The organism is Paracoccus liaowanqingii (assembly GCF_004683865.2).
Taxonomy (GTDB): Bacteria; Pseudomonadota; Alphaproteobacteria; order Rhodobacterales; family Rhodobacteraceae; genus Paracoccus; species Paracoccus liaowanqingii.
This window is the reverse complement of record NZ_CP038439.1, coordinates 1,452,730-1,563,405: the sequence shown is the minus strand read 5'-3', so window position 1 is coordinate 1,563,405 and position 110,676 is coordinate 1,452,730. Positions and strand designations below refer to the sequence as shown.

108 protein-coding genes and 5 tRNA genes (2 of these 113 cut by a window edge) are annotated in these 110,676 nt (G+C 69.0%); 45 read left to right on the top strand and 68 right to left on the bottom strand.

The features are described from left to right. Positions 1-2,080, top strand: partial view of an efflux RND transporter permease subunit gene (locus tag E4191_RS07505; protein WP_135312859.1) — the 3' portion only. The gene continues 1,049 nt to the left of window position 1, outside the view; the window shows 2,080 of its 3,129 coding nt (coding positions 1,050-3,129); the start codon falls outside the window, past its left edge; it ends in the stop codon at positions 2,078-2,080. A gap of 49 nt (positions 2,081-2,129) precedes the next feature. Here E4191_RS07505 and E4191_RS07500 read toward each other — a convergent pair whose 3' ends face one another. The 7 genes from E4191_RS07500 to E4191_RS07470 all read right to left on the bottom strand — a co-directional run bounded on the left by E4191_RS07500 (position 2,130) and on the right by E4191_RS07470 (position 9,806). Beyond that, on the bottom strand, positions 2,130-3,113 hold the full coding sequence (locus E4191_RS07500) for an ABC transporter substrate-binding protein (RefSeq protein ID WP_176562653.1): 984 nt from the start codon (positions 3,111-3,113) through the stop codon (positions 2,130-2,132). Between the two features lie 38 nt (positions 3,114-3,151). Then, a complete protein-coding gene (locus tag E4191_RS07495) occupies positions 3,152-3,985 on the bottom strand; it encodes an ABC transporter permease (protein WP_135312858.1) in 834 nt (277 codons plus the stop codon). After that, positions 3,982-4,851 (bottom strand): ABC transporter permease, encoded by an 870-nt coding sequence (locus E4191_RS07490; protein WP_135312857.1) that lies wholly within the window; start codon positions 4,849-4,851, stop codon positions 3,982-3,984. The genes E4191_RS07495 and E4191_RS07490 overlap by 4 nt, the downstream gene beginning before the upstream one ends. Then, positions 4,844-5,617, bottom strand: a complete 774-nt coding sequence (locus E4191_RS07485; RefSeq protein WP_135312856.1) for an ABC transporter ATP-binding protein — start codon at positions 5,615-5,617, stop codon at positions 4,844-4,846. The genes E4191_RS07490 and E4191_RS07485 overlap by 8 nt, the downstream gene beginning before the upstream one ends. A gap of 1 nt (position 5,618) precedes the next feature. Then, positions 5,619-7,070, bottom strand: a complete 1,452-nt coding sequence (hydA, locus tag E4191_RS07480; protein WP_135312855.1) for a dihydropyrimidinase — start codon at positions 7,068-7,070, stop codon at positions 5,619-5,621. Between the two features lie 77 nt (positions 7,071-7,147). Further along, positions 7,148-8,413: a Zn-dependent hydrolase gene (locus E4191_RS07475; RefSeq protein ID WP_135312854.1), complete on the bottom strand. Its 1,266-nt coding sequence runs from the start codon at positions 8,411-8,413 to the stop codon at positions 7,148-7,150. Between the two features lie 67 nt (positions 8,414-8,480). Further along, positions 8,481-9,806 (bottom strand): aspartate aminotransferase family protein, encoded by a 1,326-nt coding sequence (locus E4191_RS07470; RefSeq protein WP_135312853.1) that lies wholly within the window; start codon positions 9,804-9,806, stop codon positions 8,481-8,483. A gap of 164 nt (positions 9,807-9,970) precedes the next feature. Here E4191_RS07470 and E4191_RS07465 point away from each other — a divergent pair, with 164 nt between their 5' ends. Further along, positions 9,971-10,564, top strand: a complete 594-nt coding sequence (locus tag E4191_RS07465) for a TetR family transcriptional regulator C-terminal domain-containing protein (RefSeq protein WP_228461642.1) — start codon at positions 9,971-9,973, stop codon at positions 10,562-10,564. Here E4191_RS07465 and E4191_RS07460 read toward each other — a convergent pair. Further along, positions 10,561-11,151: a TetR/AcrR family transcriptional regulator gene (locus tag E4191_RS07460; RefSeq protein WP_135312851.1), complete on the bottom strand. Its 591-nt coding sequence runs from the start codon at positions 11,149-11,151 to the stop codon at positions 10,561-10,563. The two genes, E4191_RS07465 and E4191_RS07460, sit on opposite strands and share 4 nt — an antisense overlap. A 150-nt stretch (positions 11,152-11,301) precedes the next feature. Further along, positions 11,302-11,865, bottom strand: a complete 564-nt coding sequence (locus tag E4191_RS07455; RefSeq protein ID WP_135312850.1) for a YcbK family protein — start codon at positions 11,863-11,865, stop codon at positions 11,302-11,304. A 302-nt stretch (positions 11,866-12,167) separates the two neighbouring features. On the opposite strand from E4191_RS07455, the gene E4191_RS07450 reads away from it, so the two are divergent. The 4 genes from E4191_RS07450 (at position 12,168) to E4191_RS07435 (ending at position 16,556) form a co-directional block, all read left to right on the top strand. Then, a complete protein-coding gene (locus tag E4191_RS07450) occupies positions 12,168-13,811 on the top strand; it encodes a L,D-transpeptidase family protein (RefSeq protein ID WP_228461640.1) in 1,644 nt (547 codons plus the stop codon). 55 nt (positions 13,812-13,866) lie between these two features. Next, complete coding sequence (locus tag E4191_RS07445) at positions 13,867-14,967, top strand: UDP-3-O-(3-hydroxymyristoyl)glucosamine N-acyltransferase (protein ID WP_135312849.1); 1,101 nt, start codon at positions 13,867-13,869, stop codon at positions 14,965-14,967. A 12-nt stretch (positions 14,968-14,979) separates the two neighbouring features. After that, entirely contained in the window at positions 14,980-15,246 is a 267-nt protein-coding gene (locus E4191_RS07440) for an acyl carrier protein (RefSeq protein ID WP_135312848.1), read from the top strand. A gap of 101 nt (positions 15,247-15,347) precedes the next feature. Next, the gene (locus tag E4191_RS07435) at positions 15,348-16,556 is read left to right on the top strand and encodes a beta-ketoacyl-[acyl-carrier-protein] synthase family protein (protein WP_135314373.1); all 1,209 of its coding nucleotides are present in this window, start codon (positions 15,348-15,350) and stop codon (positions 16,554-16,556) included. 75 nt (positions 16,557-16,631) lie between these two features. On the opposite strand, the gene E4191_RS07430 is transcribed toward E4191_RS07435, so the two are convergent. Further along, positions 16,632-17,417, bottom strand: a complete 786-nt coding sequence (locus E4191_RS07430) for an invasion associated locus B family protein (RefSeq protein WP_228461638.1) — start codon at positions 17,415-17,417, stop codon at positions 16,632-16,634. 468 nt (positions 17,418-17,885) lie between these two features. On the opposite strand from E4191_RS07430, the gene E4191_RS07425 reads away from it, so the two are divergent. After that, entirely contained in the window at positions 17,886-19,436 is a 1,551-nt protein-coding gene (locus E4191_RS07425) for a helicase HerA-like domain-containing protein (protein WP_135312847.1), read from the top strand. 3 nt (positions 19,437-19,439) lie between these two features. On the opposite strand, the gene E4191_RS07420 is transcribed toward E4191_RS07425, so the two are convergent. Next, positions 19,440-19,775, bottom strand: coding sequence for a DUF6477 family protein (locus E4191_RS07420; protein WP_135312846.1), 336 nt, complete (start codon positions 19,773-19,775; stop codon positions 19,440-19,442). A gap of 216 nt (positions 19,776-19,991) precedes the next feature. Here E4191_RS07420 and E4191_RS07415 point away from each other — a divergent pair, with 216 nt between their 5' ends. After that, a complete protein-coding gene (locus E4191_RS07415) occupies positions 19,992-21,140 on the top strand; it encodes a DUF6456 domain-containing protein (protein WP_407947054.1) in 1,149 nt (382 codons plus the stop codon). Positions 21,141-21,206: 66 nt separating this feature from the next. Here E4191_RS07415 and E4191_RS07410 read toward each other — a convergent pair whose 3' ends face one another. Further along, entirely contained in the window at positions 21,207-22,700 is a 1,494-nt protein-coding gene (locus tag E4191_RS07410; protein WP_135312845.1) for a catalase, read from the bottom strand. Positions 22,701-22,798: 98 nt separating this feature from the next. On the opposite strand from E4191_RS07410, the gene E4191_RS07405 reads away from it, so the two are divergent. Beyond that, positions 22,799-23,704, top strand: coding sequence for a hydrogen peroxide-inducible genes activator (locus E4191_RS07405; protein WP_135312844.1), 906 nt, complete (start codon positions 22,799-22,801; stop codon positions 23,702-23,704). Positions 23,705-23,735: 31 nt separating this feature from the next. Here E4191_RS07405 and E4191_RS07400 read toward each other — a convergent pair whose 3' ends face one another. Then, the gene (locus E4191_RS07400) at positions 23,736-24,284 is read right to left on the bottom strand and encodes a peroxiredoxin (RefSeq protein WP_135312843.1); all 549 of its coding nucleotides are present in this window, start codon (positions 24,282-24,284) and stop codon (positions 23,736-23,738) included. 210 nt (positions 24,285-24,494) lie between these two features. Between E4191_RS07400 and lipA the strand changes: the two genes are divergently transcribed. The 4 genes from lipA to E4191_RS07380 all read left to right on the top strand — a co-directional run bounded on the left by lipA (position 24,495) and on the right by E4191_RS07380 (position 26,866). Further along, entirely contained in the window at positions 24,495-25,445 is a 951-nt protein-coding gene (lipA, locus tag E4191_RS07395; protein WP_136884092.1) for a lipoyl synthase, read from the top strand. 122 nt (positions 25,446-25,567) lie between these two features. Further along, a tRNA-Leu gene (locus E4191_RS07390) sits at positions 25,568-25,651 on the top strand. Between the two features lie 113 nt (positions 25,652-25,764). Continuing rightward, positions 25,765-26,196, top strand: coding sequence for a DUF883 family protein (locus E4191_RS07385; RefSeq protein WP_135312841.1), 432 nt, complete (start codon positions 25,765-25,767; stop codon positions 26,194-26,196). Positions 26,197-26,206: 10 nt separating this feature from the next. Next, a complete protein-coding gene (locus E4191_RS07380; protein ID WP_135312840.1) occupies positions 26,207-26,866 on the top strand; it encodes a phage holin family protein in 660 nt (219 codons plus the stop codon). Between the two features lie 50 nt (positions 26,867-26,916). Here the strand turns inward: E4191_RS07380 and grxD are convergent, their stop codons facing one another. The 3 genes from grxD to E4191_RS23695 form a co-directional block, all read right to left on the bottom strand. Next, positions 26,917-27,279 (bottom strand): Grx4 family monothiol glutaredoxin, encoded by a 363-nt coding sequence (gene grxD / locus E4191_RS07375; RefSeq protein WP_135314370.1) that lies wholly within the window; start codon positions 27,277-27,279, stop codon positions 26,917-26,919. Positions 27,280-27,348: 69 nt separating this feature from the next. Next, positions 27,349-27,591 (bottom strand): BolA/IbaG family iron-sulfur metabolism protein, encoded by a 243-nt coding sequence (locus tag E4191_RS07370; protein WP_135312839.1) that lies wholly within the window; start codon positions 27,589-27,591, stop codon positions 27,349-27,351. Positions 27,592-27,709: 118 nt separating this feature from the next. After that, entirely contained in the window at positions 27,710-27,877 is a 168-nt protein-coding gene (locus tag E4191_RS23695; protein WP_168217507.1) for a hypothetical protein, read from the bottom strand. Between the two features lie 230 nt (positions 27,878-28,107). On the opposite strand from E4191_RS23695, the gene E4191_RS07365 reads away from it, so the two are divergent. From E4191_RS07365 to E4191_RS07355, 3 genes are all read left to right on the top strand, one after another. Continuing rightward, positions 28,108-28,668 carry a thioredoxin family protein gene (locus tag E4191_RS07365; RefSeq protein ID WP_135312838.1) on the top strand — a complete coding sequence of 187 codons (561 nt, stop codon included), beginning with the start codon at positions 28,108-28,110 and terminating at the stop codon, positions 28,666-28,668. Next, positions 28,665-29,336 (top strand): phosphoglycolate phosphatase, encoded by a 672-nt coding sequence (gene gph / locus E4191_RS07360; RefSeq protein WP_135312837.1) that lies wholly within the window; start codon positions 28,665-28,667, stop codon positions 29,334-29,336. Before E4191_RS07365 ends, gph begins: the two co-directional genes overlap by 4 nt. A 110-nt stretch (positions 29,337-29,446) precedes the next feature. Continuing rightward, positions 29,447-29,875 carry a TIGR01244 family sulfur transferase gene (locus E4191_RS07355; RefSeq protein ID WP_135312836.1) on the top strand — a complete coding sequence of 143 codons (429 nt, stop codon included), beginning with the start codon at positions 29,447-29,449 and terminating at the stop codon, positions 29,873-29,875. Between the two features lie 35 nt (positions 29,876-29,910). Here the strand turns inward: E4191_RS07355 and E4191_RS07350 are convergent, their stop codons facing one another. The 5 genes from E4191_RS07350 to E4191_RS07325 all read right to left on the bottom strand — a co-directional run bounded on the left by E4191_RS07350 (position 29,911) and on the right by E4191_RS07325 (position 35,739). Further along, complete coding sequence (locus tag E4191_RS07350; RefSeq protein WP_228461636.1) at positions 29,911-30,255, bottom strand: arsenate reductase family protein; 345 nt, start codon at positions 30,253-30,255, stop codon at positions 29,911-29,913. A 146-nt stretch (positions 30,256-30,401) separates the two neighbouring features. Beyond that, entirely contained in the window at positions 30,402-31,706 is a 1,305-nt protein-coding gene (locus tag E4191_RS07345; RefSeq protein WP_135312835.1) for a DUF3422 family protein, read from the bottom strand. A gap of 113 nt (positions 31,707-31,819) precedes the next feature. Beyond that, entirely contained in the window at positions 31,820-33,262 is a 1,443-nt protein-coding gene (locus E4191_RS07340) for an NAD(P)(+) transhydrogenase (Re/Si-specific) subunit beta (RefSeq protein ID WP_135312834.1), read from the bottom strand. A gap of 12 nt (positions 33,263-33,274) precedes the next feature. After that, on the bottom strand, positions 33,275-34,849 hold the full coding sequence (locus E4191_RS07335) for a Re/Si-specific NAD(P)(+) transhydrogenase subunit alpha (RefSeq protein ID WP_135312833.1): 1,575 nt from the start codon (positions 34,847-34,849) through the stop codon (positions 33,275-33,277). A 200-nt stretch (positions 34,850-35,049) separates the two neighbouring features. After that, complete coding sequence (locus E4191_RS07325; RefSeq protein WP_176562652.1) at positions 35,050-35,739, bottom strand: hypothetical protein; 690 nt, start codon at positions 35,737-35,739, stop codon at positions 35,050-35,052. A gap of 183 nt (positions 35,740-35,922) precedes the next feature. Here E4191_RS07325 and pepN point away from each other — a divergent pair, with 183 nt between their 5' ends. Further along, positions 35,923-38,493 (top strand): aminopeptidase N, encoded by a 2,571-nt coding sequence (pepN, locus tag E4191_RS07320; protein ID WP_135312831.1) that lies wholly within the window; start codon positions 35,923-35,925, stop codon positions 38,491-38,493. Positions 38,494-38,507: 14 nt separating this feature from the next. Beyond that, positions 38,508-39,419, top strand: a complete 912-nt coding sequence (locus E4191_RS07315) for a 1-acyl-sn-glycerol-3-phosphate acyltransferase (protein WP_228461634.1) — start codon at positions 38,508-38,510, stop codon at positions 39,417-39,419. A gap of 145 nt (positions 39,420-39,564) precedes the next feature. Here the strand turns inward: E4191_RS07315 and tig are convergent, their stop codons facing one another. Next, a complete protein-coding gene (tig, locus tag E4191_RS07310; protein WP_135314367.1) occupies positions 39,565-40,899 on the bottom strand; it encodes a trigger factor in 1,335 nt (444 codons plus the stop codon). Between the two features lie 163 nt (positions 40,900-41,062). On the opposite strand from tig, the gene selD reads away from it, so the two are divergent. Further along, the gene (gene selD, locus E4191_RS07305; protein ID WP_135312830.1) at positions 41,063-42,121 is read left to right on the top strand and encodes a selenide, water dikinase SelD; all 1,059 of its coding nucleotides are present in this window, start codon (positions 41,063-41,065) and stop codon (positions 42,119-42,121) included. 4 nt (positions 42,122-42,125) lie between these two features. Here the strand turns inward: selD and E4191_RS07300 are convergent, their stop codons facing one another. From E4191_RS07300 to E4191_RS07290, 3 genes are all read right to left on the bottom strand, one after another. Next, positions 42,126-42,533 carry a c-type cytochrome gene (locus tag E4191_RS07300; RefSeq protein WP_135312829.1) on the bottom strand — a complete coding sequence of 136 codons (408 nt, stop codon included), beginning with the start codon at positions 42,531-42,533 and terminating at the stop codon, positions 42,126-42,128. Between the two features lie 63 nt (positions 42,534-42,596). Beyond that, positions 42,597-43,262 (bottom strand): ABC transporter ATP-binding protein, encoded by a 666-nt coding sequence (locus tag E4191_RS07295; protein WP_176562651.1) that lies wholly within the window; start codon positions 43,260-43,262, stop codon positions 42,597-42,599. Then, a complete protein-coding gene (locus E4191_RS07290; protein WP_135312828.1) occupies positions 43,255-44,550 on the bottom strand; it encodes a lipoprotein-releasing ABC transporter permease subunit in 1,296 nt (431 codons plus the stop codon). The genes E4191_RS07295 and E4191_RS07290 overlap by 8 nt, the downstream gene beginning before the upstream one ends. A 135-nt stretch (positions 44,551-44,685) precedes the next feature. Here E4191_RS07290 and radA point away from each other — a divergent pair, with 135 nt between their 5' ends. The 3 genes from radA (at position 44,686) to purF (ending at position 48,317) form a co-directional block, all read left to right on the top strand. Further along, positions 44,686-46,050, top strand: coding sequence for a DNA repair protein RadA (gene radA, locus E4191_RS07285; protein WP_135312827.1), 1,365 nt, complete (start codon positions 44,686-44,688; stop codon positions 46,048-46,050). A gap of 42 nt (positions 46,051-46,092) precedes the next feature. Further along, positions 46,093-46,695: a CvpA family protein gene (locus E4191_RS07280; RefSeq protein WP_135312826.1), complete on the top strand. Its 603-nt coding sequence runs from the start codon at positions 46,093-46,095 to the stop codon at positions 46,693-46,695. Positions 46,696-46,826: 131 nt separating this feature from the next. After that, positions 46,827-48,317 carry an amidophosphoribosyltransferase gene (purF, locus tag E4191_RS07275; protein ID WP_135312825.1) on the top strand — a complete coding sequence of 497 codons (1,491 nt, stop codon included), beginning with the start codon at positions 46,827-46,829 and terminating at the stop codon, positions 48,315-48,317. Positions 48,318-48,404: 87 nt separating this feature from the next. Here the strand turns inward: purF and E4191_RS07270 are convergent, their stop codons facing one another. From E4191_RS07270 to E4191_RS07255, 4 genes are read right to left on the bottom strand one after another with little or no spacing between them, the layout of a single operon-like run. Then, a complete protein-coding gene (locus E4191_RS07270) occupies positions 48,405-48,842 on the bottom strand; it encodes an NUDIX domain-containing protein (RefSeq protein ID WP_135312824.1) in 438 nt (145 codons plus the stop codon). Further along, positions 48,842-49,876, bottom strand: coding sequence for a 5-(carboxyamino)imidazole ribonucleotide synthase (locus E4191_RS07265; RefSeq protein WP_135312823.1), 1,035 nt, complete (start codon positions 49,874-49,876; stop codon positions 48,842-48,844). The genes E4191_RS07270 and E4191_RS07265 overlap by 1 nt, the downstream gene beginning before the upstream one ends. Continuing rightward, positions 49,869-50,354 (bottom strand): 5-(carboxyamino)imidazole ribonucleotide mutase, encoded by a 486-nt coding sequence (gene purE, locus E4191_RS07260; protein WP_135312822.1) that lies wholly within the window; start codon positions 50,352-50,354, stop codon positions 49,869-49,871. Before purE ends, E4191_RS07265 begins: the two co-directional genes overlap by 8 nt. 58 nt (positions 50,355-50,412) lie before the next feature. After that, entirely contained in the window at positions 50,413-50,631 is a 219-nt protein-coding gene (locus tag E4191_RS07255) for a YdcH family protein (RefSeq protein WP_135312821.1), read from the bottom strand. Between the two features lie 217 nt (positions 50,632-50,848). On the opposite strand from E4191_RS07255, the gene E4191_RS07250 reads away from it, so the two are divergent. Together E4191_RS07250 and E4191_RS07245 are read left to right on the top strand one after the other, a co-directional pair. Next, positions 50,849-51,277 (top strand): Hsp20 family protein, encoded by a 429-nt coding sequence (locus E4191_RS07250; RefSeq protein WP_135312820.1) that lies wholly within the window; start codon positions 50,849-50,851, stop codon positions 51,275-51,277. Continuing rightward, the gene (locus tag E4191_RS07245) at positions 51,270-51,497 is read left to right on the top strand and encodes a DUF1150 family protein (protein ID WP_135312819.1); all 228 of its coding nucleotides are present in this window, start codon (positions 51,270-51,272) and stop codon (positions 51,495-51,497) included. The genes E4191_RS07250 and E4191_RS07245 overlap by 8 nt, the downstream gene beginning before the upstream one ends. On the opposite strand, the gene E4191_RS07240 is transcribed toward E4191_RS07245, so the two are convergent. The 3 genes from E4191_RS07240 to E4191_RS07230 form a co-directional block, all read right to left on the bottom strand. Beyond that, positions 51,491-52,309 (bottom strand): TolB family protein, encoded by an 819-nt coding sequence (locus E4191_RS07240; protein WP_135312818.1) that lies wholly within the window; start codon positions 52,307-52,309, stop codon positions 51,491-51,493. The two genes, E4191_RS07245 and E4191_RS07240, sit on opposite strands and share 7 nt — an antisense overlap. After that, complete coding sequence (locus tag E4191_RS07235) at positions 52,306-53,733, bottom strand: MFS transporter (RefSeq protein ID WP_135312817.1); 1,428 nt, start codon at positions 53,731-53,733, stop codon at positions 52,306-52,308. Before E4191_RS07235 ends, E4191_RS07240 begins: the two co-directional genes overlap by 4 nt. A gap of 133 nt (positions 53,734-53,866) precedes the next feature. Beyond that, positions 53,867-55,576: a bifunctional sulfate adenylyltransferase/adenylylsulfate kinase gene (locus E4191_RS07230; RefSeq protein WP_135312816.1), complete on the bottom strand. Its 1,710-nt coding sequence runs from the start codon at positions 55,574-55,576 to the stop codon at positions 53,867-53,869. A 207-nt stretch (positions 55,577-55,783) separates the two neighbouring features. Here E4191_RS07230 and E4191_RS07225 point away from each other — a divergent pair, with 207 nt between their 5' ends. Next, positions 55,784-56,335: a hypothetical protein gene (locus E4191_RS07225; RefSeq protein WP_135312815.1), complete on the top strand. Its 552-nt coding sequence runs from the start codon at positions 55,784-55,786 to the stop codon at positions 56,333-56,335. 4 nt (positions 56,336-56,339) lie between these two features. Here the strand turns inward: E4191_RS07225 and trxB are convergent, their stop codons facing one another. Then, positions 56,340-57,323: a thioredoxin-disulfide reductase gene (trxB, locus tag E4191_RS07220; RefSeq protein ID WP_135312814.1), complete on the bottom strand. Its 984-nt coding sequence runs from the start codon at positions 57,321-57,323 to the stop codon at positions 56,340-56,342. Positions 57,324-57,479: 156 nt separating this feature from the next. On the opposite strand from trxB, the gene E4191_RS07215 reads away from it, so the two are divergent. Next, a complete protein-coding gene (locus E4191_RS07215; RefSeq protein ID WP_135312813.1) occupies positions 57,480-57,980 on the top strand; it encodes an Lrp/AsnC family transcriptional regulator in 501 nt (166 codons plus the stop codon). Here E4191_RS07215 and pgeF read toward each other — a convergent pair. The 3 genes from pgeF to lgt are packed head-to-tail and all read right to left on the bottom strand — an operon-like array spanning position 57,977 to position 60,661. Continuing rightward, a complete protein-coding gene (pgeF, locus tag E4191_RS07210) occupies positions 57,977-58,741 on the bottom strand; it encodes a peptidoglycan editing factor PgeF (RefSeq protein WP_135312812.1) in 765 nt (254 codons plus the stop codon). The two genes, E4191_RS07215 and pgeF, sit on opposite strands and share 4 nt — an antisense overlap. Continuing rightward, positions 58,725-59,783, bottom strand: a complete 1,059-nt coding sequence (locus E4191_RS07205; RefSeq protein ID WP_135312811.1) for a class I SAM-dependent methyltransferase — start codon at positions 59,781-59,783, stop codon at positions 58,725-58,727. The genes pgeF and E4191_RS07205 overlap by 17 nt, the downstream gene beginning before the upstream one ends. Beyond that, a complete protein-coding gene (lgt, locus tag E4191_RS07200) occupies positions 59,780-60,661 on the bottom strand; it encodes a prolipoprotein diacylglyceryl transferase (protein ID WP_135312810.1) in 882 nt (293 codons plus the stop codon). The genes E4191_RS07205 and lgt overlap by 4 nt, the downstream gene beginning before the upstream one ends. Positions 60,662-60,777: 116 nt before the next feature. On the opposite strand from lgt, the gene E4191_RS07195 reads away from it, so the two are divergent. Further along, entirely contained in the window at positions 60,778-61,035 is a 258-nt protein-coding gene (locus tag E4191_RS07195; protein WP_135312809.1) for an accessory factor UbiK family protein, read from the top strand. On the opposite strand, the gene E4191_RS07190 is transcribed toward E4191_RS07195, so the two are convergent. After that, positions 61,026-61,337: a DUF6476 family protein gene (locus E4191_RS07190; protein WP_135312808.1), complete on the bottom strand. Its 312-nt coding sequence runs from the start codon at positions 61,335-61,337 to the stop codon at positions 61,026-61,028. The two genes, E4191_RS07195 and E4191_RS07190, sit on opposite strands and share 10 nt — an antisense overlap. On the opposite strand from E4191_RS07190, the gene E4191_RS07185 reads away from it, so the two are divergent. The 3 genes from E4191_RS07185 (at position 61,336) to E4191_RS07175 (ending at position 64,513) form a co-directional block, all read left to right on the top strand. After that, entirely contained in the window at positions 61,336-62,370 is a 1,035-nt protein-coding gene (locus E4191_RS07185; RefSeq protein ID WP_135312807.1) for an RluA family pseudouridine synthase, read from the top strand. The two genes, E4191_RS07190 and E4191_RS07185, sit on opposite strands and share 2 nt — an antisense overlap. 109 nt (positions 62,371-62,479) lie before the next feature. Beyond that, on the top strand, positions 62,480-63,388 hold the full coding sequence (rpoH, locus tag E4191_RS07180) for an RNA polymerase sigma factor RpoH (protein WP_135312806.1): 909 nt from the start codon (positions 62,480-62,482) through the stop codon (positions 63,386-63,388). Between the two features lie 93 nt (positions 63,389-63,481). Then, positions 63,482-64,513 (top strand): hypothetical protein, encoded by a 1,032-nt coding sequence (locus tag E4191_RS07175; protein WP_135312805.1) that lies wholly within the window; start codon positions 63,482-63,484, stop codon positions 64,511-64,513. 4 nt (positions 64,514-64,517) lie between these two features. Here the strand turns inward: E4191_RS07175 and E4191_RS07170 are convergent, their stop codons facing one another. Next, positions 64,518-65,279, bottom strand: coding sequence for an NAD kinase (locus tag E4191_RS07170; RefSeq protein ID WP_135312804.1), 762 nt, complete (start codon positions 65,277-65,279; stop codon positions 64,518-64,520). A 196-nt stretch (positions 65,280-65,475) separates the two neighbouring features. On the opposite strand from E4191_RS07170, the gene glyA reads away from it, so the two are divergent. After that, complete coding sequence (gene glyA, locus E4191_RS07165; RefSeq protein WP_135312803.1) at positions 65,476-66,771, top strand: serine hydroxymethyltransferase; 1,296 nt, start codon at positions 65,476-65,478, stop codon at positions 66,769-66,771. A gap of 166 nt (positions 66,772-66,937) precedes the next feature. Here glyA and E4191_RS07160 read toward each other — a convergent pair whose 3' ends face one another. The 6 genes from E4191_RS07160 to E4191_RS07135 form a co-directional block, all read right to left on the bottom strand. After that, positions 66,938-67,720 (bottom strand): crotonase/enoyl-CoA hydratase family protein, encoded by a 783-nt coding sequence (locus E4191_RS07160; protein WP_135312802.1) that lies wholly within the window; start codon positions 67,718-67,720, stop codon positions 66,938-66,940. Further along, positions 67,713-68,576 (bottom strand): hydroxymethylglutaryl-CoA lyase, encoded by an 864-nt coding sequence (locus E4191_RS07155; RefSeq protein ID WP_135312801.1) that lies wholly within the window; start codon positions 68,574-68,576, stop codon positions 67,713-67,715. The genes E4191_RS07160 and E4191_RS07155 overlap by 8 nt, the downstream gene beginning before the upstream one ends. Beyond that, the gene (locus E4191_RS07150) at positions 68,569-70,497 is read right to left on the bottom strand and encodes an acetyl/propionyl/methylcrotonyl-CoA carboxylase subunit alpha (RefSeq protein ID WP_135312800.1); all 1,929 of its coding nucleotides are present in this window, start codon (positions 70,495-70,497) and stop codon (positions 68,569-68,571) included. The genes E4191_RS07155 and E4191_RS07150 overlap by 8 nt, the downstream gene beginning before the upstream one ends. Positions 70,498-70,671: 174 nt before the next feature. After that, positions 70,672-72,276, bottom strand: coding sequence for a carboxyl transferase domain-containing protein (locus tag E4191_RS07145; RefSeq protein WP_135312799.1), 1,605 nt, complete (start codon positions 72,274-72,276; stop codon positions 70,672-70,674). Between the two features lie 56 nt (positions 72,277-72,332). Beyond that, positions 72,333-72,824 carry a lysozyme inhibitor LprI family protein gene (locus E4191_RS07140; RefSeq protein WP_135312798.1) on the bottom strand — a complete coding sequence of 164 codons (492 nt, stop codon included), beginning with the start codon at positions 72,822-72,824 and terminating at the stop codon, positions 72,333-72,335. Further along, positions 72,824-73,984 carry an isovaleryl-CoA dehydrogenase gene (locus E4191_RS07135; RefSeq protein WP_135312797.1) on the bottom strand — a complete coding sequence of 387 codons (1,161 nt, stop codon included), beginning with the start codon at positions 73,982-73,984 and terminating at the stop codon, positions 72,824-72,826. The genes E4191_RS07140 and E4191_RS07135 overlap by 1 nt, the downstream gene beginning before the upstream one ends. A 166-nt stretch (positions 73,985-74,150) precedes the next feature. Between E4191_RS07135 and E4191_RS07130 the strand changes: the two genes are divergently transcribed. Both E4191_RS07130 and cbiB read left to right on the top strand, forming a co-directional pair. Continuing rightward, positions 74,151-74,708, top strand: coding sequence for a histidine phosphatase family protein (locus tag E4191_RS07130; protein WP_135312796.1), 558 nt, complete (start codon positions 74,151-74,153; stop codon positions 74,706-74,708). Positions 74,709-74,712: 4 nt separating this feature from the next. Beyond that, on the top strand, positions 74,713-75,624 hold the full coding sequence (gene cbiB, locus E4191_RS07125) for an adenosylcobinamide-phosphate synthase CbiB (RefSeq protein WP_135312795.1): 912 nt from the start codon (positions 74,713-74,715) through the stop codon (positions 75,622-75,624). 4 nt (positions 75,625-75,628) lie between these two features. On the opposite strand, the gene E4191_RS07120 is transcribed toward cbiB, so the two are convergent. The 5 genes from E4191_RS07120 to E4191_RS07100 all read right to left on the bottom strand — a co-directional run bounded on the left by E4191_RS07120 (position 75,629) and on the right by E4191_RS07100 (position 83,971). After that, the gene (locus E4191_RS07120; RefSeq protein ID WP_135312794.1) at positions 75,629-76,405 is read right to left on the bottom strand and encodes a transglutaminase-like domain-containing protein; all 777 of its coding nucleotides are present in this window, start codon (positions 76,403-76,405) and stop codon (positions 75,629-75,631) included. Between the two features lie 110 nt (positions 76,406-76,515). Then, positions 76,516-77,610 carry a sensor histidine kinase gene (locus E4191_RS07115; protein ID WP_135312793.1) on the bottom strand — a complete coding sequence of 365 codons (1,095 nt, stop codon included), beginning with the start codon at positions 77,608-77,610 and terminating at the stop codon, positions 76,516-76,518. A gap of 120 nt (positions 77,611-77,730) precedes the next feature. Beyond that, a complete protein-coding gene (locus E4191_RS07110) occupies positions 77,731-78,984 on the bottom strand; it encodes an AGE family epimerase/isomerase (protein ID WP_135312792.1) in 1,254 nt (417 codons plus the stop codon). Next, positions 78,984-81,293 (bottom strand): Tex family protein, encoded by a 2,310-nt coding sequence (locus E4191_RS07105; protein WP_135312791.1) that lies wholly within the window; start codon positions 81,291-81,293, stop codon positions 78,984-78,986. The genes E4191_RS07110 and E4191_RS07105 overlap by 1 nt, the downstream gene beginning before the upstream one ends. Beyond that, positions 81,290-83,971: a cation:proton antiporter gene (locus E4191_RS07100; RefSeq protein WP_135312790.1), complete on the bottom strand. Its 2,682-nt coding sequence runs from the start codon at positions 83,969-83,971 to the stop codon at positions 81,290-81,292. Before E4191_RS07100 ends, E4191_RS07105 begins: the two co-directional genes overlap by 4 nt. 187 nt (positions 83,972-84,158) lie before the next feature. Between E4191_RS07100 and E4191_RS07095 the strand changes: the two genes are divergently transcribed. Continuing rightward, complete coding sequence (locus E4191_RS07095; RefSeq protein WP_135312789.1) at positions 84,159-85,226, top strand: alkene reductase; 1,068 nt, start codon at positions 84,159-84,161, stop codon at positions 85,224-85,226. A gap of 116 nt (positions 85,227-85,342) precedes the next feature. Here the strand turns inward: E4191_RS07095 and glnA are convergent, their stop codons facing one another. Both glnA and E4191_RS07085 read right to left on the bottom strand, forming a co-directional pair. Continuing rightward, positions 85,343-86,749: a type I glutamate--ammonia ligase gene (gene glnA, locus E4191_RS07090; protein WP_135312788.1), complete on the bottom strand. Its 1,407-nt coding sequence runs from the start codon at positions 86,747-86,749 to the stop codon at positions 85,343-85,345. 75 nt (positions 86,750-86,824) lie between these two features. Continuing rightward, positions 86,825-87,163 carry a P-II family nitrogen regulator gene (locus E4191_RS07085; protein ID WP_135312787.1) on the bottom strand — a complete coding sequence of 113 codons (339 nt, stop codon included), beginning with the start codon at positions 87,161-87,163 and terminating at the stop codon, positions 86,825-86,827. Between the two features lie 149 nt (positions 87,164-87,312). On the opposite strand from E4191_RS07085, the gene E4191_RS07080 reads away from it, so the two are divergent. Beyond that, complete coding sequence (locus E4191_RS07080) at positions 87,313-88,863, top strand: NAD(P)H-hydrate dehydratase (RefSeq protein WP_135312786.1); 1,551 nt, start codon at positions 87,313-87,315, stop codon at positions 88,861-88,863. 60 nt (positions 88,864-88,923) lie between these two features. Further along, positions 88,924-89,008 (top strand) — tRNA-Leu (locus tag E4191_RS07075). 166 nt (positions 89,009-89,174) lie between these two features. Here the strand turns inward: E4191_RS07075 and E4191_RS07070 are convergent. The 7 genes from E4191_RS07070 to E4191_RS07040 form a co-directional block, all read right to left on the bottom strand. Continuing rightward, on the bottom strand, positions 89,175-89,906 hold the full coding sequence (locus E4191_RS07070; RefSeq protein WP_135312785.1) for a COG3904 family protein: 732 nt from the start codon (positions 89,904-89,906) through the stop codon (positions 89,175-89,177). Between the two features lie 2 nt (positions 89,907-89,908). After that, entirely contained in the window at positions 89,909-91,255 is a 1,347-nt protein-coding gene (locus tag E4191_RS07065; protein ID WP_228461632.1) for a hypothetical protein, read from the bottom strand. 81 nt (positions 91,256-91,336) lie between these two features. Beyond that, positions 91,337-92,146: a Crp/Fnr family transcriptional regulator gene (locus E4191_RS07060; protein WP_135312784.1), complete on the bottom strand. Its 810-nt coding sequence runs from the start codon at positions 92,144-92,146 to the stop codon at positions 91,337-91,339. A gap of 192 nt (positions 92,147-92,338) precedes the next feature. Next, positions 92,339-94,603 (bottom strand): adenosylcobalamin-dependent ribonucleoside-diphosphate reductase, encoded by a 2,265-nt coding sequence (locus tag E4191_RS07055; protein WP_135312783.1) that lies wholly within the window; start codon positions 94,601-94,603, stop codon positions 92,339-92,341. 95 nt (positions 94,604-94,698) lie between these two features. Further along, positions 94,699-95,532, bottom strand: coding sequence for a lyso-ornithine lipid O-acyltransferase (olsA, locus tag E4191_RS07050; RefSeq protein WP_135312782.1), 834 nt, complete (start codon positions 95,530-95,532; stop codon positions 94,699-94,701). A gap of 24 nt (positions 95,533-95,556) precedes the next feature. Continuing rightward, positions 95,557-96,342 (bottom strand): l-ornithine N(alpha)-acyltransferase, encoded by a 786-nt coding sequence (gene olsB / locus E4191_RS07045; RefSeq protein ID WP_228461630.1) that lies wholly within the window; start codon positions 96,340-96,342, stop codon positions 95,557-95,559. A 127-nt stretch (positions 96,343-96,469) separates the two neighbouring features. Then, the gene (locus E4191_RS07040; protein WP_135312780.1) at positions 96,470-96,649 is read right to left on the bottom strand and encodes a DUF3553 domain-containing protein; all 180 of its coding nucleotides are present in this window, start codon (positions 96,647-96,649) and stop codon (positions 96,470-96,472) included. A 38-nt stretch (positions 96,650-96,687) separates the two neighbouring features. On the opposite strand from E4191_RS07040, the gene E4191_RS07035 reads away from it, so the two are divergent. Beyond that, positions 96,688-97,311 (top strand): histidine phosphotransferase family protein, encoded by a 624-nt coding sequence (locus E4191_RS07035; RefSeq protein WP_135312779.1) that lies wholly within the window; start codon positions 96,688-96,690, stop codon positions 97,309-97,311. Here the strand turns inward: E4191_RS07035 and E4191_RS07030 are convergent. The 5 genes from E4191_RS07030 to E4191_RS07010 all read right to left on the bottom strand — a co-directional run bounded on the left by E4191_RS07030 (position 97,308) and on the right by E4191_RS07010 (position 100,853). Next, positions 97,308-98,564 carry a glutamate-5-semialdehyde dehydrogenase gene (locus E4191_RS07030; protein WP_407947060.1) on the bottom strand — a complete coding sequence of 419 codons (1,257 nt, stop codon included), beginning with the start codon at positions 98,562-98,564 and terminating at the stop codon, positions 97,308-97,310. The genes E4191_RS07035 and E4191_RS07030 overlap by 4 nt on opposite strands. Before the next feature lie 101 nt (positions 98,565-98,665). Then, positions 98,666-98,742 (bottom strand) — tRNA-Asp (locus E4191_RS07025). A 28-nt stretch (positions 98,743-98,770) separates the two neighbouring features. After that, a tRNA-Asp gene (locus E4191_RS07020) sits at positions 98,771-98,847 on the bottom strand. Positions 98,848-99,041: 194 nt separating this feature from the next. Beyond that, positions 99,042-99,656 (bottom strand): PRC-barrel domain-containing protein, encoded by a 615-nt coding sequence (locus E4191_RS07015; RefSeq protein ID WP_135312777.1) that lies wholly within the window; start codon positions 99,654-99,656, stop codon positions 99,042-99,044. 72 nt (positions 99,657-99,728) lie between these two features. Then, positions 99,729-100,853, bottom strand: a complete 1,125-nt coding sequence (locus E4191_RS07010) for an anhydro-N-acetylmuramic acid kinase (RefSeq protein ID WP_135312776.1) — start codon at positions 100,851-100,853, stop codon at positions 99,729-99,731. Positions 100,854-100,910: 57 nt separating this feature from the next. Here E4191_RS07010 and tyrS point away from each other — a divergent pair, with 57 nt between their 5' ends. The 4 genes from tyrS to E4191_RS24545 all read left to right on the top strand — a co-directional run bounded on the left by tyrS (position 100,911) and on the right by E4191_RS24545 (position 104,362). Next, complete coding sequence (tyrS, locus tag E4191_RS07005; RefSeq protein ID WP_135312775.1) at positions 100,911-102,152, top strand: tyrosine--tRNA ligase; 1,242 nt, start codon at positions 100,911-100,913, stop codon at positions 102,150-102,152. Between the two features lie 123 nt (positions 102,153-102,275). Beyond that, positions 102,276-102,428, top strand: coding sequence for a hypothetical protein (locus tag E4191_RS23690; protein WP_168217394.1), 153 nt, complete (start codon positions 102,276-102,278; stop codon positions 102,426-102,428). 220 nt (positions 102,429-102,648) lie between these two features. Beyond that, entirely contained in the window at positions 102,649-104,109 is a 1,461-nt protein-coding gene (locus E4191_RS07000; protein ID WP_135312774.1) for a fused MFS/spermidine synthase, read from the top strand. Positions 104,110-104,233: 124 nt separating this feature from the next. Beyond that, positions 104,234-104,362, top strand: a complete 129-nt coding sequence (locus E4191_RS24545) for a hypothetical protein (RefSeq protein ID WP_269436666.1) — start codon at positions 104,234-104,236, stop codon at positions 104,360-104,362. 156 nt (positions 104,363-104,518) lie between these two features. Here E4191_RS24545 and E4191_RS06995 read toward each other — a convergent pair. The 4 genes from E4191_RS06995 to pdxH all read right to left on the bottom strand — a co-directional run bounded on the left by E4191_RS06995 (position 104,519) and on the right by pdxH (position 106,546). Beyond that, positions 104,519-104,595 (bottom strand) — tRNA-Pro (locus tag E4191_RS06995). Between the two features lie 41 nt (positions 104,596-104,636). Then, the gene (locus E4191_RS06990) at positions 104,637-105,179 is read right to left on the bottom strand and encodes a DUF192 domain-containing protein (RefSeq protein WP_135312773.1); all 543 of its coding nucleotides are present in this window, start codon (positions 105,177-105,179) and stop codon (positions 104,637-104,639) included. Beyond that, positions 105,166-105,762 (bottom strand): cold-shock protein, encoded by a 597-nt coding sequence (locus E4191_RS06985; protein WP_135312772.1) that lies wholly within the window; start codon positions 105,760-105,762, stop codon positions 105,166-105,168. The genes E4191_RS06990 and E4191_RS06985 overlap by 14 nt, the downstream gene beginning before the upstream one ends. A gap of 169 nt (positions 105,763-105,931) precedes the next feature. After that, a complete protein-coding gene (gene pdxH, locus E4191_RS06980; RefSeq protein WP_135312771.1) occupies positions 105,932-106,546 on the bottom strand; it encodes a pyridoxamine 5'-phosphate oxidase in 615 nt (204 codons plus the stop codon). A 78-nt stretch (positions 106,547-106,624) separates the two neighbouring features. Here pdxH and fabI point away from each other — a divergent pair, with 78 nt between their 5' ends. The 4 genes from fabI (at position 106,625) to E4191_RS06960 (ending at position 109,460) form a co-directional block, all read left to right on the top strand. Further along, positions 106,625-107,452, top strand: coding sequence for an enoyl-ACP reductase FabI (gene fabI, locus E4191_RS06975; protein ID WP_135312770.1), 828 nt, complete (start codon positions 106,625-106,627; stop codon positions 107,450-107,452). A 25-nt stretch (positions 107,453-107,477) separates the two neighbouring features. Beyond that, complete coding sequence (locus tag E4191_RS06970) at positions 107,478-108,089, top strand: LysE family translocator (RefSeq protein ID WP_228461628.1); 612 nt, start codon at positions 107,478-107,480, stop codon at positions 108,087-108,089. 11 nt (positions 108,090-108,100) lie between these two features. Further along, positions 108,101-108,604 carry a xanthine phosphoribosyltransferase gene (gene gpt, locus E4191_RS06965; protein WP_135312769.1) on the top strand — a complete coding sequence of 168 codons (504 nt, stop codon included), beginning with the start codon at positions 108,101-108,103 and terminating at the stop codon, positions 108,602-108,604. Positions 108,605-108,737: 133 nt separating this feature from the next. Then, positions 108,738-109,460, top strand: a complete 723-nt coding sequence (locus E4191_RS06960; protein ID WP_135312768.1) for a PRC-barrel domain-containing protein — start codon at positions 108,738-108,740, stop codon at positions 109,458-109,460. A gap of 53 nt (positions 109,461-109,513) precedes the next feature. On the opposite strand, the gene trpE is transcribed toward E4191_RS06960, so the two are convergent. Further along, positions 109,514-110,676, bottom strand: the 3' portion of a protein-coding gene (gene trpE, locus E4191_RS06955; RefSeq protein WP_135312767.1) for an anthranilate synthase component I. 343 nt of this gene lie beyond the right edge of the window; 1,163 of the gene's 1,506 nt are visible here — the last part of the coding sequence; its start codon lies beyond the right edge, outside the window; its stop codon occupies positions 109,514-109,516.

The following is a 110,676-nucleotide window of genomic DNA, read 5'->3' as shown; positions in this document are numbered from 1 at the left end:
CCTGGGCGTGCGCGCGTCCCTGCTGGTGGCGGTGGCGATCCCGGGATCCTTCCTGGGCGGCATCCTGATCATCTGGGCGCTCGGCTACACGATGAACGTGATCGTCCTCTTTGCGCTGATCCTGGTGGTGGGGATGCTGGTCGACGGCGCCATCGTCGTCGTCGAGCTTGGCGAGCGCTTCATCGCGCAGGGCCATTCCAAGAAGCGCGCCTTCCGCATGGCCGCGCAGCGGATGGCCTGGCCCATCATCTCGTCCACCGCGACCACGCTGGCGGTGTTCTTCCCGCTGCTGTTCTGGCCGGGCCTGGCGGGGCAGTTCATGTTCTACCTGCCCGCCACGATGATCGCCACGCTGCTGATGTCGCTGCTGATGGCGCTGATCTTCGTGCCGGTCATGGGCAGCGTGCTGGGGGGCGGGCAGGACCTGCCGCCCGAACCGCGCCCCGAGGACCCGCCCTCGGCCTTCGAGCGGTTCTCGGGCTGGACCATCGCCCGGCCGGGCGCGACGCTCGGGCTCTCGATCCTGGGGGTGCTGGTCGTGGCTTGGGCCTACAGCCTGCTGGGCCGGGGGGTCGAGTTCTTCCCCGAGACGGATTCCGAACGCGCGCAGGTGCAGGTGACCGCCAACGGCAACCTGTCGGTCATGGAAAGCGACCAGCTGGTGCGGCTGATCGAACAGCGCTTGTTGGGCTTCCAGGGGGTCGAGCGCGTCTATGCCCGCACCATCGGCTCGGTCGAGGAGCGCGTGCGCTCCAGCCTGTCCAGCGACGTGATCGGCCAGATCCAGGTCGAATTCACCGACTGGCGCAGCCGCGACGGGTCGGACGTGGTGATCGAACGGATGCGCGCCGCCACGACCGAGGTGCCGGGCCTGGGCATCCAGATCGAGGCCGCGGCCTCGGGCCCCGCCGCCGCGCGCCCGGTGCAGATCGAGGTATCGGCCACGACCCGCGCCAGCCTGCAGCAGGCCGCCGGCATCGTGCAGCGCCTGATGGAGGAGCAGGGCAGCTTCGTCGACATCGCCAACGACACGCCCCGCCCGAACCCCGAGATCCGCCTGATCGTCGACCGCGAGGAATCGGCGCGCTACGGCGTGGACATGGACACGATCGGCACCGCCGTGCAGCTTCTGACCACCGGCGTGAACCTGGGCACCTACCTGCCCGATTTCGCGGATGACGAGGTCGACATCGCCCTGCGCTATCCCCCCGAGCAGCGCAACTTCGAGAACCTGGCGGCGCTGCGCGTGGCCAGCCCCGTCTCGGGCGCGCAGGTGCCCATCGCCAATGTCGTGCAGATCCTGCCCGCCCCGGCCCCCGCCGCGATCACCCGCGTCGGTGCGCGCGAGACGCAGACCCTGACCGCCGACCTGGCCCCGGGCGCCACCCTGCAGGCCGAACTGGACCGCATCGGCGCCGCCATCGCCCAGGCCGACCTGCCCGAAGACGCCGATATCGCCTTCGGCGGCGAGATCGAGGACCAGGAAGAGGCGATGACCTTCCTGATGGGCGCCTTCGTCGCGGCGATCTTTCTGATGTTCACGATCCTGCTGATCCAGATGAACAGCTTCTTCCAGGCCTTCCTAGTGCTGACCGCGATCGTCTTTTCCATCGCCGGGGTGTTTCTGGGCCTGATGGTCCGGCAGGAGGCGTTCTCGATCGTGATGAGCGGCATCGGCATCATGGCCCTGGCGGGCGTGGTGGTGAACAACAACATCGTGCTGATCGACGCCTATAACGAGCATCGCGACGCGGGGCTGGGCCCCGACGAGGCCGCCCGCCGCGCGGCGGGCGAGCGCTTCCGCCCGGTGCTGCTGACGGCGGGCACGACGGTGATCGGGCTGGTGCCGATGGTCTTCGGCATGACCATCGACTTCGTGGGCCGCGACCTGTTCTTCGGGGCGCCCTCGGGGCAGTTCTGGATCCAGCTGTCCACCGGCATCGCGGGCGGACTTGTGGTGGCCACCGCCATCACGCTGCTGCTGACGCCGACGCTGCTGGCCTGGGACGGCCGCCGCCGCCTGCGCCGCGCCGAGAAGCGGGGCCGCCCCGCCTCTGTCGCAGCGCAGCCCGCGGAATGACCAAGGGCCGCCCCGGGGGGCGGCCCTTCTCCGTGTCGCGAAGGATGGATCAGTCGAAGGCGCGGTCCGTGATGGTCGACACCCACGCCCCCTCGGGCGCGGCCTCGATCACCGGGTCCGACCCGCCCGCCAGCAGGATGTCGACCGTGCGCTGGTAATCGGCCTCGATCAGCGTCCCGTCCGAGCCTTCCAGCAGCTTGGCGATCTCGGTCATCATGCGGGTCTGATGCTCGATGGTCTGGGCGCCGGTCTCGTCGTTCTCCATGACGATCTCGGCGGCCTCCTCGGGGTTCTCGGCGGCGTATTGCCAGCCGCGCATGCTGGCGCGCACGAAGCCCACCAGATCGGTGACCTTCTCGGGATCCTCCAGCGTGCCTTCCAGCACATAAAGCCCGTCCTCCAGCGTGGCCACGCCCTGATCCTCGTACTTGAAGGTGATCAGGTCGTCCTCGGTCAGGCCCGCATCGATCACCTGCCAGTATTCGTTATAGGTCATGGTGCTGATGCAGGCGGCCTGCTTCTGCAGCAGGGGATCGACGTTGAAGCCCTGCTTGAGGACGGTCACGCCCTCCTCGCCGCCCTCGGTCGACAGGCCGAGCGTGTTCATCCAGGACAGGAACGGGTATTCGTTGCCCGCGAACCAGACGCCCAAGGTCTTGCCCGCGAAATCGGTCGCCGGGTCGGTGATGCCCGTCTCGGCCAGGCAGGTCAGCATCATGCCCGAGGCCTTGAAGGGCTGGGCGATGTTGACCAGCGGCAGGCCCTTCTCGCGCGCGGCCAGGGCGGCGGGCATCCATTCGACGATCACATCCGCACCGCCCCCCGCCAGCACCTGCGTGGGCGCGATGTCGGGTCCGCCGGGCAGGATGGTCAGGTTGACGCCCTCTTCCTCGTAGAACCCCTGGTCCAGCGCGACGTAATAGCCCGCGAACTGCGCCTGCGTCACCCATTTCAGCTGCAGCGTCAGATCGCCCGCCTGCGCGGCCCCGGCCATCAGCGCAAGGGCCGCGGCCCCGGTCATCAGTCGTTTCATTCCCTGTCTCTCCTGTTGATGGGGCCGGTCGGCCCCGATTAGCGGCGCTGCGAGGGGTGCCAGAATGTCACCTTCTTTTCGAGCGCCGCGACAAGTCCGTAGAACAGCGTGCCCGCAAGGGCTGCCACGACAATCTCGGCCCAGACCAGCGGCAGGTCCAGCCGCCCCACGGCGGTCGAGATGCGAAACCCCATGCCGCGCGTCGGGCTGCCGAAGAACTCGGCAACGATGGCGCCGATCAGCGCCAGCGTCGTGGTGATCTTGAGCCCGTTGAACAGGAAGGGCATCGCGGCGGGCAGCCGCAGCTTCCACAGGCTCGCGCCATAGGGTGCGGCCCAGCTGGCCATCAGGTCGCGCTGCATCGCATCGGTGGCGCGCAGCCCCGCGACCATGTTCACGAGGATCGGAAAGAACACCATCACCACGACCACGGCGGCCTTCGACTGCCAGTCGAAGCCGAACCACATGACCAGGATCGGCGCGATGCCGACGATGGGCAGGGCGGCCACGAAGTTGCCGATGGGCAGCAGCCCGCGCTGCAGGAAGGGGCTGCGGTCGATGGCGATGGCCGTCAGGATCGCCGCACCCGCGCCGATCAACCAGCCGGTCAGCGCGCCCTTCAGGATCGTCTGCACGAAATCCGTCCAGAGGATCGACCCGTTGGCCGCGAAGCTGGCGGCGATCTGGCTGGGCGCGGGCAGGATCACCGTGGGGATGGCATAGATCCGCACGATCATCTCCCACAGGGCGATGATCGTCGCCCCGAAGATCACCGCCACCAGCGTCCGCGAGGCGCGCGTGTCGAAGCGCGACAGCCAGATGTTGACAGCCCAGCCCCCCAGCCAGACCCCGATGATGGGCAGCGCGCTCATGCCGCCAGCCCCATGCGGGCCAGCACGCGGCGCTCGATCAGCCCGATCAGCGCGACCAGCAGCCCCGCCAGGATCGCGGCCATGAACAATGCCGACCAGATCTGCACGGTCTGGCCGTAATAGCTGCCCGACAGCAGCCGCGCGCCCAGGCCCGCCGTGGCGCCCGAGGGCAGCTCGGCCACGATCGTGCCCACCAAGGCGGCGGCGATGGCGACCTTGAGGCTGGCGAACAGATAGGGCAGGGACGAGGGCAGCCGCAGCCGCGCCAGCACCTGCGGGCGCCCTGCGCTCCAGGATCGCATCAGGTCCATCTGCATGGCATCGGGCGTGCGCAGCCCCTTGACCATGCCGACCAGCACCGGAAAGAAGGACAGCCAGGCCGCGATGATCGCCTTGGGCAGCAGGCCCGTGACCCCCGCGCTGGCCATGACCACGATGACCATGGGCGCGATGGCCAGGATGGGCACGGTCTGGCTGGCCACGGCCCAGGGCATCACGGACTGGTCCATGCTGCGGCTGTGCACGATCCCCACCGCCAGCAGGATGCCCGCCGCCGTGCCGATGGCAAAGCCCGCCAGCGTCGCCGACAGCGTCACCCAGGCATGCCAGACCAGCGACCGGCGCGAGGTGATGGCCTGGCCCGCCACCCCCTCCCACAGCCCCACCGCCACCTGATGCGGCGCGGGCAGGACGGGCCGGTCCTGCGTCAGGGTCAGCGGGATCAGCTGCGACCACGTCACCTCCGTCCCGGCGCGGGCGGCCTGATCCCGCTCCCATGTCGCGTTCATGCGGATCGCGCCCAGATACCAGACGGCCACGATCACCAGCAGCACGGTCAGGATCGGGACCAGATCGGCTCTACGCATCGCCATGCCCCTCGCGCAGCCCCTCGCGGACCTCATGGGCCAGTGCGATGAATTCAGGCGTCTCGCGGATCTCCAGCGGGCGGTCCGGGGGCAGGGGGCTGTCGATGATGCGGGTGATCCGCCCCGGACGCGGCGACATGACGACGATCTTGGTGGACAGATACACCGCCTCGGGGATCGAGTGCGTCACGAAACCGATGGTCTTGCCGGTCTTGCGCCACAGCGTCAGCAACGCCTCGTTCAACCGGTCGCGCACGATCTCGTCCAGCGCGCCGAAGGGCTCGTCCATCAGCAGGATGTCGGCGTCGAAAGCCAGGGCCCGGGCGATGCTGGCGCGCTGCTGCATGCCGCCCGACAGCTGCCACGGGAACTTGGCGCCAAAGCCCGACAGCTCGACAAGGTCCATGACCCGGGCGATCCGCTCGGCCCGCTCAGCCTTGGAAAATCCCATGATCTCCAAGGGAAGCGAGATATTCCCCGAAATCGTCCGCCACGGATAAAGCCCCGGCGCCTGAAAGACATAGCCGTAGGCCCGCGCCCGCCGCGCCGCATCCGGGTCCATGCCGTTGACGCGCAGGGTGCCGCCGGTCGGCGTCTCCAGCGCCGCGATGGACCGCAGGAAGGTCGTCTTGCCGCAGCCCGAGGGTCCGATGAAGCTGACGAATTCGCCGGGCGCCACCGACAGGTCGACATCCTTCAGCGCATGGACCGGCCCGTCGGCGGTCTGGAAGGTCAGGCAGACGCCAGAGGCCTCGATCACCGCCATCTCAGACGCCGCTGGCCGGAATGCCCGACCGCTGGACGGGGCGGGGCGCGGTCAGCTCCTTCCACGCCGACAGGGCGCGGTTCACCTGGCCCCGGGGCGCGCGGGCCACAAATTCGCCATGCCCCTCGCGGCTGTCCACCACCCCCTCGGTCACCGCCACGACGCCGCGCGTCAGGGTGAAGCGCGGCAGGCCCTTCACCGTCTGCCCCTCGAAGACGTTGTAATCGATGGCCGATTGCTGCGCACCCGCGGTGATGGTCTTTTCCGCCTCAGGGTCCCAGACCACCAGATCGGCATCCGATCCGACCAGCACCGCGCCCTTCCTGGGATACATCCCCAGGATCTTGGCCGCATTGGTCGAGGTCGCCGCGACGAACTCGTTCGGCGTCAGCCGCCCCGTGCCGACCCCATGGGTCCACAGCATCGGCATGCGATCCTCCAAGCCTCCGGTGCCATTGGGGATCTTGGTGAAATCCCCCAGGCCGGTGCGCTTTTGCGCGGTGGTGAAGGCGCAATGATCGGTCGCCACCACCGACAGGCTGCCCGACTGCAGCCCGGCCCACAGGCTGGCCTGATGCGACTTGTCGCGGAACGGAGGCGACATGACGCGCCGCGCCGCATGATCCCAATCGGGGTGCAGATATTCGCCCTCGTCCAGCGTCAGATGCTGGATCAGCGGCTCGCCCCAGACCCGCTTGCCCGCTGCCCGCGCGCGCCGGATCGCCTCGTGGCTGTCCTCGCAGCTGACATGGACCACATACAGAGGCACGCCGGCCATGTAGGCCACCATGATCGCGCGGTTCGTGGCCTCGCCCTCGACGGCCGGGGGCCGCGAATAGGCATGCGCCTCGGGCCCAGTGTTCCCCTCGGCCAGCAGCCGCGCCGACAATTCAGCCACCACATCGCCGTTCTCGGCATGCACCATGGCGATGCCGCCCAGATCGCCCACCCGGCGGAAGCTGGCGAACAGTTCGTCGTCGTTCACCATCAGGGCGCCCTTGTAGGCCATGAAATGCTTGAAGCTGGTGATCCCGCGATCCACCACCGCCTCCATCTCGTCAAAGACTTGGCTTCCCCACCAGGTCACCGCCATGTGATAGCTGTAATCGCAATGCGCGCGGCCCGACTTGTTGTCCCACATCTGCAGCGCATCCAGCAGCCCCTGCCCGGGCGAGGGCAGGGCGAAGTCCACCACCATCGTCGTCCCGCCCGCCAGCGCCGCCCGCGTGCCGCTTTCGAAATCATCCGCCGAATAGGTGCCCATGAAGGGCATCTCCAGATGCGTATGCGGATCGATCCCGCCCGGCATGATCAGGCAGCCGCCCGCATCCAGAACCTCATCGCCCACCAGCCCCGTCCCGATGGCCGCGATCCGCCCGCCCTCGATCAGCACATCCGCCTGATAGCTCAGATCCGCCGTCACGACGGTGCCGCCCCTGATGACCGTGCTCATCGCCTCATCCCTTCTTCTTCACTCAAATATCCCGCGGGGGGTCCGGGGGGCGCGAAGCCCCCCGGCCATCGTCCGCGTCAGCGGACGATCTCCGCCGCATCCAGCACCGCATGCAGCAGCACCTCGGTTCCGGCCCGTGCCCAGTCCGGGGTGATCTCCTCGGCCTCGTTATGGCTCAGGCCGCCCTTGCAGGGGCACATGATCATCACCGTCGGCGCAACCTGCGCGATCCAGCAGGCATCGTGCCCGGCGCCCGAGACGATATCCATATGGGCATGGCCCAAGCGGTCGGCGGCGGCGCGCAGGCTGTCGGCCAGACCGGGATCGAAGGTCACCGGGTCGAAATGCCCGACCGGCTCGATCTCGATGCCCAGGCCCAGTTCCTCGGCGATCTGGGCCGCCTCGACCTCCAGCCTCTCGCGCATCGAGGTCAGCTTCGCCAGATCCGGAGAGCGGAAGTCGATGCAGAAGACCGCGCGACCGGGGATCACGTTGCGGCTGTTGGGAAAGAGGTTCGCCTGACCCACCGCGCCCACCGCGTCGGGCTGGTGGTCCATGGCGATCCGGTGCACCGCCTCGATGATCCGCGCCATGCCCCGGCCCGCATCGACCCGCATCGCCATGGGCGTGCTGCCGGTATGGGCGTCCTTGCCGGTCAGCGTCACCTGCAGCCACCACAGCCCCTGGCCATGGGTCACGATGCCGATGGGGATGTTCGCGGCCTCCAGGATCGGGCCCTGCTCGATATGCAGCTCGAACATGGCATGGATCCGGCGGTCGCCCGGCGTCTCGGTGCCGCGCCAGCCGATGCGGTCCAGTTCCTCGCCGAAACGCTTGCCCTCGGCATCCGTCCGGCTGTTGGCATAGTCCTCGGTCAGCACGCCCGCGAAGACGCCCGAGGCCAGCATGGCGGGCGCGAAGCGCGCGCCCTCCTCGTTGGTCCAGTTGGTCACCACGATGGGGCGGCGGGTCTGCAGCCCCATGTCGCGGATCGAGCGGATGACCTCCAGCCCGGCCAGCACGCCCAGCACGCCGTCATACTTGCCGCCGGTGGGCTGGGTGTCCAGATGGCTGCCGATATAGACGGGGTCTAGGTCCGGCTCGGTCCCCTCGTGGCGCAGGAACATGCTGCCCATGCGGTCCAGCCCCATGGTCATGCCCGCCTCCTCGCACCAGCGCTGGAACAGGGTGCGGCCCTCGGCATCGGCATCGGTCAGGGTCTGGCGTTTGTTGCCGCCCGCGATGCCCGGCCCGATCGCGGCCATCTGCATCAGGCTGTCCCACAGCCGGTCGCCATCGACCGTCATGTTCGCAGCCGGGGTCACGGCGCTCGTGTCGCTCATGTCTTGTGTCCTTCCTGTCGGACCGCCCCCGTCTGTCGCGGGGGTCGGCTTGATGGGTCCGCCGCCCTCAGGCGGCGGTCTTCAATACGTCGCCAAGCGTGCCGATCAGCTCGTCGATCTGCGCCTCGCCGATGATCAGGGGTGGCGACATGGCGATGATGTCGCCGGTCACGCGGATCAGGATGCCCGCCTCGAAGGCCTTCACGAAGGTGTCGAAGCCGCGCTTGCCGGGATGACCCTCGATGGGGGCCAGCTCGACCGCGCCGATCAGGCCCATGTTGCGGATGTCGATCACATGGGGATGATCGCGCAGCCCGTGGATCGCCTCCTGCCAATAGGTCTCCAGCGAGGCGGCGCGGGTCAGCAGCCCTTCCTCGGCATAGGTGTCCAGCGTGGCGATGGCGGCAGCGCAGCTGATCGGGTTGCCGGAATAGGTATAGCCGTGGAACAGCTCGATGATGTGCTCGGGGCCCTGCATGAAGGCGTCGTGGATCTGGGCGCTGGCCAGCACCGCACCCATCGGGATCACCCCGTTGGTCAGGCCCTTGGCGCAGCAGATCATGTCGGGGACGACCCCGAAATGCTGGGCCGCGAAGGGGCTGCCAAGCCGCCCGAAGCCGGTGATGACCTCGTCGAAGATCAGCAGGATGCCATGCTTGCGGGTGATGTCGCGCAGGCGCTGCAGATAGCCCTTGGGCGGCATCAGCACGCCGGTCGACCCGGCCATCGGCTCGACGATCACGGCGGCGATGGTCTCGGCGCCGTGCAGGGCCACGATGCGCTCCAGCTCGTCGGCCAGATGCAGGCCATGCTCGGGCTGGCCCTTGGTGAAGACGTTCTCGGGCAGATGGGTGTGGGGCATGTGGTCGACCCCCGCCAGCAGCGTGCCGAAATGGCGGCGGTTGTTCACGATCCCGCCGACCGAGATGCCGCCGAAGCCCACCCCGTGATAGCCGCGTTCCCGCCCGATCAGGCGGGTCCGCGCCGCGTCGCCCCGCGCCCGGTGATAGGCCAGCGCGATCTTAAGCGCCGTGTCCACCGCCTCGGACCCGGAATTGGTGTAGAAAACGTGCTCCATGCCGTCGGGCGCGATGTCGACCAGCCGGTTCGCCAGCTCGAAGGCCAGCGGGTGGCCCATCTGGAAGGCGGGGGCATAGTCCAGTTCACCGACCTGCGCCTGCACGGATTCGGTGATCCGGGGGCGGCAATGGCCCGCGTTGCAGCACCACAGGCCCGCCGTGCCGTCCAGCACCTGGCGGTTGTCGGCAGTGGTGTAGTGCATGTCCCGGGACGCGACCAGCATGCGCGGCGCCGACTTGAACTGGCGGTTCGCGGTGAAGGGCATCCAGAAGGCGCGCAGGTCGTTCGGGGCGGGCTTGCGGTCGAGCGGCATCGGGCTATCCTCATGGAATATTGACCAAACGGTCAGGATCAAGCTAGCACGGGTCCGAAGGCAGTCAAGCATCCTGAACGCTGGCTTGGCATTTCGGGGCGATATGCCCAAATTCGGATCATGCCAGATGCGGGGACGTGATGACAGAGGCCAGCGGACCCCAGATGTCCCGGATCCAGCAGAAGAACCGCGACCTGATCCTGCAGGGCGCGCTGCAGGCCTTCTCGACCCATGGGTTGCGCGGGGCGACCATCGACCAGATCGCGCGCGCCGCGGGCCTGTCCAAGCCCAACGTGCTGTACTATTTCGGCTCGAAGGACGAGATCCACAAGGCGCTGCTGACGACCCTTCTGGACATGTGGCTGGCGCCCATGCAGCAGATCGACCCCGAGGGCGAGCCGCTGGTCGAGGTTCTGTCATATGTCCGCGCCAAGATGCTGATGTCGCGCGATTATCCTCGGGAAAGCCGGCTGTTTGCGCATGAGATCCTGCAGGGCGCGCCGCATCTGACCGGGATCCTCGGCGGCGGGTTGCGCGAGATCGTGGACCGCACCGTCGCGGTGCTGGAGCGCTGGATGGCCGAGGGGCGGCTGGCGCGGGTCGAGCCGCGCCACCTGATCTTCTCGATCTGGTCGATGACCCAGCATTACGCCGATTTCGAGACGCAGGTCCGCGCCGTCCTGGGGGCGGGGCGTGATCCGATCGACGAGGGGGCGGCGTTCCTGGACGACCTCTACCGCAAGCTGCTGACGCCCTAGGCGCCGGTCGGCTTGTCCAGCATCTCGGCGGCGGCCAGGATCAGCGACAGGTTCTCATGCGCGGCGGCGATGAAGTCGGGACGCTGCCCCGACACCCAGTCCTTGGTCGCGGCATGGGTCGCGGCGATGATGGCGGCGGCCAGGATCTCGACCATGCGTTCGTCGGTGCCGGGCAGGCGGCGATGCAGCAGCGCGCGCATCTGCGCCCGCCGCGCCAGCATGGCGCTGTTGCGCAGCGCCTCCAGCTTGGGATCCTTGTCCGACAGGGCCAGCAGATGCCCGATCATCTCGCGCTCGCCCAGATAGCGGCTGAGATGCTTTTCGATCAGGGCGCCCAGATCGTCGATCAGCCGGCCCGTGCCCGCCACGAAGGCATCCGAGGCGGCGGGCGGGTAATCGGGCGGCGGGCCCATCAGCGCCGCCTCCTTGTAGGGATAGTAGTTGAAGAAGGTGCGCGTGCTGATCCCGGCATGGCGCGAGATCGCCTCGGTCGTGACGTTGGCCAGCCCGTCGCGCACCGCCAGATCGACCGCGGCCGCCTGAATCCGTTTGGCGGTCTTGTAACGCCGCGTCTCGAAGGGGCTCATGCGGATCCGATCTGTGTGAAATGCAAGGTAACGATGTCAAGGGCTTGAACGGGAGGCAACGAAAAATCATGCGTCAAAACGTCGCATGCGCCGACTGCCGGGGCAGAGGGCGCATGCGAGGATCGATCAGGGGGAGGCGTGGCGCCGGGATCAGCTGCCCCAGGAGCGGACGGGACCGCAATCCATGTGGACGAAGTTCGACCGGCTGTAGCGACCGACCCCGCCCGCGCGGCAGGCGACGGCGGCCTGGTACATCTGGCCGACCGAGCGCGACTTCAGCCGCAGGTCGGCGGCCTTGCCGGTGACGTGCAGCGAGTTCTGCGCGACCCCGCCCGACTGGCGGCGCAGCATGGCGTTGGTGCGGGGCGAGCGATAGCCCGACAGCATCATGTAGGGCTCGTTCGTCTGCATCAGGCGCGACGAGGCGGCGGCCACGTCGATGGTGCGCGGGTCGATGCCGATCACCTCGCCGGTGCGCCAGTCGCGCATGAAGATGTTGATCTCGTTCAGGGCCTCGCGGATGTACTTGCCGTCGACCCAGTAGACCGTGTCGATGCTCTCGCCGGTCCGGCCGTTGTACATCCGCACCCGCCGCATGTCGCCCGCGTTGCCGCGCAGAAAACCGAAGGCATTGGCCATCACCGGAGTTGCCGCAACAGTGGTTGCCGCGAAGACACCAAGAATGCCGCGACGGGAGATAAGGTCCATTGTCATGTCAGATCGCCTGTCCTGCTTCGTTTTTTCAGCCGGCGACATGTCGCGGCTCGTCGTGGTTTATCCCCGACTGGTTAACATTATGTCAAAACATGGTGTGGCATGAAACGGATTCTGCCTACCGGCGGTTGTGAGATGCGCATTTCGGCAAGATTCTGCCGAGCGCGCGGGTTGTTGCAGATGAGGAACCCGGCTGTGTCTTTGCGGCAACGAACGGGTTTCGCAAGCGTGATCAGCATGCTGCGCGATGGCAGGTCTAGGCGGGTTATGGGAAGATCGGGGCAGATATGGAAGGGTCGGGGATGACGGCACGGGGCTTGGCAGGCGTTCTGGCATTGACGATGGGCCTGATTTCGGTCGGGGCCGGGGCGGGCCATGCGCAGGAATCTGCCGGTTCCCTCGGCGTGGCCGCGGCGCCACGTCTGCATTTCTCGGCCGAGCAGATGGCCCTGGCCCTTGCAGTGGCGGAGGACCCCGATCTGGCGACCTTCTACGGCGGCAACCGGCTGCAGCCGGTCTTCCTGGGGGCCGAGGGTACCGCCCGGCGCGAGGCCTTGCGGGCGGCGGTCCAGCGCATGCCGGATCATGGAATCCCCGCCGACCGCTATCCCTTGCCCTCCGCCACGGCCCCGGCCGAGGGGCTGGATGCCGAACTGGCCCATGCGCGCCAGGCGGCCCGGCTGCTGCGCGACCTGACCGGCGGGGTGCTGACCCCCGCCCGTGTCGACCCCGAGATCAAGCGCCCGCCCGGCCCCAGCCAGGTGCCCGCCCTGCTGGCCGCCTTCTTGGCCGCCCCCGATCCGACCGCTGTGCTGGAAGGCGCCGCGCCCGATTTCCCGGAATACCGCGCCCTGCAGGCGGCTCTGCAGGGCGGCGCCGACCTGCGCGTGCCCGCCGATCTGCCGCGCATTCCCGAGGGGCTGTGGCGTCTCGGCAGCACGGGCGCGGGAGTCGCCGCCCTGCGCGCGAACCTGGCCTCGATCGGTTTCGCGGCCCCTGTTGGCAAGCCCGACCGCTATGACTCCGCGCTGGCCGAGGCCGTGGCACGATACCAGCGCGCGGCGGGGCTGCCCGATGACGGCATCGCCGGGCCGCGCACCATCGCCCGGCTGAACGGCGCCGACACCTTGGGTCCCGATGCCTGGCAGCGCGCCATCACCGTCGCGCTGGAGCGGCTGCGCTGGATGGCGTCCGAGGATCTGTCCGCCCGCCATGTCTGGGTGAACATCCCCGAATTCACGACCACCCTCCGCCAGGGCGGGGCCGAGGTCTTTCGCACCCGCAGCGTCATGGGCAAGGACACGCCCGAAATGCGCACGCCCGAGTTCTCGGACGTGATGATCAACGTGGTCGTCAATCCCAGCTGGAACGTGCCACGATCGATCACCGTGCGGGATTATCTGCCCAAGCTGCAGGCCAACCGCCACGCCGTGTCGCATCTGGACGTGCTGGACGGATCGGGCCGGGTGCTGGCGCGAGACGGGATCGACTTCGCGCAGTACAGCGCGGCCACGTTCCCCTTCCGCCTGCGCCAGAAGCCAAGCGACGACAATGCGCTTGGCATCGTCAAGTTCATCTTTCCCAACCGATGGAACATCTACCTGCACGACACGCCCTCCAAGCACCTGTTCGGCAACCGCGTCCGGGCGGATTCGAACGGCTGCATCCGCATCGGCGATCCGGTCGACCTGGCCCATGCGCTGCTGTCGAAGCAGACCGACGATCCGGCGGCGGTCTTCGCCCGCGCGCTGGACAGCGGGCGCGAGACTTGGCTGACGCTGCGCCCGGGCGTGCCGGTGCATCTGGTTTACTTCACTGCCTGGCCGGGACCGGACGGGCAGGTTCGGCTGTTCGACGACATCTATGCCCGCGACGCCCGCATCTGGGCCGCGCTGGAGGCCGAGGGCTTCGGCGCGGGCGGGGATGTGATCGCCGAGGCGCGCTAGGCACTGGAAGCGCCGCGGCAAACAGGCTAAGTCCCTCGCACGAAAGGGGGGCATCATGGCCGTCACGATGGCAGAACTGGCGCAGGCCCTGGATGCCCGGCTGTGGGGCGACGGGTCGATCCGGGTCACCGGTGCCGCCGAGCCCGCCTCTGTCGCGCCGGTCGGACCCGAGGGCGGTCTGCTGGCCATGGCCATGTCCCCGAAATATGCCGACCACCTGCAACCCGGCAGCATCGCCATCCTGGCCGAGGGCATGGCGCCCGAGGCCTACGGGCTGGTGGCCGCGATCTTCGCGCCGCGCCCGCGGCTGGTCATGGCCGGGCTGACCCGGGCCTTCGACCAGGGCCCCGACATTGCGCCGGGCATCCATCCGACGGCGGTCATCGACGCCACCGCCCGGATCGGCGAGAGCGCGGCCATCGGTCCCTTCGTCGTCATCGGCGCGGGCGTGACTTTGGGCGAGGGCGCCCGGATCGGCGCGCATGTCAGCATCGACCGCAACGCCCGGATCGGCGCGCTGGCCCTGATCCATCCCGGCGTGCGCATCGGCCATGACGTGATCGCGGGCGACCGGCTGATCGTGCAGCCCGGCGCGGTCATTGGCGGCGACGGGTTCTCTTTCGTCACCCCCGAGGAATCGGGCATCGAGGAGATCCGCCGCACCTTGGGCAGCCGGGCGCAGGTCAAGGCGCAGCACTGGACGCGTATCCACTCGATCGGCGCGGTCGAACTGGGCGACGACGTCGAGATCGGCGCCAACACCACCATCGACCGGGGCACCATCCGCGCCACGCGCATCGGATCGGGCACTAAGATCGACAACCTGGTGCAGGTGGCCCATAACGTCGTCGTCGGGCAGGACTGCCTGATCTGCAGCCAGGTGGGCATTGCGGGATCGTCGCGCTTGGGCGACCGGGTGGTGCTGGCGGGACAGGTCGGCGTGAACGACAACATCACCATCGGCGACGACGTGATCGCGGGAGGATCGACCAAGATCTTCACCCGGGTTCCCGCGGGCCGGGTCATCCTGGGCAATCCGGCGGTCAAGATGGAAACCCAGCTGGAGATCCAGAAGGCCGTGCGGCGCCTGCCGCGCGTCGCGGAACAGTTGTCCAAGCTTCAGGAAACCGTGACACGCCTGTTGGAAAAGGGCTGAACAGGAGGCGACATGACAGACCATATCAGACAGCGCATCCGCGCGATCATCGCGGAACAGGCCATGCTGGAGCCCGATCAGGTCACCGACGAGGCGACCCCGCAGGACCTGGGCATCGACAGCCTCGGCCTGGTCGAATCGATCTTCGCCATCGAGGAGGAGTTCGACATCTCGGTTCCCTTCAACGCGAACGAGCCCGAGAAGTCCGAATTCGACATCTCGAACATGGGCACGATCATCGCGGCGGTCGAGCGGCTGGTGGCGGACAAGGCCGGATGACCACGACCCCGACGCAAAGCCCCCCTGACGAGGCGCTGATCGACGCCGGACGCGCCGCCCCGGCGGTGCAGCCGGCCGGCGATCTGTCCGGGCGCGGCGGGCTGCGGCGCGTGGTCATCACCGGCGCGGGCACGATCAACGCGCTCGGCCATGACGTCGCCTCGACGATGCAGGCCTTCCGCGAGGGACGCTGCGGCATCACCCAGCTGGAGTTCCGCGACGTCGAACGCCTGTCGATCCAGATCGGCGGGCAGGTCCATGACTGGACGCCCGAGACCTATTTCAACCGCCAGCAGATCCTGCTCTATGACAAGTTCACCCAGTTCACCCTGCTGGCCGCCAAGCAGGCGGTCGAGCAGTCGGGCCTGCATTTCCAGGGCGCGCTCGGGCTGCGCTCGGGCGTCGTGCTGGGCACGGCGGGCGGCGGGCTGAACACCTGGGACGAGAACTACCGCGCCGTCTATGAAGAGGGGAAGAACCGCGTCCATCCCTTCGTGGTCCCGAAACTGATGAACAATGCCGCCGCCTCCCATGTCAGCATGGAGTTCGGGCTGCGCGGCCCGGCCTTCACGGTCGCGACCGCCTGTGCCAGTTCCAACCACGCGATGGGCCTGGCCTTCCAGATGGTGCGGTCGGGCGCCTCCGACGTGATGCTGTCGGGCGGGTCCGAGGCGATGCTGTGCTTCGGCGGCGTCAAGGCCTGGGAGGGCCTGCGGGTCATGTCCAAGGATGCCTGCCGCCCCTTCAGCGCCAACCGCAACGGCATGGTGCAGGGCGAGGGCGCGGGCGTCTTCGTCTTCGAGGAATACGAACATGCCCGCGCGCGCGGTGCCGAGATCCTGGCCGAGGTGGTGGGATTCGCCATGTCCTCGGACGCGCAGGACATTGTCATGCCCTCGGCCCAGGGGGCGGAACGCGCGATCACCGGGGCGATGGTCGATGCGGGCCTGAACCGCGAGGATATCGGCTATATCAACGCGCATGGCACCGGCACGGCGGCCAATGACAAGACCGAATGCGCGGCGGTGGCCCATGCCTTCGGCCATCACGCCGACCGGCTGATGATCAGTTCCACCAAGTCGATGCATGGCCATCTGATCGGCGGCACCGGCGCGGTCGAGCTGCTGGCCTGCATCATGGCACTGCGCGACGGGGTGATCGCGCCGACCATCGGCTACCAGGAACCCGACCCCGAATGCGCGCTGGACGTGGTGCCCAACGAGGCGCGCGAGGCCCGTGTCGATGCGGTCCTGTCCAACGCCTTCGCCTTCGGCGGGCTGAACGCCGTCATCGCGCTGCGCCGCGCCTGATCCTGACCCCGACATGACAACGCCGCGCCCCTTGCAGGGCGCGGCGTTCGGTTTCGGTCCGTCGGACGGCCGGGATCACTCGGCCGGGGCGTCTTCCGCGGGGGTTTCTTCCGCGGGTGCGGCCGGGGCCGGCTCGGCGGCATAGGCGGTCAGCTCGTCGAAGGCGGCGGTGAAGCCTGCCAGCGACATGGACAGCTGCACGGGCTCGGCCGGATCGCCGCCGAAGGGCAGCAGCTGCACGTTGGCGATGCGTCCGCCCTTCATGCCCGCCAGTTCCTCAGGCGTGAAGCCAAGCCGCGAGACGCAGCCGACCGGTGCGCAGAAGCTGAACGGATAGCCGCGCATCTCGCCCGCATCGACCTGGAAGCCCAGGCCCTCGATCAGGTCGGTCTCCAGCGGGGCGACCAGCGTCGCGCCGGCGGCCACGTTGCCGTTGGACAGGGGCACCAGGGTCAGTTCGGCCACGGCGTTGTCATCGGCATCGGTCAGCAGCTTGTACATCTCGCAGGGGTCCTTGCCCTGGCCTGCGCGGATGCAGCGGATGGTCCAGTCGCCATGCTCGGACTTGGCATAATAGGTGCCCGGGCCCTCGGGATCGGGCGCGGCGCCCGTCGCCGCGCCGTCGGCGGCCTGTTCCGAGGGGGTCGGCGTCGCAGTACTTGGCGCCGGGTCGGCGGGGGCATCGGCCGGGGCCTCGGTCGTGGTCGGGGCTTCGGCCGGGGTGGCGGGCGCCTCGGCCGGGGCTTCCGTGGCGGGCGTGTCGGTGGCGGGCGCGGTCGGGCTGGCGGCATCCTGGGCGAATGCCGGGCCGGCGATCAGCGCCAGGGCCGCCAGCAGCGCCTGCGAGGATTTGATGGACATGGATCTTTCTTCCTTTTGCTCAACGCATTGTGGCCGATCTAGCACGGTCGCGAAACCTTGTCAGGCCCCCGGCATCCCGTGCGTTGTCACCTTGGCTTGAGCCGGCGCCGGCAGCCCGCCGCTGCGCGGGGTTTCGCCGAAGGGTCCGCGCGGCCCGGAAATGCGAAAGGCCGCGGTTCTCACCACGGCCCCCGACGCGTTGCGTAAGTCTCCCTGCCGGACTGGCCGGTCATCATTGCAGCGGACAGTAGTCGCGCCGCCGTGATCCGTCAACCGGCAAGAAAAAGTTCCCCGGGATCGTGAAAAAAGGCCGCGCCCGGGGGCGCGGCCAGTCCAACAGGGAGGTTCGTCCGACGTCACGACAAGCGATCCGGACAAGTTCACCTTGCCATGCAAGCGTTAAGATAGTCTTTTCGGGGCGCGCGTTGCCTGGTGCGCGGTGCATTTTTTTCCCGGAAGGAGCAGTCGATGGCCATGGTCCTTGATCCCGAGGCGGGTCACATCCTCGTCGGCGGCGCGGGCGCCGGTCATGCCACGCCCGAGACGCTGCTGCTGCGGCTGGCCAACCGCCACGGCCTGATCGCCGGGGCCACCGGCACCGGCAAGACCGTGACCCTGCAGACCCTGGCCGAAAGCCTGTCGCTGGCGGGCGTGCCGGTCTTTCTGTCGGACGTGAAGGGCGATCTGGCGGGGCTGGCGGGGGCGGGCTCGGACCAGGGCGCGCTGCACGGGGCGTTCCAGGCGCGGGCCGCGAAGATCGGAGTCGACTTCGACTATCAGGCCTTCCCGGTGACCTTCTGGGATGTCTGGGGCGCGCAGGGCCATCCGGTCCGCACCACGCCGGCCGAGATGGGGCCGCTGCTGCTGTCGCGCCTGCTGGGCCTGACCGCCGTGCAGGAGGGGGTGATGACCATCGCCTTCCGCCTGGCCGACGAGCAGGGCCTGCCGCTCTTGGACCTGAAGGACCTGCAGGCGATGCTGGTCTGGGTCGGCCAAAACGCGCGCGATCTGTCGCTGCGCTACGGCAATGTGGGCACCTCCAGCGTGGGCGCGATCCAGCGCGCGCTGTTGGTGCTGGAGGGCGAGGGCGGCGACCGCCTGTTCGGGGAGCCGGCACTGGATCTGGCCGACCTGCTGCGGCAGGACGACCGGGGCCGGGGCGTCATCAACATCCTGGCCGCCGACCGGCTGATGTCGTCGCCCCGGCTCTACGCGACCTTCCTGCTGTGGCTCTTGTCCGAGCTGTTCGAACAGCTGCCCGAGGTCGGTGATCCCGACCGCCCGCGCCTGGCCTTTTTCTTCGACGAGGCGCATCTGCTGTTCGACGACGCCCCCAAGGCGCTGGTCGACAAAATCGAGCAGGTGGCGCGGCTGATCCGCTCCAAGGGCGTCAGCATCTGGTTCGTCAGCCAGTCCCCCGCCGACATTCCCGAGGATGTGCTGGGCCAGCTGGGCAACCGAGTCCAGCACGGGCTGCGGGCCTTTACCGCCAAGGACCAAGCGGCCCTGCGGGCGGCGGCGCAGAACTATCGCACGAACCCGGATATCGACATCGCCGAGGCGATCCAGACGGTCGGCACGGGCGAGGCGGTGACCTCGTTCCTGCAGGCCAAGGGCGAGCCGGGAATGGCGCAGCACACGCTGATCCGACCGCCCTTCAGCCAGCTGGGGCCAATCGCGGACGAGGAGCGCGCGGCGATCGTGGCGGCCTCGCCCCTGGGGGCCCAGTACGGCACGACGCTGGACCGCCAGTCCGCGCACGAGATGCTGGCGCAGCGCACCGCCGCTGCGGCGGTGGCCGAGGACGACGGCGATCTGTTCGAGATGCCCGCAACCGGCGCGGGCCGGGGCCGTCCCTACCCGGCCCCCGAGGCACCGGCCAAGCCCGCCCCGCGCGGGCGGTCCGACAGCATCGCGCAGACCTTCGGCAAGAGCCTGGCGCGGCAGCTGGGCACCCGGACCGGGCAGGCACTGGTCCGGGGCGTGCTGGGATCCCTCTTGGGCACGCGCCGGCGCTGACGCCTAGCGGGCGGCGGCGACCGGGCAGGGCGGGCAGGCCGCGATCGCGGCGCGCATCTCGGCCAGGATGGCGATCATCAGCGCGACATGGCGCTTGAGGTCGTATTCGGCGGCCCGCGTCACCCGCAGGTCGTTCTGAAGATCCTCCTCGGCGCGCAGGCGCGGCAGGACCGCCCCGGGTGCCGGGCAGCCGTCGCTGCGCAGAAGCCGCGCCAGATCCCGGTCGCGTTTCCACGACGCCTGACCCTCGCGCGCGGCGCGGATCAGCGTGCCGGGGCGGCGCAGGCCGTGCAGCGACGGGCGGGGGCGGAAGACGATCACGTTCGACGGTGCAGTCATGGGCCTGTCCTCTGGTTGGTCGTGGCCCGCAGCTTCACACAACTTTGGCGTGCGTTGCCGAATCGCGTGTCGCAGCGCGCGGTCCGGCAAGGTTTCTTTAGGAATTCTTAGGGAATGTTGCGGCTATGTGCAGAGACATCCTGTTCGGCACGAAACGACATTCAACCCAGGGTTGCCAATCACGACCGGCGGCCTGAGGACGACAAGGGACCTGACATGACCATATCGACCGGTGACTTCGCACCCTGCCCGGGCACCACGGCGCACCCGTCCGGGGCCGGGGACGGCAAGGGCGAGCCCCGCGACATGACAGAGGATGCCCGCCTGTATCTGCGTCACGTCGAGCAGGGCATCCCCATCCGCGCGCTGGCCCGCGAATCCGGCTGTCATGCCTCGACCATTTTGCGCCGCGTCCGCCGCTTCGAGGCGCGGCGCGACGATCCGCTGGTCGATGCGGCCCTGACGCCCCAGGCCCCGCGCCACTCCGCGCAGTACGACCGCCAGGCGCTGCGGGTGCTGCGGCGATTGGCCGAGCCCGGGGCGGCGATGGCCTCGGCCCCCGGGATGGACAAGGCGATCGTGACCCGCAACGACATCCGCACCGCCGTGCTGGACCGCGCGCTGGCCGAGGGCATGGCGCTGAAGGGCTGGGTCGTGCAGACCCGGACAGGCGGGCGGCTGCAGCGCTATGTCATCGCCCCGGCGGGACGCGAGGCGCTGCGCGACATGTTGCGCTCGCCCCGCCAGCGCAATGCGGTGCCCGGCCCCGGGGCCTTCGCGGATGCCGAGCCGGTCGGCGCGGATGCGCCGCAGCTTCAGCCCGGCATGGCCGAGGCGCAGGCGGGCTTTGTCCATGCCGAGAGCCACCGGGTCTGGGAGGATCGGGTGATCGAGGACCCCGAGACCGGCCGGCGCCGCCATGCGCGGGTAAACATCGCCGAAAGCCCGCTGCTGGTGCTGGCCCGTCGGCGCGACACGGACGGGCAGCCTTTCCTGAGTGCCGGGCTTGTCTCGGCCGGGGAACGGCTGCGCGAGGATTTCGAGCTGGCCCAGATGGGGCCGCGCGTCACGCAGAACTGGGACGGGTTCATGACGGCGGGGATCGACGTGTCACGGACCGGATCCGGGTTTCGCGGCGGGTCCGAGAACGCCCGCGACCGGGTGGCGCTGGCGCTGCGCGATCTGGGGCCGGGCCTGGGCGACATCGTGCTGCGCGTCTGCTGCTTCCTGGAAGGCATCGAGATGACCGAGCGGCGCTTGGGCTGGTCGGCGCGCTCGGGCAAGATCGTGCTGCGCCTGGCCCTGATGCGGCTGGAGCGGCACTATGCCGAGACCTACGGCAAGGGTTCGCCGCTGATCGGCTGAACGAACAGGGGGCGCCCCGAAGGGCGCCCCTAAAAATAGAAACTCGTGAAAAAAGTCGCGCGGCGCTTATTCTGCCGCGTGACGGTGGCGTTCGGCCATCTCGGCCCGCGCGGCGCGGATGCCCGCGCCATAGGCCGGGCTGATCGCGTCGAAATGCGCCAGCACCCGGTCCAGGATGCGCTCGTCGGACACCCCCTCCATCGCGGCGGCGAGGTTCTTGTACAGGCGCCCACGCTCCTCTTCGGTCAGCACCGTGTCATGCAGCGCGCGGACCTGGGTATAGTCGTCCATCTGCTGCTGGTGCGGATGGCGCCCGGCCTCGCCCGAGATCCGAAGGGGCGGCTCGGTGAAGGACGGATCCTCGACAGCGCCGCCGAAGCTGTTCGGCTCGTAATAGGCGTCCGTGCTGCCCGACTTGTGGCCGAAGAAGTTCATCGACCCGTCCTTGTGATAGTGATGCACCGGGGCCTTCGCGGCGTTCACCGGCAGATGCTCGTAATGCGTGCCGAGACGATAGCGATGCGCGTCGGCATAGCTGAAGACGCGGGCCTGCAGCATCTTGTCGGGCGAATAGCCGATGCCGCGCACCTTGTTCGACGGGCTGAAGGCCGACTGCTCGATCTGCGCGAAGTAGTTCTCGGCATTGCGGTTCAGCTCGACCTCGCCGACCTCGATCAGCGGATAGTCGGAATGCGGCCAGACCTTGGTCAGGTCGAACGGATCGTAGGGGGTCTTTTCCGCGTCTAGTTCGGGCATGACCTGAACCATCATCTTCCAGCGCGGGAACTGGCCGTCCTCGATCTTGCCGAACAGGGCCTCCTGATAGCCCTCGCGGTTGTGGCCGATGATCTCGGCGGCCTCGCCATTGGTGAAATGGCGATGGCCCTGCTGGGTCTTGAAGTGGAACTTGACCCAGAAACGCTCGCCCGCCGCATTCCAGAAGGAATAGGTGTGGCTGCCATAGCCGTTCATGAAGGTCGGGTCCTGCGGAATGCCACGATCCGACATCAGGATCGTCACCTGATGCAGCGATTCGGGCTGCTGGCCCCAGAAGTCCCACATGGCGGTCGCGCTGCGCATGTTGGTGCGCGGGTGACGCTTCTGCGTGTGGATGAAGTCGGGGAACTTCAGCGGGTCGCGGACGAAGAAGACGGGCGTGTTGTTGCCCACCATGTCCCAGTTGCCCTCGTCGGTGTAGAACTTCAGCGAGAAGCCCCGCACGTCGCGCTCATGGTCGGCCGCCCCGGCCTCTCCGGCCACGGTCGAGAAGCGCGCCAGCATGTCGGTCGTCTTGCCGATCTGCGAGAAGATCGAGGCGCAGCTGTACTGGCTGATGTCGTTGGTGACGGTGAAGGTCCCGAAGGCGCCCCAGCCCTTGGCGTGGACGACACGCTCGGGGATGCGCTCGCGGTTTTGGTGGGCCAGCTTTTCCAGCAGCTGGTAGTCCTGCATCAGCAGCGGGCCGCGGACGCCCGCCGTCTCGCTGTTCTGGTTCGAGGCGATGGGCGCGCCTGCGGTGGTGGTCATGCGCGGGCGGCCGGACGGATCGTTCTGGCTCATGGGAGGCTCCCTTGTGGTTGAATTCGCTGGTTGCACCATGACCCATCCGGGCGATAAACAGAAATCGGTATTTCTGCTAGAACCGATCAGGTCCCCTTATGAACATCACCCTGCGCCAGCTGCGCTATTTCCTGGCCCTGGCCGATGCCGCGCATTTCACCCGCGCGGCCGAGGCGATCCATGTCAGCCAGCCCGCGCTGTCCATGCAGATCCGTGCGCTGGAGGATGTGGTCGGCGCCACGCTGGTCGAGCGGACCTCCTCGGGCGTCGTGCTGACCCCGCAGGGTCGGGCGCTGCAGGCCCATGCGCTGCGGGTGCTGCAGGCGATGACCGATCTGGAACAGGGACTGCGGCGACCGGGGCAGGGCGGTCGGCTGATGCTGGGGATGATCCCGACCGTCGCGCCCTATCTGCTGCCCGAGGCGCTGCCCGACCTGCGCGCCCGCGACATCGGCCGCGACCTGCATCTGCGCGAAGCCCAGACCGAGCGGCTGCTGGAGGAGCTGGCGCAGGGGCGGCTGGATGCCATCGTCGTGGCCAGCCCCCCCGAGGATGCGCGGGTCGAGGCCGTGGCGCTCTTCACCGATCACTTCCTGCTGGCGGGCAGCGCCGCGCGGGTGGCCGACCTGCATGCCCGTGCCGTGGCCCCGGGCGCGCTGGATCCGGGCCAGCTGCTGCTTCTGGACGAGGGGCATTGCCTGGGCGATCAGGCGCTGGAGGTCTGCGGGCTGAACCGCCGCAGCGCCCGGCTGGATCTGGGCGCGGCCTCGCTGGCGACGCTGTGCCGTCTGGCCGCGCAGGGGATGGGGCTGACCTTCCTGCCCGAGATCGCCCGGCAGCAGGAACTGGCCGCCGCCCCCGGCCTGACCGCCATCCGCTTCGCCGAGCCGCAGCCCGCGCGTCAGGTCATGCTGATGCGCCGCGCCTCGACCCCGGCGCAGGGCTGGTTCGATGATCTGGCGCAGGTCCTGCGGATGGCGGCGCAGCCGCTTCTGGGCGGGTAGGGGCCGCGCGGGCGGCGGCCCCTCTGTGTCGTCAGGCGGGCTCGGAGACGCGGGCGGTCTGCAGCCACGCCAGCACGGCCTCGGGCGCGGTTGCGCCATAGGGATCCTCGTCGCAATCGTCGCAGCGGCCCGGCTCCTCGAACCAGGCCTCGACCACGCCGTCGTCGATGACGGCGGCATAGCGCCAGCTGCGCGGGCCGAAGCCCAAGTTGTCCTTGCGCACCAGCATGCCGACGCGGTCGGTGAATTCGGCCGAGCCGTCGGGGATGACGGCGACGTTCTGCAGGTCCTGCGCCTTGGCCCATTGGTTCATGACGAAGCTGTCATTGACCGACAGGCAATAGATCGCGTCGATCCCCAGGTCCTGCATCCGGCCGAAGGATTTCTCGAAGCCGGGCAGCTGATAGGTCGAGCAGGTGGGCGTGAAGGCGCCGGGCAGCGAGAACAGCACGACCCGCTTGCCGGCGAAGTAATCGGCGGTGGTCATGTCCTGCCAGCGGAAGGGATTGGGGCCGTCCAGGGAGGCGTCGCGGACGCGGGTACGGAAGGTGACGTCGGGCAGTTTCGATCCGGGTGTCATCGGGGCTCCTGTCATGTCGGGCATCGGCGGCGCGATGCGGGGGCTCCTCCCTTGGGCAAAAGGTAATGCCGCACTGCGGCGACGACAATGCCGCAGCCGCACGATCGGGGCCCTGCATGGCAGCCATGCCGGGCACGCCCCGGCCATGCGTTGCCAAGACCGCGAAAACAGCCTATTTCTGCGGGAACCGCGACCGAAAGGACCATGACCTTGCGCGACCTCACCATCCCGGATCAGCGTCACCCGGAAAAGGCGCACCGTCCCGACCAGGCCCAGCCCAAGAAGCCGGACTGGATCCGGGTCAAGGCGCCGACCTCGGCGGGCTACAAGGCGACGCGCGATCTGCTGCGCGAGAACCGCCTGTCCACCGTCTGCGAGGAGGCGGGTTGCCCCAATGTCGGCGAATGCTGGAGCCAGGGCCACGCCACCATGATGATCATGGGCGAGATCTGCACGCGGGGCTGCACCTTCTGCAACGTCGCCACCGGCAAGCCCACCTCGCTGGATGCGTTCGAGCCGGGCCGAGTGGCCCATGCGGTCGCCAAACTGGGACTGAACCACGTGGTCATCACCAGCGTCGACCGCGACGATCTGGACGATGGCGGGGCGGATCACTTCGCCCAGACCATCCGCGCGATCCGCCACCGGTCGCCCGCGTCCACCATCGAGGTGCTGACGCCCGACTTCCTGAAATCGAAGCCCGGCGCGCTGGAGACGGTGGTCGAGGCGCGGCCCGACGTCTTCAACCACAACCTGGAAACGGTGCCGGGCCTTTACCCTTCGGTCCGTCCGGGGGCGCGCTATTTCCATTCGCTGCGCATCCTGCAACGGATCAAGGAACTGGACCCGACGATGTTCACCAAGTCGGGGATCATGGTGGGCCTGGGCGAGGATCGCCAGGGCGTGCTGCAGGTCATGGACGACATGCGTGCGGCTGACATCGACTTCATCACCATCGGCCAATACCTGCAGCCCAGCCCCAAGCATCACCGCGTCGACCGCTTCGTGACCCCCGAGGAATTCGCGGGCTACGAGAAGGCCGCCTATGGCAAGGGCTTCCTGATGGTCTCGGCCACGCCGCTGACGCGGTCGTCCTATCATGCGGGCGACGATTTCGCGCGGCTGCGCGATGCGCGGCTGGCAAAGCTGGGCCGGGCCTGACCCGGCGTGGCAGGGTCGCGGGGCAGGGGCCCCTCACATCGGTCTTGCAAATCCCCGCGGCGGGAATTACGCCTCGGCGGGTGATCCGCAAGGATCCCGCCGGAAGGGCGCCTGACAGGTTCGGGGGCGTGGCGGAATGGTAGACGCGACGGATTCAAAATCCGTTTCAGCAATGAGTGCCGGTTCGAGTCCGGCCGCCCCTACCACGCCCTTTCGTTCCCCCGATTAAGGTAAAGATTTTCGTCGACTGCGGGAACAATCACCCGCATGCCATTGTTTGTCTGACGAAGGTGAACGACACCTATGAAAGGACGATACCATGGCACAGAACCCGACCCTCGACGACGCCAAGCGCGACGCTCAGAAAGCTACCAACGAGGCAAAGCGCGACCTGCAGGACGGCGCCAGCCGCGTGGCCGATGACGTGCGTGACACTGCCAAGAACCTGGCCGACAATTCGGGCGTCGAGCGCCTGAAGGATCGTGGTGCGGCCCTTGCCGAAGACGCCAAGGAGACCGGTCGCCAGTATGTCGACCGCGCCCGCGAGACCAGCCAGGAATATGCCGACAAGGCCCGCATCGAGGCCGAGCGCCTGTACGAAGCCGGTCAGCAGAAGGCCCACGAGGTCGCACACTACGCCGAAGAGCGTTACGACGAAGTGTCGGAAATGGTCCGCCGCAACCCGGCCCAGGCTCTGGGCATCGCGGCCGGCGTCGGCTTCCTTGTCGGCCTGCTGATGTCGCGTCGCTGAGGTCGAGCATATGTTCGATTTCGCCCGACGCATCCAACTGGCTGTCGGCGATACGTTCCGGCGCGCGGCTCTCAAGGCCGCCGCCGGGGTTGCCGGACTGATCGCCTCGGGGTTCCTGCTGGCGGCGCTGTGGTCCTTCTTGGCGAACGAGCTTGACTGGGGGTCGACACTGGCCTCGCTGGCCATCGGTGGTGTGCTGCTGCTGATCGCGGTGATTCTGATCGCCATGTCGTCGCGTCGCAAGCACGAGATGCCCACGACCGACGATCTGAAGCGCGAAGTCGAGGCGCGCGTGTCGCTGGCAACCGATGCCGCCGTCACCCGCGCCCGTTCCGAGGCGACGCGGATGGTGGGACTTGCCGAGACCAAAGCGCATTCGCTGATGGATCAGGCAAGCTATCGTGCGACCAAGCTGGCGGATGATGCCGAGCGCAAAGTGTTCGGCGGCTTCCGCGAGACGGTGCGGTCGATCGGTCTGGACAGCGACACCCGGCAATCCGCCGAGCGTCGCATCCAGGCAGGCACGCAGCAGGTCAAGCAGGCGGCGAATTCCAACGTCGGCAGCATGGCCAAGCTGTTCGGGGCCTTTGCGGTCGGCGTGACGCTGGCGGCCAAGATCCAGGAAAGCCGCAACACGGATCCGGCTTACGATCCCGACGATCTGATCTGACGAAAAAGGGCGCCACTGGCGCCCTTTTTCATGTCCGGATCAGACCGGCATCAGGCATTGGCTTCGCGGATCTTGTCCGCCGCCGCCTGATCGAAGACCACACCCTGCTTGCTCAGCAGCTGGTCCAGCTCGCCCGACAGCGTCATCTCGGTGATGATGTCGCAGCCGCCGACGAACTCTCCCTTGACATAGAGCTGCGGGATCGTCGGCCAGTCCGAGAATTCCTTGATGCCCTGACGGACCTCGGCGTCGGACAGCACGTCCACGTCCTGGAAGGGCACGCCCATGTAGTTCAGCACACCCGCGACGCGGCTGGAGAACCCGCATTGCGGCATCTCCTTGGTGCCCTTCATGAACAGCACGACATCGTTGCTGTCGATCAGGCCTTGAATGCGGTTGGTCACGTCATTCATCATGACACTCCTTTTCGGTCGATGGCCCGCCGGTGGCAGGCCGAAAAACGGTGGCGGGGCAGGGTGCCGTCAGTCGGGCGCCTTGGTCGTCAGGGCCAGGGCGTGCAATTCGCCGGACGGGCCATCCATCTTGCCCTGCAGCGCCGCATAGACGGCGCGCTGCTGCTGCACCCGGTTCATCCCGCGAAAGGCTTCGTCGATGACCTCGGCGGCGTAGTGGTTGCCGTCGCCCGCCAGATCGGTGATCGTGATCTTGGCAGAGGGGAACGAGACCCTGATGAGGGCTTCGATATCGTGCGCTTCCATGGCCATGGGGTGATCCTTGTCTGTCCTTGTTCAAGATGTAGGGGATGGTGCCGTGACCCGCAAGGCCGGCACGGAAACGGCCGCGCCCCGAGGGCACGGCCGTTTGTCGTCAATTGAGGTCGTCTTACTGCGTGGCGCTGACGGCACCCACGGTGCCGCCGACCACCGCACCGGCGGGTCCTGCCACGGCAGCGCCGCCCAGACCGCCGGTCGCGGCACGTTCGCCGACGGTCGTGCCGCAGGCCGACAGCGCGAGGATGGCGACGAGAAGTCCGGTTTTCGCATAGGTCATGATCGTGATCCTTATCTGGACAAGTTGTTCATCCTGGAAACAGACGCGACAACGACGGCGGAGGTTCCCCGACATACCCGTAAAGCGGCGACAGGGGGATGCGTCCATTCTTGGAATAATCTGTATTATGTCATTTAATGACGTATCCCCGTCCCCGGTTCGACCAATTAGCGGCTTGCCGGTCTTGGACTGTTGACCCAAGATCGCGCCAGCACCTGCAGGAGAAGATCATGGCCGTCTCGCCACCCGTCTGTGATTTCGGCGCAGCCTGGCACGACTTCGCGCTGCCCACGGGCGACGGCCAGGTCGTGACGCTGGCCAACGTCACGGGCGCGCGCGGCACGCTGGTCATGTTCATCTGCAACCACTGTCCTTATGTGCGCGCCATTCTAGACCGCATCCTGCGCGACGCGCATGGCCTGATGGATCAAGGTATCGGTGTCGTGGCGATCTCGGCCAACGATGCCGAAGCCTATCCTCAGGACGGTCCTGCCGAGATGGCCCGTCTGGCCCGTGAGGCTGGCTTCAGGTTTCCTTATCTGTATGACAGGACCCAGCACATCGCCCGGGCCTATGGCGCCGAATGCACGCCGGACTTCTTCGGCTACAACTCTGCCGGACAACTGCAATATCGCGGTCGGCTGGATGCCTCGGGACGCAATCCCGCCCCCGACGATGCCCGCCGCGAGTTGTACGAGGCGATGGTGATGATCGCCGAGACAGGCGCCGGGCCACGGGACCAGGTGGCCTCGATGGGCTGTTCGATCAAATGGAAGGCTGACCAAGAATGACCCGACCCTGCCCCATCGTCTTCGACCTGGACGGCACGCTGATCGACAGCGCGCCCGACATCCATGCCTGCGTAAACGCAGTCCTGCGCGAACACGGCTTGCCGCTGCTGACGCTGGACCGGGTGCGCAGCTTCGTGGGCGGCGGGGTCGAGGTGCTGTGGACGCGGGTCATGGCCGCCTGCGCCATCGACCCGGTGCAGCGGCCCGCGCTGATCGCCGCCTTCATGACGCGCTATCACGATGCGACGGCGCTGACGCGGCTCTATCCCGGCGCGCTGGAGGCGCTTGGCCTGCTGGCCGATGCCGGCCACCCGCTTGGGTTGTGCACCAACAAGCCGATGGCGCCCACGCGCGTCGTGCTGGAGCATTTCGGCCTCAGCCGCCTGCTGCCTGTCGTGGTCGGCGGCGATTCCCTGCCGCAGCGCAAGCCTGATCCCGCGCCGTTGCGGCTGGCCCTGGCGCAGCTGGGCGCCACCGGCGACCGGCCCCGCGCGCTCTATGTGGGCGACAGCGAATTTGACGCGCATTGCGCGGCGGCCGTGCCGGTGCCCTTCCTGATCTATTCGCAGGGCTACCGGATGACGCCCATCGCGGATCTGCCGCATCAGGCGGTCTTCGACCGCTTCGACCAACTGCCGGGCCTGATCTCCGAGACGATCCTTGCGTAAGGCGGCTGCCCGCCACGCGGGCGCCGCTGCTCACGCTTCGGTGGGGTCGGCTTGACAAGACATGGGGAAAGCCTGCAGGTCGGCATGACACCTTCATGAAAGGGCTGCCCATGGATCTGCGTCAACTGACCCCCACCCTTGCCGTCTCTCCGCAGATCCTGCCCGATGACGTGCCCGCCCTGGCCGAGGCTGGGTTCAAGGTGCTGGTCAACAACCGCCCCGATGACGAGGTCGGGGCCGAGATCGACCATGACGCCATGGCCGCCGCCGCAGCCAAGGCCGGGATGCAGTATCACTACCTGCCGTTCCAGCCCGGCCAGATCACGCCGCAGCTGATCGCGGATTTCGGACAGGCGCTGTCGGGCCAGGGTCCGGTGATCGCCTATTGCCGCTCGGGCAACCGCAGCACCGTCCTCTGGGCGCTGAACCAGGCAGGCCGCTTGCCCGAGGACGAGATCCTGCAGACTGCCGACAAGGCCGGCTACGACCTGACTGGGGTGCGCCCGCTGATCGCCTCGCTGGCCAGCCGCAAGGGCTGAGCGCCCCTGCCCCGCATCCTTGCGCCGGGGCGCCCCTAGACCGGAACCCCGAAGGCGCGCTTGACATTGACCGTCCAGCCGAGCGTCGCGGTCTCGTCCGCGCGGATGGCGGGGCGCTTCATCACGCTCGGCTTCTCGCCCATCATCGCGACCGGATCGGCGGCGCGCTCGTCCTCGGACATGCCGCGCCAGGTCAGGCTGGCCCGGTTGATGATCTTGTCGCCGAAGGTCTCGACCAGCGCGCGCCGCTCGTCCTCGGACAGGGGCTCCTTCTGCACGTCGCGGAAGGCGACTGTCCAGCCCTGCTCCTCGAGGCCCGCCTGCGCCTTCTGGCAGGTCGAGCAATGGGACAATCCGAACATCGTCAGTGACTTGGCCATGATATCCTCGTCAGATCAGGGGCACGAAAGGGATGCCGCAGGCGCTGAGGGCGAGGGTCGCCAGAAGGGCAAATGTCAGACGCATGGAAGGGATCCTTTCGGGTGAGTGCCCGCCGGTTATCACGTCCCCCCGGATGCATCGCAAGTCACAAATCGTCGCCCCCCGCCGCGTGCAGGCTTTTGCGCACGCGGCGCATCGCCCCCCAGACCGCCAGCACCGTCAGCGGCGTCAGGACCGCGACCAGCAGCGTCTTGTCGATGCCCGACGACCCCGCCAGCGGCGCCAGCGCATAGCCCAGCAGCCCCACGGCGTAATAGCTGATCGCCACCACCGACAGCCCCTCGACCGTGTGCTGCAGGCGCAGCTGCAGGTCGGCGCGGCGATCCATGCGGTGCATGATCCTCTGGTTCTGCGCGCTGCGTTCGACATCGACGCGGGTGCGCAGCAGCTCGGATGCCCGCGCGGCCCGTTCCAGGATCGTGGCCAGCCGCTGCTCGGCCGATTTCGCCGTGCGCATGGCAGGCTGATAGCGGCGGCGCATGAACTCGGACAGCATCTGCCGGTCCATGAACCGCGTCTCGCGCAGCGTGCCGATGCGGTCATGCACGATCGCCTCATAGGCCGAGGTCGCACCGAAGCGGAAGGAATGCTGGATCGCCTGCGCCTCCAGCTCGGTCGAGACGGCCAGCAGCTCGTGCAACAGCTGTTCGGCAGGCAGCGTCTCGTCGGCCATCTGGTCCAGGATCGCGGTCAGGCGCGGCTCCAGCTCGTTCAGGCGGGTGCTGAGGCCGCGCGCCCGGCCCAGGCCCAGCATGGACATGGCGCGATAGGTCTCCAGCTCGACCAGCCGGTGGACCAGCCGTCCCACGCGCCCCTCGGAGGTGCCAGGCCGCACGAAGACGGCAAAGCGCATCCAGCCGTCGGCATCGATGCGGAAATCGCCCGCCACCACCGCCGTCTCGTCCAGCACCCAGATCGCGGCCATGCTGTCGCGGGCGAACCAGCCGCCGATGCGGTCCATGACCTCGGCGGGATCCTCGGGCAGCAGGTCGATCTGCACCATCACCGCCGCCACGCGCTTGCCCGGCGCCGCGCGCTGCCAGTCCTCCGAGAAGATCGCCGCCGCCGACGGATCGAAGGGCCGGATCGGCAGGCCGGGCGTCGTGGCCATGTAGGTCACGAATTCCGTGTGGCTTTCCCATTTCAGGTCATGGCGCCCCTGCCGGCCCTGGTAATGGCTGTCCTCGGGGTCCGGGCGCGGCCCGCCATGCCGGTCGACCAGCTGCGTCAGATGGGCCATGTCCAGCGCCCGGGCGCGGTTGGCGGCGTCGCGCGGCTCCTTGAAAGCCACGAAGACCGCCGTGGCGGGCGCGGCCATCCGGGGCGAGGGCCGCGCATGCAGTTCGTTCACCAGCGCATAGCGCAGCGGATGTTCCGTCGCCGGTCCCATGTCCCTACCCCCGATCCTCTTGCGGCAGTTGACCCCGGCCCGTGACCGGGCGCAAGGCAGCAAAAGGCCCGCCGGACCTGATCCGGCGGGCCTGTCCGTCGACCCCTTGGGGGTCAGTCGATCATGGGCAGCAGCTTGTTGATGCTGTCCTTGGCGTCGCCATAGAACATCCGGGTGTTGTCCTTGAAGAACAGCGGGTTCTCGATGCCGCTATAGCCGGTGCCCTGCCCGCGCTTGGACACGAAGACCTGCTTGGCGCGCCAGACCTCGAGGACCGGCATCCCGGCGATGGGGCTGTTCGGATCGTCCTGCGCCGCCGGATTCACGATGTCATTCGAGCCGATGATGATGACGACGTCGGTCGAGGGGAAATCCTCGTTGATCTCGTCCATCTCCAGCACGATGTCATAGGGCACCTTGGCCTCGGCCAGAAGCACGTTCATGTGCCCGGGCAGACGGCCCGCGACCGGGTGGATCGCGAAGCGCACGGTCTTTCCGGCCGCGCGCAGCTTGCGGGTCAGCTCGCTGACCGCGCCCTGCGCCTGCGCCACCGCCATGCCGTAACCCGGCACGATGACCACGCTGTCGGCCTCGTTCAGCGCCGAGGCCACTCCGTCGGCATCGATGGCGATCTGCTCGCCCTCGATCGCCGCCGCCGGTCCCGTCTCGCCGCCGAAGCCGCCCAGGATCACGCTGACGAAGTTGCGGTTCATCGCCTTGCACATGATGTAGGACAGGATCGCGCCCGACGAGCCCACCAGCGCGCCCGTCACGATCAGCAGGTCGTTGCCAAGCGTGAAGCCGATGGCCGCCGCTGCCCAGCCCGAATAGCTGTTCAGCATCGACACCACGACCGGCATGTCGGCGCCGCCGATGCCCATGATCAGGTGATAGCCGATGAAGAACGCCAGCAGGGTGATGACGATCAGCCAAAGAATCGCGGGGCCGACGCCGGTGAAGTAGAGGATGCCCAGCAGGATCGACAGGCCCAGGGCGCCCGCGTTCAGCATGTGCCCGCCCGGCAGCTTCTTGGGCTTGCCGTCGACGCGGCCCGACAGTTTGGCGAAGGCCACGACCGACCCGGTGAAGGTCACCGCGCCGATGAAGATGCCCAGGAAGACCTCGATCTTCAGCATGGCGATCTCGGCCGGGGTCCGGCTGGCCAGCAGGGCGGCGAAGCCCGTGAAGATCACCGGGACCTCGCTGGCGGCGGCGCGCATCACGCGGCCCAGTTCGATCTGCGCGTTAAAGCCCACGAAGACCGCGGCCAGGCCCACCAGCGAATGCATGGCGGCGACCAGTTGCGGCATCTCGGTCATCTGGACGCGCTTGGCGACGATCCAGCCGCCGGTGCCGCCCAAGGCGATCATGACCAGCGACAGGAACCAGTTGCCCGCGCCGGGGCCGAACAGCGTGGCCAGCACCGCCAGCGCCATGCCGACGATGCCGTACCAGATGGCGCGCTTGGCGCTTTCCTGTCCCGACAGCCCGCCAAGCGACAGGATGAACAGGACCGAGGCGACCACATAGGCCGCAGTGGTGAATCCGTATTCCATTGTCCCGACCCCTTACGACTTCTGGAACATGGCAAGCATGCGCCGGGTGACCATGAAGCCACCGAAGATGTTGACCGACGCCATCAGCACCGCCAGCGCGCCCAGCACCATGACCCAGCCCGAGCCCGAGCCGATCTGCATCAGCGCGCCCAGAATGATGATCGAGCTGATCGCGTTGGTGATGGCCATCAGCGGCGTGTGCAGCGAATGCGCGACGTTCCAGATGACCCGGAAGCCGACGAAGCAGGCCAGCACGAAGACAATGAAATGCGACATGAAGCTGGCGGGCGCGACCAGCCCGATCAGCAGCACCACCAGACCGCCGCCCAGCAGCAGCTTGATCTGGCTGGCGGTGTCGGCCTTGAAGGCCGCGGCCTCGGCGGCGCGGCGCTGATCCGGGGTCAGGTCCTTCTTCTTTTCCTTGGGCTTCTGCGCCGCGATGGCCGCGATCTTGGGCGGCGGGGGCGGCCAGGTGATGTCGTGGTCATGGGCGACGGTGGCGCCCCGGATCACGTCATCCTCCATGTTGTGATGGATCACGCCGTCCTTCTTGGGGGTCAGGTCGTGCAGGAAATGGCGGATGTTGTTGCCATAAAGCTCGGAGGCCTGCGCGCCCATGCGCGAAGGGAAATCGGTATAGCCGACGATCACGACGCCATTGTTGGACACGATCCGCTGGTCCGGGACGGTCAGCTCGCAATTGCCGCCCTTCTCGGCGGCCAGGTCGATGATGACGCTGCCGGGCTTCATCATCGCCACCATGTCGGCGGTCCACAGCTTGGGCGCGTCGCGTCCCGGGATCAGCGCCGTGGTGATGACGATGTCCATCTGCGGGGCCAGTTCGCGGAACCGTGCCAGCTGCTTCTCGCGGAATTCCGGGGACGAGGGCGCGGCATAGCCGCCCGTCGCGGCGCCGTCCTGCGCGGGCTCGTCGAATTCCAGATAGACGAACTCGGCGCCCATCGATTCGATCTGCTCGGAGACCTCGGGGCGCACGTCGAAGGCATGGACCTGGGCGCCAAGCGACACGGATGTGCCGATGGCCGCCAGACCGGCGACGCCCGCGCCCACGACCAGCACCTTGGCCGGGGGCACCTTGCCCGCCGCCGTCACCTGCCCTGTGAAGAAGCGTCCGAAATTGTTCGCGGCCTCGATCACCGCGCGGTAGCCCGCGATATTGGCCATCGAGGAGAGCGCGTCCATCTTCTGCGCGCGGCTGATGCGGGGCACCATGTCCATCGCGATGGCGGTGATGCCCTGATCCTTGGCGCGCGCCAGCAGGTCCGCGCTCTGCCCGGGATAGAAGAACGAGATCAGCGTCTGCCCTTCGCGCATCTGGCCGATCTCGGCCTCGGTCGCGGGCCGCACCTTGGCCAGCACATCGACCGCCCCGATCAGTTCGGCCGGCGTCGCGCAGACCGTCACGCCCGCGCGGCGGTACTCGTCGTCGGAAAACCCGGCGCGCGCGCCTGCGCCGCTCTCGACCAGAACCTCGTGCCCCAGCTTGCCCAGATGCCCCGCAGAGCCGGGCGTGATCGCCACGCGGGCCTCACCCTCGAAGCTCTCTTTCAAAGCGCCAATCTTCATGGCTTCCAATGCCCCCCGCATCTTGTGGATCGTCTCATTGCCCGACACTTAACATCGGGCAAGAATGTTTCACAAGGTACGGCCGCGACGAACCAGACCGAAGGCCGACGTCGCGTCCGGATTGCGGCTTCATGCGCGGCGCACATGAAAACGGCCCGGATGCTGGTGCATCCGGGCCGTCCTGCCAAAATCTGGACCGTTTAGTTGGCCGGTGCGGGCGTGGTCGTGGTGTCATTCGCGGCGTCGGCCTCGGGGGCCGTGGTTGCCGGGGCTTCGGTGACGGGCTCGATCGGAACCGTGGTCGTCCCGGTCTCGGTCTCGACGGCATCCGGGGTCTCGGCGGGTTCCGGCGTCACAACCGGCGCCGGGGTCTCGACCTCGGTGGCGGGCTCGTCGACGGTCACGGCATCCTCGACCGCGTCGGCCGCATCGCTGGCCGCGTCCGAGGCCGCATCGGCGGCGTTCGAGGCTGCCTCGCCTGCCGCTTCCACACCGCTCTCGACGGCCGAACCGGTGGCATCGGCCGCGTCATCGGCGGCTTCGGCCGCACTTTCGGCAGCCGCCTCGGCATCGGCCGCGGCGTTGTCGGCGGCGGCTTCGGCCTCGATCTCGGCGGTGTCGGGCTCGGCATCGGGCACGGCCACGACGGCGGGCGCCTCGACGGGCTCGGGCGCGTCCTCGGTCGTCGTCACGGTGGTGGTGTCGCCTTCGACGATGGTCGTGTCATCGGCCATGAACCGCTGCAGCACGAAATAGGCCAGCGCCAGAGCCAGCAGCACGCCGATGATCAGCGGCAGCGCCGAGGACTTGCGCTCGACCGGCTCGACATAGGTTTCCTTGTGATCCACGCCGGGTTTCGGGCGGTTCGGATCGTTGGGATCATAGCTCATGGAAGCCTCCAGTTCGGACTGTCTTGGGACCGGGTTGCATCGCTCTGCTGTGGCGCGGGTCCCATGGGCTGTCAACCGCCAAGGCCGGACGCCGCGGCTTGCGAGCCGGCGTTCAGGCGATTAACACCGGTGTCAGGCCCGGGTTCCGCCCCGGACCGGTTTTTTCACGAGAGGCAGCCGCCCATGTCCGCCCCAAAACTGCAGCCCGTCCAGCACCTTGCAGATTATCGGCCTTGGCCCTTCCTGCTGTCCGAGACCCGGCTGGACCTGACGCTGGCGGGGCGCGGAACCATCGTCCGGGCCGCCTTGGACCTGGCGCCCCGCGATCCCGATGCCCCGTCCGACCTGGTCCTGGACGGCGGCGCGGGCCTGCGGCTGCGCGCGCTGACCATCGACGGGCAGGCCCCCGACCCCGCCCATGTCACCCGCGACGACGAACGCCTGACCATCGCCGCCGCCGCCCTGCCCCGCGCGCCCTTCACGCTGGAGACCGAGGTCGCGATCGACCCCGAGGACAACACCGCCTTCGAGGGGCTCTATCTGTCCGGCGGCATCTTCTGCACCCAGTGCGAGGCCGAGGGCTTTCGCCACATCACCTTCTATCCCGACCGCCCCGACGTGATGACGGTCTTTCGCGTCACCCTGCGCAGCGACCTGCCGGTGCTGCTGTCGAACGGAAACCCGGTCAGCGAGGCGGGCGGCGTGGCCGAGTGGCACGACCCCTGGCCCAAGCCCAGCTATCTCTTCGCGCTGGTCGCGGGCGATCTGGTGGCGGTTTCCGACCGCTTCACCACCCGCTCGGGCCGCGAGGTCGCGTTGAATGTCTGGGTGCGCCCCGGCAATCAGGACCGCGCGGGCTTCGCGATGGAAAGCCTGATCAAGTCGATGCGGTGGGACGAGGATGTCTATGGCCGCGAATACGATCTGGACGTGTTCAACATCGTCGCCGTCGATGATTTCAACATGGGGGCCATGGAAAACAAGGGGTTGAACATCTTCAACTCGAAACTGGTGCTGGCCTCGCCCGATACCGCGACCGATCTGGATTACGAGCGGATCGAGGCGGTGATCGCGCATGAATATTTCCACAACTGGACCGGCAACCGCATCACCTGCCGCGACTGGTTCCAGCTGTGCCTGAAGGAGGGCCTGACGGTCTTTCGCGACCAGCAGTTCACCTCCGACCTGCGCTCGGCCGCCGTGAAACGGATCGAGGACGTGCAGACCCTGCGCGCCCGCCAGTTCCGCGAGGATCAGGGCCCGCTGGCCCATCCCCCGCGCCCCGACCGGTACGAGGAGATCAACAACTTCTACACCGCCACCGTCTACGAGAAGGGCGCCGAGGTCATCGGCATGCTGAAGCGTCTGGTCGGAGACGAGGCCTATGCCCGCGCGCTGGATCTGTATTTCACCCGCCATGATGGCGACGCGGCCACGATCGAGGACTGGCTGAAGGTCTTCGAGGATGCGACCGGCCGCGACCTGACGCAGTTCAAGCTCTGGTACACCGACGCGGGCACCCCGGTGCTGGAGATGGCCGAGGACTGGCAGGACGGCACCCTGACCCTGACCTTCGCGCAGTCGACGAAGCCCACGCCCGGCCAGCCCGATAAGCCCGCCCGCGTCATCCCCATCGCGGTGGGCCTGATCGGCCCGGATGGCGACGAGGTCGCCCCCACCCGCGTGCTGGAGATGACCGAGCCCCGCCAGACCTTCACCTTCAAGGGTTTGGGCGCCCGCCCCGTCGTCTCGGCCCTGCGCGGCTTCTCGGCCCCGGTGATGCTGACGCGGCAGATGGACGACGCCACCCGCGCCTTCCTGCTGGCCCATGACACCGACCCCTTCGCGCGGTGGGAAGCCGGGCGCGAGCTGGCCCTGTCGGCCCTGACCCGCGGCGATGAGGCGGCGCAGGCCTATATCGACGCCATCGGCGCGCTGCTGGGCGACGAGGCCGCCGATCCGGCCTTCCGCGCCCTCTGCCTGACCCTGCCCGGCGAGGAGGAGATCGCCACCCGCCTTGCCGCCCAAGGATCCACCCCCGATCCCGACGCCATCCATGCGGCGCGCGGCGATCTGGCCCGCCGCATCGCGCTGGCCCATCAGGACCTGCTGACCGGCCTCTACGACGCGATGACCGTGCCCGGCGCCTATTCGCCCGACGCGGCCTCGGCCGCGCGCCGGTCGCTGCGCATCGCCGTCCTGGGCCTTCTGGCCCGCATCGACGGCGGAGAGCGGGCGCAGATCCTCTTCGGCGTCGCCTCGAACATGACCGAGCGCATGGCTGCGCTGGCCGTGCTGGTCCGGCTTGGCCGCGCAGGCCCCGCGCTGAAGGTGCTGGAGGCCGAGTTCGGCGACAACCGGCTGGTGATGGACAAGTGGTTCGCCGTGCAGGTCATGGCCGCCCCGCCCGGCCGGGCGGTGGCCGTGGCCCGCGATCTGGCCACGCGCCGCGACTTCGACTGGAAGAACCCCAACCGCTTCCGCGCGCTTCTGGGCGGGCTGGCGGGCAACCATGCAGGCTTTCACGCGGCCGACGGCGCGGGCTATGACTTCACCGCCGACTGGCTGATCCGCATGGATGCCGCCAACCCGCAGATCGCCGCGCGCATGTCCACTGCCTTCGAGACCTGGCCGCGCTACGACCCCGACCGCCGCGCCCATGCCCGCGCCGCCTTGGAACGGATCGCCGCTCTCGAGGGTTTGAGCCGGAACACGCGCGAGATGGTGTCGCGCATGATCGCGGCCGGACGGTGAGGGGGAAACCGGGGATGAGCACGCTCATGGACGCACGCGCCGAGATGCAGGCGCGGCTGGATCCGCTGATCGCCGAACGCGCGCCTTGGCTCTTTTCGGGCCGTCCGCATCATCGTCTGGCCAAATGGACGATGATGCACCTGCTGCGCTATCCCCGGACCGTCGACCTGGGCACCCAGTTCCGCGACATGCCACCCACCGAGATCTTCCGCCGGATGAGCGACATGATCGTGCAAGACCTGCAGGTCGAGGGGCTGGAGCATATCCCCGCGACCGGCCCGGCGCTGATCGTGGCCAACCATCCCACGGGCATCGCGGACGGGATCTTTCTCAATGCGGTCATCTCGCAGCTGCGCGACGACCTGTTCATCTATGCCAATCACGACATGATCCGCGTGCTGCCCCAGATGATCGAGATGATCGCCCCGGTCGAATGGCGCCCCGAGAAGCGCAGCCATGCCAAGACGCGGGCGACGATGGACTATACCCGCGACGCGATCGGGGCCGGGCGGCTCGGGCTCATCTTCCCCTCGGGCCGTCTGGCCAAGCGCCACGGACTGACGCTGACCGAACGTCCCTGGATGGCCAGCGCCGCGATGATCGCGCGCAAGTTCGACCTGCCGGTGATCCCGCTGCGGATCCGCGCCCGCAACTCGCTCCTGTTCTATTTCCTCGACAAGATGCACCCGACGCTGCGCGACGTGACCCTGTTCAACGAGGTTCTGAACAAGACCCGCCAGCCCTACCGGGTCACCATCGGCACCCCCATCGCGCCGGGCGACCTGCCCCGCAGCAGCGAGGATGCGATCACCGTCCTGCGCGAGGCGGTCCTGTCCCTGCCCGCGCCCGGCCGGAACGCCGTCCGCCTCAGCCGCGACCGTGGCGTCACCCGCCTGATCGGCGCCCGCCGCCCCGTCGGCGGCTAAGGCACCTTCCACCTTCATCTTGGCAGAAATATCCCCGCCGGAGGCATCCGGCCCCCGCCACCCGACCCGACGCGCCGGACAAAGGCCCCGGACATGAAAAAGGCCGCACCCGAAGGTGCGGCCCCTTTTCGTCACTGTGCCGGGATCACAGCTCGTCCAGCGCCTCGACGGCCTTTTCCAGCTCTTCCTTGGTCACGGTCTTTTCCTCGACCTTCGCCTGCTCGGCGATCAGGTCGACGACCTTGTCCTCGAAGATCGGCGCGCGCAGCTGCTGCTGGGCACCCTGGTTCTTCTGGACGAACTCGAAGAAGGCGCGTTCCTGGCCCGGATACTGACGGGCGGCGCGCAGCACGGCCTGGGTCATCTCCTGGTCGGTGACGGTCACCTCGGCCTTCTGGCCGATCTCGGCCAGCAGCAGACCAAGGCGCACGCGGCGCTCGGCCAGGGACTTGTGCTCGTCGGTGGGCTCGATGGCGTCGTGGTTGTGGCCCTGAACCTCGGGGTTCTCCTCGTGCCACAGCTGATGCGCGATCTGGCTGGCCTCGGCCTCGACCAGCGATTCGGGCAGGTCGAACTTGACTTTCTGGTCCAGCTGATCCAGCAGCGAGCGCTTCATCACCTGACGCGCGGCGCCGGCATATTCGGCCTCCAGACGCTCGGTGATCTGCTTCTTCAGACCGTCCAGATCCTCGGCGCCGAACTTCTTGGCCAGCTCGTCGTCGATCTGGGCCTCCTTCGGGGCCTTCACCGACTTGACCTTGCACTCGAAGGTCGCGGCCTTGCCGGCCAGGTGTGGCGCGCCGTATTCCTCGGGGAAGCTCACCTCGACCTTCAGGTCGTCCTCGGCCTTGGCGCCGACCAGCTGGTCCTCGAAGCCCGGGATGAAGCTGTTCGAGCCCAGGACCAGGGGATAGTCCTCGGCCTCGCCGCCCTCGAACGCCTCGCCGTCGACGAAGCCCTTGAAGTCGATGGTGATCTGGTCACCGTTTTCGGCGGCGCTACCGGCCTCGCGGTCCTCGAAGGCCTGCGAGGATTTCGCCAGGTTCTCCAGCGCCTCGGTCACGGCGGCCTCTTCGGCGGGGACGGTCAGCTTTTCCAGCGACAGCGTGGTCAGATCGACCTCGGGGATCGTGGGCAGCGTCTCGTAGGTGACGTTGACGACGACATCGTCGCCCTCTTTCCAGCCGTCGCCATTGTCCATCTCGACCTTGGGCTGGGCGGCGGGGCGGTCGCCCGAGCCTTCCAGGTGGTCGCGCAGCGCGCCGTCGATGGCGTCCTGCATGGCCTCGCCCAGGATCCGGGGGCCGAACTGCTTCTTCAGCATCGCCATGGGCACCTTGCCCTTGCGAAAGCCCTTCATCTCGACCTCGGGCTGCGCCTCTTTCAGCTTGGCATCGACGGCGGCGGCCAGGTCGGCCGCGGGCAGCGTGAACTGATATCCGCGCTTCAGACCGTCGTTCTGCGTTTCCTTGACCTGCATCATCACCCTCATAGAAAGAAGGGCCACCGATCCTTCGGCGGCCTGAAAATTTGAGCCGTTCTAGTCGCGCAGCCCCGGACCTGCAAGTAGATAGCGGCCGGGCCGTCTGGAACATCCCGTCCCGCCTGCGGTAAGGTTCACGCCACGCAAGCCGGAGACAGCCATGACCCAGACCGCCCCCGAACCCCGCCTGACCTCGCTGGCCCATGGCGGCGGCTGCGGCTGCAAGATCGCGCCGGGCGTGCTGTCGGGACTGCTGCGCGGCAGCGCCGCCCTGCCCGTCCCGCCCGAGCTGCTGGTGGGGATCGAGACCTCGGACGATGCCGCAGTCTGGCGCCTGAACGATACCCAGGCCCTGGTCGCCACCACCGACTTCTTCATGCCGGTCGTGGACGACCCCTACGATTTCGGCCGCATCGCCGCGACGAACGCGATCAGCGACGTCTATGCGATGGGCGCCACGCCGATCTTCGCGCTGGCCGTGGTCGGCATGCCCATCAACGTGCTGTCGCCCGAGACGATCGCCCGCGTGCTGGACGGCGGCGCCTCCATCTGCCGCGAGGCGGGCATCCCCATCGCGGGCGGACACACCATCGATTCGGTCGAGCCCATCTACGGCCTCGTGGCGCTCGGCCTGATCGATCCGGCGCTGCTCAAGCGTAATGCCGACGCGCAGCCGGGCGATCTGCTGGTGCTGGGCAAGCCCCTGGGCGTGGGCGTCATGTCCGCCGCGCTGAAGAAGGGCGCGCTGGACGCGGATGGCTATGGGCGGATGATCGAGGTCACGACGCTGCTGAACCGCCCCGGCCCCGACCTGGCGGCGATCCCCGGCGTCCATGCGATGACCGACGTGACGGGCTTTGGCCTGGGCGGTCACGCGCTGGAGATGGCGCGCGGATCGGGCTGCGACCTGAGCATCGACTGGTTTGCCGTGCCGCGGCTGCCCGGCATCGACGCGCTGATCGCGGCCGGCCATGTGACCGGCGCCTCGGGCCGCAACTGGGCCAGCTACAGCGATGGGGTGGCCCTGCCCCAAGGCTTTGGCGACGACGCCCGCGCGCTGCTCAGCGATCCTCAGACCAGCGGCGGCCTGCTGGTGGCCTGTGCCCCGCAGGCGCTGGATCAGGTCCGCGCCGCTTTCGCCCGCCACGGCTTCGGCAGCGCCGCCGTCATCGGAGAGGTCGGCCCGCAGACCGCCACCCCCCGCGTGGTGATCCGCTGACGCCTCAGCGCTGCAGCGTCTGCAGGTAATCGGCCAGCGCGACCAGTCGCGCCGGCGTCGCCACCCGCTGCCCCGAGCCATCATCATACATGACCACCGGCCCCTCGCGCAGCGCCTCGAAGACCGGCATGTGGGAGTCGCTGCGGCCCATCGTGTAGCCGACCAGCTGGCCCATCACCCGAGTCTTGGGAAAGACCCCGCCATTCGACGCCGCCAGCATTGTCAGATCGCTTGGCGCCGGGGTCATGCCCACGGCGGCGGGCCCGTTGCCGCGCCCGGCGGGACCGTGGCAGACCACGCAATTCTCGGCATAATCGCGCGCCGCGCCGCGCGGCTGCGCCTCGGGCGCACAGGCCGCCACCAGCCCGGCCATGGCCAGTCCCATGCCGCCCGCCATCATCACTGCCCGCATCGCTGCCCCGCCTTGCTTGTTGCTTTGGCCCAGCATGCACCCTGGCGACCGCGCGCGCAACGATCAGGCGGCGGTCAGCCGCACCACCCGGTCCATCCGCGCGGCCAGCGCATGGTTGTGCGTGGCGATCAGCGCCGACAGGCCCGTCTCGCGCACCAAGGTCATCAGCACGTCGAAGACCTTGTCCGAGGTCTCGGGATCCAGGTTCCCCGTGGGCTCGTCCGCCAGCAGCAGCGCGGGCGCATTGGCCAAGGCCCGGCAGAAGGCCACGCGCTGCTGCTCGCCCCCCGACATCTGCGCGGGTCGGTGATCGGCGCGGTGGCTCAGGCCCACGCGGCCCAGCAGGTCGGCGGCCCGGGCCTGCGCCACGCGCGACGCGACCCCGTCGGCCAGCTGTGGCAGCACGATGTTCTCGGCGGCGCTGAATTCGGGCAGCAGATGGTGGAACTGATAGACGAAGCCCAGCTCGCGCCGCCGCGCCTCGGTCCGCGCCCGGTCGGGCAGCCCGGTCATGTCGCGCCCGGCCAGCCAGACCCGGCCAGTGTCGGGCGTGTCCAGAAGCCCCGCGATATGCAGCAGCGTCGATTTCCCGGCCCCCGAGGGCGCGACCAGCGCCACCACCTCGCCCCGCGCCACGCTCAGGTCCAGCCCGGCCAGCACGGTGACCGGCGCGGGCCCGTCGGCGGCATAGGTCTTGCCCACGCCCTCCAGCCGCAACACGTCATTCATAGCGCAGCGCCTCCACCGGGTTCATGCGCGCGGCCCGGCGCGCCGGAAAGATCGTGACCACGAAGGACAGGACCAGCGACAGTCCCATCGCGCGGAAGATGTCCCACGCACGCAGCTCGGCCGGCAGGCGATAGATGCCGCGCACCTCGGGCTGCCACGCGCCCCCTCCGGTCAGCGCGTTCAGGCCCGCCATGATCGTGTCGACGTTCAGCGCCAGCAGGACGCCCAGCACCACCCCGGCCAGCGTCCCCAGGATCCCCGTGAAGGCCCCGCAGAGGAAGAACACCCGCAGCACCGACCCCTCGGTCAGCCCCATGGTCCGCAGGATGCCGATGTCGCGGCCCTTGTTCTTGACCAGCATGATGAGGCCCGAGGTGATGTTCATCGAGGCGATCAGCACCAGCACCGACAGGATGACGAACATCACGTCATCCTCCATGTCCAGGGCCGACAGGAACGACCCCGAACTGTCGCGCCAGGACCAGGTCTGCGCCCCCTCGCCCGCCGCCTGCATCAGCGCCAGTGTCCAGTCCGCCACGCGCTCGGGATCGTTCACGAAGACCTCGATCTCGTCGGCCACCCCCTCGCGATTGAAATAGGACTGCGCCTCGGCCAGCGGCATGTAGATGCGCGTGCGGTCGATGTCATAGCGCCCGGCGCTGAAGACATAAGTCACCTCGTAGGCGCTGACGCGCGGCGTGGTGCCGAAGGCCGTGCGCGCCCCCTCGGGCGCGATCAGGCGGATGCGGTCGCCCACGCCCACGCCCAGTTCCCGCGCGATGCCAGACCCGATGGCGATGCCCTCGTCGAACCGCTCCAGATCCCCCTCGGAGGTGGCGGGGTCCACGATGCGCGGCATCGCCTCCAGATCGCTGCGGGCGACGCCGAACACCTCGGCCACGTTCGAGCTGTCGTTGGCGCTGGCCATGACCTGGCCCTTGACGATGGCGGCGGTGCGGGTGACGCCCGGCACCTCGGCCAGCCGCGCGGCCATCGCGTCGTAATCCGCGATCCGCCCCGGCACCACATAGACGTCGTCGGTGAACTCGTTGGTGATCCGCTGCGGTGAGACATAGACCGTCGTATGCGCATTGGCGCCCAGGATCGTGTCCACGAACTCGGCCCGGAATCCGGCCCGCACCGCAAGCGTGGCGATCAGCGCCATCACCCCAAGCGCGATGCCGATCAGGCTGATCCAGGTCATCACGCTGACCCCGCCCTCGGCGCGGCGTGCCCGAAGGTAGCGCCAGGCGATGAGGAATTCGAAGCGCGAGAAGCCGAGCGTCATGGTCCAAACCCCTGAAAAATCGAAGCGGACCCTGACCCCGCCCTGCCGGGATTTCAAGCCGACATTGCCGTGAGCCCCTCTTCTTCACGCAAATATCCAACTTGCGACGGCTGCCCCCCGGTGCGACAGGGGGGCATGGCCAAACCCGTCACCGCCTTCACCTGCACCGCCTGCGGCGCCGCCCACAAGAAATGGGCCGGGCGCTGCGAGGCCTGCGGCGCCTGGAACACCATCGTCGAGGAAGCGCCCCTGTCGCAGGGCCCGGGCCGGGGCCTGGGCGCCGCCAAGGGCCGGGCCGTGCCGCTCTCGGCGCTGTCCACGACCGAACCGCCGCCGCCGCGCAGCCTGTCGGGCATGGTCGAGCTGGACCGCGTGCTGGGGGGCGGCCTCGTCCCCGGATCGGCGCTGCTGGTCGGCGGCGATCCGGGCATCGGCAAGTCCACCCTGATGCTGCAGGCGGCCGCCGCCTTCTCGCGCACCGGGCTGCAGGCCATCTATTTCTCGGGCGAGGAGGCCTCGGCCCAGGTCCGCATGCGCGCGCAGCGCCTCGGCCTGGCAGATGCGCCGATGCGCCTCGGTGCCGAGACGAACCTGCGCGACATCCTGACGACGCTGGACGCCGAGCGCCCCGACGTGGCGGTGATCGATTCGATCCAGACGCTGTGGTCGGACACGGTCGAGGCAGCACCAGGCAGCGTGGCCCAGGTCCGCGCCGCGGCACATGAACTGGTCACCTTCGCCAAGAAGCGCGGCGTCGCGGTGATCCTGGTCGGCCATGTGACCAAGGACGGCCAGATCGCCGGCCCCCGCGTGGTCGAGCACATGGTCGACTGCGTCCTTTATTTCGAGGGCGAGCGCGGCCACCAGTTCCGCATCCTACGCAGCGTGAAGAACCGCTTCGGCCCCTCGGGCGAGATCGGCGTCTTCGAGATGACCGGCGCGGGCCTGGCCGAGGTCGCCAACCCCTCGGCACTGTTTCTGTCCGAGCGCGGCCAGCCCATCGCCGGCAGCGCGGTCTTTGCCGGGATCGAGGGCACCCGCCCGGTCCTGACCGAGGTGCAGGCGCTGGTCGCGCCCTCGACCCTGTCCAGCCCGCGCCGGACGGTGGTGGGGCTGGATTCGGGCCGCGTCAGCACCATCCTGGCGGTGCTGGAGGCGCGCTGCGGCATCCCCTTCGCGGGGCTCGACGTGTTCCTGAACGTGGCGGGCGGCATGAAGGTGGCCGAACCCGCCGCCGACCTGGCCATCGCGGGCGCGCTTCTGTCGGCCCGCGAGGACACGCCCCTGCCGCCCGAGGCGGTGCTTTTCGGCGAAATCAGCCTGTCCGGTGCGCTTCGTCCGGTCGCGCAGGCCGAAAACAGGTTGAAAGAGGCGCAAAAACTTGGTTTTTCACAAGCGATTTTGCCGGACGCCTCTAGGGTCGAGGGCACGGGCGGCATGACTTTGCGGCGCATCACCGACCTGACGGGCTTCGTGGGCGAGGTGTTCGGCGCCGGCTGAGGCCGCCCGCAGAACAGGGACAACCGGCGCAAAGGGCAGGTAATGGACGGATTTACGATCATCGACGCGGTGGTGGCAGGGGTCATCATCCTGTCGGCAATTCTGGCCTGGTCGCGGGGGTTCGTGCGCGAATCGCTGGCGATCCTGGGCTGGATCGCGGCGGCCATCCTGGCCTTCCTGTTCGCGCCGACGGTGCGGCCGATGGTGGCGCAGCTGCCCGTGCTGGATCGCTTTCTGGGCGACAGTTGCGAACTGGCAACAATCGCAGGTTTCGCGGTGGTCTTCGCGCTGGCGCTGGTGATCTTCTCGATCATCACGCCGCTTTTCTCCTCGGTCGTGCAGCGATCCGCCTTGGGCGGGGTCGACCAGGGCATGGGGTTCCTGTTCGGCGTGGCGCGCGGCATCCTGCTGGTGGCCATCGCCTTCATCGTCCATGACCGCGTGATGACAAGCCAGAGCGTCGAGGTGGTCGACAATTCGCGCTCGGCCCAGGTGTTCGAGCGCGTGCGCGGCCAGATGGACGAACAGATCCCCGCCGATGCCCCGGGCTGGATCGTCAGCCGCTACGAGCAGATGGTCGCCGCCTGCACCGCCGACGCGGTTCCGGTGACCCCCGCCACCCCCACCACGCCCGCGGTCAACTGAGCGCGCGCAGGTCCGCCCGCATGACGGGCGGATGACGAAAAAGCGCCCCCGCCCGACCGCGGGGGCGTGACTTCGGGGGCCTTCGGTCCTACATAGCGCAGGACAGCCCCCAGCCATCGAGGTCCGCGCTGATGCAACCATTCCTGGCCCATCCGTTCGATTCGGACCGTCTTCACGAAGAATGCGGGATCTTCGGCGCCATCGGCGTCCTGGATGCATCGAACTTCGTGGCCCTTGGCCTGCACGCGCTGCAGCATCGGGGCCAGGAGGCCGGCGGCATCGTCACCCACGACCCCGAACACGGCTTCAACAGCGCCCATCGCTTCGGCTATGTCCGCGACAACTTCACCAAGCCCGAGCTGATGTCGACCCTGCCCGGACCCTTGGCCATCGGCCATGTCCGCTATTCGACCGCCGGGACCAAGGCCAATACCGCGATCCGCGACGTGCAGCCCTTCTTCGGAGAGTTCCACATGGGCGGCTGCGCGATCGCGCATAACGGCAACATCACCAATGCCGCCGCGCTGCGCCGCGAGCTGATCGAGCGCGGCTCGATCTTCCAGTCCTCGTCGGACAGCGAATGCATCATCCACCTGATGGCGCGGTCCATCCAGCGCAACATTCCCGAGCGGATGAAGGACGCCCTGCGCCGCGTCGAGGGCGCGTTCTCGGTCATCGCGATGACCCGCACCAAGCTGATCGGCGTGCGCGACGCGCTTGGCGTGCGCCCGCTGGTCGTGGGCCGGGTGGGCGAGGACGGCTATGTGCTGGCCTCCGAGACCTGCGCGCTGGACATCATCGGCGCCGAGTTCTTGCGCGAGGTCGAGCCGGGCGAGATGGTCGTCATCTCGAAGGGCAAGATCGAGAGCTCGCGCCCCTTCGGGCCGTCCACGGGCCGCTTCTGCATCTTCGAGCATGTCTATTTCTCGCGCCCCGATTCGATCATCGGCGGGCGGTCCGTCTACGAGACCCGCCGCCAGATCGGCGTGGAGCTGGCCCGCGAGGCCCCGGTCGAGGCCGATCTGGTCTGCCCGGTCCCCGACAGCGGCACCCCCGCCGCCATCGGCTATGCGCAGGAATCGGGGATCCCCTACGGCATGGGGATCATCCGCAACCAGTACATGGGCCGGACCTTCATCGAGCCCTCCGAGCAGATCCGCAACATGGGCGTCCGGCTGAAGCTGAACGTGAACCGCGCCCTGATCGCGGGCAAGCGCGTGGTGCTGGTCGATGACAGCGTGGTGCGCGGCACGACCAGCCGCAAGATCAAGGACATGATCTTGGATGCGGGTGCGGCCGAGGTGCATTTCCGCATCGCTTCCCCCCCCACCGCCTGGCCCTGCTTCTACGGCGTCGACACGCCCGACCGCGACAAGCTGCTGGCCGCCAACATGACCCCCGACGAGATGCGCGAATGGATCGGCGTGGACAGCCTGTCCTTCGTCTCGCTGGACGGGCTGTATCGCGCGGTGGGCGAGGCCGAAGGGCGCAGCAAGACCTGCCCGCAATATTGCGACGCCTGCTTCTCGGGCGACTACCCGGTGGCACCCTTCGACCAGCTGGAGCGCGGCTTCCGCATGAAGGTGGGCTCGGAAACGGCGGTCAAGCAGGCCGCCGAGTAGGATTGCGTTCCGCGACCGCCGGGGGGCTTCGCGCCCCCCGGACCCCCCGCGGGATATTTTTGCCAAGATGAAGATGGTGGGGTTCGTTCAGAAGACGATCGTCTCGAGCGGGTCGTAATGGGCGTCGCCGCCGCTCCAGATGGCCGCGCCGAGGCTGTCGGGCTTGTGGCGCAGCTGCGCGAGGTCCATCCGGGTCACCCACCGGGCGCGGTTCACGATGCCCTCGGGGTCGGTAAGGATAATCAGGTCGGGGCCGGTCAGGGTCGCGCGGAAGTGGATCTCGACCTGGTGGAAGCCGGATGCGGGGTCGTGGAACTCGTTGATCAGGAAGGGGGCGCCGGGGGTGACCTGCAGGCCGGTTTCCTCGGCCACCTCGCGGACCAGCGTGTCGGGCAGGGACTGGCCGGGCTCGACCCCGCCGCCGGGCAGGCACCACAGGTCCGAGCGCTGGCCGGGCCAGGCATTCACCACCAGCACCCGGTCCCGATGCAGGATCGCCGCCCGGACCGCGAGGCGGGGGGGCATCAGCCGGTGATCCGGTTCACATGGCCCATCTTGCGGCCCGGACGCGCCTCGCCCTTGCCATAGAGATGGACCTGGGTGCGGGGCTGGGCCAGCAGTTCGGGCACGCGGTCCATGTCGGCGCCGATCAGGTTCTCCATCACCACATCGGCATGGCGGCGGCCGTCGCCCAAGGGCAGGCCCGCCACGGCGCGGACATGCTGTTCGAACTGGTCGACCGCGCAGCCCGCCTGCGTCCAGTGGCCGGAATTGTGCACGCGCGGGGCGATCTCGTTCACGATCAGGCCGTGGGGCGTGACGAACAGCTCGACCCCCATGACACCCACATAGTCCAGCGCGGTGGCGATGCGGGCGGCGATCAGCACGGCGTCGGTCGTGACCGCCCCGGCCAGGCCGCAGGGCACGGTGGTGGTGCGCAGGATGCCGTCCCGGTGGACGTTCAGGCCCGGATCGAAGGCCGCCACCTGCCCGTCCGCGCCGCGCGCGACGATGACGCTGATCTCGGCCGAAAAGTCGATGAACCCCTCCAGCACCGAGGGCGCGCCGGTCCAGTCGGCGGGGCCGTCCCCGATGCGGACCTGGCCCTTGCCGTCATAGCCCATGCGCCGGGTCTTGAGGATCGAGGGGCGCCCGATCTCAGCGATGGCCGCGTCCAGCGCGCCCGCATCCGGGACATCGGCGAAGGGGGCGGTGGCCAGGCCGATCTGGTTCAGGAAGGCCTTCTCCGTCAGCCGGTCCTGCGAGACGGCCAGCGCACGGCGGTTCGGGCGGATGGGCGCCAGGCTTTCCAGCAGGTCCAGCGCACTGGTCGGCACGTTCTCGAATTCATAGGTGATGACATCGACAGAGGCGGCAAAGGCGCGCAGGGCGGCCTCGTCCTCGTAGGAGGCCGTCGTCACGCGCCAGGCGACGTCGCCCGCGGGCGCGGCGCCCGGCTCGTAGATGTGGCAGCGCAGCCCGAGGCGGCTGGCCGCGACCGAGATCATGCGGCCCAGCTGGCCGCCGCCCAGGATGCCGAGGGTGCGGGTCTCACTCATCGACCGGCTCCTCGGGGATCGAGGCCGTCAGCGCCGCGCGCCAGTCGTCCAGCCGCTGCGCCAGCGACGGATCGGACAACGCCAGGATGGCGGCGGCCATCAGCCCGGCATTGGCGGCGCCCGCCGCCCCGATGGCCATGGTCGCCACCGGATAGCCCTTGGGCATCTGCACGATGGAATAGAGCGAATCGACCCCCGACAGGGCCTTGGTCTGGACCGGCACGCCGATCACCGGGATCCGCGTCTTGCTGGCCATCATGCCGGGCAGATGCGCCGCCCCGCCCGCGCCCGCGATGATGACGCGCAGCCCGCGATCCACGGCGGACCGGCCATAGTCCCACAGCCGGTCGGGGGTGCGATGGGCGCTGACGATGCGCGCGTGCCAAGGGATGCCCAGCTGGTCCAGCACATCCGCCGCCTCGCGCAGGGTCGGCCAGTCGGACTGGCTGCCCATGATGATTCCCACCGGTTCGTCCATCGCGGCCCCCATTGATCCTTGCCGGGTCCCGCATAGCGCGGGGGGGCGCGGCCTTCAATCAGGCGATGATGTCGGGGGTCAGCTCGTCCTCCAGCCGGGCGATGCGGTCCTTCAGCGACAGCTTCTGCTTCTTCAGCCGCTGCAGGGCCAGGGACGAGGTCAGCTGCTGTCCCTGCAGGGCCGCGATCGCCTCGTCCAGGTCGCGATGCTCGCAGCGCAGCGCCTCGAGGCGGGTGCGGGCGATGTCGTCGTGGGTCATCGAATGCTGCATGTTCATCTTGGATGCTCTCGGGCTGTCGATGCCGGTGGGGCCGACTATAGCGTGGCGCGGGGCCTGTGTTAACTGCCCCCGTGCGACATTCGGAGGCTTTGGTGGGGTTGCACGTCATGCAGTTCTTGCAAAAAGCCGCGCAGCTTCTCATATATACATGATGCAGGTTGCCACTTGGTTACGGGACCTGCGCCACGCAGTCGCTGCAATGCAAAGGGCTGAGATGACAAAGATGTCCTTGGGGTCCCACCCCTATCTTCTGGGCTTCGACCAGCTGGAACGGCTGGCCGAGCGCGCCGCAAAGGGGGCCGAGGCCTATCCCCCCTTCAACATCGAACACATGCCGCCCGACGGGTTCCGCATCACCTTGGCGGTGGCCGGATTTGCCGAGGAGGACCTGGCGATCACGACCGAGGACCGTCAGCTGGTCATCCGGGGCCGCCAGCCGGGGGGCGAGGACAACCGCGTCTTTCTGCATCGCGGGATCGCGGCCCGCGCTTTTCAGCGCAACTTCGTGCTGGCCGACGGCGTTGAGGTGACAGGCGCCGGTCTGGACAACGGCCTTCTGCATATCGATCTGCGACGGGTCACCCCGCATCAGGTCGTCCGAACCATTCCCATCAGCCGCAAGGAAGGGGATCGTCTTGAATAGCAAATACGATTTCGGCGACGTGGACGTCGCGCAAACCGTCTACATCCGCAAGGTGGCCATCGCCACCCTGCCCCGCGACATCCGCGAGCAGCTGCCCGAGGGTCGTGACGTCTATGCCGTCCATGACGCCGAGGGCGAGCGGCTGGCCTTGGTGCAGGATCGCAGCCTGGCCTTCACCTTGGCCCGACAGAACGAGATGACGCCGGTCAGCGTTCACTGATCGACGGGCGCGTAGCGGACGAAGGCGAAGGCGCCTCCGTCCGGTGCCCAGCAGGGCACGTTCATCGTGCCCTGCCCACCCCACAGATCCAGCAGCGTTCTTCGCCCCGTCCCGTCCGGCCGCATGATGCGGATCGATACGGGGCGGTCACGCGGATGTTCCTTGGTCCCCGGTGCATAGGCCAGCCAGATCACGTGGCGGCCGCAGGGTGAGGGATGGGGAAACCAGTTCACATTCTCGTCATGAAAGACCGGTGCGGCCTCTAATCCGTCGGCGGGCATGCGCCAGATCTGCGCATGGCCTGTCGCATCCGAATTGAACCAGATCCAGGTGCCGCAGGGGCTGACATCCGGCCCGTCATGATGGGCGACGCCGGGGGTCAGGACCCTCTCGTCCCCGCCCTGCAGGTCGCTGCTGGCGATCCGCACCACCCGGTCGCCACCCCGCGCGCAGGCATAGACCAGCCGCTTTGCGGTGGCGCCGTGCCACCAGCTGGGCCGGGGCAGCGGCAGGGTCCGCAGCTGCGCCCCGTCCAAGATATGGATGCCGGCCCCCATGCCGTCATGGGCCGAGAACACGATGCGCCCGTCGGGCAGGATGCCGTGGTCGTTGTTGCACCGCTCGGGGCAGCCGGTGTTGATCAGCTGCAGCCCCGCCCCGTCCGCGCGCCACAGCCGCCCCTCGGCATTGACCAGGAACCAGCCCTCGGGGTGCCAGTTCGGCGCCTCGATCAGGCGGTCGGTCCGCAGGATCACCCGGGCGCGGCCCGTCGCCAGGTCCCAGACCTCCAGCGAGGATCGCCAGCCGCTCATCCGGGCACCCGCGCGCGGCGCACCGCGCGGGACCGGATCGCCAGCAGCGTCAGGATCGCGGCGAAGACGCAGATCTGATAGGTCAGCGCCTGCGCCAGCGCTGCGGGATAGTCGTCCGTCACCCGCAGATGCACGAAGAACAGGCTGGAGGCGACGGCGATGCCGATGGCCGCGCCGACCTGCTGAAAGGCCTGCATCCCCCCGGTCGCCGCCCCCGCCATCGGCCCTGGCACGTCGCGCAGCACCATCTGGAACAGCGGCGAGATCGCCAGCCCCATTCCGAAGCCGTTCAGCGCCAGCGGCGCGGCCAGCGTCCACAGGTGCAGGTCGGCGGGCGGATGGCCTGCCGCGTGGCGCAGCCAGATCATGCCGACCAGCATGATTCCCGCACCCATCGCGATGCGCCGGGTCATGGCGCGGATCCCGAAGCGCGCCGTCACCCAACTGCCCAGCATCACGCCCAAGGGAAAGGGCGCCGTGGCCAGCCCGGAATGCAGGGGGGTCAGTCCGAAGCCCGTCTGCAGATAGATCGCCAGGATCAGGAACATCCCCGGAATGGCCGAGAAGTGCATCATCACCACGATGACGCCGGACAGATAGCCCCGGTCGCGCAACAGCTGCACGGGCAGCAGCTGCTCGCGCCCCGCCCGCTCCAGCGCCTGCTGGCGGCGCCAGAACAGCCAGCCCACGGGCGCAGCCATGGCCAGTGCCACCAGCGACCACCACGGCCAGCCCAGCAGCGGCCCCTCGATCACCGGCAGCACGACCAGCGTGATGGCGGCTGCGAACAGCGCGACGCCGCGCCAGTCGATGGCCATATCGCGATCAGACGACATGGTCGGGATCAGCCGCAGGCCGCCCAGCACGACCAGCAGGCCGATGGGCAGGTTCACCAGGAAGATCGGCCGCCAGCCCAGCCCCTGGATGTCGGCGGTGATCAGCAGCCCGCCCAGCAGCGGCCCGCTGACCGCCCCCAGGCTGACCACGAAGCCCGCCAGCGCGAAGGCCTTGGCCTTCTGCTCGGGCGGGAACAGCACATGCATGATCGCCATGACCTGCGGCACCATCATCGCGCCGCCGATCCCCTGCAGGGCCCGCGCCGCGATCAGCACCCAGATGCCCGGCGCCAGCCCGCACAGGACCGAGGCCAGCGTGAACAGCCCCACCCCCGACAGGAACAGCCGCTTGCGCCCCAGCTTGTCCCCGAACCGCCCGCAGGGCAGCAGCCCGACCGCGAAGGCCAGCACATAGGCAGCCGAGACCCATTCGATCTGCGTCTCGGTCGCGTTCAGGTCGGCGCGGATCGAGGGCAGCGCCACGTTGACGATGCTGACATTGATCAGGTTCATGAAGTTGCCCATCAGCAGCAGCACGGTCGCGGCCCAGGGGTTCACGCCCCGGGGCGCGGCTGAAGAGAGGGTCATGGGGGATATCCTTCACGGCGGGATCGGCCGGGGGTCGAACCTTCGGGCGGCGGGGCGGGTTCCGCGCGCCTCGGGACAAACGCGAAACGGCCCCGGCAGGGTGCCGGGGCCGTTCCAAGGGTGGCAGGGGCGATCAGCTGAGGCCGATCAGGCCCATGCTTTCCAGCTTCAGCAGCACCTGGTGGGCGGCGCCGTCCACGTCGATGTCGCTGGTGTCGACGACCAGCTCGGCATTCTTCGGCTCTTCATAGGGATCCGAGATCCCGGTGAATTCCTTGATCTTGCCTTCGCGGGCCAGCTTGTACAGGCCCTTGCGGTCGCGGCGCTCGCATTCCTCGATGGGCGTCGAGATATGGACCTCGACGAAGGCACCACCCGCCTCGACCATCTCGCGCACGGCGCGGCGGGTCGCGGTATAGGGCGCGATCGGCGCGCAGATCGCGATGCCGCCGTTCTTGGTGATCTCGGACGCGACATAGCCGATCCGCTTGATGTTGATGTCGCGATGCTCCTTCGAGAAGCCCAGTTCCGAGGACAGGTGCTTCCTGACCACGTCGCCGTCCAGCAGCGACACGGGACGCCCGCCCATCTCCATCAGCTTGACCATCAGCGCGTTGGCGACGGTCGACTTGCCCGAGCCCGACAGGCCGGTGAAGAACACCGTGAAGCCCTGCTGGGCGCGCGGCGGCGAGGTGCGGCGCAGCTGCTGCACGACCTCGGGGAAGCTGAACCATTCGGGAATGTCCAGGCCCTCGCGCAGGCGGCGGCGCAGTTCGGTGCCGCTGATGTCCAGCACGGTCGAGCCCTCGGGGATCTCGTCGGCGGGGAAATAGCTGGCCTTCTCCTGCACATAGACCATGTGCTTGAAGTCGACCATCTCGACGCCGATCTCGTCCTTGTACTGGGTGAACAGGGTCTGGGCATCATAGGGACCGTAGAAGTCCTTGCCTTCGCTGTTCTTGCCGGGACCGGCATGATCGCGGCCGACGATGAAATGCGTCACGCCGTGATTGGCGCGGATCAGGCCGTGCCAGACCGCCTCGCGCGGGCCCGCCATGCGCATCGCCAGGTTCAGCAGCGACAGGTTGGTGGTCGCGGCCGGATACTTGTCCAGCACCGCCTCGTAGCAGCGCACGCGGGTGAAGTGGTCCACGTCGCCCGGCTTGGTCATGCCGACGACCGGGTGGATCAGCAGGTTGGCCTGCGCCTCGCGGGCGGCGCGGAAGGTCAGTTCCTGATGCGCGCGGTGCAGCGGGTTGCGCGTCTGGAAGGCCACGACCCGGGTCCAGCCCAGCTTCTTGAAGAAGGCGCGCAGCTCGTTCGGCGTGTTGCGACGGGCGCGGAAGTCGTAATGCGTCGGCGTCTGCAGACCCTTGACCGGGCCACCCAGATAGACCGGGCCCGCGGTGTTGTGCAGGTAGTTGACCGCCGGATGGGCCAGATCGTCGGCGCCGAAGACCTTCTCGGCCTCAAGCGCCTTGTTCGGCACCCATTTGTCCGTGACCGACATGATCGCCAGGATCACGCCTTCCTGATCGCGCAGCGCGATGTCGGTGCCGGCGGGCAGGCCCTCGGCGAATTTCTCGGAGACGTCCAGCGTGATGGGCATCGGCCACAGCGCGCCCGATTCCAGCCGCATGTCATGGACGACGCCGTTGTAGTCGGCCTCGGTCAGGAAGCCCTTCAGCGGGTTGAAGCCGCCGTTCATCAGCAGCTCCAGATCGCAGATCTGGCGGGGCGTCAGGTCCCAGCTGGGCATCTGCCCCGCATCGTCCTTGAGCGCGGCGGCGGCGGCGTCCGAGACATACAGCTCGGGGATCGGGGTCTGGTTGGCAAGGGTCATGTGCAAAGCTCACGGTTACGCGAAAAGGAATCGACACGCGCAACTTGAAGGGGACCGCGTGATACCAGCACAGCCATAGCCGCGAAAAAAGCGATATTCAAGTCTGGGAAAACGCTTTTGCCGCAGGGGGCGGCAAGGCTGTGCCCGCGGAACCCCCGCTGCCTGCCCACGTTGGATTCGCAAGTGACGCACAAACCGGAGGCACCGATGACCGACCACATGACCGCCACCCCCGAAGAACAGCGGGCCCTGAGCCAGGAAGAACTGGGATTCGCCAATCAAAGCCGACAGCCCGCCCTGGGCCAGCTGTCGGACAAGGACCTGTCCGACCTGATCGGCCTGCTGAGGGTGCGCCGCAACCGCGCCCGTGACATCGCCGCCCGTCAGGGCCGCGAGGCGCGTGGCAAGGTCAGCCCTTCGGGCAAGACCTCGGCCGGGGGCAACGAGGGCACGCGCAGCAAGGCGGAATATCTGACCGCCGCGCTGGACCGCGCCACCGAGGAACGCGACCGCCGCGATGCGGGGGGCAGCGACGGGGCCAGCCAGACCGAGTTGGCCGAAAAGGCGATGCAGCTGAAGGCCGAGGCCGACCGGACCAACCCGATGGTCGAGGATGGCGGCGCGATCCATCCCAACGATCCCGACGCCGATCCCGGCAAGGGCGGCATGGGTCAGACCGAGCGCACCACCGCCCCCTCGGGCGCGCTGGACCATGCCGGAGAGCTGCCCGCGCGCGAACGGTCGCGCACGCGCACCTGACGGATCAGTAGATGGCCGCGACCAGGGGTTCTGGCACGATCTCGATCTCGCCCTCGGCGGCCAGGAAATGCTCGGCATCCAGCGCGGCCATGCAGCCCATGCCCGCGCTGGTGATCGCTTGGCGATAGATGTGGTCGGTCAGGTCGCCCGCGGCGAAGACGCCCGGGATCGAGGTACGGGTGCTGCCCGGCTCGACCTTCACATAGCCGCCGTTGTGCAGCTCCAGCTGGCCCGCGACCAGTTCGCTGGCGGGCGCGTGGCCGATGGCCACGAAGACGCCGTCCGCCTTGATCTCGCGCATAGTTCCGTCGCGCAGATCGCGCAGCAGAGCGCCGGTGACGCCCATGGGCGTCGTGCCGCCGGTCACCTCGGCCAGTTCGCTGTTCCAGATCACCTCGACCTTGGGATGGGCGAACAGGCGGTTCTGCAGGATCTTCTCGGCCCGCAGGCTGTCGCGGCGATGGACCAGCGTCACCTTGCTGGCGAAGCGGGTCAGGAACAGCGCCTCCTCGACGGCCGTGTTGCCGCCGCCGATCACCACGACCTCACGGTTGCGATAGAAGAACCCGTCGCAGGTGGCGCAGGCGCTGACGCCAAAGCCTTTGAACTGCTCCTCGGAGGGCAGGCCCAGCCAGCGCGCCTGCGCGCCGGTCGCCAGGATCACCGCATCCGCCGTCACGACGCGCCCGCTGTCGCAGGTCGCGGTGAAGGGGCGGCTTTGCAGGTCCAGGGAGGTCACCAGATCGGTCACGATCTCGGCACCCATCGCCTTGGCATGGGCCTCCATCTTCACCATCAGCTCGGGGCCCTGGATCTCGATCTCGCCGGGCCAGTTCTCGACCTCGGTGGTGATGGTCAGCTGTCCGCCGGGCTGCATGCCCTGGATCAGCATCGGCTCCAGCATGGCGCGCGCGGCATAGACGGCGGCGGTATAGCCCGCGGGGCCCGACCCCACGATCAACAATTTCACATGGCTGCGTTCGGTCATCTTGCGCCCCTTTCACGGTTTGTGCATGAGGTAGTGCCTCACGCGGTCGACTGCAACGCATGCCCGCCTTGCGGCAGCAACAGAAAGATTGTTGCGCCCACGGGGGCGTCATTGTAGTTTCCGCAAACGCCGCGATCGAACAGAAGAAAGATCCTCATGGCTGGCGCCAAACTCGACGACATCGACCGCAAGATCCTGGCCGAACTTCAGGCCGATGGCCGGATGACCAATGTCGAACTGGCCCGCCGCGTGGGCATTTCCGCGCCGCCCTGCCTGCGTCGCGTCCGCACGCTGGAGGAACTGGGCTACATCCGCGGCTACCACGCGCTGATCGACGCCCGCGAGCTGGGATTCGAGGTGCAGGTCTTTGCCATGGTGCGGCTGGCCTCGCAATCCGAACGCGACCTGTCGGCCTTCGAGGCGCGGGTCATGGGCTGGCCGCTGGTCCGCGAATGCCACATGCTGAACGGCGAGATCGACTTCATCCTGAAATGCGTCTCGCCCGACCTGTCGACCTTCCAGCGCTTCCTGACGAACAGCCTGACGGCCGCGCCGAACGTCGCCTCGGTCAAGACCTCGCTGGTGATCCGGGGCGCCAAGGACGAGCCCGCCGTGCCCTTCGAGATCGTCGAGGAACGCGTCCGCGAGGCAGGCTAGAGCGAGATCGCGCTGATCAGCCGCCCGTAGTCTGCCTGCCCCTCATGCGTGGCACGCCGGTAGCTGAAGAAGCGGTCCGGGTCGGAATAGGTGCAATGGCGCGACCATTCCGCCTCGACCCCCGCCGCCCGCAGCCGCGACAGGCCGAAGGCGGGCAGGTCGAACATCGGCCGCCCCTGCGGGCCGCCGCTGAAGAACCGTTCCGACTCAGCGTCTTCCGTCAGGAAGTTGTCCATGAAATCGGGGCCGACCTCATAGGCGCGCTGGCTGATGGTCGGGCCGATCACCGCCCGGATCTCGCGGGCGCCAATCGCCTGCATTGCCGCGACCGTCGCCTCGATCACGCCGTTCAGCGCGCCACGCCAGCCCGCGTGACAGGCCCCCACGACGCCTGCGCCGGCATCGGCCAGCAGGATCGGCTGGCAATCGGCGGTCAGCACCGCCAGCGCCACGTCGCGCCGTGCCGTCACCAGCCCGTCGGCATCGGTGTCGCGGACGGTATCAATGTCTGTGTCCTCGGCCAGTGTCACCACATCGGCGGAATGGACCTGCCGCACCGTCGCCAGATGCCCCGCGCCCACGCCCATCGCATCGGCCACGCGGGCACGGTTGACCTGCACCATGTCGCTTTGATCGGTGGAGCGGCGCCCGCAGTTCAGCCCGGCAAACAGCCCCGACGAGGCGCCGCCCTTGCGGGTGAAGAAGCCATGCGTCGTGCCCGACAGCAGCGGATGGGTCAGTATTTCAAGCGTCGTCTGCATGGGCCTCCAGCGCCTCGAAACCGGGCACGGGCGGGGCGCCCGTGGGCCAGAACGCGATGGCCTTGAACAGGTGACCCATTTCGGACGGATCGGTCAAGCGTCGAAGCGCGGCCATCGCGCCCGTGTCCCCCGCCTGCGCCAGCCGCGCCGCCCGGGCGGGCGCGCCGAGTGCTTCCAACCAGTCCCCCTGCCGCACGGGGCGCGAGACGACCGCCCCGCCCCGCAGACCTGCAGCCGCCAGTGCGGCGAAATCGACATGGGCGGTCAGGTCGGCCTCTCCGGGCCGGGATAGGGGATCCTCGGGGGCGTGGTTGCGAAGCGCCTGGAAGGTGTCGCCATAGCCGTTCCAGCCGCCGTAATCGATCAGGATCGCCGCCCCGCCCTGCGCCGCGATGCGCCGCGCCAGCGCCTCGGCAAAGGCGGCGCCCTCGGCGCAATCCTCGACGATGTCGCCGGGTTGGCCGGGACGGTTCAGGGGGACGACCGGCCCCAGGCCCATGCGCAGGCCATCATCCGACAGGCCGACCATGCGCTCGCGCCAGCCCTCGGGGGTCATCTGGAACTGCCGGATGGGCAGGGCATCGATGAACTCGTTTCCAATCAGGAACAGCGGGTTGTCCGGCAGATCCTCGATGCCGTCGAGATGCAGGACATCGCCCAAGCGGTCCCTCTGGACCTGACGCAGATGGGGCGAGGCCTCGATCAGCGCGACCTGGGCCGCATCCGCCATGCCGGGCACCACCCGGATCGCGCGCAGCATGTCGGCCATCAGCGTGCCGCGCCCCGGCCCCGGCTCGACCAGGGTGAAGGGCGCGGGCCGCCCCTGATCCAGCCAAGCCTGCGCTAAGGCCAGCCCGCACATCTCTCCGAACATCTGGTGGATCTCGGGGGCGGTGGTGAAGTCGCCCGCCGCCCCGAAGGGATCGCGGGTGGCGTAATAGCCGTGGCGACTGTCCATCAGGCAGATGCGCATGTATTCGGCCAGCCCGATCGGCCCCGTCGCGCGGATGCGCGCCGCGATGATGCCCGCCAGAGGCGTCATGTCGTCCGGGGCGGCCGGGCGCGGGCCCGCCAGATCAGCGCCAGCCCGATCAGCACCATGGGCAGCGACAGCACCTGCCCCATGGTCAGCCCGATCACCGGCCCGCCCAGAACGTGCCCGAGCGGATTGTCCGGCGTGATGAACTGCGGATCCGCGACCCGGAACAGTTCGACGAAGATGCGGGCCAGCCCATATCCGGCCAGGAAGATCCCGAAGGCCAGCCCCGGGCGCCGCAGCCCGCCCGCGCGCACCACGGCCCACAGGATCAGGCCCAGGACCAGCCCTTCCAGCCCGGCCTCGTAGAGCTGGCTGGGATGGCGGGCGCAGGGACCGACGACGCCGGGGCAGGCCTGCGCGGCATCGCCCGGAAAGACGACGCCCCAGGGAAGGTCGGTGGGGCGGCCCCACAGCTCGGCATTGATGAAGTTGGCGAGGCGGCCGAAGAAGATGCCGATGGGCGCCACCACGGCCATCGCGTCGGCCAGCCGCAGCACCGGCACGCCCTGCGCCCGCGACCAGATCCAGGTGGCCACGATCACCCCCGCGAAGCCGCCGTGAAAGCTCATCCCGCCCTGCCAGACCATCAGGATCTGCGCCGGGTTGGAAAGGTAGTGGGCGGGCTCGTAGAACAGCACGAAGCCCAAGCGCCCGCCCAGGATCACCCCCAGGATGACCCAGGTCAGCAGGTCGTCCACCCGGTCGGCTTCGGTCGGCGGCGTGCCGCCCCAGATCGCGGGGCGGCGCATCATCGCGGCGATCACCTGCCAGCCGATGATCAGCCCCGCCAGATAGGCCAGCGCGTACCAGCGCAGCGACAGCGAGAACCCCCCGAGGGTGATCGTGAAGATCTCGGGAGCGATATCGGGAAAGGGGATCATGAGGCCTCGCTGGAATGTGGCGCGCACGCTAGTGCCCGCGGCCGTGGTGTCAACACATTGAACCCGGGCGCCCCCCGGACCATATAGGACGCAACGCAAGCCAAGGGGCCTTTCACATGACCACGCAAAACCGTTTCTTCGACGACATGTCCAAGCTGATGACCAATGCCATGGGCGTGGCCCAGGGGGCCCGCACCGAGGCCGAGACCGCCATGAAGGGCTGGATCGACCGCTGGCTGGCCGACCGCGACTTCGTGACCCGCGAGGAGTTCGAGGCTGTGCGCGAGATGGCGATCAAGGCCCGCACCGAGAATGCCGAGCTGAAGGCGCGGCTGGACACGCTGGAAGCCGGGCGCACCACGCCTCAGGGCTGAAGCTGCAACTGCCCGACGGGTTCGCCCGCCCGGTCATAGACCAGCACCTGGTCGGTCTGCGTCACCACCACGATCCGGTCGGTGGCGAAGGTGATCGCGGCGGGTCGGACGCCCTCGGGCAGCACGATGCTGCTTGGCAGGTCCGGCAGCACCGGCTGGTTCAGCCGCATCCACAGCAGCGCCACGACGGCGACCATCCCCACCCCCATGATCAGCGTCAGTCCCGTGACCAGCGTCTTCAGAAAGCGCAGCTCCGGGACCTCTTTCGCGGCGCGCTTCCATTCGGTATCATCCTGCCCCATGTCGATCCTTTCCGTGACCATCCCGGCCAACCCGCCCGACCGGCTTGATAAGGCCCTTGCGCTGGCGGTGCCAGAGCAGGCGGCCCTGTCGCGCTCGCGCCTGTCCCGCCTGATCGCCGAAGGGTCCGTCACCGGCCCCGACGGCCCGGCCCGCGACGGCAAGGCCCGCGTGGCCGAGGGGCAGGAATACCATATCGCCCTGGCCCCGCCCGAAGAGGTGCACACCCGCCCCGAGGCGATCCCGCTGGTCATCGCGCATGAGGACGATGACCTCATCGTGATCGACAAGCCGGCGGGCATGGTCGTCCATCCCGCGCCGGGCAGCCCCTCGGGCACGCTGGTCAACGCGCTGCTGGCCCATTGCGGCGATTCGCTGTCGGGGATCGGCGGCGAGAAGCGCCCGGGCATCGTGCACCGCATCGACAAGGACACCTCGGGCCTGCTGGTGGTGGCGAAATCCGACCGCGCCCATCACGGGCTGGCCGCCCAGTTCGAGGCGCACAGCGCGACCCGCCGCTATCTGGCGCTGGCCCATGGGGTGATTGACGCCGCCGACCCGCGCCTGCGCGCCACCCCCGGGGTCAGCTTCGAGGAGGGCGGCGTGCTGCGAATCGCCACCCATCTGGCCCGCCACCCGACCGACCGCCAGAAGCAGGCGGTCCATGTCGACAAGGGCCGCCATGCCGTCACCCGCGCCCGGCTGCTGGAACGGTTCGGCACCCCGCCCGTCGCCATGCTGGTCGAATGCCGGCTGGAAACCGGGCGCACCCACCAGATCCGCGTCCACATGGCCCATGCCGGGCTGGGGCTGATCGGCGATCCGGTCTATGGCGGCGCGCGCAAGGCCTCGACCCGCGTGCTGGGATCGGTGGCAGCCGAGGTGCAGGCCTTTTCGCGCCAGGCCCTGCACGCGGCGCATCTGGGCTTCGTCCACCCGGTCAGCGGGGTCGAGATGGGCTTCGACAGCCCCCTGCCCGCCGACATGCAGACGCTGCTGGACCGCCTGCGCGGGATCGGTGCCGCGGCCTCTTGACGCGGTGCCGGGGCGGCCCCACATTGCTCGGTTCCCCCGCTGCGACATGTCGGCCCGGAACCCCCATGTCCAAGGCTGCGTTACCGGGTTTCAGTGAAAGGCATTCCTCATGGCCACCTATGCAAATCTGCCCGCCCCCAGCCCCGAACAGGGGATGAACCGCTATCTGCAGGAGATCCGCAAGTTTCCCCTGCTGGAGCCCGAGCAGGAATACATGCTGGCCAAGGCCTGGGCCGATCACGAGGACAGCGCCGCCGCACATCAGCTGGTCACCAGCCACCTGCGTCTGGCCGCCAAGATCGCCATGGGCTATCGCGGCTACGGCCTGCCGCAGGCCGAGGTCATCAGCGAGGCCAATGTCGGGTTGATGCAGGCGGTCAAGCGGTTCGATCCCGAGCGCGGCTTCCGTCTGGCCACCTATGCGATGTGGTGGATCCGCGCCTCGATCCAGGAATACATCCTGCGGTCCTGGTCGCTGGTCAAGATGGGCACCACCAGCGCGCAGAAGAAGCTGTTCTTCAACCTGCGCAAGGCCAAGTCCAAGATCGGCGCGCTGGAAGAGGGCGATCTGCGCCCCGAGAACGTCGCCCAGATCGCGACCGAGCTGAACGTGACCGAGAAAGAGGTCGTCGACATGAACCGGCGCCTGTCGGGGGGCGACGCCTCGCTGAACGCGCAGGTCGGCTCGGGCGACGGGGAATCGGCGGCGCAGTGGCAGGACTGGCTGGAGGATACCGATGCCAACCAGGCCGAGGCCTATGCCGAGACCGAGGAGCTGGACACCCGCCGCCGCATGCTGGTCGCCGCGATGGACGTGCTGAACGACCGCGAAAAGGACATCCTGATGGAGCGCCGCCTGCGCGACGACCCGATGACGCTGGAGGATCTGTCCACCCGCTACAGCGTCTCGCGCGAGCGTATCCGCCAGATCGAGGTCCGCGCCTTCGAGAAGCTGCAGGAGCGCATGCGCGTCCTCGCCCGTGAAAAGGGCATGAAGATCGCCGCAGAAGCGGAATGATCCGTTCGGGATTCGTCGCGCCGCATTGACCCGATGCGGCGCGACGCTATGGTCTGCTGACGCCACGGGATGCGCCCAGACCATGCTGACTTCATGACTTCCTCCACCGCCCTGACCGAATTCCAGCGCCTCGAGGCGCAGGGATCGTGGCGCGAGCGTCCCGATGCCCGCCTGCGCGAGGTGATCGTGTCGGTGGGCGAGGCGACACTGACGATGATGGACCCCAAATCCGACCGGCCCCTGTCGCATTGGTCGCTGCCGGCGGTGACGCGGCTCAATCCCGGGCGCCTGCCCGCGCTCTATACCCCCAGCAGCACCGCGCCCGACGAGACCGTCGAGATCGAGGATCCGCTGATGATCGAGGCGATCGAGCGCGTGCAGCGCGCCATCGCCGCGCATCGCGCCACGCCCGGTCGGCTGCGGGGCGTGGTCACCGGGGCGGCCGTGCTGGTGATGCTGGCCGGGCTGGTCTTCTGGCTGCCCGACGCGCTGATCCGCCATGCCGCCCGCATCGCGCCGCCCGCGCAGGCCCGCAATGTCGGGCTGGCGGTGCTGGCCGATCTGGAGCGCAGCGCGGGCGCAGTCTGCCGCCGGACCTCGGGCCAGCAGGTGCTGGACTGGATGTCGCCCGACCTCATCGGCGCCGATGCCCTGATCCAGGTGGTGCCCGGCCCCCTGAACGGCGCGCGCCGCCTGCCTGGCGATCTGTACGTGCTGGGCAGCGACCTGCTGACCACCGCGCCGGGCCCCGAGGCCGCCGCCGGCCATCTGGTCGCCACGCGGCTGGCGGTCGAAGACAAGGCCGTCACCCTGGACGCGCTGCGCCATGCCGGGCTGATGGCCTCGCTGCGGCTGATGACGCTTGGCACCCTGCCCCGGGACGCGATGGAGGGTCTGGGCGAGGCGATGCTGGCCGGACCCGTCCCCCGTCCCGATCTGGCCGCCCTGCCCCCGGCCTTCGCGCCCCTAGGCCTGTCGACCGAACCCTATGCGCGCAGCATCGACCCGACCGGCGCCGCCGTCCTGCCGCTGATCGAGGCCGACCCGATCCGCGCCGGCGTCGAGCCCGCCGACCTGCTGACGGATGCGCAATGGCTGGCGCTGCAGCAGATCTGCGCGGGCTGAGCTGTCAGACGAACTGTTCGCGCAGCAGGCGCTCGTCCAGCCCATGGCCGGGATCGAACAGCAGCCGGTGGCGGATGTCGCCCGCGCTGCGGATCTCGACCCGGGTGACATGGCGCACCGACCGGCTGTCGGCATCGGCCATCACCGGGCGGCGTTCGGGGTTCAGCACCTCGACCACCACCTCGGCGGCCTTGGGCAGCAGCGCCCCCCGCCAGCGGCGCGGGCGGAAGGGCGCGATGGCCGTCAGGGCCAGCACCTCGGACGCGATGGGCAGGATCGGGCCGTGGGCGGAATAGTTGTAGGCGGTCGAGCCCGCGGGCGTGGCCACCAGCGCGCCGTCGCAGACCAGTTCCTCCATCCGCAACCGCCCGTCGACATGGATGCGCAGCTTGGCGGCCTGCGGGCCCTCGCGCAGCAGGCTGACCTCGTTGATGGCCAGCGCCTCGTGGCAGGTGCCGTCGGCGCAGGTGGCCCGCATCCGCAGCGGGTTGATGACCGTCTCCTCGGCGGCGGCCACGCGCGCGGGCAGGTCGTCCTCGGCATAGACGTTCATCAGGAAGCCCACGGTGCCCCGGTTCATGCCATAGACCGGCAGCCCCCGCGCCCGCGTCGCATGCAGCGTCTGCAGCATGAACCCGTCGCCGCCAAGCGCCACGACCACCTCGGCCCGCTCCGGCCCGGCATCGCCATAGCGCGCGACCAGCGCCGCGCGGGCGGCAAGGGCCGCATCCGCCTGGCTGGCGGTGAAGTGGATCCTGGGCGTCATGGTCCTGTCCCGTGATGGACCCGCACCATCACGCCCCAGGCCCGCGATGGCAAGCCCCGTGCGCAAGGCCCCTTGCGCGGGCCCCGCGCGCAGGTCGCATCGGCGGCGCGGCGGGTCGTTTTGTCACTTTCCGCAAGGGCGTCGTTGCGGTAGAACGCGCCAACCCCGCCTTTCAGTCACAAAGGACGCAAGACCGATGAACGCACCCCACCGCGACAACGGCTTCTTCACCGAAACCCTGGCCAGCCGTGACCCCGACATCGCCAAGGCCATCACCCAGGAACTGGGCCGCCAGCGCGACGAGATCGAGCTGATCGCCTCGGAAAACATCGTCAGCCGCGCCGTGATGGAGGCGCAGGGCTCCGTCCTGACGAACAAGTATGCCGAGGGCTATCCCGGCAAGCGCTATTACGGCGGCTGCCAGTATGTCGACATCGCCGAGAACCTGGCGATCGAGCGCGCCAAGGAGCTGTTCGGCTGCGCCTATGCCAACGTGCAGCCCAACAGCGGCAGCCAGATGAACCAGGCCGTGTTCCTGGCGCTGCTGCAGCCCGGCGACACCTTCATGGGCCTCGACCTGAACTCGGGCGGGCACCTGACGCACGGATCGCCGGTCAACATGTCGGGCAAGTGGTTCAACGTGGTCAGCTATGGCGTGCGTCCGCAGGACCAGATGCTGGATATGGAGGCGATCGCCGAGAGCGCGCGCGCCAACAAGCCCAAGCTGATCATCGCCGGCGGCACCGCCTACAGCCGCAGCTGGGACTGGGCCGCCTTCCGCGCCATCGCGGACGAGGTCGGCGCCTATCTGATGGTCGACATGGCCCATATCGCGGGCCTGGTCGCGGGCGGCGTGCATGCCTCGCCCATCCCGCATGCGCATGTGGTCACCTCGACCACGCACAAGTCGCTGCGCGGGCCGCGCGGCGGTCTGATCCTGACCAACGACGCCGACATCGCCAAGAAGGTGAACTCTGCCGTCTTCCCGGGCCTGCAGGGCGGACCGCTGATGCATGTGATCGCCGCCAAGGCCGTGGCCTTCGGCGAGGCGCTGCGCCCCGAGTTCAAGACCTATGCGGCGCAGGTGGTCAAGAATGCCGCCGCCATGGCGGACGAGCTGATGAAGGGCGGCATCGACATCGTCTCGGGCGGCACCGACAACCACCTGTGCCTGGCCGACCTGCGTCCCAAGGGCGTGACCGGCAAGGCGACCGAGGCAGCCCTTGGCCGCGCCCACATCACCTGCAACAAGAACGGCGTGCCCTTCGATCCCGAGAAGCCCTTCGTGACCTCGGGCATCCGCCTCGGCGCCCCCGCCGGCACCACGCGCGGCTTTGCCGAGCCCGAGTTCCGCCAGATCGCCCGCTGGATCGTCGAGGTCGTCGACGGCCTGGCCGCCCATGGCGAAGAGGGCAATGTCGAGGTCGAGGCGAAGGTCCGTGCCGAGGTGGCCGAGCTGTGCGCCCGCTTCCCGCTGTATCAGGGCATGTGATCTGCGCCTGACAGAATCGGCCCGCCACGCATCCGCGCGGCGGGCTTTTTCATGGGCGGGTGTCGGGGGTGGGGGCCGGGGAACAAAAGGGGGGCCAGCCCCCCATCGCCTTGCGGCGATCCCCCCCGGGATATTTGCGTGAAGAAGATATGGGGGGCGTTGGAGGTCAGCTTTGCCAAGCGGGCTTGCGCTTGTCGAAGAAGGCGGTGATGCCCTCGGCGGCCTCGGCGCCCTGCCAGGTGGCGACCAGGCGGTCAATGCTGTCCTCGATGGCGGCGACGTCGATGCGCGGGCCGAGCGCGCGGCATTGCGCCTTGGCAGCGGCCACGGCCCGAGGGGCAGCCTGCAGGAAGGGCGCGATCTCGGCCTCAATGGCGGCGTCCAGATCCTCGGGCGCGACGCTGCGGGCGGCGAGGTTCAGCACCACCGCCTCGGGCGCGTCGAAGATGCGCGCCGAGAAGAAGACCCTGCGCGCGGCGGGTTCGCCCATCCGGGCCAGCACATAGGGTCCGATGGTGGCGGGGATCAGGCCGAGGCGCACCTCGGTCAGGCCGAATTTGGCGGAATTTGCGGCGATGGCGATGTCGCTGACGGCCATCATGCCGATGCCGCCCCCGAAGGCATTGCCGTGCACTCGCGCGATCAGCGGCTTGGGGATGAGGTTCAGCGCCGACAGCATCCCGGCCAGTGCGCGGGCGCCCTCGCGCCGCGTCTCTGCGTCGGCCTGCATCTGCTGGCGCATCCAAGCCAGATCGCCGCCCGCGCAGAAGCTGGCGCCTTGGGCGGCCAGCACCACCACCCGGACCTGGGGGTCGGCGCCGAGGCTCTCCGCCGCCTCGGTCAGCTCGTCGATCATCTGGCGCGACAGGGCATTGTGCTTGTCGGGGCGGGCGAGCCAGAGGGTCGCCACGCCGCGCGGGTCGGTGTCGATCCGGATCGTGTCAGGCATCGGGGGCCTCCCTCAGCGCGCGGGCCATGGCGGCGGCGCGGTGGATGATGTCCATGTCGAGGCCATGATCGAAGCCCCGCGCGGCCAGGTGCGCGGCCAGCGCCTCGGTCGCGACATTGCCCGCAGCGCCGGGCGCGTAAGGACAACCGCCCAGGCCCCCCACGGCGGCGTCGAAGACCCGCAGCCCGCGCGCCAGGCTGACATCGACATTGGCCAGCGCCCTTCCGGCGGTGTCGTGGTAATGCCCCGCCAGCCGTTCGGGCGGCAGGTCGTCCAGCACGGCGGCCAGCATGGCATCGACGGTCTCGGGGCGGCCCTGCCCGATCGTGTCGCCCAAGCTGATCTCGATGCAGCCCATGTCGCGCAGGGCGGCGGCCACGCGGGCCACGGAATGCGGCGGCGTCGGCCCGTCGAAGGGACAGTCGGTCACCACGCTGACATAGCCCCGCAGGGCCACCCCGTCGGCGCGAGCCGCCTCGGCCACCGGCGCCAGCCGCGCGAGGCTGTCGGCAATGGAGGCGTTCAGGTTGGCGCGGCTGAAGCCCTCCGAGGCGCTGGCGAAGATCGCCACGATATCCGCCCCCGCCGCCCGGGCCGCGTGATAGCCGCGCAGGTTCGGGGTCAGCGCGGCATAGCGGGAGCCGGGCGACCGCGCGATGCCCGCCATGACCTGCGCGGCATCCGCCATCTGCGGCACCCATGCGGGCGGCACGAAACTGGTCACCTCGATCCGGGCAAACCCCGCGCGGCCGAGCAGATCGACCAGCGCGATCTTGCCAGGGGTGGGGATCAGGCGCCGTTCGTTCTGCAGCCCGTCGCGGGGGCCCATCTCGAAGATCTCGACCCGTTCAGCCATCGGCGGGGTCCTCCAGCCGGATCAGCGCCGCCCCGGCCTCGACCTGATCGCCGGCGCGGACCAGCACCTCGGCCACGGTCCCGTCGCGGGCGGCGGTCAGGCTGTGTTCCATCTTCATCGCCTCCAGCACGGCCAGGCGGTCGCCTGCCGCGACCGTCTGGCCCGCCGTGACATGGACCGCCTTGACCAGCCCCGGCATGGGGGATCGCGTCAGCCCGTCGCCGCCCTCGGCGGCACCCGTCCGCGCAAGCGGGTCCAGCGGGACCAGATGCACCACCCGCCCGCCGAAGACGCTGACCCCCGCCGCATGGGCGACGATCCGCTCGCGGCAGAGATCGCCGTCGACCCACCAGCGACCCCCCTGCCAGCGCACCTGATGGGGTCGGTCCAGCGTGACGATGGCCGCCCCCGGCCCCTGCACCTCAAGGATCGCCGCGCCGCCCTCCCAGGCAATGGTGCGGCGCAGGGGCTGCCACAGGGTCGTGCCGCCCTGCACGGAGGGGTCGGCCAGCCCCGCCAGTCCGATGACGCCCAGCACCAGCGCGCGATGGTCCGACGCGCGCCCCTCGATCAGCGCATCCAAGTCGCGGGCGATCAGGCCGGTATCGACCTCGGCCCTGCGGAAACCATCATGCCTGGTCAGCGCGATCAGGAAATCCAGATTGGTGACCGAGCCCGCCACCTCGGTATCGACCAGCGCCTGTTCCAGCGCGCGCAGGGCGATGGCGCGGGTGGGCGCATGGGTCACGACCTTTGCGATCATCGGATCGTACCACGGGCTGATCGTGTCGCCGGGGCGCACGCCGGTCTCGATCCGGGCATGGTCGGGAAAGTGCAGATGCGACAGGCGCCCGGTGGCGGGCAGGAAGCCCGCGGGCACGTCCTCGGCATAGAGGCGCGCCTCGAAGGCATGGCCGGTGATGGTCAGATCCTCCTGCCGCGCGGGCAAGGGCTCGCCCGAGGCGACACGCAACTGCCATTCGACCAGGTCGATGCCGGTGATCGCCTCTGTCACGGGATGCTCGACCTGCAGGCGGGTGTTCATCTCCATGAACCAGAAGCCGTCGGGGCGCAGGCCATGGGCGCCGTCCACGATGAACTCGATCGTGCCCGCGCCGGCATAGCCGATGGCCTCGGCGGCGCGGACGGCAGCATCGCCCATCGCGCGGCGGACCTCGTGGGTCATGCCGGGGGCCGGGGCTTCCTCGATGACCTTCTGGTGGCGGCGCTGCAGCGAGCAGTCGCGTTCGTAGAGATGCACGGCGCGGGTCCCGTCGCCGAAGACCTGCATCTCGATATGGCGGGGCTGCAGGATGTATTTCTCGATTAGCACGGCGGGGTTGCCGAAGGCGCCCTGCGCCTCGGAGCGGGCGCTGTCCAGCGCATCGCGGAACTGCGCGGGATCGTCGACGCGCCGCATTCCCTTGCCGCCGCCGCCGGCCACCGCCTTGATCAGCACCGGATAGCCGATCGCCGCCGCCCTGTCCTGCAGGAAGTCCGCATCCTGGTTCGCGCCGTGATAGCCGGGCACGACGGGCACGCCGGCCTGTTCCATCAGCGCCTTGGCCGCGTCCTTGAGCCCCATCGCCCGGATCGCGCTGGCCGAGGGGCCGATGAAGACCAGCCCCGCCGCCACGACCGCATCGACGAAATCCGGGTTCTCGGACAGGAAACCGTAGCCCGGATGGATCGCCTGTGCCCCGGTGGCCCGTGCGGCGGCGATCACGCGGTCGGCGCGCAGGTAACTGTCGGCCGGAGCCGGCCCGCCCAGATGGACCGCCTCGTCGGCCATCTCGACATGACGGGCGGCGCGGTCGGCGTCGGAGTAGACGGCCACGGTGGCGATGCCCAAGCGGCGGCAGCTGTCGATGACGCGGCAGGCGATCTCGCCCCGGTTGGCGATCAGGATCTTGTCGAACATGTCAGCACCTTCCGCGGGAGGCAGGGTCAGGGGGCGGGGACGGGCGGAGGGCGCCGGGGGCTTTGCGCCCCCGGACCCCCGCAGGATATTTGCGCCAAGATGAAGGGCGGGGCGCGGTGCGGGAGTTCTTCTTCACTGAAATATCCCCGCCGGAGGCATCCGAGATCTCCACCCTCACATCCGGAAGAGGCCGAAGCGGGTCGGCTCGATGGGCGCGTTCAGGCTGGCGCGCAACGACAGGGCCAGCACCTCGCGCGAGCGGCGCGGGTCGATGATCCCGTCGTCCCACATGCGCGCCGAGGCATAGAGCGGGTGGGACTGGCGCTCGAACATCTCGACGGTGGGGCGCTTGAACTCGGCCTCTTCCTCGGGCAGCCAGGTGCCGCCCTGGCGTTCGATCCCGTCGCGGCGCACGGTTGCCAGGACGCCCGCCGCCTGCTCGCCGCCCATGACGCCGATGCGGCTGTTGGGCCAGGTCCACAGGAAGCGCGGCGAATAGGCACGGCCCGCCATGCCGTAATTGCCCGCGCCGAAGCTGCCGCCGACCAGCATGGTGATCTTGGGGACGTTCGTCGTGGCCACCGCCGTCACCATCTTGGCGCCGTGGCGGGCGATGCCCTCGTTTTCGTACTTGCGGCCGACCATGAAGCCGGTGATGTTCTGCAGGAACACCAGCGGGATGTTGCGCGCGCTGCACAGCTCGATGAAATGCGCGCCCTTCTGCGCGGCCTCGCTGAAGAGGACGCCGTTGTTGGCGATGATCCCCACGGGGCAGCCCTCGACATGGGCGAAACCCGTGACCAATGTCTCGCCGAAGCGGGCCTTGAACTCGTCGAAGCGACTGCCGTCGACAATGCGGGCGATCACCTCGCGGATGTCATAGGGCGTGCGCAGGTCGGCAGGCACCACGCCCAGGATCTCGTCGGGGTCGAAGGCCGGGGGCTCGGGAGGTTGCCACAGCACCGTCTCGGGGCGGCGGCGGTTCAGGTTCGCGACCGCGCGCCGCGCCATGGCCAGCGCATGGGCGTCATCCTCGGCCAGATAGTCGGCCACGCCCGACAGGCGGGTGTGCACGTCGCCGCCGCCCAGATCCTCGGAGGTCACCACCTCACCGGTGGCGGCCTTGACCAGCGGGGGCCCGGCCAGAAAGATCGTGCCCTGCCCGCGCACGATGATGGTGACGTCCGACATGGCCGGCACATAGGCGCCGCCCGCGGTGCAGGAGCCCATGACCACGGCGATCTGCGGGATGCCCTCGGCGCTCATCCGGGCCTGGTTGAAGAAGATGCGGCCGAAATGGTCGCGGTCGGGGAACACCTCGTCCTGGTTGGGCAGGTTCGCGCCGCCGCTGTCGACCAGATAGAGGCAGGGCAGCCCGCATTCCTCGGCGATCTCCTGGGCGCGCAGGTGCTTCTTGACGGTCATCGGGTAATAGGTGCCGCCCTTGACGGTGGCGTCATTGGCCACGACCATCACGTCTTGCCCATGCACCCGGCCCACGCCCGCGATCACGCCCGCTGCCGGCGCCGCCCCGTCGTAGAGGCCATGCGCCGCCGTGGCGCCGACCTCGAGGAAGGGGCTGCCCGGATCCAGCAGGTTGGCCACCCGTTCGCGCGGGGGCATCTTGCCGCGCGCGGTATGACGCTCCATCGCGCGGGGGCCGCCCCCGGCGGCGGCGGCCTCGGCCACGGCGCGCACATCCGCCAGCAGCGCCAGATGGGCGTCGCGATTGGCGCGGAACTGGTCCGAGGAGGGCAGCGCGGTCGAGGTCAGCTTCATCGGGTCGTCTCCTCGGCGGGGGCCGTGTGCGGGGGGTGGGCGGTCGGGCGCATGGCTCAGCGGCCCTTGACCAGATAGCCGTCCAGCCAGAGGGTCTGGCGTGCGGTCAGGGTCAGGGCGCATTGGGTCGCGGCCGGGCCCGCGCCGGTGCCGCCGCCCCACCGGACGGCCTCGTAGGTGCAGGCGGCGTCGCGATAGGCGATCCAGTCCCGCTGCATCTCGCGCAGCGCGGGGGCCTGCGGGGGGGCGGAGGAGCCCAGGCCGGTCATCTCGGCATCCGTGGCCACGGCCCGCTCCATCAGCGCGCCGTAGGCGGTGTTCAGGCGGTCGTCCCAGATCTGACGCTCGGCATCGAGGCAGAAGCCCATGCCGACGGTGGTCTGGCCGTCCGGACCCGCCATGCAGGCCGCCGACGCCAGGCCGATGCAGCCGTCATGGGGGGCCTCGCCCTCGAGGCAGGCGGTCAGCGGACCGGCATCGAAGGGCGGCGGGCCATCCTGGGCGGCGGCGGGGCCGGCCAGCACCAGTGCCAGCAGCAGGGGGCGCATCACACCAGGCCCATCAGCTCGCGCCCGATCAGCATCCGGCGGATCTCGCTGGTGCCGGCGCCGATCTCCATCAGCTTGGCGTCGCGGAAGAGGCGGCTGACCGCGCTGTCATTGAGGAACCCGGCCCCGCCAAGCGCCTGCACGGCCTGATGCGCCTGCACCATCGCCTGCTCGCTGGCATACAGCACCGCGCCCGCCGCATCCTGCCGCGTCACCTTGGCGGCGTCGCAGGCCCGCGCGACCTCGTAGACATAGGCCCGGGCGGTGTTCAGCGCGACATACATGTCGGCGATCTTGCCCTGCATCAGCTGGAAGGACCCTACCGGCTGGCCGAACTGCTTGCGCTCGGCGACATAGGGCAGGACCGCGTCCAGGCAGGCCGCCATGATGCCGGTGCCGATGCCGGCCAGGACCACCCTCTCGTAGTCCAGGCCCGACATCAGCACCCGAACGCCCCGGCCCTCCTCGCCCAGGACGTTCCCGAACGGGATCTCGACATTGTCGAAGATCAGCTCGCCCGTATTCGATCCGCGCATCCCCAGCTTGTCGAAATGCGGGCCGGTGGTGAACCCCGCCATGCCGCGTTCGACGATGAAGGCGGTGATGCCGCGCGACCCCGCATCGGGATCGGTCTTGGCATAGACCACGAGCGTGTGCGCATCGGGCGCGTTGGTGATCCAGTACTTGCTGCCGTTGAGCACATAGCGGTCGTTCTTCTTCTCGGCCCGCAGCTTCATGCCGACGACATCGCTTCCCGCGCCCTCCTCGGACATGGCCAAGGCGCCCACGGCCTTGCCGCTGCACAAATCGGGCAGGAATTTCGCGCGCTGCGCGTCGGTGCCGTTCAGCTTGATCTGGTTCACGCAGAGGTTCGAATGCGCGCCATAGGACAGGCTGACGCTGGCGCTGGCGCGCGCGATCTCCTCGACGGCGACGACATGGGCCAGATAGCCCATGCCGGACCCGCCGTATTCCTCGGCCACGGTGATGCCCAGCAGGCCCAGCTCACCCATCTCGGACCAGAGGTCATTGGGGAAGGCGTTGCTGCGGTCGACCTCGGCGGCCAGCGGCGCGACGCGCTCCTGCGCCCACCGATGCACCATGTCGCGCAGCGCGTTCACATCCTCGCCCAGATCGAAGTCCATGCCCTTGGTGAACATCGCGATCTCCCCCTCCCCGGTTATTGAACGCTTGTTCAGTTCCATAGCGCGGCGCGCCCTGCCGCGTCAAGCAGGCTGCGCGGATCGCGACGATCCGTCAAGCGAAGGGCTTGCCGCGCGCGCCCTCTCGGGCGAAGGAGGGCCGGACATCGGCACGGAGCACGCGATGAGGCTGACGATCCTGCGGCATGCGCCCAGCCTGGCCGGGGGCCGGATGGCCGGGCGGCGCGACGTGGACGCCGACTGCGGCGACCACGCCGGGCTGGCGCGGCAGGCGAGCCGAATCGGGGCGGGCCAACTTGGGGCAGGCGCGCAGGTCGTCGCCAGCCCGGCGCGGCGCTGCCGCCAGACCGCCGCCGCCCTGGGCCTGACCCCGGACCGGTTCGAGCCGGCGCTGTGGGAACAGGATCTGGGCGCATGGGACGGGCTGCCCCCCGAGGCCCTGCCCGATCTGGGCCCCCTGCCCCCGCACGCGCTGGCCCGCCACCGGCCCGAGGGCGGCGAAAGCTTTAACGACATGGCGGGCCGGGTGATCCCGGTGCTGCAGGCGCTGGACCGCGACACGGTGCTGATCGCCCATGCCGGGACGGTGCGCGCCGCGCTGTCGATGGTGGTGGGACCGGCCGCGCTGTCCTTCGCCGTGGCGCCCCTGTCCCTGACCATGCTGCGCCGGGCGGGCGATGCCTGGGCGGTGGACTGCGTCAACCTGCGCGCCGGGGACTGAGGGCATGGCGATGATCGCGCTGCTGGCGCTGGTTCTGGATGCGCTGATCGGCTGGCCCGATGCGGTCTATCGCCGGATCGGGCATCCGGTGACCTGGCTGGGGCGGTTGATCTCGGCGCTGGACCGGTGGCTGAACCACGGGATGCTGCGTCAGGCCAAGGGCGCGCTGACCGTGGCGCTGGTCGTGGCGGCGGCGGCGATCCCGGCGGCGCTGGTGCAGGTCTGGCTGGGGCCGTGGATCGCGGCGATGCTGGCCTGGCCGCTGGTCGCGGCACGCTCGCTGGACCAGCATCTGCAAGCGGTGGCGCGGCCCTTGGCGGCCGGCGATTTGCCCGCCGCCCGCGCCGCGACCGCGATGATCGTGGGCCGCGACGTGACGCGCGCCGATGCCCCGGCCCTCACCCGCGCCAGCTTGGAGAGCCTGGCCGAGAATGCCAGCGACGGGGTGATCGCGCCGCTGTTCTGGGCGGCGGTCGGGGGCCTGCCCGGGATCGCCGCCTACAAGGCGATCAACACGATGGATTCGATGATCGGCCACCGCACGCCCCGGCACGAGGATTTCGGCAAGGTCGCGGCGCGGCTGGACGATCTGGTGAACCTGATCCCCGCGCGGCTGACGGCGGTGCTGATCGCGGCTGCCTCGGGGCGGCGGGCGGGGGCGGCGCTGCGGGTCGCGTGGCACGATGCGCCCGCGCATCGCTCGCCCAATGCGGGCTGGCCCGAGGGGGCGATGGCGGGCGCCCTGGACTGCCGCCTGTCGGGGCCGCGCGTCTATGCCGACCGGGTCGCGGACGAGCCTTGGCTGAACGCGGACGCGCCTGATCCGCAGGCGGCGGATCTGGCGCGCGGCATCGCGCTGATCCGCCGCGCCGTGGCGCTGGCGGGGGTGGCCCTGCTGGCCCTTGCGTTAATCTGAGCGATCAGATCTCGGAGACCTCGACCAGCTGGGTCTTCAGCTCGGCCACCGAGGTGGTGGTCAGGAAGGCCACGTCGGTCGCATCGCGCCCGACCGCGACCAGCGCCATCTGGTCGGCCCGCGCCATGCCGGTCGGATCGACCAGGTGCCAGTCGTGGTCCAGATAGACCTGCACCACGGCATGGAAATCCTGCGGATCGACCGGGGGGGCATAGACGCTGGCGATCCGCGCCGGGATCTGCGCGGCGCGGCACAGCGAGATCATGAGATGCGCATAGTCGCGGCAGACGCCGCGCCGGTCCAGGAAGGTGTCGGCGGCGGTGGTGTCGCCGTCGCTGGCGCCCGACACATAGTCCAGGTTCCGCTCGACCCAGTCCCGCAGGGCGGCGACCAGCGGGCCGCCGGTCAGCCCCTCGAAGCGCGAGGCGACGAAATGGCCGAAGCGTTCCGCCGGGCAGTAGCGCGAGGGCAGCATGTAGCGCAGCGCGTCGCCGGGCATGTCCTCGACCTCGACGGCCGACAGGCGCTGAAGGTCGGGCTGCGGGCGGGTCACTTCGACCTCGGCCGAATAGCGGCAGGTCAGGCTGTCCTCCAGCCGCAGGATCAGGCGCTCGCCGATCCCCTCCTCGCCCGGGACGCGCGCCGATTTCAGCGGCTGGCCCAGGTCGATCGAGGCACGGTTCAGGATCTGGCCCTGCACGCCTGCGGCTTCGACCAGCAGCAGGGCAGGTCCGGGGCTGTCCAGACCATAGTCCAGCGTCACGTCGATCTTCATCCGCATCGGCGGGCTCCTGTCGGTCAATTAAACAAAACGGGGGTGTTCGGATCGCGGGCGATGCCTGCGATCGGTCGCAATGTCAATCGCCGGAGGGCCGGGAAGTTCCCCGGATGTCAGGATGACGCAGGCGGATCCAGCCGCATCTCGACCGTGAAGGCCGCGCCGCCCGTGTCCGAGCGTCCGTGGCGCAGGTGGCCGTCCATCTGCTGGGCATAGATCAGGCAGATCTGCATCCCCAGCCCCGCACGCGCCTGCGGGTCGAAATCGTCGGGCAGGCCGGGGCCGTTGTCGGTCAGGGTCATCACCAGCATGTCGTCGCGCTGCGACAGCGACAGGACCAGCCCCGGCTGCCCGGTGCCGCCTGCATGCTTGACCGCGTTGCCGATCAGCTCGGCCAGCACCTGGCCGATGGCGGCGGCCTGCGAGGGCGGGATGCGCACCTCGGAGGGCAGCGCATCTCTGATCTCCAGCCGGGCGTCCAGCGCCTGCGTCAGGTCGGTGGCCAGCAGCGTCAGGTAGTCCGACAGCGACACGTCGCGCCGTCCGGGGTCAAGATGCAGCTGTTCGTGCACGCGCGCCAGCGTCGAGATGCGGCTGGCCGCATCGCCCAGCAGACCGCCCGCCGCCTGCCCGGCATGGACGCGCGCCTGCATGCGCAGCAGCGCGATCACGGCCGCGAAGCTGTTCTTCACGCGGTGGTCGATCTCGCCCATCAGGACGGCCTGGCGGGCGATGGCGTCGTCCTTCTTCGCGACCTCGGAGGCAAGGCGCTCGGCCTGATGCTCCAGCCGCTGGCGGGCCTCGACCGTCTCGGTGATGTCGCGCGACGAGGCCAGGATGCGGCGCACCTCTCCGGTGCCGCCGCGCACCGGCGAGACGGTGACATGCCACCAGCGGGGGGCACCCTTGGCGGTGGGGCAGAAGGCCTCGAACCGGGTCACCTCGCCCTGCCGGGCCGCCGCCATCGCCGCATTCAGCCGGCCGTTCGCGTCGTCAGGCCAGAGGCTGGGCCAGGCCTGCCGGTCGACCATGCGGAAATCGTCGATCTCCATCGCGCAGAGGCCGTTGCCGTTCATGAAGCGCAGCCGCCCGTCCAGATCCAGCAGCTTGATGCAGTCGGGCGAGGCATCGAGGATCGACAGGGCAAACCCCGCCTCGGCCCCGTCCAGCAGGTCCAGAACGGGCAGATTGGGATCTTGGGACAGCATGGAGGGTTCGAACCTTGGACCAGAATGAACGAGAGGCAACAAGATGACGCAGCGGCACAGACCGTCCGGATGCGGCCAAAGCGGCCGTTCTGTCAAGGTCCGGGACGCCTGAACCAAGAGTTACCGTGCGACACAGTCGCGGCGCAAGGGTTGCAGGCGGGCCAGATCCCGACCGGCTCGGGACAGGCCGGGCAGCAGCGGGAAAAGATCAGCCTGCAGCGCGTGATAGATGTCGGGCTTGCCCGCGAACTGCACCCTCGAGGGGCGGCTGTCGGGCCCCAGTTCGGGGAACCATCCGCCAACCTTCGGGTCGATCAGGTGCAGGGCGGCGAATCGCCACAGGCGACGATAGGCGTCCTCGTCGCCGGGCTGCGGGTCCAGCTTGATCAGCGCGGCCAGCGCGCCGATCGCCTCGGTCACGGGCCACCAGTAGCGCGCGGGATTGTCCACCGCGCCGTCCCGCAGCGTATAGGCCAGCCCGCCGTGCTGCGCGTCCCAGGCATCGTCCATCGCGGTGCGGACCAGCGCGCGGGCCTGTGCAGGCGCGTCAGAGCCCGGCCTGCCTGCCAGATCCCACCATTGCAGCAGCAGGCGCGCCATCTCGAAGCTGTGGCCCGGCGTGGTGCCGGCGGGGCGGAACATCGGGTTGCCGGCATAGTCCGGATCGGGCTGCCAGCGCTCGTCGTAATGTTCGGGGATGCGCCAGCCGTTCCGGGCCGCCTGCCCCGCGATGAAGAAGTCCAGGATGCGTCCCGCGCGGGTCAGGAACAGGGCCTCGCCCGTGGCCTCGTGCGCGGCCAGCAGCGCCTCGACCCCGTGCATATTGGCGTTCATGCCGCGATAGGTCGAAAAGACCTGCCAGTCGCGGGTGAACTCGTCGCGGAACAGGCCCGCCGCCTCGTCCCAGTAATGCCGGTCCAGGATCTCGCGGATGTCGGTCAGCAGGCGGTCGGCATCGGGATGCCCGGCCAGTGTCGCGCTGGACGCGGCCAGCAGCACGAAGACATGTCCATAGGCCAGCTTGGTGCCGTCCACGACCCCGGCCTCGTCCAGCGACCACAGGTAGCCGCCGTGCTGTTGGTCGCGGTGCCGCGTCCACAGATCGTCCATGCCCCGGTCGATCAGGCCCGCGCGGTCGGGGCGCCCGGCGATCTGCGCCAGCGCATAGGAATGGACCAGCCGCGTGGTCGTGTGCAGCTCTTGCAGGCTACCGGGCAGCGGCGCGCCCGCCAGGTCCAGCACCTGCAGCCCGCCGCCGGGGCGCAGGCTGGCATCGAACAGGTCCAGCGCGCGATGCGCATCACTGACCAGGAAGGCGCGGTGGGCGTCGTCCGCGATCCAGGGGCCGGACAGATCCTCGGGGCCGGGGATCATCACCGCTTCCTCAGCGCACCTGCCAGGGCCGAGCCGAAGGCGCCCTGCCCCGACGCCCCCTTGGGTGCGGCCTGGGCGGCGCGGGGCGTGCCCTTGGGCGCTTCCTTGCGGGGGCCTGCGTCGCGGGCGCTTTCGGCATTGTCCTTGCGCATGGTCAGGCCGATGCGCTTGCGGGGCACATCGACCTCGGTCACGCGGACGCGGACCACGTCGCCCGCCTTGACGACCTCGTGGGGGTCCTTCACGAAGCGGTCGGCCAGCTGGCTGACATGGACAAGCCCGTCCTGATGCACGCCGATATCGACGAAGGCGCCGAAGGCCGCGACATTGGTCACCGTGCCCTCCAGCGACATGCCGGGGCGCAGGTCCTTGATGTCCTCGACCCCCTCGGCAAAGTTGGCGGTCACGAAGCCGGGGCGCGGGTCGCGGCCGGGCTTTTCCAGCTCCGACAGGATGTCGCGCACGGTGGGCAGGCCGAACTCCTCGGTCACGAAATCGCGGGCGTCCAGCGCCTTCAGCGTGGCCCCGTCGCCCATCAGCGTGCGCAGGTCGCGCCCGCAGGCCGCCACGATCCTGCGCGCGATGCCATAGGCCTCGGGGTGGACGGCCGAGGCGTCCAGCGGCTCCTTCCCCTGCACGCGCAGGAAGCCCGCGCATTGCTGGAACGCCTTGGGCCCCAGCCCCGCGACCTTCTTCAGCGCCGCGCGCGAGGCGAACGCGCCCTCGGCATCGCGATGCGCCACGACGGCCTGCGCCAGCGACGGCCCCAGCCCCGCCACATGGGCCAGAAGCGGCGCCGAGGCGGTGTTCAGATCGACGCCCACGGCGTTCACCGCATCCTCGACCACCGCCTCGAGGGATTTCGCCAGCTGCTGCTGGTCCACGTCATGCTGGTACTGGCCCACGCCGATGGATTGCGGCGGCACCTTGACCAGTTCGGCCAGCGGATCCTGCAGCCGCCGCGCGATCGACACGGCGCCGCGCAGGGACACGTCCAGCCCCGGAAACTCCTTCGCCGCCAGTTCCGAGGCGGAATAGACCGAGGCCCCGGCCTCGGACACGATCACCCGGGTGGGGGGCTTGGCGCCCTTGGGCAGGCGCCCGATCAGCCCCGCGACCAGTCGTTCCGATTCCCGGCTGGCGGTGCCGTTGCCGATGGCGATCAGATCGACGCGATGCTTCGCGATCAGGGCCAGCAGCGTGGCCTCGGCCCCGCGCAGGTCGTTCTTGGGCTGGAAGGGGTAGATGGTGGCGGTGTCCAGCAGCTTGCCGGTGCCGTCCACCACGGCGATCTTGCAGCCCGTGCGGATGCCCGGATCCAGCCCGAGCGTGACCCGCGCGCCGGCCGGGGCGGCCAGCAGCAGGTCGCGCAGGTTGCGGGCGAAGACGCCGATCGCCTCGGCGTGGGCGCGGGTGCGCAGTTCGGACAGCAGATCGACATAGATCGTGTTGGACAGCCGCACCCGCCACGCCCAGCCCGCCACGCCGCGCAGCCAGTCGGCCCCGGGCCCCTGCCCCAGGGGGCCGAGCGCTCGGGCGACGATCCCCTCGGCCCGCGCGGTGCCGGTCTCGGGCTCGGGCGAGATGTCGATGGTCACGACGCCTTCGTTGGCAGCGCGCAGGATGGCCAGCGCCCGGTGGCCGGGGATCGAGGCCCAGCTTTCCGAATGGGCGAAGTAGTCGCTGAACTTGGCGCCCGCCTCTTCCTTGCCCACCACCACGCGGGCGGCGATCACCGCCTCGCGCCGCATCATGTCGCGCAGCCCGCCCAGCACCTCGGCGGTCTCGGCCAGTTCCTCGACCAGGATGTCGCGGGCGCCCTCCAGCGCGGCCTTGGGCGTCTCGACCGGACGGGTCGCATAGGCGGGGGCCAGCGCCACGGGATCGCGCGAGGGATTGGCCTGGATGGCGCGCAGCAGCGGCTCCAGCCCGTTCTCGCGCGCGATCATCGCCTTGGTGCGGCGCTTGGGCTTGAAGGGCAGGTAGATGTCCTCCAGCGCGGCCTTGGTGTCGGCCTGATCGATCCGGCGGGCCAGATCGTCGGTCAGCTTGTCCTGATCGCGGACCGAGGCCAGGATCGCCGCGCGCCGCGCCTCCATCTCGCGCAGATAGGCCAGCCGTTCGGACAGGGTGCGCAGCTGGGTGTCGTCCAGACCCCCCGTCGCCTCCTTGCGATAGCGGGCGACGAAGGGGACGGTCGCGCCCCCGTCCAGAAGGGCCGCGGCGGCGTCGACCTGCGCGGGGGCGGCGCCGATCTCGGTGGCGATGCGGCGGGCGATGCGGGTGGCGGTGCGGCTGTCTGCGGTCATGTCGAGGCCCCTGTGGTCTGTTGGTTGGTGCTGTGCCGGTCCGGGGTCCGGGCGGCGGACGCGTCGCTGCGCGCGGCGGATGGGGTGGCGCTGTCTGTCGGCCCCGGCACGGGCGCCTCGGCCCTGGCGGGCTCCGGCACCGGCGCGGCGGGTGCGGGCGCATCGACCTGCAATTCCGGCATGGTCATCACATCCACGGCCAGCGCCTTGCCCATCACGCTGTCGCGCACCGCCTGCCGCAGCGCGGCCGAGCGCTTCAGCAGCCGCCGGAAGCCGGGCTCGTCCAGCACCAGAAGGCTGGTCGGCGTGATCGCGCGCACCTCGGTCCGGCGCAGGCGGGTGGTCAGCACGCCCATCTGCCCGAACATCTCGCCGCGCCCGAGGCGGGTCGTCTGGCCCGCGACCTCCTGCTCCACCGCGCCCGAGGCCACGAAGAAGACCGACCGCGCGGGCGTATCCTTGCGGGTGATCACGTGGTCGGCATTGACATAGCGGGTGCGGACCTCGCGGCTGAGGCGCTTCAGTTCGGCATCGTCCAGATCGGCGAACAGCTTGAACTGGCGCACCAGCTCGTTCTTGCGCAGCGCCAGATCCAGCCGGGGGCGGCCCTCGGTCTGCTGGCGCCTCCGCGTCACGTCCTCCATCAGCTCGGTATAGACCTCGGAACCGATCAGCCCGTCCTCGCGCATGGCGGTGTATTCGCGTTCCTCCAGCCGCAGGGCGGTGCGGCGGATGAAGCGGCGTTCCAGCTCCTCGGCATAGCCGGGATATTGAAGGCGCAGGCCCTCCAGCGCGGTCTCCACCGCCTCGATCCGGCGGTTGAGCAGCTCGTGCAGCAGCTCGGCCACCCGGCGGCCGTGGATGCGGCGGATGCGGCGGTCGATGAAGCCGTGCAGGTCGCGCAGGATGAAGCGCTTGGCCAGCAGCATCTCGAACCGGTCGGCGGTCATGCGCCCCAGGGTCCCCGACAGGCCAAGCCGGTTGCGCAGGAAGGCCGCGAAGCGGAAGGCCGGGCCATAGCGCAGGCTGGACCGCGCCGCGCGCTGGTATCCGGTCCGCCCGCCCGAGCGCGCGCCCTCGATCAGCCGGTCGGCGTCGAACAGCGCCTGTTCCGACAGCCGGGCCGAGATGGCGCGTTCGCGGAAGCGCTGCAGGATCACCTCGCGCTCGTGGCCCGCCAGCGCGATCAGGCCAAGCGTGATGCGGTCGCGGTCGAGGATCTCGGCATTGTCCTCGGCCTCGGCGCGTTCGACGGCCTCGTCCAGACGGGCGCCGAAACGCTTGGCCTCGGACCGGACCGTCTCGCGCGTCAGGTCGTAGTTCTCGGTCGCCGAGGCCACGCCCTCGCGCACGGTCTGCAGGGCGACGGCCACAACCTGGTTGGACAACGCCCGGTCCAGAGGCGACAGCTTGTCCAGCCCCAGAAGGCCGATGACGCTGCGCAGCGTGGTCCCCTGCACGATCAGCGTGAACAGCGTGAAGCCGGTGGCGAGGATGCCGACGACGCGCTTGGTTTCCACGGGCACCCGCAGGCTTTCGGTCACCGCCAGCGCCAGCGCCAGCGTGACGGCGCCGCGCAGGCCCCCCCACATGATGGCGATGCGGTAGGGGCGCTTGATCTTGGGCGACAGGCGCAGGCCCGTCAGCACCGGCAGCAGCACGAACAGGATCAGCGCCCGGGCGACGAAGGCCGCGATCACGACGACCCCGATCAGGAACAGGTCGTTCAGCCGCACCTCGCCCAGAAGGCGCGGGATCAGCAGCGCGGCCAGGATGAAGATCAGCGCCCCGGCCCAATGCGCCAGCAGGCCCCAGACCTCGCGCAGGTTCACCCAGAAGGCGGGCGCCAGCCGCCCCGGCCCCATGAAGTTCAAGACCAGCCCCGCCGCGACCACGGCGATCACGCCGGACGCGCCCAGGATCTGTTCCGCCCCGATATAAGCCAGATAGGGCACCGCGACCGAGACCGAGATCTGCGCCGTCTCGAAGCGCGCGAACATGCCCATCAGCACCAGCGCGATGCGCGCCACCAGCCAGCCCGCGACCACGCCGCCCAGGATCAGCGCGGGGAACTGGCCCAGGGCCTCGGCCAGGCTGGGGTTCGGCACGCCCAGCATCACGTAGCTCATGAACAAGCCAAACAGCGCGATGGCGGCGGCGTCGTTCAGCAGGCTCTCGCCCTCGACGATGCGGGCCAGCCGCTTCGGCGCCGAGAGGCTGCGGAAGATGCTGACCACGGCCGACGGATCGGTCGTGGACACGATCGCCCCGATCAGCAGGCCCACCATCAAGGGCAGCCCGCCGATCCAGGACAGCGCATAGCCGATGGTCAGTGTCGCCGCGACCACGGCCACCACGGCCAGCGTCAGGATCGGCACCCAGTCATCTAGCATGCGGCGGATGTTCATCTCCAGCGTGGCCTGGAAGATCAGCGTGGGCAGGAAGACGTACATGAAGACGCTGGACCGGATCGGCAGCGACAGGATGCTTTCCGCGATGGGGTTCAGCGTGTCCGTCAGCTCGGTCCGCAGCAGGAAGATCGCCCCGCCGCCGATCAGGATGCCCACCGCCGCCAGCATCACGCTGAAGGGGATCGACAGCCGCGCCGCCAGCGGCTCGGCGGCGGCGATCAGCAGGAACAGGATGGCGGTGAAGGTGGTCAGCAGCAGGATGTCCATGCTTTTGGAATAAGGGCAGATGTCGTCGTTGGGAAGCACGACCCCGCCACATCTGGAAGGTTTTTGGTGCGCTGACGCCGATGTGACGGTGCGGGGGCGGCGGGGTTGAAAACCGGGCGCAGGGCACACAGGTCAGCCCCAGAGGCCCCGACGGGCCCGACGACAACCTCATTGAAAGGAGGGCAGCATGTCCTCGATGTTCGACCCCGTGACCCTGGGCGCCGTGACCCTGCGCAACCGCATCGTCATGGCACCCCTGACCCGCAGCCGGTCCGGCGCGGCCCGCATTCCCAACGACCTGATGGTCGACTATTACCGCCAGCGCTCGGGCGCGGGCATGATCCTGTCCGAGGCGACCAGCGTCACGCCGATGGGCGTGGGCTACGAGGCGACGCCCGGCATCTGGAACGACGAGCAGGTCGCCGGATGGTCCAAGGTGACGCAGGCGGTGCACGAGCGCGGCGGTCTGATCTTCCTGCAACTGTGGCATGTCGGCCGCATCTCGGATCCGCAACTGCTGGGCGGTCAGCTGCCCGTGGCGCCCTCGTCCATCCAGCCGGCGGGCCATGTCAGCCTGCTGCGCCCGATCCGCGACTACGTCACCCCGCGCGCCCTGACCACCGAGGAGATCCCCGGCGTCGTCGAGGCCTTCCGCAAGGGCGCCGAAAATGCCCGCCGCGCCGGTTTCGACGGGGTCGAGATCCATGCCGCGAACGGCTATCTGATCGACCAGTTCCTGCAGGACCGCAGCAACACCCGCACCGACCAGTACGGCGGCAGCATCGAGAACCGCGTGCGGTTCCTCAACGAGATCGCGGATGCGGTCATCGGGGTCTGGGGCGCGGACCGCGTCGGCGTCCATCTGGCCCCGCGCGGCGACAGCCATGACATCGGCGACAGCGACGCCCGTGCCCTCTTCACCCATGTCGCGCGCCAGATGCGCGACCGCGGCGTGGCCTTCCTGTGCCTGCGCGAGCATCTGGGCCCCGACAGCCTGATGGGCGAGATCCGCGACGCCTTCGGCGGCCCGGTCATCGCCAACGAGGGCCTGACCTTCGACAGCGCGACCGACCTGCTGGCCGGCGACAAGGCCGATGCGGTGGCCTTCGGGCGCGACTTCATCGCCACCCCCGACCTGCCCGAGCGGTTCCGCAAGGGCCTGCCGCTGAACGATCAGGACCCCTCGACCTTCTACGCGGGCGGCGCCGAGGGCTATGTCGACTATCCGACCGCCGAACAGGTCGCGGCCGAGTAACCTTAGCCCCCGACACCGAGAAAGGCCGGGCAGATGCCCGGCCTTTTTTCATGGTCCCGGAACGCAAGAAGGGCGGCCCTGCGGCCGCCCCCCTTGTCCGATCGCCGAAAGGCCGATCAGCAGCTGTAATACATCGCGTATTCGATGGGATGGGGGGTATGCTCGTAGGCATAGACCTCTTCCCATTTCAGGGCGATGTAGCCTTCCAGCTGGTCGCGGGTGAAGACGTCGCCCGCCAGCAGGAAGTCCATGTCCTTCTCCAGCTCTTCCAGCGCCTCGCGCAGGGACCCGCAGACGGTCGGGATCTCGGCCAGCTCCTCGGGGGGCAGGTCGTAGAGATCCTTGTCGGACGCCGGGCCCGGATCGATCTTGTTCTTGATCCCGTCCAGGCCGGCCATCAGCAGGGCCGCGAAGGCCAGGTAGGGGTTGGCCGCGGGGTCCGGGAAGCGGGCCTCGACGCGCTTGGCCTTGGGCGATTCCGTCCACGGGATGCGGACGCAGCCCGAGCGGTTGCGGGCCGAATAGGCGCGCAGCACGGGGGCCTCGAAGCCGGGGATCAGGCGCTTGTAGCTGTTGGTCGCCGGGTTGGTCAGCGCGTTCAGCGCCTTGGCGTGGCGCAGGATGCCGCCGATGAAGTACAGCGCCTCTTGGCTCAGGTCGGCATACTTGTCGCCCGCGAAGACCGGCTTGCCGTCCTTCCAGATCGACATGTTGACATGCATCCCCGACCCGTTGTCGCCCTTCATGGGCTTGGGCATGAAGGTCACCGACTTGCCATAGGCGTGGGCGACGTTGTGGATGACGTACTTGTACTTCTGGATGTTGTCGGCCTGCTCGACCAGACCGCCGAAGATCAGCCCCAGCTCGTGCTGCGCGCTGGCAACCTCGTGGTGGTGCTTGTCCACCTTCATGCCCATGCGCTTCATCGTGGACAGCATCTCGCCCCGGATGTCCTGCGAGGCGTCGACCGGGTTCACCGGGAAGTAGCCGCCCTTGTGGGCCGCGCGGTGGCCGGTATTGCCCATCTCGTATTCGGTGTCGGTGTTCCAGGCGGCATCGGCCGCGTCGATCTGGAACGACACCTTCTGCGGCGTCACCGAATAGCGCACGTCGTCGAAGATGAAGAACTCGGCCTCGGGGCCGAAATAGGCGGTGTCGCCGATGCCCGACGCCTTCAGATAGGCCTCGGCCTTGGCGGCGGTGCCGCGCGGGTCGCGGCTATAGGGCTCGTTCGTGTCCGGCTCGACCACGTTGCAATGCACGCACAGCGTCTTCTCGGCATAGAACGGGTCGATATAGACCGACGAGGGATCCGGGATCAGCTTCATGTCCGACTGGTCGATCGACTTCCAGCCCGCGATCGAGCTGCCGTCGAACATAAAGCCTTCCTCGAAGAAATCCTCGTCGATCAGGTCCACGTCCAGCGTCACGTGCTGCAGCTTGCCCTTGGGATCGGTGAAGCGGACGTCGACATAGGCGACATCCTCTTCCTTGAGCAATTCCAAGACGTCCTTGATTTCCATCTCTTCCCTTTCTTCACAGTTGCGACCCGGCGGCCGTGGCCGGCCGGGTGCGGAGAGTTCGTATGCCGGGTGCGATCAGACCGCGTCGTCGCCGGTCTCGCCCGTGCGGATGCGGATCGCCTGCTCGACGGGCGACACGAAGATCTTGCCGTCGCCGATCTTCTCGGTCCGGGCGGCGCTGACGATCGCCTCGACGGCGGCCTCGACCTGATCGTCGGGCAGCACCATCTCGATCTTCACCTTGGGCAGGAAGTCGACCACATATTCCGCGCCGCGATACAGCTCGGTATGTCCCTTCTGACGACCGAAGCCCTTGACCTCGGTGACGGAAAGACCCTGCACGCCGACCTCTTGCAGCGCCTCCTTCACATCGTCCAGCTTGAACGGCTTGATGATCGCCTCGATCTTCTTCATCGCAATTGACCCTTCCTCGCGGCTTGCCTGAAGTCTGATTGGCGCGTTTGATGCATGGCGTAAATGCAGAGCCGCGATCTTGGAAGACCCCAAACGGATTGCCGCGCCAAACTGCCTATAATTTGAACAAGTAGCACAAGGATTGAACAATGACGAGGCTGCAGAGCACGGAAATCGTGACAGCCGCCCAAATGCGCGCCATCGAATCCGCCGCAATGAGCAGCGGCGCGGTGTCCGGGCTGCAGCTGATGACCCGCGCGGGCGCCGCGGTGGTCGGCCAGATCCGCCTGCGCTGGCCCCGGCCCGGCCGGGTCGCGGTGCTCTGCGGTCCGGGGGCCAACGGGGGCGACGGCTTCGTCATCGCGCGGCTGCTGGCGGGGGTCGGCTGGAGGGTCCGCATGCTGGCCGCGGATCATGTGCCGGGCGCGGATGCCGCCGCCGCCCGCGCGCAGTGGCGGGGCGAGGTGCTGCCCCTGACGGCCGAGGCCTTCGACGCGGCCCCCCTGCCCGATCTCTGCATCGACGCGATCTTCGGCACCGGGCTGTCGCGCCCGCCCGGGGGCGCCATCGCCGCCCTGCTGGCGCGCCTGGCCGAGGCGGCCCCGCCCCTGGTCGCCGTGGACGGGCCGAGCGGCCTGTGCCTGGACAGCGGCGTGCTGCTGGGCCAGGGGCGGGGCGCCCTGTCCGCCATCGCACCCCGGGCGGTGCTGACCGTCACCTTCGACAGCCCCAAGCCCGGCCACCTGCTGGATCACGGCCCCCAGGTCTGCGGACGGCTGGTCGTGGCCGATATCGGGCTGGGGGAGTTTCGGGCCGAGGCCCGGTCCCGGACCGTCGCCATCGGCCCCTGCTTCGCCCACCCCGACCCGTCCGAGGGCGATTGGCTGCGCAAGACCTCCCTCGCGCAGGGGCACAAGTTCAGCCATGGCGCGGCGCTGATCGTGGCGGGCGGCCCCTCGCGGGGCGGCGCCGCCCGGCTGGCTGCCCGCGCGGCGCTGCGCGTGGGCGCGGGGCTGGTGACCCTCGGCCCGCCCGCCGAGGCCCTGGCCGAGCATGCGCTTCCGCCCGACGCCCTGATGCGCCGCGCGATCGAGGACGGCCCGGCCCTGACGGCGGCGCTTCAGGATCCCCGCCCGCTTGCCCTTTGCCTCGGCCCGGGCTGCGGCCTCGACCGCGCGGCGACCCTGCTGCCGGCGGCCCTTGCGGCGGGCCGGCCCCTGGTGCTGGACGCGGACGCGCTGACGGTCCTGTTCCGCCTTGCCGCCCCCCGCCTGCCCCCGGCCTGCGTCTTGACCCCGCATGCCGGAGAGTTCGCGCGCCTCTTCCCCGACCTCGCCCGCGCCCTGCAGCAGGACGGCCGCGACGGCCCCTGCCTCTCGCGCGCCGAGGCCGCGCGCCAGGCGGCCGGACGGATCGGCGCGGTGGTGGTGCTGAAGGGCCCCGACACGGTGATCGCCGACCCCGGGGGAGAGGTGGCCCTGCATACCGACGGGACGGTGCCGTGGCTGGCGACGGCGGGATCGGGCGACGTGCTGGCCGGGCTGGTCACCGGCCTGATGGCCCGGGGCCTGCCACCCTTCGAGGCAGCCTGCCTCGGCGTCCGCCTCCACGCCGCCGCCGCCCGCAGGCACGGCCCGGGCCTGATCGCCGACGACCTGATCGCGCAGCTGCCCGCCGTGCTTGCCGATTGGCCGGGGTGACGGGGGGTCGCGATTTTCCCCTCGCCCCGGCGCGGCGGCTTTGCTAGAAAGCGCGCCGATGCGGGTGTGGCGAAATTGGCAGACGCACCAGATTTAGGTTCTGGCGCCGCAAGGCGTGGGGGTTCAAGTCCCTCCACCCGCACCATCATCCGATCCTTCGCAGCCCCGGCCCGCCATGCCGCGCAGCTGCCTGTCGACCGAACATCCCAGAACTCCCCCTCACCCTTTCATCTTGGCCCAAATATCCCGGGGGAGTCGCGCCCGCGCGACGGGGGCAGCGCCCCCTCCTGCGCCGGCCACGCGCGCCTCGCTCACCCCTCGCCCGTCGTCAGCCCCAGTTCCGCCATCAGTTCCGCATCCAACACGTTGATCTCGGCCGGCGGGGTGCGCAGGGCATAGGTCATCAGGCGCAGGTCCACGCCCATCTGCACCAGATAGTCCATCACCCCGGCCTGGGCGCGCTGCAGGTCGCTGACCGCCATGAAGGCGGGCAGGATCGTGCTCTGGCCGAAATAGTGCTGGTGCACGCCCACCACGCCCTGCCCGGCCACCTGCCGGTCCACGCCGCCGGCCAGGACATAGGGGCAGGCCGACAGGCAGACCGCCCCGTCCTCGACCACCGTGGCATAGCCCGCCGCCCGGATCGTGCGCCCGAGCGCCAGCGAATCGGACACCGAGCCCCCGGAACTGTCCAGCGCCACGCGGCGGCTTTCCGGGCGCGTGCGCTCCAGCCATTCGGCGAAGCGGTCGGCGTCGCCGGGGGCGATCTGGCCGCTCATGCGGATGGCGCCCTCGGTCTCGTCGAATTCCAGCGCCTCGGGCATGGGGCGCATTGCGGGGGCGCCGGGGCGCGAGGGGTCGGGGGCGCGCAGGTCGGGGCGATAGGGGCGCACGTTCGGCCCCTCGGCGGGCGGCGCGTAGAGGCCCGGCGCCTCGCGCCCCGGGGCGCCCATCACGTCCAGCCCGACGATCGCCAGCGCCATCGCCACCTGAGAGATCAGCACCGCCCGGATCGCCTTGCCGGGCGTGGAGAACAGCCCCATCCTCAGACCCCGCGCCCGCTGTCCCCGCCCGGGGCGGGCGGTCCACCCGGCACGACCGGACCGGGCGCCGGGGCAAAGACCGCCTCGTGCTGGCGCAGCATCTCGGAGGCGGCCAGCGCCGCGCGCAGCTCGCCCACCGTCATGCGGTCGTCGCCGTGCCCCTCGCCCCGGCCCGACCGGATCGCGGCCTGCACGACCATGATAATGAAGACCAGCACCGCCGGCAGCAGGTCGATCGAGATCGCCCCTGCCCAAGCGGGCACGAAATTGCCCGCATAGGCGATGACCGCGTCCGCCGCCGACATCGGAGTGTAGAGCGCGTCGTCGGGAGGCGGCAGGGCCATCACCTCGGCGCTGGCGGTGGTCAGGGTCTGGGCGCGCTGCGCCACCAGGGTCAGCACCGCCTCGATGGTGCTGGACTGCCCCGCCCGCGTCGCGGCCGTCGCGCCGTCCAGCTCGGGCAGCACCACCGCATCGGCCAGATCCTGCGCGGCCCGCCCGACCAGGGGCGCAGGGTTCAGCTGGCGCAGCTGGGTGATCAGGCCCGCCAGTTCCACCGCATCCTCGGAGAAGCTGACCGTGCGGTCCTCCAGAGGCCCGGGCATGACCGAGGTGCCGCGCATCCGCGACAGGATCGTGTTGCCCTGCGCGAAGGTCTGCTCCACCGGCGCCAGGGTCGAGACCAGCTGATCCTCCAGCGCCTGCAGCTCGGCGCTCTTCTGGGTCAGGACGCGGAAGACCGCCCCGCGCCCGGAAAAGCCCGACAGGGTGCCGCCCGCCTCCTGCTCGGACAGGTCCTGGAAGCTTTGCCGCACGCGGGCCACGTCGCGCGACAGCGACTGCCCCGCCACCGCATTGGCATGCGCGCGCTCAAGCGAGGTCTGGTAGTGCTGGACGGTGGTCGCCATATGTGTCTCGACCGCCGCCCCTCCGGCCAGGGCCGCCGCGTTCAGCCAGGACGACATGGCCACGATCGCCACCGAGCCGAGCGCCATGGTCAGCATCAGCCCGATGCGCGAGGCCGCGCTGCGCACCGCGGGCAGCAGCCGCAGCAGATAGGACCAGAAGACGAAGATGCCCACCGACACGGCGATCGCATAGGCCAGCGCCGCGAAGGTCGTCCACAGCCCCGGATCGTCCAGCAGCGTGCGCACGCCCAGATAGGTGTAGATCCCCGAGGCCGCCGACAGCACCCCGAGCGCGGTCGAGGTGAAGCTGTCCAGCCAGTCCAAGTGCCGCTCCAGCTCTCGGGCATAGCGGTCGCCGGATCGGCCGGACCGCAGGTCCGGGGATGCCGCGGCGGAAGGATCGTCGGCCAAGGGGGGCTGGGGTCGGGCGGGATTGGCCATGCGGTCTCCGGTCGCTGAAATGCTGGCATCAGATAAGCCGAAACGCGGGCATATCTCAGCCCCCCGGGCCGGGACCGGCGGTCACGCTTTCGGCATGCCCTCTCCGGCCCCGTCGGGCCGGCCCGGATCGGGGGGCGGGGCCCGGTCCGCGTCGGGCGGCACATGGCGCGGATCCTCGCCCGGCAGGCCCTCGGGCGGGCGGGGGCGGATCCCCTCCAGCCGGGCGCGGTCCAGCACCCGGACGGTGCCCCGTCCCATCTGGACGATGCCCTCGGCGCGCAGGGCCGACAGCGTCTTGTTCACCGTCTGGCGCGAGCAGCCCGCAAAGCCCGCAAGCTCGGTCTGGCTCAGCTGGACGACGGGCGTCTCGGGCGAGGTCATGGCCAGCAGATGGATGCGCACCCGGTCCTCGGCGGCATAGAACATGGCGACCGATCGCTGACGCGTGTCGCGGATCAGGCGGTCGTGAAAGATCCCGGCCAGATTGCGCAGCAGCAGGGCCGCCGGCAGGTGGCGCAGGATCAGGGCCGCGTCGAAGACCATCACCGTCGTGTCCGGCAGGGTCGTGCAGGTGGCCGCGCAGGTCCGCCCCGAGAATTGCTCGACCTCGCCCAAGGCCTCGCCGGGCCCGGCCAGATGGGCCAGCACGCGGTTGCCGTCGACGTCGATATAGCTGACCTCGATGCGCCCCTTCAGGATCAGATAGCCCTTCCGCGCGACCTCGCCCTGGCGCAGCACCTGCCGGGGGCGGCGCAGATACAGGATCTGGGCCTGGTCCAGCATGGCAGCCATGGCCTCGGGCGTCATGCCGGCGATCAGCGACGACCGGGTGTCGATCAGCACCGACAGCCAGTCCCTGCCCTGCCCGGGATCCGTCCTCGGAGGCTGCATGTCCAAGACCTCCCACCTGTCGGACTGAGACCGACGATACGCCTTAACCACGAAACCCGAAGATTGGTTTCGCGTCTAGGGTGGAAGATCGCGCGGCCTGTCCGGAATGAGGCATTGCGCCGCATTCCATGCAGAAAGGGCGGGATCCCGCGATCCCGCCCCTTCCCGTGCGTCCTTCGTCTGATCAGCGGATCAGCCGCATTTGGAATGGCCGCAGCTGGGGCAGGTCATGCAGCCCTCGACCATGCGCATCCCGTATTGCCCGCAGGCCGAGCAGGCGGGGCCGCGCGGGGCCTCGCCCACCGCCACGACCTCGGCCTTGGGGTCGGACTTGAGGCCCAGCCCCTCGCCCGCCATGAAGCCCGTCTCGACCAGATGGCGCTCGATGACGCCGCCGATCGCCGCAAGGATCGAGGGGACGTAGCGTCCCGCCATCCAGGCGCCGCCGCGCGGATCGAAGACGGCCTTCAGCTCCTCGACCACGAAGGACACGTCGCCCCCGCGGCGGAACACGGCCGAGACCATGCGCGTCAGCGCGACGGTCCAGGCGTAATGCTCCATGTTCTTCGAGTTGATGAAGATTTCGAACGGGCGGCGGTGGTTGCCCTGCACGATGTCGTTGATGGTGATGTAGATGGCGTGCTCGCTGCCCGGCCATTTCAGCTTGTAGGTCGCGCCTTCCAGCGCCGCCGGACGGTCCAGCGGCTCGGTCAGATAGACCACGTCGGCGCCCTTGTCGGCCTCGGGGGCCTTCTCGGTCGTCTCGCTGACCGACAGGACCGACCCGGTGACGGCGTTCGGGCGATAGGTGGTGCAGCCCTTGCAGCCCAGATCCCATGCCGCCAGATAGACGTCCTTGAACTCCTCGAAGCCGATATCCTCGGGGCAGTTGATGGTCTTGGAGATGGAGCTGTCCACCCATTCCTGCGCCGCCGCCTGCATGGCCACGTGGTCGCGCGGCGCCAGGGTCTGAGCGTTCACGAAATAGGCGGGCAGTTCGGCGTCGCCCTTGAGGTCGCGCCACATCTGGACGGCGTAATCGACGACCTCTTCCTCGGTCCGGCTGCCGTCCTTCTGCAGGACCTTGCGGGTATAGGCATAGGCGAAGACCGGCTCGATCCCCGAGGACACGTTGCCCGCATAGAGGCTGATCGTCCCGGTCGGCGCGATCGAGGTCAGCAGCGCGTTGCGGATGCCATGCTCGCGGATCGCGTCGCGCACGTCCTCGTCCATCTTGGACATGAAGCCCGAGGCCAGGTATTTCTCGGCGTCGAACAGCGGGAAGGCGCCCTTCTCCTTCGCCAGATCGACCGAGGCCAGATACGCGGCCCGCGCGATGGCCTTCATCCAGACGCGGGTCTGCTCGACCGCGTCATCGGCGCCGTAGCGCAGGCCCAGCATCAGCAGCGCGTCGGCAAGCCCGGTGACGCCCAGACCGATGCGGCGCTTGTTGCGCGCCTCCTCGGCCTGCGCCTCCAGCGGGAATTTCGACGCATCGACCACGTTGTCCATCATCCGCACGGCGGTGCGGACCAGATCGTTCAGCCCCTCGGGATCCAGCTGCGCCGCATCGGTGAAGGGGTCCGTCACCAGCCGCGCCAGGTTGATCGAGCCCAGCAGGCAGGCGCCATAGGGCGGCAAAGGCTGCTCGCCGCAGGGGTTCGTGGCGGCGATGGTCTCGACATAGGACAGGTTGTTGGCCTTGTTGATCCGGTCGATGAAGATCACGCCCGGCTCGGCGAAGTCGTAGGTCGCCTTCATGATCCTGTTCCACAGGTCCAGCGCCTGCACGGTGCTGTAGACGCGGCCGTCGAACTTCAGCTCCCACGGACCATCGGCGCGCACGGCTTCCATGAAGTCGTCGGTGATCAGCACCGACAGGTTGAACATGCGCAGGCGGGCGCTGTCCTGCTTGGCCTCGATGAACTGTTCCACATCGGGGTGGTCGCAGCGCATCGTGGCCATCATCGCGCCGCGGCGCGAGCCCGCCGACATGATCGTGCGGCACATCGCGTCCCAGACATCCATGAAGGACAAGGGGCCCGAGGCATCCGCCGCCACGCCCTTGACCGCCGCGCCGCGCGGGCGGACCGTCGAGAAGTCGTACCCGATGCCGCCGCCCTGCTGCATGGTCAGGGCCGCTTCCTTGAGCATGTCGAAGATGCCCGCCATGCTGTCGGGCACGGTGCCCATGACGAAGCAGTTGAACAGCGTGACCGACCGGCCCGTGCCCGCGCCCGCCAGGATGCGACCGGCGGGCAGGTACTTGAAGTCCTCCAGCGCGGTGTAGAACTTGTCTTCCCACTTGGCCGGGTCGCTTTCCACGCGGGCCAGATCGCGCGCGACGCGGCGCCAGCTGTCCTCGACCGTGGCATCGACCGGCTGCCCCTCGGCATCCTTCATCCGGTACTTCATGTTCCAGATCTGTTCGGCAATAGGGACAGCAAAGCGACTCATGCGCACATTCCTTAGCGGTATATTTAGGGTTGGACACCAGATATAGCGTCGTCAAGCCATATGCAATATCTTGACATGCAATTGGAAGGTGTAGCTCAGGCCTCTTGGGCCGGGCTGCCGAAGTCCGACCGTATCGCCAAATAGCACGCCGCCGAAAGGGTCTTGCGGTCTTTTCCTGAGACGGGAATCGGGGGGTGAAGCCGGACGGTCACACCTCCGTGGCGCTTTGCCGCAAGAACCGTCAGCAGATGCGGGCCCAGGGCCATGTCCGCCCACCAACCGTAGAATCGGGCATCCTTGCCCGGGGGCGCCGCGTACAGCGCCGAGACGGGCTGGATCGCCAGACCCTGGGGCAGGTCGGCGTCCAGGAAGCCCTGGAACAGCGTCGGCTTGAAGGGCAGCACGCGGCGGCCGTCGGTCGAGGTTCCCTCGGGGAAGAACAGCAGCCGGTGGCCGGCGCGCAGGCGGGCGGCAAATTCGGCGGCCTGCACGCGGGCCAGTCTCGGGTCGCGGGTGACGAAATGCGTGTCGGTCACGCGGGTCAGGATGTTGATGCCGGGCCACGAGGCGACCTCGGCCTTGCTGACGAAGAAGACCGGCAGCGCTGCGTTCAGGACCAGGATGTCCAGCCAGCTGGAATGGTTGGCCACCACCGCGCCGGGGCCGCGCAGGGGCACCCCCTCGCGCCGCCAGCCGATCCCCAGGCAGGCCAGCACGAGGCGGCAGACGATCTGCACATGCGGGCCGGTCCACGGGCGGCGGCGGCCGTGAACCAGCCGCTCGACCCCGCGCAGCGGCAGGATCAGCAGCACGCCCAGCAGCAGGACCAGCACGGCAGGCAGGCCGCGCCGGATCACCCGCAGCCAGTCCCGCACATCGCGCGGCCCGGTCAGCGGCGGCGGCGCGCCCTCGCGCCAGGTGGGGCTCATGCGCGGACGCTCATGGACGGGGGCTCATGTCGGCTGCCAGCGGCTTTCGTAGAACTGCTTGTGCTTGGCCGACATGGCGGCGGTGTCCATCAGCAGGAAGACATCGGTGGTGTTGAAGGCCCGGTCGGTGAAGGCGCCCAGGCCCACCTGGCCGCCAAGGCGCAGATAGGCCTTGATCAGCGCGGGCATGGCCACCATCGCCTCGCGCCGGTCCAGCCGCTCGGGCGGGATCAGGTCCATGGTCTGGAAGCCCGTGTCGCGCGCGCGGGGGCGCAGCGTCTCGGGCGCCAGATGGTGATGGTGCAGCCAGGACAGAGACGGCGCCAGCAGCGAGGCGTCGGTGCCGTGAAAGCTGGCCACCCCGAACAGGATCTGGATGCCGTGGTCCAGCACGTAATCGGCCAGCGCGTTCCACATCAGGAACATCGCCGCCCCGCCCCGGTGATCGGCATCGACGCAGGACCGCCCCAGCTCCAGCAGCGGCCGCCCGCTGTCGCGCAGGGGCGACAGATCGTATTCGCCGTCGCAGTAGAAGCGCCCGAAGCGCGCCGCCACGTCGCTGCGCAGCAGGCGATAGACGCCCACCACATGGTCAAGCGCCGCCGGATCGCGGCGGGTGTCGATCAGGCAGAGGTGATCGACGACCGGATCGAACTCGTCGCATTCCAGCCGGGCGTCATGATCGACCAGCGGGCCGGTGCCGCCCAACTCCTCGACGAAGACCCGATAGCGCAGACGCTGCGCGGCCCGCAGGTCCTGCGGGTCGGTCGCCAGGCGGATCTGGAAGAAGGCGGGGTCGGCGCGGGTCACGGGGCCTCGAGCGGTCAGGATTGCGCACTGTCTAGGAAAGCCGGGGCCGCATTGCAACATGCCGTGCCCGGAACCTCTTGCATCATGCAACCCAAGGTTGCATCAAGGAACAAATGTTACGCGGAGTTCACATGCTGTTGAATCGCAGGATCTGCAAGGCCACGCGGCGGCCGTCGATCACCTGCTTGCCCACCTCGGGAAACGTGACCGTGATGCGGTCGCCGATGCGGGACTGGACCTGCCCCTCGCCCCATTCGGGCGCACCGGGATGGCGCACGATCATGCCGGGTTCCAGGATCTCGTTCACCTCAGTCCCTCCTTGTGTCCCCTTCAAGGTAGCCCCTCATGGCGCATGACACAACGCGCATCGCCCCGGGCGATCTGGCCGCCCTGCTGGGATCGCGGCTGTGCCACGACCTCGTCTCGCCCCTGGGGGCCATCGGCAACGGGGTCGAGCTGCTGGAGATGTCGCCCGATTTCCCCGGCCTGTCGCGATCGCCCGAGCTGCGGCTGATCTCGGACGCGGTGATCGCGGCGCGGGCGCGCATCCAGGCCTATCGCATGGCCTTCGGGCTCGCCTCGGACGACCAGCGCATCGGGCGGGCGGAGCTGGCGGGGCTGCTGGACGGCATCACGGCGCAGGGGCGCCTGCAGATCACGCTGGACGGCAGCGGCGATTTCGCCCGGCCCGAGGTCCGCATGGTGATGCTGGCGCTGATGTGTCTGGAAACCGCCATGCCGTGGGGCGGGCGGGTGATCGTGCTGCACGACGCGCCCGGCTGGCGGCTGGTCGCCTCTTGCGAGCGCAGCCGGATCGATCCGTGCCTCTGGGCCTGGCTGGGCGGGGGCATGGCCCGTCGCCCCGCCCCGTCCGAGGTGCATTTCGCCCTGCTGGCCGAGGCCGCCCTAGCCCAGAACCGCCCCCTGCGCCATGAATTCGACCAGACGGGCGGCGAGATCGCCTTCTAGGGCCGGATCGTGCCGTCGCCGGTGACCAGATACTTGAAGCTGGTCAGCTGCTCGGCCCCGACCGGGCCGCGGGCATGCATCTTGCCGGTGGCAATGCCGATCTCCGCCCCCATGCCGAACTCGCCGCCATCGGCGAACTGGGTCGAGGCGTTGCGCATCAGGATGGCGCTGTCGAGGCCCGCGAAGAAGCGCGCGGCCACGGCGTCATCCTCGGTCAGGATGGATTCGGTGTGCTGGCTGCCATGGTGGCGGATATGGGCGATGGCCCCGTCGACCCCGTCGACCAGCCGCGCGGCGATGATCATGTCCAGGAACTCGTGCCCGAAATCCTCGGGCGTGGCGGGAACGGTGCCGGGGATCTGCGCCAGCTCGCCCTCGGCCCGGACCTCGACGCCCGCGTCCAGAAGATCGCGGATCAGGATGTCGCCGTGGCGGTCGAAGAAGGCGCGGTCGATCAGCAGGCATTCCGCCGCCCCGCAGACGCCCGTGCGCCGCGTCTTGGCGTTCAGGATCACGCGCCGCGCCTTGTCCGGATCGGCGGCGCCGTCGGCATAGACGTGACAGATTCCCTCCAGATGGGCAAAGACCGGCACGCGGGCCTCGGACTGCACCAGCCCCACCAGCCCCTTGCCGCCGCGCGGGATGATCACGTCGATCAGCCCCTGCGCGCCCAGCATGGCGGTGACGGCGGCACGGTCGCGGTTGGGGACCATCTGGATGGCCGTCTCGGGCAGGCCGGCTGCGCGCAGCCCCTCGACCATGCAGGCATGGATCGCCGCGCTGGAATGCAGGCTTTCCGAGCCGCCGCGCAGGATCACCGCATTGCCGGATTTCAGCGCCAACGCGCCCGCATCGGCGGTGACATTGGGGCGGCTTTCATAGATGACGCCGATCACCCCGATGGGCGTGCGCACGCGCTGGATATGAAGGCCCGAGGGGCGGTCCCATTCCGCGATCACCTGCCCGACGGGATCGGGCTGGCCCGCCACCTCGCGCAGCCCCCGCGCGATGGCCTGCAGCCGCGCGGGGTCCAGCGCCAGCCGGTCCAGCATCGCCTCCGACAGGCCCTTCTGGCGGGCGAAGTCCAGATCGCGGGCATTGGCGTCCAGGATCGTCGGGGTGCGGTCGAGGACGGCCTGGGCTGCGGCCAGCAGGGCGGTCTCCTTGGCATCGGACGGCGCCTGCGCCAGCTCGATGGCCGCCGCGCGGGCCGCCGTGCCAAGCGCCTCGATCAGTTGCCGGGCCTGAACCATATCCGTCATCACATCCTCCGAACCGCAAGATCGCGCCCGTCTTAGCGGCTTTCCCCCGTCAGGGGAATGCCAAGGTCTGCGAAGGGGGGAGGGAAGGGAAATGGCGCGGTTGACGGGGCTCGAACCCGCGACCCCCGGCGTGACAGGCCGGTACTCTAACCAACTGAGCTACAACCGCGCATTTCCTTCGGGCGAATGATGAGTTGTGGCGCGGTTGACGGGGCTCGAACCCGCGACCCCCGGCGTGACAGGCCGGTACTCTAACCAACTGAGCTACAACCGCCCAACTCATCCCCCGGACGATCGCCCGCCGGGGTGAGGCGGGGTTTACGCATGGGTCGCACCCCCGTCAAGGGCAGCATCGGGGTTTTTGACAGAATTCCGACATGAGGCACGGATCGGGGTCCGGGCGACGGCTTCCCAAACGAAAACGGGGCGCCGAAGGGCACCCCGTCTTGCAGTCCGATCCGGAAGGGATCAGTCAAGGATATAGTCCATCTCGACTTGCGGCAGCGCTTCCAGCTCTTCCTGGGTGTAGTTGGTGGCGAAGACGGTATCGTCGCCCCAAAGCACGTTGTCGTCGAAATCGACCAGGTTGGCGACGTCGGGGCTGAGCATCACGCTGTGCTGGCCCAGACCCAGAAAGCCGCCGATGTCGACGATATAGCCCATCACCTGACCGTCGCCGGACAGCACGACGTCGCTGACGGTGCCGATCTCGTTCCAGTCGCCCGGACGCTCGGTGCCCCAGGTCGCGTTGTCATCCCATGCGGTGGTCGAGGGCTGGTTCGTCGTGTAGATCGCCTTGCCCTGGAACCACGAGGCCGAGATGCCCGGGTTGGTGTCCGACATCGGCACGATGGCCTCATGCGCCATGGCCGGGTCCATCGTGGCGTCGGTCGCCATGGTATCCGTGGTCATCGGATCGGTCGCCATCGTGTCGGCGGGCATGGTCTCGGCGGGCATCGTTTCCGCCGGCATGGTCTCGGTCGCCATCGGCGCGGTGGTCATCGGCTCGGTCGTGGTGGTCTGTGCGAATGCCGCGGTGCTCAGGGTCAGGGCGGCTGCGGTCGTCATCATAAGGGTTTTCATAAGAATCTCTTTCAATCTTTGGTTTTGACAGCACTTTCTGCCATCTTCACCGTCACAACGCCCCGCCCTCGGTCACGTTCCAAACAGTTTCGTGAGGCTGCCGCGAGGATGGCTGATGCGCCCGCCGCAGACCGGTTCTGGCACCCCCGTCGTCATCGGCCCCGAGATCGGCAGCCCGCGCAGCACCCGCACCGCCAGCCATCCGAAGGCCTGCGCCTCCAGCATGTCGCCGTCCAGACCGATGCTGTCGACCGGCGCCACCAGCATCGGCAGCGCGCGGGCCAGCGCCGCCATGATCGCCCCGTTGTGCCGCCCCCCGCCGCAGACCAGCACCTGCCCCGGCGGGGAGGGCAGCCAGTCCAGCGCCGCCGCGACCGAGGCCGCCAGCGCCGCGACCAGCGTCGCCGCCGCATCGGCATCCCCCAAGGGCGCCACCGCCTGCGACAGCGCCGCGAAATGGTCGCGGTCCAGCGATTTCGGTGCGGGTCGGGCGAACCACGGATCCTGAAGGAAGGCCGCCACGATCGCCGCATCCGGGGTGCCTTGGGCGGCCAGTGCCCCACCCTCGTCGCGCGCCTGGCGGCGGCGGCGGCGCATCAGGTCGTTCAGCGGCGCATTGGCAGGACCGGTGTCGAAGGCCAGGCAGGCGCCCGGCGCCTCGGGGGCCGGGGCGGTCGGGTCGACCCAGCTGATGTTGCCAACCCCGCCCAAGTTCAGGAAGGCCACCGGCGCAGGGGCAAGCCTGCCCTGCCCCATCGCCCATTCCGCGCAGGCCCAGTGGAAGAACGGCACCAGCGGCGCGCCCTCGCCCCCCCGGCGTACATCCTCGGACCGGAAATCCCAGACCACCGGGAGTCCGGTCGCCTGCGCCAAGGCCGCGCCGTCGCCCGCCTGATGGGTGCCGCGCCCGCGCGGGTCATGGGCCAGCGTCTGGCCGTGAAAGCCGACCAGCTGCGCATCGGGAAAGCCTGCCGCCAGATCGGCATGCGCGGCCTCGACCAGCCGCGCCAGATCGGGCACCGCGGGCGCGTCGGGCCAGAGGCCCAGGCCCCCGTGCAGCACCGCCGATTCGTTGTCCGAGAAGGCGCGGAAGGCGCTGGCGCCGAACCCACCAATGCGGATGCCGTCGGTCTCGATCAGCGCCGCGTCCACCCCGTCCAGCGAGGTGCCCGACATCATCCCCAAAGCCCGGATCATCGCTTTTCCTTTATGACGCCCGCCTGTATATCGCGACCCATTAGAAGGATGAACCCCATGACCCACCAGCCCAAGTCCGACTTCCTGCGCATCATGTCCGAACGCGGCTATCTGGCCGACTGCACCGACCTGGCCGCACTGGATCAGGCACTGCTGGCGGGGCCGGTCACGGCCTATATCGGCTATGACGCGACGGCGGCCAGCCTGCATGTGGGCCATCTGCTGAACATCATGATGCTGCGCTGGTTCCAGAAGACCGGCAACCGCCCCCTGACCCTGATGGGCGGCGGCACGACCAAGGTGGGCGATCCGTCCTTTCGCAGCGACGAGCGCCCGCTGCTGGACGATGCCGCGATCCAGTCCAATATCGACGGGATGGGACAGGTCTTCGCCCGCTACCTGGACTATGGCCCCGGCAAGGCCACCATGCTGAACAATGCCGAATGGCTGGACGGGCTGAACTACCTGACCTTCCTGCGCGACATCGGGCGGCATTTCAGCGTCAACCGGATGCTGTCCTTCGAATCCGTGAAATCCCGGCTGGACCGCGAGCAGTCGCTGTCCTTCCTAGAATTCAACTACATGATCCTGCAGGCCTACGACTTCCTGGAACTGAACCGCCGCCATGGCTGCACGCTGCAGATGGGCGGGTCGGACCAGTGGGGCAACATCGTCAACGGCATTGACCTGACCCGCCGGGTGGACGATGCGCAGGTCTTCGGCCTGACCTCGCCGCTGCTGACCACCAGCGACGGGCGCAAGATGGGCAAGTCGGCGGGCGGCGCCACCTGGCTGTCGGCGGACATGCTGAGCCCCTACGAGTTCTGGCAGTTCTGGCGCAACACCACCGATGCCGATGTGGGCCGCTTCCTCAAGCTCTATACCGAGCTGCCGGTCGAGGAGTGCGAGCGCATGGGCGCGCTGCAGGGGGCCGAGATCAACGAGGCCAAGACGCTGTTGGCCAACGAGGTCACCACCCTGCTGCACGGCGCCGACGCCGCCGCCCGGGCCGAGGCGACCGCCCGCGAGGTCTTTGAACAGGGCGGCGCGGGGGGCGAGCTGGAGATCGCGCGCCTTTCCGCCGACACCGCCCCGGGCGTGACCATCGCGCAGGCGCTGGTCCAGTCGGGCCTGGTCGCCAGCGGCAAGGAAGCCAAGCGCCTGATCGCCGAGGGCGGCCTGCGCGTCGACAACGACCCCGTCACTGACCCGCAGATGGCGCTGGATCATGCCGCGCTGGAACGCGGCATCAAGATCTCGATCGGCCGCAAGAAGCACCGGATGCTGCAACTGGGCTGAATTGTTCCCTCTGCATGGCTGCCTTGCACCCGCCCTGACCTGACGTCAGGGCGGTTTTATTTTGATCGGCCAGTCAATATTTAACGGTCATGGGAGCGAAACGTCCCAATCCGGAGAATGACAATGCCCACCGACACCACCCGCCCGCTGAGCATCGCGGACCGCAAGCGCAGCATCGAGGCCGATGCCACGCTGGACCAGATGTACAGCTACTTCACCCGCGACGAGATGCCCCGCCCCGTGGTCAGTGAACTGGACGCCCGCAAGGCGGCCTGATCCAGCGCAGGACATCGACCGATCAAAGGGGCCTGCGGGCCCCTTTTTCATGGGCGGGTGAGACGCCGCGCGATCGCCGCGCCCGGTTCGGCGCGGGGCACGGGACCGGGCGCCCAAGCCCTCCTCTGCCCGACCGGACCCCGCATCCCGGCATGGCTTCGCCCGCGGAAACGTGGCAGGCACGCGCAACTGCGCCCCTGCACATGCCAAGGAAAACACCATGCGGTTCTGGACCACCATCGGCCTGATCCTCGTCCTGTCCGCCGTCGGCCTGACCTACGAGATCGCCGCCGGTCGCGTGCTCGCCCCCTTCTTCGGCACGTCGCTGGTGACCTGGACCTCGGTCATCGCGACGATCCTGGCGGGCTTCTCGCTTGGCAGCGCGCTTGGCGGGCTGGTGGCGGAACGAGAGCGCGGCGCCGCGGTCCGGGCCGTGCGCGCGGCCCTGGTGGCGACGGCGGTGCTGATGGCCCTGTCGCCCACCGTCCTGGGGCTGATCTATGCCCTGGGCGCGCGCGACACCTGGGGGATGCTGCTGGCCGTCGTCGTGGCTTTCTTTCCCGCCTCGGTGCTGGTCAGCTATCCCTCGCCCTTCCTGGCCAAGCTGGCCGTCGAGGCGCGGCCGGGGCGCGAGGGGTCGTCGCTTGGGCTGATCCTGGCGGCGGGCTCGCTTGGCGCGATCGTCGGCGCGATCCTGGCGGGGTTCGTGGCCCTGCCGCTGGCCGGGTCTGTCGCCACCTTCGCCGGCTGCGGCGCGGCCATGCTGCTCTGCGTGCCGCTGATCCGGGGCGACACGGGCGGCGGGCTGGCCCGGAACCCCAAGTCCATCCTGTCGGTCGGCGCGGCCACGGTCATCGTGGCGGCGACCTTGGCCAGCGGCCCCGTCTGCCGCTACGAATCCGGTCTGTCCTGCATCGACGTGCTGCGGCAGGGCGATGCGGTCTATCTCTATTCGGACCGCACCCAGCAGGCGGCAGAGCGCAGCACCCCCGAGGGCGAGGCCGCCGACCCGCTGGTGCTGCCCTACACGCAATGGATCTGGGCGCGGATGGACCGCGATCTGGGACCGGCCCCCTCGGTGCTGTTCATCGGCGGCGGCGGCTACTCGCTGCCCGGCAAGCTGCTGGAGGCGCGACCTGCCGCGCAGGCCGTCGCGGTCGAGATCGATCCCCTTATCACGCGCGTGGTGGAACGGCACCTGCCCTGGGCGGGCGCGATGATCGACAAGGCGGGCTATGATGCAGCCGGCGGCACCCCGGGCGAGGCCGAGCGCCGCCTCGGGATCGTGCACGAGGACGGGCGGGTCTATCTGAACCAGACCGACCGCCGCTTCGACGCCGCCGTCATGGATGCCTTCTCCTCGGGCTCGGTGCCGGCCCATCTGGCCACGCGCGAGACCTATGACCGCCTGCGGTCGATCTTCGACGGCCCCGTCTACGTGAACCTGATCGATGCGCCCGATGGCCCTTTGGTGCGTGGCATCCATGCGATCCTTGCCGATCTCTATCCCCATGTCGCGGCGGTGCAGGGCCCGGTCAGCCGCCGCGGCCGCACCAACATCCTGCTGGCGGCCTCGGCCCGGCCCTTCGCCGATGTGACGCTGCCGCAGGGCTACGCGGCCGTGACCGTGGCCCCGGGCCGCGCCTTCACCGACGACCGGGGATGGGTCGGCCACCGCTAGGCGCCGCGCCCCAAGGTCGCCCGCGGACAAACGTCACCGGGACCACCGCAACACGTTCCCATTCGTCCGATTTGGCGTATGCTGACGGCCCGTCGAACCGTGACGGTAGAACAGGAGCGACATCATGGCCAAGGGCATGGACAAGCGGAAACGCGACGAGAAGAAACCCAAGAAGGAAAAGCCGAAGACCAACGCCTCGGCGCCCAGCACGAAGGACGTCGTTTCGAAGGCGGTGGCCAGCAAGAATCAGTGATCTCTGCGGCGGATGCCTGCGGAAGGCATCGGCGGAGCACTGATCAGAAGCGCGAACGCCCGCGAGGAGAAGATCCCTGCGGGCGGAATTTCTTTTGGCCGGATGACCCGGACCGTTCGGCGGGGGACGGATCTTATCTCCGCAGGGGCCGGATCGTGGTCGGGGCGATAGGATTCGAACCTACGACATCCTGCTCCCAAAGCAGGCGCGCTACCAGACTGCGCTACACCCCGACGTGACCGCTCTAGCCCAAGCGCGGGGCGGTGAAAAGCCCCTAGCGGCAGGGCCAGGCGGCAGAATCGGCGGGAACGGCGGGATGGGCCAGCGTCTGGCCCGTCTGCAGGCCAAGCCGGTCGGCCTCGCCGCCCGCGATCTCCAGCACCAGAAGGCGGTCGGGATCGGGATCGCCGATGGCGGCGCCGGGGACCGGGGTCTCGTCCAGGGGGCGGGCATTGCGGTGGATGTGGCGGATCACGCCCTCGGGGTCCAGAAACACCATGTCCAGCGGGATCAGCGTGTTGCGCATCCAGAAGCTGACCGGCTGCGGTGTGGGATAGACAAACAGCATCCCCTGCCCGGCCGGAAGATCGCGGCGGTACATCAGGCCGCGCGCCCGGCTTTCGACGGTGTCGGCCAGCTCGACCTGGAACGACAGGGCGCGGTCGGGGGCAATGCGGATCAGCGCAGCATCGGCGCGGCACTCGGCCCGGTTGCCGGCGGCAATCACGGGCTGCGCGGCGGCGGGCTGCACCGTGACGGGCAGGCCCAGCCCCAGGCAGATCGCCAGCAGGCCGGCAAGCCGCCTATTCGGCGACATGGGCCAGGGTATCCTCGTGACCGGGATGGGCGGCGCCACTATCGTCCTCGGCAGCGTCCTTGCGGGGCAGGCCGCTGTCCCAGGCCGAGATCTGTGCCGCCATCAGGCCGCGAGGGCCTTCGACGACGCGGATGCAGATCGCCTCGCCGATGGCAAGGTCTGCAAAACCGGAATGGCGCAGCACCTCGATATGGATGAAAACGTCATCGGAGTGACCGAAGATGTTGGCGAATCCGAAACCCTTGGACTTGTCGAACCATTTCACCCGCGCCGGGCGCAGAGGAAGGCTGTCCAGATGCTCGATGATCTCGATGTCCAGATCGGCGATGGGGGGCTGGCCATCCGAGGCGGGCGGTTCGATCGCGATGACCTCGGCGGCCTGCACGCCGCGGCGGGTCTGCTGGACCATCACGCGCACGCGCGACTGGTCGGCGACGGAGCTGCGGCCGAAATTGCGCAAGACATTGGAATGCAGCAGAATGTCGGTTCCGCCATCCTCGTCCAGGATGAAGCCATAGCCCTTGGACGGGTCAAACCACTTGACCAGTCCCGTCACGAGCTTGAGGCTGTCGTCGTCACTCATTCCATTTCCGTTTTCGCACATTCCCGCTGATGCGGGACCCTAGTGTCGGCGCGATCTGACTACAATACGGTTCAGCCAGTCAAAGGGCGTCGGACCCCACGTCAACTTTTGTCTGTCGCGTTCCTTCAATGTCGGGGTCGCGGGGCCTTTCGTCAAGGTCGCCGACGCGTCACGGGGACAGGCGGGCGACTTCCCACCGGTCATCCTGCGCACGCGTCCAGCAGAAACGGTCGTGCAGCCGGAACGCGCCGTCCGCCCAGAACTCGATCTGCACGGGACGCAGGCGCAATCCGCCCCAGAAAGGCGGCCGCGCGGGGTGGGTGCCGTGGCGCAGGCCCTGCCGCGCGACCTCGGCCACCAGCGTGGCACGCCCGTCCAGCGGCTGCGACTGGCGCGAGGCCCAGGCCCCCAGCCTGCTTTGCAGCGCGCGGCTGTCGTAATAGGCATCGGCCTGCGGGCCGTCCTCGCGCGTCACGGTCCCGCGCACCCGGATCTGCCGGCGCAGCGACTTCCAGTGCATCACGAAGGCGGCCTTGCCGGTCTGCGCGATCTGGCGGCCCTTGGCGCTGTCATAGTTGGTGTAGAAGACGAAGGACCCCTCGGTCCCCTGCCCGTCCACGTCCTTCAGCAGCACCATCCGCGCATCGGGCATGCCGTCCGCATCCACCGTCGCCAGCGCGATGGCGTTGGGGTCGTTCGGCTCGGTCGCCTGCGCCTTGTGCATCCAGGCGCGGATGATGTCGAACGGGTCGTCGCCCGCAAAGAGTCCGGTCCGATCGGTCATCGCGTTGTCCTTGTGCTTGATGCGGCCGGGCAGTTGGCCTAACACCTCTCGAACGGTTGAAAGCGCGGGGAACAGGACATGTCAAGCGAGCAGAGGACCGGCCTGATGGCCGGCAAGCGCGGTCTCATCATGGGGCTGGCCAATGACAAGTCGATTGCCTGGGGCATCGCCAAGGCGCTGGCCGCCGAAGGGGCCGAGCTGGCCTTCAGCTATCAGGGCGACGCGCTGAAGAAGCGCGTGGGCCCGCTGGCCGCCCAGCTGGGATCCGATCTGATCCTGCCCTGCGACGTCTCCGACGAGGCGACCATCGACACGCTCTTCGCCGATCTGGGCGCGAAATGGGACAGCCTGGACTTCATCGTCCACGCCATCGGCTTCTCCGACAAGGAGCAGCTGCGCGGCCGCTATGCCGAGACGACGCGCGACAACTTCATGATGACGATGGATATTTCCGTCTATTCCTTCACCGCCGTCGCGCGCCGCGCGGCCGCGATGATGACGGATGGCGGGTCCATGCTGACCCTGACCTATTACGGCGCCGAACGGGTCATGCCGCATTACAACGTCATGGGCGTCGCCAAGGCCGCGCTGGAGGCGTCGGTGCGCTACCTGGCCGAGGATTTCGGCAAGGACAACATCCGCGTCAACGCGATCAGCGCGGGCCCCATCAAGACGCTGGCCGCCAGCGGCATCGGCGACTTCCGCTATATCATGAAGTGGAACGAGCTGAACTCTCCGCTGCGTCGGAATGTCACGACCGAGGATGTGGGAAATTCCGCCCTCTACCTGCTGTCGCGGCTTGGCGCGGGTGTCACCGGCGAGGTGCATCACGTCGATGCGGGCTATCATGTCGTGGGCATGAAGGCCGTGGACGCGCCCGACATCGCCACCGTCAAGAAGGACTGACGCCGCCCTCGGCGCGCACCCTCCGATGATCCAGATCACGGCAGACCAGCTTGGGCTTTTCGTGGCCACCCTGTCGGTGGCGATCCTGTCGCCGGGCCCCGGCGTGATCGCCGTCAGCCAAGGCGCCTTCGCCCTGGGCCGGACGCGCGCGCTGGCCTATGGCTGGGGGCTGGCCATCGGCGCCTCGGTCTGGTGCCTCTTCGCGCTGCTGGGCCTGACCGCGCTGTTCCGCGTGGCGCCCTGGACGCTGGTTCTGCTCAAGATGCTGGGCGGCGCCTACCTGATCTGGATCGGCGCCAAGATGTGGCGCCACGCCGCCGATCCGCTGCCCGAGGCCTCGGCCGGGCGCGGCATGGGGATCTGGTCGGGCATGGCGCTGAACCTGTCGAACCCCAAGCCCGCGCTGTTCTATTCCGCCGTGCTGCTGTCGATCTTTCCCGCCGCGCTGAGCCCCGCCGACAAGGGCGCGATCTTTGCGGTGGCCTTGTCGGTCGAGCTGTTCTTCTATACCGCACTGGCCAGTCTGATGGCCCTGCCGCTGTTGCGGCGGCGCTATTACGCCGCGAAATTCTGGATCGACCGGGGGGCCGGGGCGGCGATCGCCCTTCTCGGCCTGTCCCTGGTCCTGCGCCCCTGAAGGAGAATCCCATGTCGTCCGACCGCCTGCCGCATGAAAAAGGCTTTCATGTCAGCTGGGACCAGCTGCACCGCGACGCCCGCGCCCTGGCCTGGCGCATGGAGGACACCTCGTGGCGCGCGGTCGTCGCCGTTACCCGGGGCGGGCTGGTGCCCGCGATGATCGTGGCGCGCGAGCTGGACATCCGCACGATCGACACGATCTCGATCCGGTCCTACAAGGGCGTCGGCACGCAGGCGGGCCAAGGCAAGCTGGAGGTGCTCAAGCGACCCGACCCCGAGCTGATGCGCGACGGCGAAGGGATCCTGGTCGTCGACGATCTGGTCGATTCGGGCCGCACGCTGGAACTGATCCGCGAGATGTATCCCAAGGCGCATCTGGCCACCGTCTATGCCAAGCCCAAGGGCAAGCCGATGGTCGCCAGCTACGTCACCGAGGTCAGCCAGGACACCTGGATCTTCTTCCCCTGGGACATGGCCCTGCAGTACGTGCAACCTTTCCGCGGCGAAGATTGATACCTTCTCAATGAGTTGAACGAAACCGTGCCGTTCCGCGCCGCCTGGCGGGGAACCCCTCCTGTCGCCCGGGCATTGTGCCGTCAGATAGCGGGGCGCGACTGGCGACCCGCTGAAGACCCAGGAGGATAAGATGCGCAAGTTTCTTTTGACCACCACGCTCGCCCTGCCGATGACCTTCGGCGCCGCCTTCGCTCAGGACACTGCCCCCGCCGCCGATCCGGCGATGGAGCCGGCTGAGACCGCACCGATGACCGACATGGGCGCCGCACCGGCCGCCGATCCGATGGCCACCACCGACCCGGTCGCCGAAGAGACGGACGCGGATGAGGCCGCCGCCGCAGCCTCGGCCGCCGAGAAGGTCGAAGTGCAGCAGGCCGCCAACGAATGGCGCGTCGACTGGATCACCGGCACCAACGTGACCTCGCCCACCGGCGACAACATCGGCGCGATCAATGACGTGATCGTCGATGGCGACACCGGAGAGATGAAGGCCGTGATCATCGGCGTCGGGGGTTTCCTCGGCATCGGCGAGAAGCAGATCGCCCTGCCGTGGGCCGACCTGACCGTGAACTCGGACGCGCAGGAAATCAGCGCGGACCTGACACAGGAAGAGGCCGAAGCCGCCCCGGAATACGTCTTCCGTGACCAAGAAGCCATGGCGGGCGACACGATGAGCGATCCGGCCATGGGCACCGCACCCGCGGCAGACCCGATGGCGACCGGCACCGCACCTGCGGTCGACCCGATGGCCACCGAGCCCGCCGCCGATCCGATGGCGACCGAGCCGATGGAAACCGAGACCATGGACACCGACGCGGACACCATGGAAACGACCCCGGCCCCGGCCAACTGATCCGGACCTCAGCCTGAATGACGCGGCGGCCCCTCGGGGCCGCCGTTTCCATGTCAGCTGTTGCCGCGCACGAAGCGCGAGGCCTCCTCAGCGGCGCGTTGCAGGGCGCGGCTCTTGTTCACGGTTTCCTGGAACTCGGCCTCGGGGTCGCTGTCATAGACGACGCCGCCGCCGGACTGGATATACAGCGCCCGGTCCTTGACCACGCCCGTGCGCAGCGCGATGCACATGTCCATCTCGCCGTTCGCGGCGAAATAGCCGACCGCACCGCCATAGACGCCGCGCTTTTCCGGCTCCAGCTCGTCGATGATCTGCATGGCGCGGACCTTGGGTGCGCCCGACACGGTGCCCGCCGGCAGGCCCGCCAGCAGCGCCGACAGCCCGTCCTCGCCCTCGCGCAGCTGGCCCACCACGTTCGACACGATATGCATCACATGGCTGTAGCGTTCGATGACGAACTGCTCGGTCGGGCGCACGGTCCCGGGCTTTGCGACCCGGCCCACGTCATTGCGGCCCAGATCCAGCAGCATCAGATGCTCGGCCAGCTCCTTGGGATCGCCCAGCAGGTCGGCCTCCAGCGCCCGGTCCTCGGCCTCGTCGGCGCCGCGCGGGCGGGTGCCGGCGATGGGGCGGATCGTCACCTCGCCGTCGCGCAGGCGCACGAGGATCTCGGGGCTGGCACCGACGATCTGGAAATCACCGAGGTTAAGAAAAAACATGAAGGGCGACGGGTTCGTACGCCGCAGCGACCGGTACAGCGCGAAGGGCGGCAGCGGAAAGTCCATCCGCCAACGCTGGCTGGGCACGACCTGGAAGATGTCGCCCGCGCGGATGTAGTCCTTGGCCGTCTCGACGGCGGCCAGATAGCCGTCCTTGGTGAAGTTCGACACCGGCGCGCCGATCTGCACCTCGTCGCCCAAGGCGCGCGGCTCGGAGGGCTGGCGGTCCAGGGACCGCAGCGCATCCATCACCCGCTCGGCGGCGCGGGCATAGGCCGCGCGGGCATTGTCCGATCCGTCGTGCCAGGCGGGCGCGCACAGCGTCACCTCGCCCTTGACCCCATCCAGCACGGCCACGACGGAGGGGCGCATCAGCATCGCGTCGGGCAGGTCCAGCGGATCGGGGTTCACGTCAGGCAGGTTCTCGACCAGCCGGATCATGTCATAACCCAGATAGCCGAACAGCCCCGCCGCGACCGGGGGCACGCCCTCGGGCA

Excerpts from the sequence above, each read along its gene's own strand:
- E4191_RS07500 (WP_176562653.1), bottom strand. The coding sequence starts at position 3,113 with ATGAAACGACTGATGACCGGGGCCGCGGCCCTTGCGCTGATGGCCGGG.
- E4191_RS07010 (WP_135312776.1), bottom strand. The coding sequence starts at position 100,853 with ATGATCCGGGCTTTGGGGATGATGTCGGGCACCTCGCTGGACGGGGTG.
- E4191_RS07105 (WP_135312791.1), bottom strand. The coding sequence starts at position 81,293 with ATGACCGCAGACAGCCGCACCGCCACCCGCATCGCCCGCCGCATCGCC.
- pdxH (WP_135312771.1), bottom strand. The coding sequence starts at position 106,546 with ATGACCGATCGGACCGGACTCTTTGCGGGCGACGACCCGTTCGACATC.
- E4191_RS07385 (WP_135312841.1), top strand. The coding sequence starts at position 25,765 with ATGGCACAGAACCCGACCCTCGACGACGCCAAGCGCGACGCTCAGAAA.
- E4191_RS07215 (WP_135312813.1), top strand. The coding sequence starts at position 57,480 with ATGGCTGGCGCCAAACTCGACGACATCGACCGCAAGATCCTGGCCGAA.
- E4191_RS07280 (WP_135312826.1), top strand. The coding sequence starts at position 46,093 with ATGGACGGATTTACGATCATCGACGCGGTGGTGGCAGGGGTCATCATC.
- radA (WP_135312827.1), top strand. The coding sequence starts at position 44,686 with ATGGCCAAACCCGTCACCGCCTTCACCTGCACCGCCTGCGGCGCCGCC.
- E4191_RS07490 (WP_135312857.1), bottom strand. The coding sequence starts at position 4,851 with ATGCGTAGAGCCGATCTGGTCCCGATCCTGACCGTGCTGCTGGTGATC.
- pgeF (WP_135312812.1), bottom strand. The coding sequence starts at position 58,741 with ATGCAGACGACGCTTGAAATACTGACCCATCCGCTGCTGTCGGGCACG.
- E4191_RS07465 (WP_228461642.1), top strand. The coding sequence starts at position 9,971 with ATGTCCCGGATCCAGCAGAAGAACCGCGACCTGATCCTGCAGGGCGCG.
- E4191_RS07415 (WP_407947054.1), top strand. The coding sequence starts at position 19,992 with ATGACCATATCGACCGGTGACTTCGCACCCTGCCCGGGCACCACGGCG.
- E4191_RS07455 (WP_135312850.1), bottom strand. The coding sequence starts at position 11,865 with ATGACAATGGACCTTATCTCCCGTCGCGGCATTCTTGGTGTCTTCGCG.
- E4191_RS07340 (WP_135312834.1), bottom strand. The coding sequence starts at position 33,262 with ATGGAATACGGATTCACCACTGCGGCCTATGTGGTCGCCTCGGTCCTG.
- E4191_RS07035 (WP_135312779.1), top strand. The coding sequence starts at position 96,688 with ATGGCGCATGACACAACGCGCATCGCCCCGGGCGATCTGGCCGCCCTG.
- purF (WP_135312825.1), top strand. The coding sequence starts at position 46,827 with ATGCAACCATTCCTGGCCCATCCGTTCGATTCGGACCGTCTTCACGAA.
- grxD (WP_135314370.1), bottom strand. The coding sequence starts at position 27,279 with ATGAATGACGTGACCAACCGCATTCAAGGCCTGATCGACAGCAACGAT.
- E4191_RS07445 (WP_135312849.1), top strand. The coding sequence starts at position 13,867 with ATGGCCGTCACGATGGCAGAACTGGCGCAGGCCCTGGATGCCCGGCTG.
- lgt (WP_135312810.1), bottom strand. The coding sequence starts at position 60,661 with ATGATCCCCTTTCCCGATATCGCTCCCGAGATCTTCACGATCACCCTC.
- E4191_RS07315 (WP_228461634.1), top strand. The coding sequence starts at position 38,508 with ATGAGCACGCTCATGGACGCACGCGCCGAGATGCAGGCGCGGCTGGAT.
- E4191_RS07000 (WP_135312774.1), top strand. The coding sequence starts at position 102,649 with ATGCGGTTCTGGACCACCATCGGCCTGATCCTCGTCCTGTCCGCCGTC.
- E4191_RS23690 (WP_168217394.1), top strand. The coding sequence starts at position 102,276 with ATGCCCACCGACACCACCCGCCCGCTGAGCATCGCGGACCGCAAGCGC.
- E4191_RS07175 (WP_135312805.1), top strand. The coding sequence starts at position 63,482 with ATGACTTCCTCCACCGCCCTGACCGAATTCCAGCGCCTCGAGGCGCAG.
- E4191_RS06990 (WP_135312773.1), bottom strand. The coding sequence starts at position 105,179 with ATGTCGCCGAATAGGCGGCTTGCCGGCCTGCTGGCGATCTGCCTGGGG.
- glyA (WP_135312803.1), top strand. The coding sequence starts at position 65,476 with ATGAACGCACCCCACCGCGACAACGGCTTCTTCACCGAAACCCTGGCC.
- E4191_RS07085 (WP_135312787.1), bottom strand. The coding sequence starts at position 87,163 with ATGAAGAAGATCGAGGCGATCATCAAGCCGTTCAAGCTGGACGATGTG.
- tyrS (WP_135312775.1), top strand. The coding sequence starts at position 100,911 with ATGACCCACCAGCCCAAGTCCGACTTCCTGCGCATCATGTCCGAACGC.
- trxB (WP_135312814.1), bottom strand. The coding sequence starts at position 57,323 with ATGACCGAACGCAGCCATGTGAAATTGTTGATCGTGGGGTCGGGCCCC.
- E4191_RS07195 (WP_135312809.1), top strand. The coding sequence starts at position 60,778 with ATGACCACGCAAAACCGTTTCTTCGACGACATGTCCAAGCTGATGACC.
- E4191_RS07370 (WP_135312839.1), bottom strand. The coding sequence starts at position 27,591 with ATGGCCATGGAAGCGCACGATATCGAAGCCCTCATCAGGGTCTCGTTC.
- E4191_RS07015 (WP_135312777.1), bottom strand. The coding sequence starts at position 99,656 with ATGAAAACCCTTATGATGACGACCGCAGCCGCCCTGACCCTGAGCACC.
- E4191_RS07150 (WP_135312800.1), bottom strand. The coding sequence starts at position 70,497 with ATGTTCGACAAGATCCTGATCGCCAACCGGGGCGAGATCGCCTGCCGC.
- E4191_RS07470 (WP_135312853.1), bottom strand. The coding sequence starts at position 9,806 with ATGCCGCTCGACCGCAAGCCCGCCCCGAACGACCTGCGCGCCTTCTGG.
- E4191_RS07235 (WP_135312817.1), bottom strand. The coding sequence starts at position 53,733 with ATGACCCTCTCTTCAGCCGCGCCCCGGGGCGTGAACCCCTGGGCCGCG.
- E4191_RS07420 (WP_135312846.1), bottom strand. The coding sequence starts at position 19,775 with ATGACTGCACCGTCGAACGTGATCGTCTTCCGCCCCCGCCCGTCGCTG.
- E4191_RS07495 (WP_135312858.1), bottom strand. The coding sequence starts at position 3,985 with ATGAGCGCGCTGCCCATCATCGGGGTCTGGCTGGGGGGCTGGGCTGTC.
- E4191_RS07225 (WP_135312815.1), top strand. The coding sequence starts at position 55,784 with ATGACCGACCACATGACCGCCACCCCCGAAGAACAGCGGGCCCTGAGC.
- E4191_RS07300 (WP_135312829.1), bottom strand. The coding sequence starts at position 42,533 with ATGCGGGCAGTGATGATGGCGGGCGGCATGGGACTGGCCATGGCCGGG.
- gph (WP_135312837.1), top strand. The coding sequence starts at position 28,665 with ATGACCCGACCCTGCCCCATCGTCTTCGACCTGGACGGCACGCTGATC.
- glnA (WP_135312788.1), bottom strand. The coding sequence starts at position 86,749 with ATGGAAATCAAGGACGTCTTGGAATTGCTCAAGGAAGAGGATGTCGCC.
- fabI (WP_135312770.1), top strand. The coding sequence starts at position 106,625 with ATGTCAAGCGAGCAGAGGACCGGCCTGATGGCCGGCAAGCGCGGTCTC.
- E4191_RS07055 (WP_135312783.1), bottom strand. The coding sequence starts at position 94,603 with ATGAGTCGCTTTGCTGTCCCTATTGCCGAACAGATCTGGAACATGAAG.
- E4191_RS07095 (WP_135312789.1), top strand. The coding sequence starts at position 84,159 with ATGTCCTCGATGTTCGACCCCGTGACCCTGGGCGCCGTGACCCTGCGC.
- hydA (WP_135312855.1), bottom strand. The coding sequence starts at position 7,070 with ATGAGCACGGTCATCAGGGGCGGCACCGTCGTGACGGCGGATCTGAGC.
- E4191_RS07140 (WP_135312798.1), bottom strand. The coding sequence starts at position 72,824 with ATGCGCCCCCTGCTGCTGGCACTGGTGCTGGCCGGCCCCGCCGCCGCC.
- E4191_RS23695 (WP_168217507.1), bottom strand. The coding sequence starts at position 27,877 with ATGACCTATGCGAAAACCGGACTTCTCGTCGCCATCCTCGCGCTGTCG.
- E4191_RS07485 (WP_135312856.1), bottom strand. The coding sequence starts at position 5,617 with ATGGCGGTGATCGAGGCCTCTGGCGTCTGCCTGACCTTCCAGACCGCC.
- E4191_RS06985 (WP_135312772.1), bottom strand. The coding sequence starts at position 105,762 with ATGAGTGACGACGACAGCCTCAAGCTCGTGACGGGACTGGTCAAGTGG.
- purE (WP_135312822.1), bottom strand. The coding sequence starts at position 50,354 with ATGGACGAACCGGTGGGAATCATCATGGGCAGCCAGTCCGACTGGCCG.
- E4191_RS07380 (WP_135312840.1), top strand. The coding sequence starts at position 26,207 with ATGTTCGATTTCGCCCGACGCATCCAACTGGCTGTCGGCGATACGTTC.
- E4191_RS07295 (WP_176562651.1), bottom strand. The coding sequence starts at position 43,262 with ATGAATGACGTGTTGCGGCTGGAGGGCGTGGGCAAGACCTATGCCGCC.
- E4191_RS07120 (WP_135312794.1), bottom strand. The coding sequence starts at position 76,405 with ATGCGGATGAAGATCGACGTGACGCTGGACTATGGTCTGGACAGCCCC.
- E4191_RS07185 (WP_135312807.1), top strand. The coding sequence starts at position 61,336 with ATGTCGATCCTTTCCGTGACCATCCCGGCCAACCCGCCCGACCGGCTT.
- E4191_RS07160 (WP_135312802.1), bottom strand. The coding sequence starts at position 67,720 with ATGCCTGACACGATCCGGATCGACACCGACCCGCGCGGCGTGGCGACC.
- E4191_RS07205 (WP_135312811.1), bottom strand. The coding sequence starts at position 59,783 with ATGACGCCTCTGGCGGGCATCATCGCGGCGCGCATCCGCGCGACGGGG.
- E4191_RS07115 (WP_135312793.1), bottom strand. The coding sequence starts at position 77,610 with ATGCTGTCCCAAGATCCCAATCTGCCCGTTCTGGACCTGCTGGACGGG.
- E4191_RS07130 (WP_135312796.1), top strand. The coding sequence starts at position 74,151 with ATGAGGCTGACGATCCTGCGGCATGCGCCCAGCCTGGCCGGGGGCCGG.
- E4191_RS07135 (WP_135312797.1), bottom strand. The coding sequence starts at position 73,984 with ATGTTCACCAAGGGCATGGACTTCGATCTGGGCGAGGATGTGAACGCG.
- E4191_RS07425 (WP_135312847.1), top strand. The coding sequence starts at position 17,886 with ATGGCCATGGTCCTTGATCCCGAGGCGGGTCACATCCTCGTCGGCGGC.
- E4191_RS07030 (WP_407947060.1), bottom strand. The coding sequence starts at position 98,564 with ATGGTTCAGGCCCGGCAACTGATCGAGGCGCTTGGCACGGCGGCCCGC.
- E4191_RS07365 (WP_135312838.1), top strand. The coding sequence starts at position 28,108 with ATGGCCGTCTCGCCACCCGTCTGTGATTTCGGCGCAGCCTGGCACGAC.
- rpoH (WP_135312806.1), top strand. The coding sequence starts at position 62,480 with ATGGCCACCTATGCAAATCTGCCCGCCCCCAGCCCCGAACAGGGGATG.
- E4191_RS07440 (WP_135312848.1), top strand. The coding sequence starts at position 14,980 with ATGACAGACCATATCAGACAGCGCATCCGCGCGATCATCGCGGAACAG.
- selD (WP_135312830.1), top strand. The coding sequence starts at position 41,063 with ATGACCCAGACCGCCCCCGAACCCCGCCTGACCTCGCTGGCCCATGGC.
- E4191_RS07325 (WP_176562652.1), bottom strand. The coding sequence starts at position 35,739 with ATGAGCTATGATCCCAACGATCCGAACCGCCCGAAACCCGGCGTGGAT.
- E4191_RS07080 (WP_135312786.1), top strand. The coding sequence starts at position 87,313 with ATGACGAGGCTGCAGAGCACGGAAATCGTGACAGCCGCCCAAATGCGC.
- E4191_RS06970 (WP_228461628.1), top strand. The coding sequence starts at position 107,478 with ATGATCCAGATCACGGCAGACCAGCTTGGGCTTTTCGTGGCCACCCTG.
- cbiB (WP_135312795.1), top strand. The coding sequence starts at position 74,713 with ATGGCGATGATCGCGCTGCTGGCGCTGGTTCTGGATGCGCTGATCGGC.
- E4191_RS07450 (WP_228461640.1), top strand. The coding sequence starts at position 12,168 with ATGACGGCACGGGGCTTGGCAGGCGTTCTGGCATTGACGATGGGCCTG.
- E4191_RS24545 (WP_269436666.1), top strand. The coding sequence starts at position 104,234 with ATGGCCAAGGGCATGGACAAGCGGAAACGCGACGAGAAGAAACCCAAG.
- olsA (WP_135312782.1), bottom strand. The coding sequence starts at position 95,532 with ATGAGCCCCACCTGGCGCGAGGGCGCGCCGCCGCCGCTGACCGGGCCG.
- E4191_RS07070 (WP_135312785.1), bottom strand. The coding sequence starts at position 89,906 with ATGGGGCTGTTCTCCACGCCCGGCAAGGCGATCCGGGCGGTGCTGATC.
- E4191_RS07400 (WP_135312843.1), bottom strand. The coding sequence starts at position 24,284 with ATGACACCCGGATCGAAACTGCCCGACGTCACCTTCCGTACCCGCGTC.
- E4191_RS07060 (WP_135312784.1), bottom strand. The coding sequence starts at position 92,146 with ATGCAGCCTCCGAGGACGGATCCCGGGCAGGGCAGGGACTGGCTGTCG.
- E4191_RS07475 (WP_135312854.1), bottom strand. The coding sequence starts at position 8,413 with ATGAGCGACACGAGCGCCGTGACCCCGGCTGCGAACATGACGGTCGAT.
- E4191_RS07460 (WP_135312851.1), bottom strand. The coding sequence starts at position 11,151 with ATGAGCCCCTTCGAGACGCGGCGTTACAAGACCGCCAAACGGATTCAG.
- E4191_RS07345 (WP_135312835.1), bottom strand. The coding sequence starts at position 31,706 with ATGGGACCGGCGACGGAACATCCGCTGCGCTATGCGCTGGTGAACGAA.
- tig (WP_135314367.1), bottom strand. The coding sequence starts at position 40,899 with ATGCAGGTCAAGGAAACGCAGAACGACGGTCTGAAGCGCGGATATCAG.
- E4191_RS06960 (WP_135312768.1), top strand. The coding sequence starts at position 108,738 with ATGCGCAAGTTTCTTTTGACCACCACGCTCGCCCTGCCGATGACCTTC.
- E4191_RS07145 (WP_135312799.1), bottom strand. The coding sequence starts at position 72,276 with ATGAAGCTGACCTCGACCGCGCTGCCCTCCTCGGACCAGTTCCGCGCC.
- pepN (WP_135312831.1), top strand. The coding sequence starts at position 35,923 with ATGTCCGCCCCAAAACTGCAGCCCGTCCAGCACCTTGCAGATTATCGG.
- E4191_RS07250 (WP_135312820.1), top strand. The coding sequence starts at position 50,849 with ATGACAAAGATGTCCTTGGGGTCCCACCCCTATCTTCTGGGCTTCGAC.
- E4191_RS07350 (WP_228461636.1), bottom strand. The coding sequence starts at position 30,255 with ATGGCCAAGTCACTGACGATGTTCGGATTGTCCCATTGCTCGACCTGC.
- E4191_RS07290 (WP_135312828.1), bottom strand. The coding sequence starts at position 44,550 with ATGACGCTCGGCTTCTCGCGCTTCGAATTCCTCATCGCCTGGCGCTAC.
- E4191_RS07270 (WP_135312824.1), bottom strand. The coding sequence starts at position 48,842 with ATGCCCCCCCGCCTCGCGGTCCGGGCGGCGATCCTGCATCGGGACCGG.
- E4191_RS07335 (WP_135312833.1), bottom strand. The coding sequence starts at position 34,849 with ATGAAGATTGGCGCTTTGAAAGAGAGCTTCGAGGGTGAGGCCCGCGTG.
- E4191_RS07355 (WP_135312836.1), top strand. The coding sequence starts at position 29,447 with ATGGATCTGCGTCAACTGACCCCCACCCTTGCCGTCTCTCCGCAGATC.
- E4191_RS07230 (WP_135312816.1), bottom strand. The coding sequence starts at position 55,576 with ATGACCCTTGCCAACCAGACCCCGATCCCCGAGCTGTATGTCTCGGAC.
- E4191_RS07410 (WP_135312845.1), bottom strand. The coding sequence starts at position 22,700 with ATGAGCCAGAACGATCCGTCCGGCCGCCCGCGCATGACCACCACCGCA.
- E4191_RS07155 (WP_135312801.1), bottom strand. The coding sequence starts at position 68,576 with ATGGCTGAACGGGTCGAGATCTTCGAGATGGGCCCCCGCGACGGGCTG.
- E4191_RS07255 (WP_135312821.1), bottom strand. The coding sequence starts at position 50,631 with ATGAACATGCAGCATTCGATGACCCACGACGACATCGCCCGCACCCGC.
- E4191_RS07065 (WP_228461632.1), bottom strand. The coding sequence starts at position 91,255 with ATGGCCAATCCCGCCCGACCCCAGCCCCCCTTGGCCGACGATCCTTCC.
- E4191_RS07110 (WP_135312792.1), bottom strand. The coding sequence starts at position 78,984 with ATGATCCCCGGCCCCGAGGATCTGTCCGGCCCCTGGATCGCGGACGAC.
- E4191_RS07100 (WP_135312790.1), bottom strand. The coding sequence starts at position 83,971 with ATGGACATCCTGCTGCTGACCACCTTCACCGCCATCCTGTTCCTGCTG.
- E4191_RS07240 (WP_135312818.1), bottom strand. The coding sequence starts at position 52,309 with ATGAGCGGCTGGCGATCCTCGCTGGAGGTCTGGGACCTGGCGACGGGC.
- E4191_RS07170 (WP_135312804.1), bottom strand. The coding sequence starts at position 65,279 with ATGACGCCCAGGATCCACTTCACCGCCAGCCAGGCGGATGCGGCCCTT.
- E4191_RS07430 (WP_228461638.1), bottom strand. The coding sequence starts at position 17,417 with ATGTCCATCAAATCCTCGCAGGCGCTGCTGGCGGCCCTGGCGCTGATC.
- gpt (WP_135312769.1), top strand. The coding sequence starts at position 108,101 with ATGTCGTCCGACCGCCTGCCGCATGAAAAAGGCTTTCATGTCAGCTGG.
- E4191_RS07405 (WP_135312844.1), top strand. The coding sequence starts at position 22,799 with ATGAACATCACCCTGCGCCAGCTGCGCTATTTCCTGGCCCTGGCCGAT.
- E4191_RS07265 (WP_135312823.1), bottom strand. The coding sequence starts at position 49,876 with ATGAGTGAGACCCGCACCCTCGGCATCCTGGGCGGCGGCCAGCTGGGC.
- E4191_RS07190 (WP_135312808.1), bottom strand. The coding sequence starts at position 61,337 with ATGGGGCAGGATGATACCGAATGGAAGCGCGCCGCGAAAGAGGTCCCG.